Here is a 115,343-nt window from a genome sequence, read left to right on the forward strand (position 1 = left end):
TAACAAATTGGGAGGTATTTTGCTCAAATACTATTTCTCCACAAATGATACTTTTTTCTTCATTTATAGATGCCGGAAACGAAAGTAGTAAAGTTTGTCCCCCTGCTAAATCGATCTGTCTGACTTCTTGATAATCAATAGATGGTATAGAAAGGGTCAGTGTTCCATGTTTTGGCGAGAGAAGAAAGTTTTTTAAACTCAGCTTTAGATTTACGTCCTTTCCCTTTTGGACAATCGTAGTATGCATATTCATATCGACCGATTCAACCAATGAAAATGTCATATCATTAGAATTATAAAGTGCTCGATACTTCTGTAAAATATGATTTATTCCCTTTGTGCTTAGTCGGAAATAATGAGTACTTGTAGGTCGTAAAATACGATCTATTTTCTTTATCCACATTTTTTTAAAAAATAAAGGGAAAGTGGAAAGTTTCTTCTTAAATTGACTAAATTCTCTTTTTTGTTCAATTGACAATGAAGGCATCCAACTCAATCCATAATTAATACTCTTCACATGACCTTCCCACATAAATCCAATGGATATTTCATTCGTTTCAAACGCAGACCAGGGCATAGAGTAGCTTATCGGATTTATTGGTAAGTCAATATCTTTCTTAAATTCATAGTCATGTATAAGAAAAGGAAAAGATTCCTCAATTTGTTTTTCTTTTAAAATGGCCTCTTTTAATGGGATATACATAGTACTCCCTTGCATTAAACACCACGGATTTAATTTGATAGTTCCTGATTCTAAAAGATAATCATCAACCTTAATAACTTCTTCATTTTTTAAAGTGATTTTTCTAATAAATATGATCTCACCTTGTTTTTTCTCAGCAAGATAAATTTCATTTCTCTTACTTACAAATACGTCTATCTCTTTTTTCTTGTGCTCTCTCAAACCATTTTTATAAGGCGTATTGATATCGGGCCATGCTTCAATCAATAGATCTCTGTTTAAAAGTTTATGAAAGCATTTAAGGGTTCCTGAATGCTTATCAATTTTTAATTGCAGATCGCTACTCTCTAAAATGATGAAATTTAAATTATCTTTACATATAACTCCAAATGGATCTATCACATGTATGTGATGAGTTTCCTTTAAAAAGAGGTGCTGATTATTTTTAGCTGTCACTTTAACTTTATAGTTCCCTTTTTTATAAGAAGGAAGGGGTAATGTCAAACTTTCAGTCGTGTTTGGTGCAATATTAACTATCTTACTTTCCTCACCAGTTTTATTCACTAAATCAATTTTGACACTAGTCGTATCCTGTTGGTTATTTTTAACCAGCAAAATAGAATTTTTATACAATTCAGTTTCCACTAAAACATCATCATGCATTTTTAATTCCAAACGATTTTTCAAATATATTCCGTATTCAAAATCAAAAGAGCAGGGACCAAATTTTATGTTTGTTTGTAATCCCTTTTTTGAATTATTCCCAACAACAACTGGTATTTCAATATAAATTTTCTCTCCCTGTTTCACAAGAAAACGTCTTTTTTGAAATAGAAGCTTCTTTCTTTCCTGAAATTGGGTTTTCAAATGAACTAAAATGGTTTGAGTTAATTTATTTTCAAACTCGTATACTAAGGTCACGCGCTGTCCTACGATTACATGTTGCCCTTCTTTTATATACTGTTGAAACATAAACCTTATATCTTCAAATTTTGCAACCTTATTACTTAACACATCCACCCAACAACTAATAACTTCTTTACCAAAGTTCATTCGATATTCAGCTGCTTCCATTCCATTCAACTGAATAGTATCAATATTGGAGGAACGTAAATTTTTTGATACCTCAAGCCCTTTCCAGCCTTTTTCCATAATATTTCGATCCAATTTCTCCACTTTATAACTATCTTTTAAATATGAAATAATATAGGGAAGATAGCTTTTAAGACATAAATATCCGTCGTAATCTACTTGATTAGAATGAGGTCGAATAAAACCAACTCTTTTGTATAGAGGTAGAGCATTTACATTATTAGGATCCACTTCTACTTCAATTGTTTTAAATCCTTTTTCCACTAGCATTTGTATGGATGTTGAGAAAAATAGTGCTGGTAAAGGACCATTGCGAAAGCCATCAGCTATCACAAATTTACTCCCCCAAACGCTGTCTTCAGATGCAGATCTTTGTCCACTCATTTTTGAAAAAAGCATTGTTCCAATGATTTGCTGGTCATATACAACACACAAATATAAAATAATGTCCACTTCTTCTATCATTTGTTTCATATTTTTTTCACTTAACAAGTACCCATGATTGACAGGTCCATATTTTAACTTATTATAAAAATCAGCTAATTCTCTAGCATCATGTACAGTACATTCGCGAATATGGAATTTTTTATTTTCTTTCATAATTTATACCTTTTTAGGATTAAGTGTCTCTGGCTTTTGTGATACAGTTAATACGCCCTTTGCCACACAGATCCTATCTACGTAAGCTTCTACTCTCACCTTTGACATCACTTGATATGTACGTTCGATATGGACCTTCAATCTTAATTGGTCACCTGGTACAACAGGTTTTAGAAATTTTAAGTCCTTAATGCCCACAAGATAGCCAACACGATGTGAAATATCAGTAGTAACATTTAATTCGATTGAAGCTGCCACCTCATTTAGGGTCTCTTCGGAATGTTTTAAAATACCTGTACAATATACAACTGCTGTAGCTTGAGCCATTGCTTCGATTATCAATACGCCTGGCATGATTGACTCATTTGGGAAATGTCCCTCAAAATATGGTTCAGAGATTGTAACATTTTTGATCCCTATGCCTTTTATGCCTGGAGTTAATTCAACGACCTTATCAAGCATGAGAAAAGGCCAGCGATGCGGTAATAATTTTTTAATTTCATTCACATCTAATATTTGATTCAAGCTTGTTCACTCTCCATATTTTCTTCAATATAATCAGCTAACTTGTTCACTGAGCTAAAAACTTCGATATTATCATCGAAAACTGTCACTCCAAACTCATCTTCAATAACCACAAATAATTCTAGTGCATCAATGGAGTCCAAGCCTAGACCCCTACCAAATATGGGCTGGTCATCTGTAATAATTGAAGGATCTATTTCTAAATCTAATTTTTCAACAAGTAATTCTTTTATTTTATCTGTAAGCTCTCTTCTATTTTTAGCTTTTTCTTTTGTTTCTACATAATTAAGCAAACTAATCATCCTTTTATTTAGATTTTTTATCCGTTAATAAGACCACCATCTATTGTGAAAACTTTTCCAGTGATATATTCAGATAATTGAGAAGCCAAAAATGTCACAAGATTTGCGACTTCTTCCGGTCTACCTAGACGTTTAAGCGGTATAAGTTCTAGCATCCTATTAAGAGTTTTTTGATCCATTTTTTTAGTCATTTGGGTTTCAATAAATCCTGGTGCTACAACATTAGCTCGAATATTATATTGTGCGACTTCTAGTGCTAAACTTTTTGTAAATGCGATAATCCCCCCTTTAGAAGCAGAATAATTTGTCTGTCCAATAGCACCTGAGATACCACTCGTAGAAGCTATATTTATAATCGTTCCTTGTTTCTTTAAGATCATTTGCTTCACAGCTTCTCGACAACATAAATAAGTACCTTTCAAATTTACTTGGATTACATCATCAAACTTTTTGCTACTCATAATTGGGAGAAAACCATCTTTTGTAATACCGCTGTTGTTTATTAAAATATCTATTTTCCCAAACTCTTTTTTGATTGCTGAAAACAATCTTTTAACATCTTGTTCCTCACTTACATCCGCCTGATAAACAGAAGCTTTGCCTCCGCTTTCAATAATCTCATGTCTAATGTTTTCTGCACTTTCTTTGTTATTTTTGTATGTTAAAATAACAGTAGCCTTCTCTCGAGCTAATGATTCTGTAATTGCCTTTCCTATCCCACCTGAAGCACCTGTAATAACAGCCACCTTTTCTTCAAACATTAAAACGTCCCCTCTTTCCTTTTTTTTACGATTTTTTTATATGTCATAAATGAATCAGTCGGTAAAAACTTAGGCTTCATTTGAAAAGCTCTTGCTAAACCTGTTAACGTTTTTTTGGGACCAACTTCTATGATATTTTTTAGATGTAATGACATTAATCGTTCAACTGTATCACTCCAGAATACGGTGTCTGTACACTGTTTGATTAGATCTTCCCTAATCTCTTTTATTTCAGTACTAGGCAAGGAATTATTATTAAGAATAATTGGAATTATCGGTGTCTTTAATTGAAATTGCTTAACATAATCGCTAAAATTATTCTGAGCTTCAGCCATTAAATTTGAATGAAAAGCATGACTGACTTTTAGAAAATTAACTTTTACACCTTTTTTGAATTCGAGTTCCTTGGAAATTTCGTTAATTCTCCCTTCTATTCCAGATATTACTGCTTGAAGTGGTGAATTGATGGCCGCAATGTCTACTCCTAGCTTCTTAGCATCGATAAGTATTTCTTGCAAAATTTCACTTTGCGAACTAACAATCGCCAACATTTTTCCTCTTTCTTTCGTATTTTTCATAAACACGCCTCTTTTATGCACTAATTGAACCGCTTCTGAAAATGTGAGAGCTTTTGCAGTAACTAGTGCTGAAAATTGTCCGACACTATGTCCTGTGGTTATGTCTGGACTAATGCCCTCCAATTCTAAAAGTCTCTGAATCCCTACACTATGTAATAAGATAGCTGGTTGAGCAATATCTGTAGAAGTCAATTCTTGTTCGCTTCCATAAAAGCAAATCTTTTTGAAATCAATATGTAATTGATCAGCAGCTTCTTCAAAAAGCTGATTGAAAATATGTGGATATCTCGCATAGAAGTCTTTCATCATGCCAATATATTGTGATCCTTGCCCCGGAAAAATAAATGCAGTCTCCATTTTCAACTCCTTAAAAAAGTTTTTATTTTATTCTCAATATCTGAAGGTATTTTCAACAATAAACCTATTTCTTTGTCGAGAAATACGTGTTGAGTTTTTCCATGTACGAGTAAAACTTTGCCTCTTTTACGCCGTACTTTATAATGAAAAATGAGCATCGCCTTATTCGATAATTCAAGTGCTGTTTCAACTAATATCGTATCTCCAAATTTCGCAGACTGCTTATATCGACACTCCAAATCAATAACTGGTAACGTAAGTACTTGATGCAGTCTATGAAAGTCCACTCCTGCGATGTGAGCGAATTCAATTCTACCGATCTCAAACCAATTTAAATAATGAGAATGATGAACGATCCCCATTGAGTCACATTCAACATAACGAACACTAATTTCAGAAGTTACCCATTTCATGTCTCTATATCACACCTATAATGAATATTTCCTATTAAAATCAAATTAGAAATAGTAATTTTAATAGAATCGAAAACTTTATTATTCCATTAATACCATTTAATTCTTAATTATCCATATACTAATTATCATATCGGTTCAAGATATATAAATTAAACCATTTTTGTGTAAAAATTTTATATTTTTTTGAAGAAAAAACCTATATTTATCCTGAATGTTTTTTTATATTAAATAATTTAATATTTAGGTATAATAGATTTCATCTTTATATTTTCTTCTTTTTTCAATTTTTTCTTGTGTTTTATGGATCGAATTATACATTATCTCCGGATAAAATATTCTAAAATAATGATTAAAATACTTATTCTCATAAGAAACTCTTTTTATAATTTTTGATCAAAATTGTTTTTTGAGGAGGTTTAGATTAATTAAATTTACACTGCTGCAGAATAGAAAATGAAGATTTATAGGGAAAATCATTGATTGTATTAGTCTTTCTTCTATAGTTAATATGCGTTTTCTTAGAAAAGAAAAGGCGCTATGACTTGACATAGTCATAACGCCTTTTCTTTTTAACTATTTACTCATTATTTAGAAATCATCCCATGCGGGTCAATGACAAATTTCTTTGCTACACCTGAATCAAAGTCACTGTATCCTTGAGGGGCTTGATCAAGGTTAATGACGGTTGCATTCACTGCTTTGGCGATTTGTGCTCGTCCGCTTAAAATGGATTTCATTAGGCTGCGGTGATATTGCATAACAGGGGTTTGGCCTGTCACAAAGGTATGGGCTTTTGCCCAGCCGAGTCCAATTCGCACTTTCAGTGATCCAACTTTTGCATCAGCATCCACTGCACCTGGGTCTTCTGTGACGTAAAGCCCTGGGATTCCAAGTTTACCACCAACTTTGGTAATATCCATAATTGTATTTAAAACGGTTGCAGGTGCTTCTCCTTGATCTCCATGACCTGAAGCTTCAAAGCCGACACAATCGACGGCACAGTCTACTTCTGGCTCTCCTAAGATATTGGTGATTTGTTCACCGATTCGATCATGTTTTCGTAAATTGATCGTCTCGCAGCCAAAGCTTCTGGCCTGCTCCAGCCTTTGTTCATTCAAATCACCGACAATGACCGTAGAAGCGCCAAGGAGCTGAGCGGAATGCGCTGCAGCAAGACCTACTGGCCCTGCACCGGCAATATATACAGTTGAACCAGGCTTTACTCCAGCCGAATACGCACCGTGAAAACCTGTCGGGAAAATATCGGAAAGCATCGTCAGATCAAGTATTTTTTCCATCGCTTGATCTTTGTCTGGAAATTTCAGCAGCTGAAAATCTGCATATGGTACCATGACGTACTCGGATTGGCCGCCAACCCATCCACCCATATCAACATACCCATAGGCAGAGCCGGGACGGTCCGGGTTTACATTTAAGCACACATGGGTTTTTTGTTCCTTACACATGACGCATCGTCCACAAGCAATATTAAAGGGAACGGACACAAGGTCTCCTTTTTGAATAAACTCCACATCTCGTCCTACCTCAACGACTTCACCTGTAATTTCATGACCAAGGACGAGTCCTGCAGGCGCAGTCGTACGACCTCTCACCATGTGCTGGTCACTTCCGCAAATATTCGTCGTCACTACTTTTAAAATGACGCCATGCTCACATTTGCGCCCCACATTGGCTTTCGGTACACCCGGGCCATCTCTTAAAATCAAATCAGGGTATCCAATATCCTCAACTGCTACATTTCCTGCTCCTTTATAAACGACACCTTTGTTTCCCGACATTTTTTCATTCCTCCCTTTTTGTTTAAAAATGAAGTCTCTACAATTTTCTCTACTTCTGAAGCAATTCCCTGCTTCAAATGGCACCATTGATTAAAAAAAAGCGAAAAATGTCTATCACGGAGAGAAAAATGTATTTTCCAGTCAAATAAAAAAGAAAATATTGAAAAAAAAGCTAAACTTTTGAAGAACGGTGTCGATATAAGGAATAAGCCAGACAGGTATCCTTAATCGACAAACAAATTCCTTATATATACTATCATTCCTTACACACCTGGCTGGCGCCTACATCATATACAAAAGTCTCTTCGGTGAAGAGACTTTTTTTATTCGTTCAAACATGATTCAATTACACGCAAAGAAGCTCCTCTCACGAAGAGCCTCTTTTTGAATGCTTGTTCATTACCTGGGAAATATTTTCATCATTTTAACGCTTTGATACAGATGTATGTATCATAGTGATAAACCGAAACTTCTCTAAAGTGATACGCTGAAAATAGTCGGCTAATCTCTTGTTCACTATACGATGAAAAAGAATGTGACCGCTTTTGTTCCTTCATCAGTTCCTGCTGTTGGAAAGATAAGAATACTTCTCCATCCACTTGAAGAACACGGTACACTTCCTTCATGACTTGCTCAATATCCTTCAAGTAATAAATGGTCTGCACCGTAAATAATTTATTGAAAGATCTATCTTCAAAAGGTAAATGCTCGGCTTTACCAAGAGTCAAGACGGCTTTATCCTGTTCCACAAGCTTCTTATGTTTTCTTTTTGCATATTTGATCATATGACGAGAGGCATCCACTCCATATACTTTACCGCGATCAAGTTTCTCTGCTACCTTCGATAATGTCATGCCTCTTCCAGTACCAATTTCTAAAATCCGGTCATTTTCTTGTATATTTAAGAGTTGAATCGTCCATTCATTGATATTATGATGATTTTTTTCCATATAGCGGGCAACCCATTTTGAGAACAAGCCTTTTGGTTCCCTCATTTGTTTTCCAATCCAGCTTTGAATCAATGTTAACACCTGCTTTGCACCAGTAAATAAAACTATTTACGAATTTTCTTACTTTTCATATCGGCTCACGCCTAACAAAGTTTAAGACCTAGTCCTAATTATTTGTTATTGATTAGACGGCACCTTTTCAGAAAATGTTTCGCAGAACTTTAAAAAATTTTCTTCTACATAGGCGTTTTCATTAATTGTGCTTAGATTGATTTCGTTTTCTGCATGAGCTGCATATTTTATGAATGTATCTTGATTAGATAAAGGTGGTGCTAGATTATGGGCTTTGGTGGAGGTTATGCTGGAGGCTGCGGTGGTTACGGTGGCGGTTTTGCAGGCGGATTCGCATTGCTTGTTGTACTGTTCATTTTGTTGATCATCATCGGTGCAAGCTGGATTTGCTAATGTAAAAGGAGCAGGAAACGATAACGTTTCCTGCTCCTTTTCTTTAATACCAATAAGCTCGGTACTGATACATATATTGTCTGAGCATTTCCTCTTGCTCTCTTTGCATTCGGTACGGATTACCGTATCCATGCTTTAAGGAATGCGGAATGGATGTATATCCGTGCCCCACTGACGGAAACCTCATATATGGTGACATCGACATTCGTTGATCACCTCACAATCTCCTTTTACGGATATCATATGTGCAGATGATCAATGTGGAGCGTGTCTAAACCTGGTCCTTCTCCATCGTATAACAATCAAGCATTGCAAGCATCATAAACATGTCAATCTCCTCCTTTTTCAATTTTTCTTTTCGTGTTTTAGTTCATATACTTTAGTTGTTTCTGCTTCATTTCTTCATAAAATGTTTCGACTTGTTGTTCATAAAGAACCGTTTCAATGTCTTTGTATTTTCGTCGGATCGTCAATGTGATAAAAAATAAATGGATTGTCATATACGCTCACCTCCCTTCAGTTCGCAGCACGCGAAATAGCCCGCAGATCTTCTTTGTCAGTTGACCTGCGGGCACAAAAATGCAGATTAAAAGACAGTGTCTTCCAACCTGCAATGGATGATACGTAAAATCCTCGTTTACTTTAACAGTTTTGAAGCGTGTGCACCGTATAAGGTAAAGGAAGGACACGAGCTCTTCCACAGGCTGATGACATGATGAAATTGTTGTTGAATTGATCACAAGTAGATACGAATAACATATTCTTCAGCCTCCTTTACGTTTTTAATTACTTTGTTAGTATATCCAGCAAGCACCATTTTGTAAACCTGTTTTTAGTAAAATAGATGAATTTTGTGTGTTTGACTAAATTTCTACAGTGATTCTTGTCCGATTGTCCAATACAATCAAAAAAAGCCTCCTCACGTATATGAGGAGACTTTTCGAATTAATCTTCATCTAGTTCTTGCAGTTTTTTTTGAAAAAAGATCGCGCGTCTCACACAAAGAAAAGCTGCTAATAAGAAAACACAATCAATTCCCATCATCAGCATTTTTGGAGATGCTTCGATGTGTTGGTTTGGTATGATCGTACCAATATATAAAAAGGTGCTGACAGCAAGCAAAATAAAAGCGTACTGCTTGTAATCTGTCACTAAACCACTCCACTTTTTCTTCACTTGAATCACCTTCCTGTTTAACATGTCTATTGATAGCTTAACATAGTAAAAGAAAGGTAGTGGCATGTAAATCTATCCATTCACTAGTGCATTTAGTCCCTGCTTCATATCATTCAGTAAATCATCCACATCTTCAATCCCGACGGATATACGAATTAACCCATCAGTGATGCCAAGCTCCTCGCGGCGGTCTTTTGGAATGGACGCATGAGTCATTCGAGCAGGAACAGAGATTAAGCTTTCAACCGCTCCAAGGCTTTCTGCGATCGTAAACAGCTTAAGCTGACTTAAAAAGACATCGACATGTTCTTCTTTTCCAATATCAAAAGAGATCATGCCGCCGTAGCCTGATGCTTGCGTTTTTGCAAGTTCATGTCCAGGATGAGCATCAAGACCTGGGTAATAAACACGTGTGACTGCTGGATGTTGTTCTAAAAACTCAGCGATTTTCTGTGCATTTTGCTGATGTGCTTCCATTCTTAGTCCAAGCGTTTTGATTCCTCTCATGAGAAGCCATGAATCCTGCGGTCCAAGAATTCCACCTGTAGAATTTTGAACAAAATGCAGTTCTTCTCCAAGCTCTTCTGTCGCTGTTACAACAAGCCCGCCTACGACATCGCTGTGGCCGCCTAAATATTTAGTGGCACTATGCAGGACAATGTCCGCCCCATATTCAATCGGCCTTTGGAAATAAGGTGTGAAAAATGTATTATCAACAATCATTAAGATGTTGGCTTCTTTTGTCAATTGGCCGATCGCTTTGAGATCAGTCATTTTGAGTAAAGGATTGGTTGGTGATTCAATGTAAACCGCTTTTGTTTCAGGTAAAATCGCCTTTTTCACTGCTTCAGGATCACTTGTGTCAACAAAGGTCGCTTGAATACCAATACGATTGAGTACCTTTGTGATGACGCGGTACGTTCCGCCGTATACGTCATCTGTCAGGATAATATGATCTCCGCTGTTAAACAGCATCATCACTGCCGTAATGGCAGCCATTCCTGAACCAAATGCGTAGCCGTTTGCTCCTCCTTCAAGGTCACGAATGACGGTTTCTAGTGCCGTTCTTGTTGGATTCGCTGTTCTTGAATATTCATATCCTGTATGCTCGCCTGCTTTCGGCTGCTTATAGGTGCTCACTTGGTATATAGGTACAGACACAGCGCCTGTTTTTTCATCACCAGTTGTTCCGCTGTGTATCATCATTGTTTTTGGTTTCATCTTATTTTCCTCCCTCATAAATACCTTTACTTAAATACCGTTCACTGCTGTCAGGAAAAATGGTGACGATGACTGTCCCAGGTGCTGCCTTCTTCGCTTCTTCTAAAGCGGCAAATAACGCTGCACCCGAAGAACTCCCGATGAGAACGCCTTCTTTTTCAGCAGCTTCTTTCACCATTTGGAAAGCATCATCATCACTGACGGTATATATCTCATCGAATAAAGCAGATTCCATATAATCTGGGATAAATTCAAGACCGATTCCTTCCGTTCTATGCGGACCCGGATCTCCTCCATTTAAAATCGATCCTTCAGGTTCGACAACAACTGTTTTTAACGCTGGATGCTGCTCTTTTAAATAGGCAGCACACCCTTGAAAAGTTCCGCCAGATCCCGCTCCTGAAACAAATACATCGATGTTTCCTTGCAAGTCGGACCATAACTCTGGACCAAGCGTTTTATAGTAAGTCAATGGATTTACTTGGTTTTTAAATTGTAAAACGCAATAGGCATTGCCAAGGCTTGCCTCTAGTTCAAGGGCTCGATCAATCGCACCCTTCATGCCCTCTTTTCTTGGTGTATGAATGATCTCTGCACCAAGCGCCTTCATAAGCTGTTGTTTTTCTTGACTAAAATGTTCTGGTACGCAAAAAATGGTACGCAATTGATGCTTTCTTGCACTGAGGGCAAGCCCAATGCCTGTGTTTCCAGCAGTTGCTTCAATGATGGTTCCGCCAGGGCGCAATTTACCAGATGCCAATGCTTCTCTTATGAGCATATCACCTAAACGATCTTTAATACTTCCACCCGGATTCATCATTTCAAGCTTTGCATATACCTCTACACCTTCCGGGATGCCAACCCCTGACAGTTTTAAAAGCGGTGTGCGGCCAATTAATTCTGTAATATCCTTTATGACAGCCATATGATTCCCTTCCTTTGTATGGAAAAGAAGGGGGAATCCCCTTCTTTTATTGAGTTTGCTTTATCATACGCAAGACAAGGTCGGTTGAGTGAATCGCTGCTTGCTCAAGAAATTGATCAAAGGAGACATTGGATTCTTTCCCTGCAATATCAGATAGCGCTCGAACAACAACAAATGGCGTTCCAAAGAGCTGGCAAACTTGTGCAACAGCTGCAGCTTCCATTTCCACCGCATATAACTCTGGAAACTTCTCTCTCACAAACGCTACACGATCCGGATCATTCATAAATGAATCTCCGGTTGCAATCGTTCCTTTTGCCACTTGAATATGATCGATCTCTAAAGCCGACTCCTCAGCCAGCTTCACAAGCTTTTCGTCTGCAGCAAAAGCAGCTGGCAACCCTGGTACTTGTCCGTATTCATAATCAAAAATCGTGACATCCACATCATGATGCCTAACATCAGTAGAGATGACAATATCCCCTACATTTAATGTGTGATGGAAACCACCAGCTGATCCTGTATTGATCACATAATCCGGCTGAAAGCGGTCAAGCAGAAGTGTTGTGCTGACCGCTGCATTCACTTTTCCAATCCCTGATTTTAATAAAATCACTTCTTTATCTTCATAAACACCTGTTGTGAATTCACACCCAGCGATGTTTTCTTGTGTAGCATTCTTTAGTTGATCTCTTAATATCGTCACTTCTTCTTCCATTGCACCTATGACTGCGATTTTCAAATCAAAACATCCTTTCATTCCCTTTTCTTCGCTTCTACGATCCAAACAAAATCATTCATTTGATAAAAGGACGTACTAAAACCTTCTTCTTCAAAGATTTGCTTTAGCACATCGATGGATGGATAATATTCCGTTTCTAAATCCTCAGCAAGCTGATCGAATCCTGCCGCTTTCGCTTTGTTGATTTCAGCTTGATGTGCTGCTTGATTTTGAAACATTGTATCAGCAAAGACTATTTTACCATCTGAGTGAAGGATGTTGCTATAGGTGTGAATGGCTTGTTTTTTTTCTTCGTCCGTTAAATGGTGGAAAGCATATGAACTGACAATTGTATCCGGCTCAAATGGCGGCGCTGGAAATGATAAAAAATCCCCATCATGAAACACATCGGGTATTCCCTTTTGAAGAGCCGCTTTCTTCATAGCGTCTGATGGTTCAACGCCAAATACGTTCTTATCAGCTGTGAGCAGTGCCGCTGTTAAATTCCCAGTACCGCTTCCAAACTCAAGAACATCTTGACCTGCACGGCGAACTATTTCTTTTAAAATAACCGGATACCCGCGAAACACTTCTTCATACTGCTCATCATGACCACTTACCGTGTCATCATAAGAGTCAGCCCAATGATCAAATAAAGAAAGAAACTCACGTCCCATTTTCTTTCCCTCCATTTTATCTATTTATTCCTATGCGTATAGTATGTTTTAATCCGTCGAACAGTTCCTATCCTACCACATCTTCAGTTTCTTTCCTACTAAAAAATACTGGTAGGGGTAGAAAAATATTTGCTCTTTTAGAGGAGAGAGATTAAGATGAATGAAGAGTATGGTGAGGTGGATCAAATGGATTTTCAGTTGGATTTTCTAAAGGATAAAATTGAATTCTTTGAAGCATCGTCTTTAAAAGAACTTGAACAAAAGATCCAAAAACAAATTGAACATAATCAGGCAATTCTGCTGACCGTTCATTCTGTCAGTCATCAAACGACTGTGATCGATGACCGGATTTTGTATACAGCGGTTGTTCATTTTAAGGCGAATATCTAAAAAAAGATAGCATGACTGCTATCTTTTTTTCATGTTTATTTTAATTTCTCAACCTTTACAGGTTTCCAGCCTTTTTCATCTACCCATGTGATTTCCACGCGGTAGCGTTCGCCTGTTGATTTATCACGGATGGTTCCCTTTGCGTCTTGAGGACCTCCGTTATTTCCTAACCAAATAACTGTCATTTGATCTTCTGAAATTCCCGTCGCATAGGACATGGCTTTCATCATTTCTTTCCAGTCTTTTGAATTAGAATCATAGGTTGCTGTATGTGAACCGGATTGCTCTGTCCCAACAGGCTCCCAGTCATCGCTTTCGTATGTTTTGTCTACGTCACTCGTTGAGCCGCCATCTGTTTCTTTGGCGTCTTTTAACGCATCTTTATGAGGCTCTTTTTCATCATCTGACTTCTTCGTATCGTCGTCTTGATCAGATGAGTCATCTTTTTTTGCATCTGAATCATCGGATGTGTCTTTCTTTTGATCTTTCACATCTTCATCTGATTTTTGTTTATTTTCACTTGTTGCAGGCGCCGTTTTAGAAGGTGCATCCGCTACATCTGTGTCTTTCGGTTTATTAAAAATTAACAAACTCGTTGCGACAACCAAAATAAGCACCACAACGATACCAATTAATATGTTAAGCACCATATTCGCCTTTCTGCGCTTATCACGATGTTCAAATCGAGAATTTCTACTCAAAATCTCTGCACTCCTTTGCCTCTGTTCCCTAAGTCGTTACTATTCTAACATGACATGAAGGGATCTTCTATGTCTGTTTCTTTTCAATTTCGTTGACCTTTTTTACAATATCATAAAACGCATCATTTGTCTTAGCCTGGCCACTTGCCTCGTCAAGGTGAACAACGACTAGTGCGTATTTTGGTTTTTCCACCGGAAAGTATCCAGCAAACCATTTATGATAAAGCGGATTCCCCTTTTTATCTTTACTACCGGTTTGGGCAGTGCCTGATTTCCCTGCCACATCGAATGGAAGGTCTTGAAACCTTCTTCCTGTTCCTTTGTTAGACGTCACCACCTGCCTTAAGTACTTTTGCAGCTTTTGAGCTGTATAGCGGTCAATACTGCCTCCTTCTGGTCGTTTGTTTTGAAAGGTTAGCATCGTTGTTCCGTTTTGATACAGCACTTTTTCAGCGATTTTCACTTCTTTTCGTTCTCCGCCTCTTGCAATCGACGCCATCATATTGGCCATTTGCAAAGGAGTCGTTTTGACATTTTTTTGCCCTATTGCGGTTTGAGCAATGGCTTTTTTGACATGCTTGTCTCTTTTATCCCCCCACACATTGCCGGTTTCTTCACGATCAAACTGTTTGAAATGCTGCTTATGATAAACATCCCCTTCCCAGCCAGCTCGATCAATGAGTCCAAGCTTTGCAGCCGTCTTTTCGATGATTTGATCATCTGTTTGGATCAGCTTGCCAGCAAGTGTTGCAAAGGTATAATTACAGCTCTGCGAAAAGCTCTCAGACAGATTGAGCACTTCCTGCGTTCCTTCTGGCTCTCCATATAAATTCTTTCGACAGTCATACATCGTTTGTGGCTGGTCGAGGTTTTTTTCAATTGCTGCGGCAAGGACAGCGGTTTTAAAAACAGAGCCTGGTGCCATGGCAGTCAGCATGTAATTTCTTGCTTCATGCCGGTTTTTGCTTGTGACGTTTGGCGTACTTGCCATCGCCAGCACACTGCTGCTTTCAATGTCGAGCAGAACAGCACCGCCCTTTTCGACGCCTTTGTCTTTCAAAACCTTCTCCATTTCAGCTTGCATGTTTTTATCAATTGTTGTTTGAACTTGAAGAGGATAAAACGAATGAGCCTCTGCTGTATATTTGACGTCCATCCCAAACAAAGGGTTTCCTCTTCCGTCCACATGATATAACAATTTTGTGTCTTGCTCAGGTAATAGAAATTCGTCAAAGGTGCTTTCCAGCCCAAAAGTACCGATTTCTGTACGGATGGAAAGCTCTTTTTTATCAGGATAACGCTTTCTGAGCAATTCTGGATTCTCACTCGTGAAGCCTAATGTGTGGAGGGCAAGTCTTTTTTTGTCCTTCTCTTTCATATATACGCCGTACACACCTGAATATTTCATATCATTGATGTCTTTCAGCTTTTTTTTCGTGATGTCATCTTTGAGAATCAGAGGTTTTTTGGTTTCTGTCAGCTGTTTTTTGAGTTCATCTTCTTCCATCTCAAGAATAGAGGCGGTTTGTTTTAAATGAGGAAGATCATATTGCAGGAAAGGAAATAAGATCACCGCAGGCTGTTCTTTTGTGAGAAGCGCCTCGCCGTTTCGATCTAAAAATTCACCGCGGCCATCTGAAATGACCACTTCTTCTGTACGCTGTTTGACACTTTCTTGTATTAAATTGATATCAAGCTTTGAAAAGGATTCTGTGAAAAACAGTTGAATTTCTGCCAGTCTCATGAGAAGACCGAGCAGCAGCATAAAAATAATAGCACCTGTCCATTGAATTCTACGTTTTTTGCGCATAAAAACACCTCGTCCCTATTGTGGACGAGGTGTTTATCGTATAAACGTTATTATGAAATTTTTACAATTTGGACGAACATTTCTCCGCCAGGTGTTTGAACGGTTACTTTGTCGTCTACTTGTTTGCCTAACAGGCTTTTTGCTATTGGTGAATCGTTTGAAATCTTTCCTTCAAACGGATCAGCTTCTGCACTTCCAACGATGGTGTAAGACTCTTCTTCTCCGTCTGGTAATTCAACGAAAGTGACTGTTTTACCAAGTGAGACAATATTTGAGTTTCCTTCATCTTCGATAATTTTGGCATTGCGAATCATATTATCAAGCGTAGTGATACGCCCTTCTACAAACGCTTGCTCTTCTTTAGCAGAATCATATTCCGAGTTCTCAGAGAGGTCTCCAAAGCTTCTCGCAATTTTAATACGCTCTACAACCTCTTTACGTTTAACCGTTTTCAAATATTCAAGCTCTTCTTCTAACTTAAGTTTTCCTTCTTCTGTCATTGGAAATACTTTCTCTTGTGCCATGAATCATTCACTCCTTCTATTAATCCTCATCATACATATTTTCTGCACGTGAGTGACGACTGAAATATACAAGAATGAGGACTTTTTCAGGCCCTCATTCCTTCTGTCCCATATTTGTAAAAGTCCATCTTACATGGCGTCCCTTTTAGATGCAACTATTATGCCTTTTTTTCAGACAGAACCATTATCAGTGGTCCAAAGATGATCTATCTCCATCGCACAAACTGTGGAAAGGCACAGGAAGCTCCTGTACCTCGTTCGCCATTTCGATCATATGTAGAAGAATAGCTTATCCATTCTCCATCTTCCAATACATAATATGGTCAGTGTACGATATGTCTATGCTATATTATTACAAAATTGCTTTTTGATCAAGAATTGTTTGAAAATTTGTGATGATTTGTTTGTCGTTTTTTTAATATACTTTTTTAACTTCATTCTTTCGCTATGTGGTAGTGATTTCTCCATCTCTTCTTTTCTTCATTGTTTTATTATCATATCAAACCCTTAAGATTCTTTCTGAGAATGCTGCTTTAATAAAAGTTCACACATAATTAACAAATATTAACAAGGAAATATTTGGTTTTTGTTGAATTCTATCAATGCAAGACCAAATACATGCTAGGGAGTGTTTTAAATGAACATGAAGAAAACAATTGTTTCTGTTCTATCCATCTCTACATTATCTTTTTCACTAATGGGCATGGCTTCGGCCAAAGAAACAGCGGATGTCACAGTCAATAGCAGTTCTTCTGGATTTCAAACTTTAGATGTGATTTCGATTCAAAATTACAGTTTACCTTTAAGAGTTGGTGAGCGCTACTCTGTCTATGATTCTGCAGCTACACGTTATTGGACAGATAACCAGAGTGTAGCTTCTGTTAGCTCTAGTGGACTAGTTACCGCTCATTCAACTGGTAAAGCCACTATCACTCTTTATAAAGGATCATCTGTCTTAGGACAAGTTTTCGTGACTGTTTATTAATATGATGTTGAAAAGACCTTTACAATGTAAAGGTCTTTTTCTTCTCCACCGTTTACTCTGCTCGGTTTTGAAGAATGGTTTGAATTTTTGTGACCATTAAGTCGATCGCCACATGATTTTGGCCGCCTTCTGGGATGATGATATCGGCGTACCGCTTTGTTGGTTCAATGAATTGATTATGCATGGGTCTGACAACAGATACATACTGTTCAATGACAGAATCGATTGAACGGCCTCTTTCTTTCGTATCGCGTAAAATGCGGCGAATGATGCGCAGATCTGCATCTGTATCAACATACAGTTTAATATCCATTAAATCTCTTAGGCGTTCGTCTTCTAGTGCAAAAATGCCTTCAACGATGATAACATCCTTTGGTTCAACATGGACAGTCTCTTCTGAACGTGTGTTGAGCTTGAAATCATATATTGGTTTTTCAATGGATTCGTACCTTAAGAGCTGTTCCAAATGCTCAAACATCAGGTCATTGTCGAATGCGAGCGGATGATCATAGTTCGTAAGCAGGCGCTCTTCAAATGGCATATGACTTTGATTTTTGTAATATAAATCTTGCTGAAGCATGAGGATGGAATGTCCTTTAAATTTTTCATAAATTGAATTGGTGACGCTCGTTTTACCTGAACCCGAGCCGCCAGCAATGCCAATGACAACTGGTTTACTCCTCATGTGCCTGTTATTTCCCCTTTCTCATCATGTTGCTAGGGTATACTTTTTGATCGAGCTTGAATTTGACGATTTGCAGCGGATGACGAGCGGCATCTAGTTCATTTCCTTTTTCATCCCAAATCGTCTCAATTTTGCATGTGAAATTCTCAATTTCTGGCCCGAAAAATTCGACTTCGTCCCCTGCTTTAAAGAAGTTACGCTGCTGCAATGTGACGATTTGTTCTTTTTCATCATAATGAAGAACGAGACCTGCGAAATCAAAAGTCGTTTTCTTTCCATGAATGCCAAACATTTGCTCATCCGTTCCCGGTACACCTTCGAAAAAGGCTGGTGCTGTGTCACGGTTTGCACATTTATCTAATTCATCTAACCATTCCTGCTCAATGACAAAATTGTCCGGGTCCGCACAATAGGCGTCGATGACTTTGCGATACACACTCACGACAGTTGCCACGTAATGAATTGATTTCATTCGACCTTCGATTTTCAAGCTGTCAATTCCCATTTCAATCATTTGAGGAATGGATTCGACAAGCTTTAAATCTTTTGGACTCATCGCAAATGGTGCGTCTTCCTCTCCAAATAATGGCGCTTCCTCAGAACCTTCTAGTTTATAAAGATCATAATCCCAGCGGCAGGATTGGCAGCAGCCCCCGCGGTTAGAATCTCTTGCCGTCATATGGTTACTGAGCACGCAGCGGCCAGAGTAAGCAATACACATCGCACCGTGAATGAACGTCTCAATTTCAATATCGACCTTTTCTTTCATTTCTCTAATTTCCAGCGCACTTGTCTCGCGAGCAAGCACCACACGCTCAAGCCCTTCTTCTTTCCAAAACTGAACAGCTTTCCAGTTCGAAAGAGATTGCTGTGTGCTTAAATGAACTTCAAGCTTAGGTGCGACACGTTTACACGTTTCAATGATCAGCGGGTCAGCCACAATAATGCCCGCTACTCCAGCGCCTTCAATCCCTTGAAGGTATTCCTCCAGCCCGTCCATGTTTTCGTTGTGGGCAAAGATATTCGTTGTCACATAGATTCGTGCACCATATTTATTTGCAAATGCGACACCTTCAGCCATTTCTTCAATTGAAAAGTTATCGGCATTTGAACGAAGTCCAAATTCTTTTCCGCCTATAAAGACAGCGTCTGCTCCGTAATGTACAGCAATTTTCAGCTTTTCCAAGTTTCCTGCTGGTGCAAGCAGTTCTGGTTTTTTTGTAATGACACGTTTCCCGTCAATCATTTCAGAAATACCATCTTTCAATAGTGCCATTTCCTCTGCCTCCTCTTATATTAATAAACCGTTTCTTTAAAGAAGAACCCTGTATCAATTGAACGATTCACTGGCTGAATCTCTTCAATCCGCTTCACCCAGTCCTCTTTCTGATCTTCATACGCGTCTTTGTCAGTCGCTAATAAATCAATTGCTTTTCTATATAAAGACGTCACCTCTGTCATATAAGAAAGTGACTTTAAAATTCCGTCAATTTTAAATGAGTCGATGCCTGCATCAACAAATTCCTCTAATTCGTCAATCATACACACATCATTTGGACTCATAATATGAGTGCCGTTTGCATCCTCGAAAATAGGGTATTTGTTTTGACGCTCTTGGTCATGAAGGAATAGTCCTTCCTCCATATTTCTGCCTTCAACGTCCATTTGTTTGCCCTGGTATTCAAAGTAGTTGCCAATGAGCGTACGTTTTGATTGGAACATACATGTCATGCCATGGACTTGAATTTCGATTTCCACCTCGGCATTTTCTTTGATGTCGATAACACTGTCCATGTTCAGTTCTTTGGCAAGAACAGCACGCGTTGCACCTTTTCTGCCCCAGTAGTTACAAGTGTAGTAGTTTGTCCCAGTCGTTTCTGTACTCCAGTGGAGATTCAGGCTTACCCCTGTTTCTTTAGCGGCCATGATCACAGCTGGATCTCCAAAGACGACGCCATCTACGTTTAATGAATCGAGAAAGGTTAAGTAATCTCCAAGCAGCTGCACACGATCATTATGATAAATCGCATTCATCGCCACATACACTTTTTTGTGATGCTTATGTGCAAGCTCAACCGTCTGTTTCACATCTTCTTTTGAAAACTCGCCTGCAAGACGAATACCGTATGTTTGTTCGCCTATTAAGAATGCATCAGCTCCCGCCTCAATTAATGGCAGTACATCTGACACCTTGCTTGGCGTCACAAGCAATTCTGGTTTTTTCATGATTGGTCACCTCTTTTAGTACTAATGGCGATCCCGTCTCCAACTGGAATAATACACGTTTGGAAATCGGGGTTTGACATAAGCCATTGATTGTATCGATCAATTTTTCCAATTAATTGTTTTTTTCTTTTATCTTCTATTTCTTCTTCATAGTTCGTTGCCACTAAACCTTTAAATAATACGTTGTCTGTAATAATCATTCCGTCATGAGCAAGCATCGGTTCAAAAAGCTCAAAAAAACGTTTGTACTGCCCTTTTGCGGCATCAATAAAGATCACATCATAGGGCGCCACCGTTTGGACTGTTTTAGCCGATTCTATGGCATCACCAAAGAACACGTGTATTCTTTCTTTTAACTTTAATTCCTCAATGTTCCGTGTCGCTTCTTCATAGCGTTTTGCATTTCGCTCAATCGTAAAAATTTCAGCATCTGGTAGAGCTGTCGCCATTCGAATGGCGGAGTAGCCTATCGCTGTCCCAACCTCAAGAATTTTCTTCGGCTTTTTCATCGACAGCAGCTGCAGTAAAAGTTCAATGCTCACCTTTTCCATAATTGGCACATGATGCTCTTTTGCATATGCCTCTAATTGAGCGATTGCATCAGGACTTGGGTGAATTAAATGTTCAATATAATCATTCATTTGATCATCTTCGATAGTCATTATTTGTCTAGCTCCTTCATGACCTGAAAAAGAAGAGTCCTGCCTGTTGCAGCTCTCTTTCTCGTCAATCTTTCGTTCATCTAAGTAAAACAACCCGATATATTTTACCACAAAGAAGTGGACATTGCGAACCTATAAAATGGATATTCCAACGAAAAAAACTGCAGGCAATCTTGAATTGTCTACAGTCTTTTTCGATTCACATGTACATTAATTGCTGCCTGTGATGTATTTGGCTTTCGCTTTGTTGTGCTCATTTAACGTTTTTGTAAAGACGACTTCTCCATTTTTCTTCGCAAGGAAGTACACATAATCCGTTTTATCTGGGTGCAGTGCGGCTTTCCATGAAGATTCGCCAGCATTTGCAATAGGTCCAGGCGGCAGCCCCTTGTTGTTATACGTATTATAAGGAGATTTCACCTTGAGATCTTTGTAATAAACACGGGATTTATGTTCACCCAGTGCATAAAGAACGGTTGGATCGGTTTGAAGCGGCATGTCCTTTTTCAACCGGTTATAAAAAACACTGGAGATTTTTGCGCGATCCGTCTTTTCCGTTGCTTCCATTTCAATCAGTGATGCCATCGTTAACACATCATGTATGGACATGTTTCTGTTTTTCATGTCTTTTTCATACGTTCTCACGTATTGATCTGTTTGTTTAATCATCGTTTCAATGATCGTTTCGAGTGATTCATCCTCACGATAAAATGGATACGTCGCAGGGAATAAATAACCTTCTAACGGATGTTTCACCTGTTTGCCATTTACCTGTGATGTCACCGTTTTCGGATATTTTTTCATTAGCGTTTGAATAAACGCAGGATCATCCAGCTTCGCTTGCACTTCTTTCGCTGAAAAATTCGTCTGGTTTGCAATCACTGCCGCAATATCAGACAGCTGTTTTCCTTCTGGAATCACAAGCTGAAAGGCATAGTCTGTCCCTCCAGATGTCAGCTTTTGAATCAGCGTGTCTGCGTCCATCGTTTGTTTCAAATGAAAGTATCCCGCTTTAAAGCCGGACGCATTTTTGTATTTTGCATAATAAGTGAAAATCGTGTCATTCGAAATGAGCCCATTTTCTTTTAAAATGCCCGCAATCTCACGGACAGATGTCCCATTAGGAATATGAATATTAATCGTTTGTTTGCTTTTTTGATCGACCGGTCCAAGTGCTGATTTAACATATAAAAAGCCTGATAATGCTGCAATGATGATGACAGCAAGGACAGATAACAGGACGATCCCCATTTTTCTTTTGAAAAATGGTCGTTTCTTTTGTTCTGAAAACATGCATGGCCCTCCTCACATCTAGCTTTTATAGTACATGATTCGACGGAGTTCGGCAATTACTTGCTCATGCATGTCTTGACAGAACTTGACATAATACGGCTAAACCAACGCCGCCACCACTCCCAATAGCAGCCATGACATAGCTTCCATTCGGTAAGGCACGCGCTTCGTAAAACAGTCTCACCATCATCGCAGCCCCTGATGCGCTATATGGATGACCAAGACAGAGTGCACCACCTCTTTTATTGATTCGGTCATAAGGAATATCCAGCGTACGAGCAATCAGCGCTATTTTCAGAGCAAAAGCTTCATTGATTTCAAACAGTGCAACATCCTCTACCTTGATTTTCTCTTGATGTAGAAGTTTCTTCATCGCATCAATCGGTGCAGCAGCTGGAAAATTGGGATGCATCGCCGTCACAGCACTTCCGGCATATCGCAGCATTGGCTGAAACCCATTTGCCTCCGCTAGCGCTTTTTCCATCACAACGACCGCTGCTGCACCATCTGCTTCTTTGCAGCTATTGGCGGCAGTTACTGATCCATTCCCCAGTGAAAATACAGGCTTTGCCCGCTGGATCAGTTTTGCCATCGGTCTTATTTTAGCGGCCGCTTCATCTATACTCAGTCCGTCAATTGAAGCGATCTCTTCTGAATATGTATCACGTTTGATTGCATCTATACTTCTTTCCCAGCTTAATTGCGCATAGTCATCTTGTTCTTTTCTTGTCACAGAGAATCTCGTAGCGGTCAGCTCTGCTGCTTCTCCCATAGCCGGATCTCCTATCCATTCCGGTGAAAAGCGGGCTCTTTCTTTCATTGGTGATCTCGAAATGCTCTCAGTCCCGCCAGCGATATACATTGAGCCTTCTCCTGATTGAACCATGGCGCAAGCTGTTCGGATTGCTTCTAGACCTGAGGCACACTGCCTATCAACTGTCATCCCGGGTACCAAGAAAGAAAGCCCTGCTTCTAATGAGGACAGACGGGCCATATTCCCGCCGCCTCCTACAACATTTCCTAATATGATGTCGTCCGGCGTCATCCCTTTAGACAAATACTGAATAAGAGGCGCGGCTAATTGCTCTGGACGATAATCCTTCAGCATCCCATTTTTATCACCGAAGGGTGTCCGTTTTGCTTGTACAATTACTGCTTGCATGACAATTGTTCCTCCGCCCACTTTTTCATACTGGCACGTGCTATTTTTCCTCCGGATGTTTCAATTATTTGATCCATGACAAGCCATTTTTTAGGCACCTTGTAGGCCGCCAGTTTTTCTTTGACAACTTGCCGAATCCTCTTTGTGTGCTGTCCTTGTTCAATAATAGCAACAGGGATTTCACCCCAATATGGGTCAGGAACGCCAACTACAACCGATCGCTTCACTTCTGGCAGTTCATTTAGCACACGCTCAATTTCCTCTGGGAAAATATTCAGCCCTCCATAGACGATCATGCCATTTTCACGGCCGCTCATATACAAATAGCCGTCTTCATCCAGCCAGCCCATATCATAAACTGTCAGCCACTCCTTCGGCTGTTTCTCCTCATGTAAGTAGCCTGCAAAAGACATCGGGCTCTTCACATAAATTCTTCCTGTCTCATTTGGCTGGCAGACTGTTTGATCAGCTCGCCTCACTTCAATTTGAATGGGAGAAAAAGGCCGTCCGACAGATGAAGGCTTTTGCAAAAAGTCATTTGAAGATAAGTAGGAAACAAAGCTTAACTCTGATGTGCCGTAAAAATCAAAAAATGTCACATGCGGATAGTTGGTCACGAGTTGTTTCTTTGAAGGAGTGCCCCAATCTGCTCCAGATGATATGACAAGAAGCGGATTGTCTCTCTCAAAAGCGTCTATTTCCAGCAACGATTCTGTCATCGTAGGGACAGTATACATCACAGTAATGTCTCCTGCCTGTAAGGATTTTTTCGCTTTCACTGGCGTAAATTTTTCTAAAATCGTCACTGTGCCGCCAAAGTATAATGTACTGATGGCACCATATAAAAAGTGAGAGGATAAGAGTGTACCAGCTATCAGTACATGATCTTGATGAGTGATTCCAAATGTATCGGCTGTTGTTTGAAAGCTTTTGATCCATGACTGCTGGCGCCTGATAAATGCTTTAGGTGAACCAGTTGATCCTGACGTAAATCCCATATAAAAGATAGGGTCGATCTCGCTGTCGCATTTGTTAGATGGACCTTGTGTGATGAGGCTCATTTTTTCCTTCCATTCAGATAAAGAAAGAACCTGCAAATCTTCGCTGTACTTTTCAAATCTATTTAAATATCGATCCTCGATAATGACGAGAGCTGCCTCACTTAACAAAAGCTTTTTAGCACATTCCTCACGGCTCCATCTCGGGTCAAGCGGGATAGCTGTCCACCCTGCACAAGCAGCGCCAGCAAATATTTGGAGAAAAGAAGCACCATTTGATAATAAAAAGGCAACTCTTTTTTGCTCATGAGCCGTTTGTTGTAACCAGTGCGCTGATAGCCGGACACGCTCATACCAATCTTGATAAGTGATCCTTTCTTGTCCATCAATGATGGCGATATGATCTGGGTTCATTTCTGCATGTGATGCATAGCTTTCCGTTATTCTGTTCAAACTGCACGCCTCCCTTTATGCACATCCCTTTTTCGATATGACATAGCCGCAATGATTTTCACCGTGAGAACAGCACATATGCCCGCTTTGATGAGATCACCTGGAATATAAATCAGACTAAGGAGAGCAGCCTGAGTGACCTTGATATCCATCATCATCGCTTGAAAAGGAATGCCGCATAGATACAAAATTCCGATACTGCATACCGTAAAGATCATAAAAAGGTGCAAAGTGGTCACTTTTTTCAGACGGTTGATCCACAAACTAATCATGAGGGCAGCCACTGGATAAGCAAGTAAAAATCCACCGCTTGGTCCAAAAAAGACCCCTATTCCGCCTCTGCCACCTGACAAAAGAGGTGCGCCTGATGCCACAACCAAGAGAAACAGAAGTAAACTGATCAGTGCCTGTTTTGGCTTTAACAGCCCACCAGCAAGCAAAAGACCTGCCGTTTGCATTGTGATGGGTACAGGTGTAAATGTAAGTAAAATCGGCGGGATCAATCCTAACATCCCGATCACCGCAGTCATTAGCGCCATTTGCATCATATCTTGAATTTTCAATTTCCATACCCCTCACTCAATTCATTGTTAAAAATAGAGTAAAAGGTACAGCCTATTATGTCAACATGAAATAAAATAAAGTTAACATATAAACCATAAAAAAAGACCTGTGAAGAAAGATCAAGAAGATCCGTTCACAGGCCTTTTATTCGTTCTATTCTTCGTCTTCTTCTTGATCTAAGAACGTATTTAACGTTTCTTCAATCATGTCCCACTCTTCATCCGTTTCAATAGGCTCTAGCTCGCCATCTTCACCGTTTTCATTCGGTGTGAAGCTTGATGCATGAATTTCAATTTCTTCATTGTCTTGCTCAGAAATTGGGTAGTAAAGAACATATGATTTGTTAAAATGGTCGCTTTCAAAAGTAAATAGTACTTCGCAAAGCTGTTCATTTCCATTATCATCAACGATTGTAATTTGCTTTTCTCCGTGTTCCATTTGATTCACCTCATTTTAATTTAAGCTGTCTAAGTACCCTTGCAGGATCATAACAGCCGCCATTTTATCAATGACTTTTTTACGCTTTTGTCTGCTCACATCTGCAGAGATGAGCATTTTTTCCGCTGCCATTGTCGACAGGCGCTCGTCCCAAAGCACAACAGGAACATTGTACGTGTTTTCTAGCACTTTCGCAAATGATTGGCTGGCTTCACCTCTAGGACCGACCGTACCATTCATATTTTTTGGAAAACCAAGTACAATTTTATCCGTTCCATATTGCGAGACGATTTCAGACAGGCGGCTGAGACCGAAGTCTCCGCCTGCTTCATCAATTTTAATTGTTTCAATCCCCTGCGCTGTCCAGCCCATTTCATCACTGATCGCAACACCAAGGGTTTTCGTGCCTAAATCTAAGCCTAAAATTCTCATGTTTTACGCCTCTTTATGTGTCTCTAAGTACGATTTAACCAATTCCTCAATTAATTCGTCTCGTTCTATTTTACGAATTAGGTTGCGAGCATCCTGATGTCTTGGAATATAAGCAGGGTCGCCTGACAGCAAGTATCCGACAATTTGATTGATCGGGTTGTATCCTTTTTCTTGGAGTGCGTCATGTACTGTAATGAGCACTTCATTCACATTGGTTTCAGCTGAATCATCAGAGAAGTTAAACTTCATTGTCTTATCAAATGAACTCACTGCTTCTTGCACCTCTCTTCCAACATTCTACTAGCAAGCTTTTTTCTAAACGCTCATCTAATACCATTATTCTACACTACATCGCCTGATTATAAAACGGATTTAACAGATTCTTCGACAGTTGCCAGTGCTTCTTCTAGCTTTTCTGGTTGTTTTCCGCCTGCTTGTGCCATGTCTGGGCGTCCGCCTCCGCCTCCGCCGCAGATTTCAGCTGCCTGTTTCACAAGTTTCCCTGCATGCAGACCTTTTTCGATGACGTCTTTTGTCACTCCTGCTGAAATGTTTACTTTTCCGTTTTGAACGGCTCCGAGCACAATGACAGCTGAGCCTAATTTGGCTTTTAAGTCATCAACCATTGTTCTTAAATGGTTCATGTCTTTCGCATTTACTTTTTCAGTTAACACTTTCACTCCGCCGATTTCTGTCACTTTCTCTAAAATAGAGCCTGCTTCAGCCTGGCTTAATTTTGCAAGAAGAGATTCGTTTTCTCTTTGAACCTCTTTTAAATCTGCCTGCAATGAAGCGATACGTTTTGGTACATCCTTCGTATTTGACTTCAGCTCACTCGCTGCCTGCTCTAAAATCGCCAGCTGGTCATTTAATTCTTCGTATGCCCCTTTACCAGTCACCGCCTCAATCCGGCGTGTTCCAGCACCAATACCCGATTCAGAGGCAATTTTAAACAACCCGATTTCCGCAGTATTTTGAACGTGACAGCCGCCGCAAAGCTCGATGCTGTAATCGCCTACTTGGACAACTCGGACAATATCGCCATACTTCTCGCCAAAGAGCGCCATTGCACCCATTTCTTTTGCTTCCGCAATCGGCTTCAGGTCAATAGCAACAGAGATGCCTTCCCAGATCTTTTCGTTCACAATTTTTTCTATCTGAGACAATTCCTCTTTTGTGACTTGTCCAAAGTGAGAGAAGTCAAAGCGAAGTCTATTTTCATTCACCAATGATCCTGCTTGGTTCACATGGCTGCCCAAAACGTCTTTTAGCGCCTGGTGCAAAAGATGTGTCGCTGTGTGGTTTTTCACAATGCCTTTTCGAAGAGCTGATTCCACTTCCGCAGTGACTTCAAGTCCTTTTTTGGCTGTACCGCTTACGACGATACCCTCATGAACATGCTGACCATTTGGCGCCTTTTTCACGTCTTTGATGTCGATAATCACTTCAGCGCTTTTCAATGTCCCTTTATCAGCCACTTGTCCGCCGCTTTCCGCATAGAAAGGTGTTTCATCTAACAAAATTTGTACTGTATCGCCTTCATGTGCTTCTGTGACAATTTCACCATTTTGAAGCAATTCGACAATATGGGCATCTGCCGTTAGATTTTCGTAGCCAACAAATGTGCTTTCTACTTTAATATCTCCTAGAGCACCGCCTTGAACCTGCATACTGCCGACATCTTGTCTCGCATTTCTTGCACGTTCACGCTGCTTTTCCATCTCAGCCTGGAAGCCTTCTCGATCCACTGTCATGTTTTCATCTTCTGCGTATTCTTCTGTGAGCTCGACAGGGAATCCATACGTGTCATACAGCTTAAATACATCTTCACCTGAAATCTGTGTGCTGCCTTTGTCTCTTTCTTTTTTGATGACTTCTGACAAAATAGCTAAGCCTTCGTTCAGTGTTTCATGGAAGCGTTCTTCTTCATTCTTGATGACTTTTGCAATAAATTCTTCTTTCGCTTGTACATCTGGGTAGAAATCCTTCATGATTTCCGCCACTACTGGAACTAGGTCAAACATAAACGGGCGATGGATGTGAATGGTTTTTGCATAACGCACGGCACGGCGAAGCAAACGTCTTAGCACATACCCGCGCCCTTCATTGGAAGGAAGCGCTCCATCACTTACAGCAAAGGCAACCGTTCTAATGTGGTCAGCAATGACTTTGAATGCTGTATCTTTTTCCTTTGTCTCGCCATAGCTTTCTCCAGAAATGGTTTCAACTGCACGAATAATTGGCATGAATAGATCAGTATCAAAGTTCGTAGGCACGTTTTGAATGACAGATACCATTCGTTCAAGACCCATCCCTGTATCTATGTTTTTCTTCGGAAGCGGCGTATATGACCCATCTGGGTTATGGTTAAATTCAGAGAACACTAGGTTCCACACTTCTAGATATCGGTCATTTTCTCCGCCAGGATATAACTCTGGATCGTTCATGTCGTTACCGTATGATTCACCGCGGTCATAGAAAATTTCTGTATTCGGTCCACTTGGGCCCTCTCCAATATCCCAGAAGTTCCCTTCAAGGCGAATAATACGTTCTTCAGGTACACCGATTTTATCTCTCCATAGAACATACGCTTCTTCATCCTCTGGATGGACAGTGACAGATAACAAATTCGGGTCAAAGCCAATCCACTCGTCACTTGTGAGGAATTCCCACGCCCATTCGATCGCTTCTTCTTTAAAGTAATCACCAATCGAGAAGTTGCCAAGCATTTCAAAGAACGTATGATGACGTGCTGTTTTCCCTACGTTTTCAATATCATTTGTACGAATTGATTTTTGCGCGTTGCAAATACGTGGATTGTCAGGTACGACGCGGCCATCAAAGTATTTCTTTAATGTTGCCACGCCGCTGTTGATCCACAAAAGTGTCGGATCATCATGCGGTACGAGTGATGCACTCGGTTCTACAGCATGTCCTTTTTCTTTAAAAAAGTCTAAAAACATTTGGCGTACTTGAGCTGAAGTTAAAGTTTTCATTCAAAAATCCTCCCTTTTCATTCATCAATCTCCACACAAACGAAAAAACATCCCGCCCTATGCAAGCACAAAACGACTTACACAGGGACGAGATGTTCTCGCGGTACCACCCTGATTATAGACAAATTCGTCTATCACCTTCACATCCGATAACGCCGGAAGAGAGCGGCAGTGTTTATCTGCACTCGGGACTAGCTTCCGTTAAAGGTCTGATAAGGCTTTTCTCAGCAAAATAAAGCCTCTCTCTGAAACAGCTTTTTAACGTACTCGGGTCCGTCATTGAATTCAGTATGTAGTATGAATCGAAATTATTATAGACAACTCGGCTCCTCTTGTCAATGAACGCTTCGCCTCATAAGGATATATTGCACAATGATCACCCTGATTATAGCGGCAGTTGGTACGGCTAAAATCATGCCTATTAAACCAAATAACTCTCCACCAGCAAGCAAGACTAGCATAATGACGACAGGATGCATATGAAGACTTCTCCCTACGATAATCGGGCTGAGGACGTTACTTTCTAAAAATTGCAGCACGGCAACTGTAATCAGCACAATAATAACCGATTTCACTGAGATGGTAAACGCAATAAAAACAGCGGGAATCGCGCCAATAATCGGTCCAAAATACGGAATAACATTCGTTGCGCCAATTAGCATACCAAGGACAAGCGGGTACGGGATATGAAACAGCCAGAGCACAATGGCTGCTGCACCCCCAATGAATGAACAGACAAGCAACTGCCCTCTAATATAATTACCAAGTGATTCATCAACTGCTTTCACAAACGCATGCCCCCTCTTCCGAAATGAGGGCGGCGTCAAATACCATGCAGCCCGCTTCATTGTATTCATGTCCTTCACCATATAAAAAACAAGAAAAGGGATGAGCGCGGCAACTAATGCGTAATCAAGTATTACTTTACAGCTAAGAATCATCCGCTCCGCGCCGTTCGCTGCATATGTCTCCGATTGAACAATTAAGCGGTCCAAGCGGTCGTGAAGTCCGTCTGGCCAATGGCTTGTATGATGATGAATATGTGATAAAGCGCCATTATACGTTTCTGCAAGTACAGGGATTTGTTCTGACAGCTCATTTAACTGCTTGATCATGACAGGCGCCCCTTTATAAACCGCAAGCCCAATCCCGCCAAAAAACAGGACATAAATCAATAAGAGACTTAGAGTCCTTGGTAAGCCCCTCGAGTGCAGTTTTTCCACTATCGGATAAAGCAGATAAGAAATAAAAATAGCAATGAGCAGCGGAATCAGAACTGCCTTTAACAACAAAAAAATAGGCATCCATAACTCGTCGAGCTGCAATAAAATGAGCAAGGATGCAAGGACAAGCAGAACCCCTGCAGCATATATCAGAAATTGGATCGGACGTTTCTTCACCTTTTTCACCTCTTTTCTTATTGTTTAACCATCTTCTGCAATTATCCATGTAAATAAAATTTGTCCTAACTTTGTTAAAAATGAATACACATGAAACATACAGCACCATCCAAAGTTACTAAAATGTCTCCACTGAATTCCACCATGTACAAAAGGAGGTTCTTCATGATCACATTCGAAGAAGTCAATAAGCATTATGGCCAGTTCCATGTACTGAAAGACATTAACCTACATATTCAAAAAGGTGAGGTCGTCGTGATCATCGGTCCTTCAGGATCAGGTAAAAGCACGATGCTCAGATGCATCAATCGTCTTGAAAGCATTGATGAGGGAAAGGTGCTTGTCAACGAAGTGCCTGTTCAGCATCCGAAAACCAATATCAATCTTGTCAGGCAAAATATCGGGATGGTATTTCAGCATTTTCATCTCTATCCGCATAAGACGGTGCTTGAAAACATTATGCTTGCGCCAATGAAGGTGAAAAAGGTGAGCAAGGAAGAAGCGAGGGAAACAGCCGAATTTTATTTACATAAAGTCGGTATTCCTGATAAAGCTGACGCCTACCCTTCAAAACTCTCAGGCGGACAGCAGCAGCGTGTTGCCATTGCAAGAGGGCTTGCAATGAAACCGGAGGTCATGCTGTTCGACGAACCGACATCAGCTCTTGACCCAGAGATGATCGGTGAGGTACTAGATGTGATGAAGCAGCTCGCACGAGAAGGAATGACCATGGTTGTCGTCACACATGAGATGGGATTTGCAAGAGAAGTGGCTGACCGTATTGTCTTTATTGATGAAGGCAGAGTTCTTGAAGAATCAACACCGGCTGCATTTTATGAGAAACCGCGTGAGAAACGCGCTCAGCTCTTTCTAAGCCGTATTTTAAATCACTAGGGGGAATGATTTTAATGAAAAAAATGAAACGCTTTGGCCTACTACTCTTTATGACTTGCTGTATTGCCGCATTAGCAGCTTGCGGATCTGCTGAAAAAGGCTCGACTGATGCAAAAAAAGGAAGCTCTTTAGAAACCATTCAGAAAGACAAAAAAATCATATTCGGGGTCAAGAATGATACACGTCTCTTCGGTCTAAAAAATCCTAGCAGCGGAGATATTGAGGGGTTTGATATCGATATTGCAAAAGCCATCGCAAAGGAAATGCTCGGTGATGAAGGAAAAGCAGAATTCAAAGAAGTGACATCAAAAACGAGAATTCCTCTACTGCAAAAAGGAGATATTCATGCAATCGTCGCAACCATGACGATTACCGAAGAGCGTAAAAAAGAAGTCAATTTCTCAGATGTATATTTTGAAGCAGGACAATCACTGCTTGTGAAAAAAGGAAGCGACATTCAATCGATTGATGATTTGAAGAAAGGGACGAAAGTGCTTGCAGTGAAAGGGTCTACTTCTTCTCAAAATATCCGCGAAAAAGCACCTGAAGCGTCTGTATTAGAATTTGAGAACTATCAGGAAGCTTTTACAGCTTTAAAATCAAACCAAGGGCAAGTGCTGACAACTGATAATGCGATCTTATTTGGTATGGCAGATGAGGATTCAAATTACGAAGTCGTCGGCGGCACCTTTACAGATGAGCCTTATGGCATTGCTGTCAAGAAAGGGGATAAGGAATTAACAACGGCCATTAATAAAGCCCTAAAGACATTAAAAGATAATGGAGAGTATGACAAGATTCATCAAAAATGGATCAAAGAATAATGGGTTGACTTGTTAAGAATGATTTTCTCAGGGTGAGCCGCTCATTGGCTCCCCTGTTGATCAGGAAGGAAGTGAACTGATTGCTGCGGTTTTCCATTCTCACTGAAAACTTCAATCTTTATGTAGAAGGCTTTAAATATACCATTGGCGCAAGTGTCATTGCTTTGATTGGAAGCTTTTTGATCGGTACACTCATTGCCATTATGAGGATTGCGCCACTCAGGCCGCTCAACTGGTTAGGAACGGCTTACGTGGAATTTATTCGGAATATTCCGTTATTATTGATTACATTTGTCTTCTTCTTTGGGTTACCCGTGCTAGGTATTGTAGCAGATGGCTTCACCGCTGGCACAATTGCTCTTGCCATTTATACCTCTGCCTTTATTGCTGAAGCCATTCGCGCAGGGATACAAGCTGTACCGCTTGGACAAATGGAAGCAGCCCGTGCTTCAGGTCTATCCTATAGCGGGACAATGCGGTATATCATTCTGCCGCAAGCGATTAAAATTGTCATTCCCCCTCTTGGGAATCAATTTATTAACCTTGTCAAAAACTCCTCTATTTTAGGAGTCATTGCAGGGTTTGACCTCATGTATCAAGGAGACCTCATCGCTTCTAGAACATTTGTGACATTTGATGTCTACATCTTTGTTGCCATGTTCTATCTGCTATTAACGATTCCGCTCAGTTTAGGCGTTGGTTATTTGGAAAAAAGATTAGCAAGAAGCCACTAGAAAGGAGGACACATTATGGATTTTCTAGGTGCCTACCAGCCTGATCATCTCGCCTTTTTACTTGAAGGATTTGCTGTCACCTTAAAAGTGGCTTTTATCTCCATCATTTTGAGCTTTCTCATTGGATTAGTCATTGGCACGTTGCGGTTCGCTCAAATTCCGGTTTTATCAAAGATACTTGCAGTCGTCGTCGAAACCATTCGAAACTTGCCGCTCTTATTGATCATCTTTTTCACCTATTTTGCACTGCCCGAAATTGGCATTAAGCTGAGCATTACAGCCTCGGCTATCGCAGCTTTAACCGTATTTGAATCAGCAATGCTGTCAGAAATCATTCGAAGCGGTTTAAAATCAATTGATAAGGGGCAGATTGAAGCAGCCAGATCTTCTGGTTTAACTTATATCCAAACGTTAAAAATGATTATTATGCCGCAGGCTTTACGCCGAATGGTGCCGCCAATTGTCAGTCAATTCATCTCTCTTTTAAAAGATACGTCACTAGCTGTTGTCATTGCTCTTCCAGAACTACTGCACCACGCTCAAATATTAAACGGTCAGAGCCAATCTTACTTACTGCCCATTTTCCTATTAGCGGCAATGATGTATTTTGTCGTCAATTTCAGCCTATCATTACTGGCGCGCCGATTAGAATATAGGCAGGCATAAAAAAGGACATCCGCTTTTGGCACTTAGCGGATGTCTTTTTGTTTACATCATTCTCATAACGCGTTTTCTTAGCTTTTTCATATCCCGCTTTGATGGCATATCATATCGGCTTGCAAAGTGATATGCGAGTGCGCCTGCACCAAGCGTTAATAGTGAAGAAGTCATTTTACCCATTCGAAATTCCCCCTTAACACTTATAGTTGAATTGAACGTTCATCATCACTAAACAGATCATCTAAGCTGCTTAGTGTTCCGTCTTCTTCCACTTGGTGTGTAGATATTTTGCCTTTTGACAGCGTCAATTCAATAAAACAGCCCCAGCAATAATATTGATTGACCCCAATTTTTCCGATGTCTTTACATTTGCAATTTGGGCAAATGAGCATAATCAGCACCTCTTTACGTTCGGTTTAGAACAAGTGCTTCCTTTTGAACGTTGATCAAGGTTCCGGCAGCCTGAAGCTGTTTTCGAATCCCTGATAGCTCTGTAAAGAAGCCGTCCGAGAGTTCATATGCTACGATTGTGCCCGAATTTGTGCAAAAGTATACATCTTCCAAAATGCCTAAATTTTCACCGTCAGGCGACTGCATCATTTTCTTTTTTAATTTCGAAAATAAGAGGGATGGGGCGGAGGAATCCATGCCTACTCCCTCATGGCAGCTCACATATAAGCCTTTGTCTGTCAGCTGATCCCCAGCCGAGAATGGAACGAGTGCACAGTCTTTCTTTTTCCCATCTAACACATATCCTCCGCAGCTGCCTCCGGCTAATAAGCAAATATCTTTTATGGAACCAAGTGAATGAGACGTTTCACCAGTATAGATTGACATTCCTTCAAGCTCTCGACATGTTCTCAAAATGTGCTCAACCACCTTTTGCGGAACAGTCTTATCGTGTGCGTTTGCTTCAAGACTCATACGAAGAAATGGCTTCCATGAACGAAATATGCGAATTTCTTTTCATGCTAAAAAAGGCTTCCATCTGGAAGCCTTTTATTCATGCATAAAATCAAATGGAGTGATTCCCTCCATACCGATATTTGCATCATGTACGCTAAACGGCAGTTCTTTTTGAAGTGCTGCAAGCTTCGCATCCATGACCTCTCCTGTTTGCACGAGCCGCATCGTTAAGGACGTTTGTCTGAGCGAATCCTCATTGTTTTTCACGCCCCACTCCAGTGCTGATTCCTCGCCGCACAGGATTAAAAACTTTTTACTTCGTGTAATGGCTGTGTACAGCAGATTTCGCCGAAGCATTCTGTAGTAGCTTCTCAAGACTGGCAGTACAACAATGGGAAATTCACTACCTTGTGATTTATGGATGGAGCAGCAATAGGCATGTGTAAATTGATGAAAATCCTTTTTAGTAAAAGTGATTTCATTCCCATCAAAGGAGATCACAGCCATATCTTCTTTTTCCGTGTTTTCTTTCGCATAAAAAATCGAGACAATTTCTCCAATATCACCGTTAAAAATATTGTTCTCCGGCTGATTCACAAGCTGAAGCACTTTATCACCGGTCCGGTACACCACATCACCAAACGGGATTTCTCTGCCCTTTGGTTTTTTAGGATTCAAAATGTGCTGCAGCATTTTATTGAGCTCATTAATGCCTGCTTTTCCTTTATACATGGGCGCAAGCACCTGAATGTCTTTAGCTGAATAGCCTTTTTGAGCAGCATTGCTAACGACTTTCTCAATGACTTCTTTCATTTGATCAGCTGAGCATTTTATGAAGGATCGGTCTTTTGAACGTGCGGTAATATCTTTTGGCAGGACGCCATTTTTCATATCATGTGCAAGTTCAACAATGCTGGAGCCGTCTGCCTGCCGGTAAATATCTGTGAGGGTAACAGCTGGTACGGCTTGTGATGCAAGCAAGTCTCTTAACACTTGGCCTGGTCCGACAGACGGAAGCTGATGTTCATCTCCCACCATGATCACTTGGGTATGGTCAGGAATGGCTTTAAACAAGTGATTCGCAAGCCAAATATCTAGCATACTTGATTCATCAATGATGACAAGCTTTCCTTCAATCGGCTGTTCTTCATCATGCGAGAAGCCCTCAGATCCGTTCCAACCAAGCAGACGGTGAATCGTCACAGCTGGAAGCCCTGTTGATTCTGTCATTCGTTTAGCTGCTCGTCCAGTTGGCGCCGCAAGCACAAATGGAAAGGATTCATCTTTTTTGTAATCACTCGGATCAAGAGATACACCGTGAAGGTCGCTGTAAAGCTCAACAATCCCTTTAATGACAGTTGTTTTCCCAGTCCCAGGTCCGCCTGTTAAAAGCAGCATTGGGGACATGAGTGCCTTTTGAATCGCTTCCTTTTGTGTCGGCGCATACTGGACGCCCAGCCGTTCCTCGAGCTCACCAAGGGCTAGAAGGAATTCTGATTCAGGAAATTGATCTGCATATTCCGTTTGGGAGACGATTTTTTGTATACGTTTGGCGACACTTTGCTCGGCATAAAATAAGGACGGATGATAGCAGCGCTCATCTTCAATGATCATCTCTTTCCCTTCGCCAAGTGCAATGATCTGATTGGCGACGTCCATTTCCGTCACTTTGTACTCATTGCCTGTCTGATTGAGTAGCTTGCGGGTTTCGAGGATCAAATCCTTTGTTTGCATGTACGTGTGACCGTCCTGAAGACTGGCTGTCTCCACTGTATAAAGCAAGGCTGCACGGATTCGCTCTGGGTCACTTCCTGAGATGCCAGTTCTAGCGCCAAGTTCATCTGCCTTAATAAAACCGATCCCTTCGACATCCTTGACAAGCTGATACGGGTTTTCTTCAATCTTCTGCAGCGTCTCACTCTCGTACACTTGATAAATCTTCATGCTGAGCTGCGGACCAAAGCCGTATTGATTGAGGCTGATCATGATTTGTTCCAATCCTTGATGCTCCTGAAGCGCTGCGGCCAGCTTATCTGCCTTCTTTTTTGATAAGCGCGGAACGTCATACAAAACCGCTGGGTCACGCATAATTTTATGAAGCGTCTGACTGCCAAGCTGTCCTACAATTTCTTCCGCCGTCTTTTTGCCTATCCCCTCAAATAAATCACTTGAGAGATAATGAATAATTCCTTGCTTTGTTGTCGGTACTTCTTTTTGAAAATGAGTTGCCTGAAACTGTTCACCAAACTTCGGGTGGCTTGTGACTTTGCCATAGAAGGTGTAAGTTTCTTCCTCATGAAGTGCTGGGAAGTAGCCTGTGACAGATGCTGTTTTTTCCTCTAAGTTTTCCGATGTTTCAATGACTTTCACCTTTAACACCGAGTATAAATTACTTTCATTATGGAAAATAACGGCTTGAACTGTCCCCTTTAAAAACGGTTCGTCCTCAAGCTTCATTTGATCTGGATGTTCCTGCACAGGTCTTCCCTCCTTCCGTCTATTCTGCTTCTTGAATCAACTTTTGCGCATGCAGTGCCAGCATATGGTCAGGCTGCACATCAATCGCTTTTCCTAACATCTCAAGTGCTTCGTCTTTTTTCTCTAAGTATGCATACGCAACCCCTAAATTATAAAAGGCATCTGCATGCTCCGGATCACGCGCAATCACCTCAGTAAAGGTTGTCACCGCTTCTTCCAGCAATTGTTCATTGGCTAAGCACATGCCAAATTGGAATCTTGCTTCATTATCATCTTCATTCAGTTCGATGGCACGCTGAAGATAAGGCATCGCAAGCTTCGGCTGCTCTAATTTGATGAGCGTCTGCCCCAGCATATAAAACAAATCACTATTTTCCATGCCCGCTTTTAGTGCTTTTTCAAAATAGTCTTTTGCTTTCATAAAGTCTTCTTTTAATGTGTATACATTTCCTGCCCCGTAATAGGCTGCAGCTGCAGCTTGATCAAGCTCAATTGCTTTTTGAAAGAAATTTAACGCACGTTCAAATTCATTGATGCTTGACAGCAAGTTCGCAAAGTTAATATATGGAACTGGGTCTTTCGGGCTTTCTTCAATGGCTTTCGTAAAAGCTTCCGCTGCTTTTTCGATGTTCCCCTGATTTAAGGCTTCTATGCCGATTTCATTATGATTCATTCGCTCTCTCATCCTTTCATTAAAAAACCTCAACAGCGACGTTGAGGTTTTGAAAACATGTTACACATACGACAGTTTTTGGCCGTCCTTAAAGACATCGTCAATTGTTCCGCCGCCCAGACATTCATCGCCATCATAAAAGACAACCGCTTGTCCTGGTGTCACAGCACGAACAGGTTCATCAAAGATGACCATCGCTTCTTGCTCACCTGTCATTTTGACCTTTACATGGTGATCTTCTTGACGGTATCTGAATTTAGCTGTGCATGTTAATTCACCGTTTTCACCGACAATATGAGGACGAGTCCAGCTGATATTGACGGCTGAAATGCTTTCAGAATATAAAAGTGGATTGTGGAAACCTTGTTCGACAAACAGGATATTTTGTTCCAAGTCTTTTCCAACGACAAACCAAGGATCACCGCTGCCGCCAATGCCTAGACCTTGGCGCTGCCCGATCGTGTAATACATCAGTCCATCGTGCTCCCCTTTGACTTCTCCGTCCATCGTCTGCATCACGCCAGGCTGCGCAGGCAAATATTGACTGAGGAACGTTTTAAAGTTTCTTTCCCCAATAAAGCAAATACCCGTTGAATCTTTTTTCGTTGCTGTTGCGAGCTCTGCTTCTTTTGCCAATTCACGAACCCTTTTTTTCTCTAAATCACCGATTGGGAACATGACTTTATCAAGCTGTTCCTGAGTCAGCTGATTTAAGAAATACGTCTGGTCTTTGTTGGCATCAAGACCTCTTAGCATTTTGACTTCATCGCCAGTTCTGTCGACGCGCGCATAGTGCCCTGTTGCCAAATAATCCGCACCGAGTGACAATGCATGCTCAAGGAACGCTTTGAACTTAATTTCTTTGTTACACATGACATCTGGGTTTGGCGTTCTGCCCGCTTTATATTCATCAAGGAAATATTGAAACACTTTGTCCCAATATTGCTTCTCGAAATTCACTGCATAATAAGGGATTCCAATTTGGTTACACACGCGGATGACATCCTCATAATCCTCCGTTGCTGTACATACACCATTTTCATCTGTGTCATCCCAGTTTTTCATAAATATGCCGATTACATCATAGCCTTGCTCTTTTAGCATAAGAGCGGCAACTGATGAATCGACTCCTCCGGACATACCGACCACAACTCTTGTGTCTTCTGGTCTTTTTGTCATCTTCATCAACTCCATTTTCAATGAAACAGCATGTGCGTTTCGTTCTTCAGGTGCTTGGCTGTTTCATTTTTCACACACGAACAAAAGAGGGACGTTTATTTGGCTAAGCGTTTGACAACAGCTACTATCTTGCGCGCCGCCTGCTTCACATGATCCTCTTCATTCCCAAGACCGAAGCTTATTCTGACTGAGGACGTCAGCTTGTCTGCTTCTTCGCCATACATGGCGCTTAACACGTGCGAAGGAAGGACGGATCCAGCCGTACATGCAGATCCACTTGAAACAGCAATTCCTTCCATATCTAAATTCACAAGTAACGATTCGATGGAAACGCCCGGGAAATGAACATTTAAAATATGAGGCAATGTCTCTTTCAGGTGTCCATTGATAGAGAAAGTAAGTGATTCCTCTTCGAATACTTGCAGCATGATTTCTTTGAGCTTACCATAATGCATGGCTTTTTCTCTTCTATTTTGCTTCGTTAATTGAACAGCTTCTGCAAGTCCCACGATCCCTGCCACATTCTCAGTGCCAGCACGGCGTTTTCTTTCTTGTTCTCCTCCGAAAATTTGCGGAGAAAGTTTCACGCCTTCGTTTACATATAAAAAGCCGGTTCCCATTGGACCATTTAGCTTATGGCCAGAAGCAGATAAAAGATCAATATGAAGGTCTGCTACATCGATCAGCATTGTTCCAAACGCCTGCACGGCGTCAGTATGAAAATGTGCAGTGTGATGGTGTAAAAGCTCGCCAATGTCTTTGATGGGCTGAATCACACCTGTTTCATTGTTGCCGTACATGATGGTGACAAGAATCGTATCATCTCTTAGTGCTTGCTTTAGTTGTTCAAGATGAATCAATCCCGTTTCATCCACATCTAAATATGTCACGTCAAATCCTAGCTTCTCTAGGCGTTCACATGTATGCAGCACTGCATGATGCTCTGTTTTTGCTGTGATGATATGTTTTCCTTCATGCTGCCTTGCCATCGCCACACCTGTAATGGCCAAGTTGTCTGCCTCTGTTCCTCCGCTTGTGAGGATGATCTCCTGCGGTTTACAGTGTAATTCTCCTGCAATGACTTCCCTTGCTTCATCGAGCCACTTTCTTGCCTCACGCCCGTATGAATGAATACTAGAGGGATTGCCAAATATCTCTGTAAAGTAAGGCATCATCTTGTCCACAATCCGCTGATCCATAGGCGTTGTCGCTGCATGATCTAAATAGATACGTTCCATTTCCGGTACACCTCTGATCTAAATATAGAACATATACGCCTCTTGATCCTCGTCATCTTTATAGCTTGCCAAGTCTTCAAGAGTTGTATTGTCTAGTACGTCTTTTACTGCATCACGAATACGAATCCAAAGTGCACGTTTTGCTGGTTCTTCGTTTTCAATGACTTCGACAGGACTAATCGGTCCTTCTAATACACGAATAATATCACCCGCTGTAATATCGCTTGGCTCATGGGCAAGCACATAACCGCCATATGCTCCGCGGATACTTTTCACAAGACGGGCATTGCGAAGTGGTGATACAAGCTGCTCTAAATAATGCTCAGACAAATTATTGTTTTGAGCGATTGATTTTAATGATGTAGGGCCTTCGCCATGTTTTTTGGCTAATTCGATCATGATCGTCAGACCATATCTGCCTTTAGTAGAAATTTTCAAGTTAAACACCTCTGCGTTTTCTATTTCTATGTCATCAATTATTTTTCTGATTTCATATACGCTTATATAGACCTAAAGCAATTATATCATACTTTTAGCCAACTTTCATTTGCGGGTTCTAAGCTCAAAATGAGGACGCATCCCTTTTCTATTTGAAGAAATTTCGGTACTCTATACAAACAAGACATTGCTTTAGGAGAGATAATCATGAAACCTTTAGCGTACCGGATGCGCCCAAGTCATATTGAAGACATCATTGGGCAGGAGCATCTCGTTGGAGAAGGTCAAATTATTAGACGAATGGTCGAGGCAAAACATTTATCCTCGATGATTTTATACGGACCGCCGGGCATCGGCAAAACATCGATTGCGACGGCGATCGCTGGCAGTACAAGCATTGCGTTTCGGACGTTGAATGCGGTCATTCATAACAAAAAGGATATGGAAGCTGTCGCCGCTGAAGCGAAAATGAGCGGTCAGGTCATCCTCATTTTAGACGAGGTTCACAGGCTTGATAAAGGAAAACAGGATTTCCTTCTTCCTTATTTAGAAAATGGCATGATTATTTTAATTGGTGCAACGACGGCTAACCCCTATCATGCGATCAACCCCGCCATCCGAAGCCGTACACAAATATTTGAGCTGAAACCGCTTGAAACGGAGCAAATCAAAGCTGCGCTAATAAGAGCGTTACAGGATGAACATCGCGGACTTGGCGGTTATGAGGTGACAGTGGACGATGAAGCGATGAATCATTTTGCCAATGGATGCGGCGGAGACGTACGCTCTGCTTTAAATGCGTTAGAACTAGCTGTCTTATCGACAAAAGCAGATGGGGATGGGCATATAATGATCACTCTTGCCGCAGCAGAAGAATGTTTACAAAAAAAGAGCTTCTCACATGATAAGAATGGTGATGCTCATTATGATGTCCTCTCGGCTTTTCAAAAATCCATTAGAGGATCTGACGCAGATGCGGCGCTGCATTACCTTGCCAGACTGATTGAAGCAGGAGACCTTGAAAGCATTTCAAGGAGATTACTCGTGATGGCTTACGAAGATATTGGCTTAGCTAGTCCGCAGGCAGGCCCTCGTGTGTTAAGCGCTGTTCAAACAGCAGAAAGAGTCGGCTTCCCGGAAGCACGAATTCCGCTGGCTAATGCAGTCATTGAACTGTGTCTTTCTCCTAAGTCCAACTCAGCGTATAAGGCGATCGATGCGGCACTAGGGGACATTCGTTCAGGGAAAATTGGTGAAATCCCTGTTCATTTAAAGGATGCTCACTATAAAGGAGCTACCGCTCTCGGCAGAGGTGTGGATTACTTATACCCTCACGATTATGAAAACGGCTGGGTGAAGCAGCAGTACTTACCTGATCCGCTGAAAAACAAGCAATACTATGAAGCGAAGCAAACAGGTAAATTTGAAGGCGCACTAAAACAAGTATATGAGAATTTAAAACGCCAAAAATAAAAAAAGCCCCCTGCGTAATAGCAGGTGGGCTGTCAGATTGTTGACAAAGGGCTAAAATGATCTTGATTTTAGCCCTTTGTCTTCTTTTCAGCGTGATAGAAAACCTTTGCAGTCTAGGAAGGACGAGCATCGGAGCGGAGCGAATTTAACATTCGTGAGCACCGAAGCGCAGATCTGACACCGAATGCGAGGGTTTATCTACACGCTGGCCCCTGCGTAATAGCAGGTGGGCTGTTTATTTATCCTTCACACGTGTAATTGGAATATCTTTCAAAAGCTGCATAATGACATGACCACCCATGATCAGTCCTGCAACAGACGGGACGAAGGCATTGGATGATGGCGGCATTTGTGCCTTGCGAATCTTCGCTTCATCATTTCCAACTTCTTTTCTAACATCTTCGCGAATCACAATCGGACTTTCATCTGAGAAAATGACTTCAATTCCTTTACGAATCCCTTCTTTGCGCAGACGCGTTCTTACGACTTTTGCAATTGGATCGGTATGTGTTTTTGAAATGTCATCAATTTTGAAGCGGGTCGGATCTGTTTTGTTTGCAGCTCCCATACTCGAAATGATGTTCACGTTGCGTTTTAGACACTCTTTCATTAAATGAATTTTATAGTGAATCGTATCTGACGCATCGATGACATAATCAAGTGGATATTCAAAAAATTGCTCATAGGTTTCCTCTGTATAAAACATCTTGAGCGCAACAACTTCACATTCTGGATTAATATCAGCGATTCTCGCCTGCATTAAGTCAACCTTTGGCTGTCCAACTGTTGAAAGCAATGCTGGCAGCTGACGGTTTACATTTGTAATATCAATATCATCTTTATCAACAAGAACAATACGGCCAACGCCTGAACGAGCGAGTGCCTCAACTGCAAATGAACCAACGCCGCCCACACCAAGCACTGCAACTGTACTGTTTTTTAATATATCTAAGCCTTCCTTGCCAATGGCAAGCTCGTTTCTTGAAAACTGATGTAACAAGTGCCTCACTCCACCTTTATTTAAAATGAATCGAAAGAATCATATCATATTCAACCTTCTTCGTCATCCTTCTGAAAAAGAAAAAAACACAAAAAAGTCCCGACAACGCCGCCAGCTTTTCCTTCGTTTTGAACCCCGCACCATGCAGGTGGGTGCTTTCTTCCTGACTTTATAAGTCCTCAAAAGAGGCATTTATGCAGAAAGGAAAGGCAAGCTCCCGTATAAAAAAATGTTCGGTCAAAACTAGGTAACCACCGTACGTATCAGGACTTTATTTATTGATTGAAGAAAGCATATCATAGGCATGCCGCTTTTTCAAGCGTTTACATGCTTATATCCATGCGTCTATTTTACTGTTTTACTTTTGTTTTAATGGCTAAACTTAACTCATCCAGCTGCGCCTCGCTCACATGACCTGGTGCATCTGTTAGCACGCAGCTCGCACTTGCTGTTTTCGGAAATGCAATCGTGTCTCTTAAGTTAGAGCGGCCGGCAAGCAGCATCACTAAGCGGTCAAGACCAAGTGCGATTCCGCCGTGCGGAGGAACACCATGCTCAAAAGCATCTAGAAGGAAGCCGAATTGTTCATAAGCCTCTTCTTTTGAAAACCCAAGTAAGCTAAACATTTTTTCTTGAATGTCCTTTTCGAAAATACGAATCGAACCTCCACCAAGCTCATAGCCATTTAGGACAAGATCGTAAGCCTGTGCTTTCATGTCTTCTGGACTTGTCTCAATTAATTCAAGATCGTCGCGCACTGGCATTGTGAAAGGATGATGGGCAGCATAGAAGCGGCCTTCTTCTTCATCTTTTTCAAGCAGCGGCCAATCAACAACCCATAAGAAGTTGAAAAGAGACTCATCGATGAGCCCAAGCTCTTTACCGAGTTTTAGGCGAAGGGCACCAAGTGCGTCATGGACAACAGACGTCTTATCTGCAACAAAAAGTAGAAGGTCGCCTTCTTCAACTTGCAGCTCTTCTTTTAATTCTGCTTGCTTTGCTTCGTCAAAGAATTTAGCAATCGGTCCTTTTAATTCTGCCCCTTCTGCTTTAAGCCAAGCTAGACCTTTTGCACCGTAGTTCGCTGCAAAAGCACCAAGGGCATCAATGTCTTTTCTTGAGTAGTTCGCTGCTGCTCCTTTGACATTGATGGCTTTCACAGCTCCACCATTTTTCACAGCTCCGCTAAAGACTTTGAAATCAGAGTCTTTTACCGTGTCTGAGATGTTAACAAGCTTCATCTCAAAACGTGTATCTGGTTTATCAGAACCATAAGAATTCATCGCTTCATCATATGTCATACGAGGTAATGGCAATGTCAGATCTACACCTTTGACATCTTTCATCACCTTTGCCATCATCTCTTCAGCAAGCGTCATAATGTCCTCTTGACTCATAAAGGACATTTCGATATCGACTTGTGTGAATTCCGGCTGACGGTCAGCACGCAAGTCTTCATCCCTAAAGCAGCGGGCAATTTGATAGTAACGATCCATGCCTGAGACCATTAGCAATTGTTTAAATAATTGCGGGGACTGAGGCAATGCATAGAACTCTCCTTCGTGTACACGGCTTGGAACAAGATAGTCACGTGCACCCTCTGGCGTACTTTTTGTTAAAATCGGTGTTTCAATATCTAGAAAGCCGTTGTCATCTAGGAAATGGCGGAATGCTCTAGTGACTTCATGTCGCATTTTCATCGTTTCAAACATAGCAGGACGGCGAAGGTCTAAGTAACGGTATTTAAGGCGCACATCTTCTGATACCTCATCCGCTTGATCTGAAATCACAAAAGGAGGAGTCTTTGCTTCATTTAACACGCTGACCGTTTCGACTTGTATTTCAATTTTCCCTGTTTTTAAATTTGGATTGATTGTTGCTTCTTCTCTTGCCACAACCGTTCCTTTAATATCAAGGACATATTCATTACGAATCGATTCTGCTGTCTCAAGCGCCTCTTTTGAAAGGTCTGGATTGAAAACAGCTTGTACAATTCCTGTACGGTCACGCAGATCAATAAAGATTAATCCGCCAAGGTCACGTCTTTTTTGAACCCATCCTTTTAATACAACGGTTTGACCGATTTGGTCTTCTGTTACTTCTCCACAATAAAAAGTTCTACCAAACACAAACATTCCACTCCTTCTTTACGCCTTCTTGTGGGCCTTCATCATTTGAATCAGCTCATCAAGCTTCACTTCAATTTGTTCACCCGTTGTCGTATCTTTTACATTCACAATGTGCTGCGCGAGCTCATCTTCACCCAGGACAGCAATAAACTTGGCTTTTAATCGATCAGCCGCTTTAAATTGTCCTTTTAATTTCTTCCCTGTATAGTCCATTTCACTTGAAATGCCTTCTTTTCTCAGACGATTTAATAATGAAACAGCGTAATCTTTCGCATCATCACCGAGTGCAGCAATGTATAGATCAATGCCATCTTGCAGTGGAAGATCAATCCCTTCAGCATCGATTGCTGATAGGAAGCGCTCAATACTCATAGCAAAACCGATTCCTGGTGATTCAGGACCGCCAATTCCTTCAACAAGTCCATCATATCGGCCTCCGCCGGCTAATGTGGTAATTGCACCAAAGCCTTCAGCATTGCTCATGATCTCAAATGCTGTGTGATTGTAGTAATCAAGACCACGCACTAAGTTCGGATCGACGACATATTCAACGCCTATATCTGTTAAGTATTGTTTGACCTTTTCAAAATAAGTCCGTGATTCATCATTTAAGTAATCTTGAATGGATGGAGCCGTTGCCATCAATTCGTGGTCACGATCCTTTTTACAATCAAGAATTCGCAGCGGATTTTGATGTAAACGAGTTTGACAGTCATGACAGAATTCATTGATTCTTGGTTCAAAGTGCTTAACAAGTGCCTCGCGGTAGTCTGCACGGCTCTCTTTGTCACCAAGGCTGTTAATGACGAGCTTTAAGTTAGAAAGACCTGCTTTCTCATAAACACTCATGGCAAGGGAAATCACTTCTGCATCAATGGCAGGATCCTTTGAACCGATCGCTTCAATTCCAAACTGATAAAATTGACGATATCTTCCCGTTTGCGGTCGTTCATAGCGGAACATCGGTCCGATGTAATACAGCTTTGTTGGCTGCGCCGGCTGTGCAAATAATTTATTTTCAACATAAGAACGTACAGTTGATGCCGTTCCCTCTGGACGAAGGGTGATGCTGCGTCCCTTTTTATCTTCAAATGTATACATCTCTTTTTGAACGATATCGGTTGATTCGCCTACTCCCCGTGCAAACAGCTCTGTATGCTCAAAAATCGGTGTGCGGATTTCTTTGTATTGAAAGGCTGCACATGTATCTCTTGCAATTTGTTCAACATACTGCCAGCGTTCTGACTCTCCAGGTAAAATATCCTGTGTGCCTCTTGGAATATTAAAACTCATTTTTCGTCCTCCTACGACCATCATTCATTTTTTATGTGGACATATAAAAAACCCCCGCCTCTACTATGTGTATAGTAGGGACGAGAGTTATACCCGTGGTGCCACCCTAGTTGGAACATGATCTAGCCATGTTCCCGCTCAAATCCTTAACGCAGATTCACGTTCTCCGCCTATTGACTCATTTTTAGAGCGTTCAGCAGGAAACCTACAGAGTGTTCTTTCGTGATAAATGCCATGCGGATTCGCTTTCAGCCTAAGGCGATTCCTCTCTGCTCACGCAATTTACCCTACTATTCTCTATCATCAGTTCCACATTTTAAATTTTCAAGTGTGTTGATTTATATTATAATAAGGTCGGTGCTGCCACTCTGTCAACCCTTGCCGTGCCTCTTTTTCTTTTCCAGCTCTTCTTTTGACGTACATCCGTATTCAGATGCGGTTTCTTCTAGGAAGCCTGGTTGATCCATTTCGTCGTGCTGCCAGCGATCGATATCACGATGTCCATTATATTGCACTCGTCCTAATTTTCTGCTTAATCTCATGTTTGTACATCCTTTTATCACGTTTTTATTTAGTATAAACAGATTGATTCATTTTTATTAGGAAACTGCAAGGAATTAGTCCATTACATAACGAATTTACATTCATCGGTTTTACAAGGGAGGGGAAAACACCGTTTTGAATCTAAAAAAACACAATCAAATCATGATGCTTCTTACCTGTTTTGTTCTCATCGCAAGTACTTTGCCTATGACACATGCTACAGCACAAACAGATCAAGCTGTGGTCGCTACAGATGAAATCAATGTGAGAACAGGTCCTGGCTTAAGCTATGGAATCGCAGCTGTTGTGAAGCGCGGAGAAAGCTATCCCATTCTCATGAAACAAGGAGAATGGGTGCAGATCGGGCTATCGAACGGCCAAAAAGGCTGGGTCGTCTCATGGCTGATTACAACATCATCTGGCGGCCAAAAGTCTGCTAAGCCAAAGACGCAAAATCAAAGCTCAGCAGAGAGCAGTTCCATTACATCGACAGCCTCCGATCTTCGCATACGGACAGGCCCTGGGACGTCCTATCAAGTCGTCGGAACTTTCCCGCAAGGCGCTTCCGCTAAAAAGCTGCAGACAAGCGGCGAATGGACAAAAATTTCGTATAAACAAGCAGTAGGCTGGGTTCACTCTGATTATGTGTCAGGCGGCCAAAAAGCTTCTCAATCAAGCGCTGGCGAATCCTCTCGCTCTAAACAGACAGGCACAGTTGGCGTATCAAGCTTAAATGTAAGGCAATCGGCGGCACCTAATGCACAAGTCGTCGCTTCACTTGCCCGCAACACACAGATCACCATTTTGCGCGAGCAGAACGGCTGGTATGAAATTGAGGCAAAAGGGGTGAAAGGCTGGGCAGCAAGCTATTATATCGTCACAAGCAATGGAGCGAGTTCGGCGGGTGAAAAGAATTCATCTTCTTCGGCTTCCCAAAAGAAAGCGTACATTGTCTACGATGGCACCAACATTCGAAAAAGCGCTTCTACCTCTGCTCAGATTGCAGAAAGAGCCACAAAAGGCGCTGCCTATCAAATTGTTCGCACGCAAGGTGACTGGTACGAGGTGACATTATCAAACGGCGGAACTGGTTATGTGGCAAGCTGGGTCGTTCAAACGAATAAAAATAGCAGCGAGGCACCAAGACCACAGCAGGATTCATCGTCGGGAACTGGTTCTTTAAAAGGAAAAACGATTGTTCTTGATCCAGGTCATGGCGGAAAAGACAGCGGCACGATTGGCGCAGATGGAGCCTTTGAGAAGAACATTACCATCAAAACCGCCAATTTACTGGCAAGCAAATTAAGGGCTTCTGGAGCAAATGTTTATTTAACAAGAAGTGAAGATACTTTTATCAGCCTTCAATCGAGGGTTGCGACATCTCATTACAGAAATGCAGATGCATTTATTAGTCTTCATTATGATAGTTTTATGGACCCAAGCGTCAGAGGAAGTACAGCGTATTATTATCAAGCAGCAAAAGACCAGCAATTAGCGACAAATGTCCATACAGAAGTTGCTAAACGCTCTCAAATCCCTGATAAGGGTGTCAAATTCGGAGATTATTTTGTGTTAAGAGAAAACAAACGGCCTTCTCTTTTATATGAACTCGGCTATTTAAGCAATCCTCAGGAGGAAGCCATCATTTATAGCGCCTCTTACCAAGAACGAGTCACAGAAGGAATGACAGAAGGATTAAAACAATATTTCCGCTAAAAGAAAGAGGCCACTGTGCCTCTTTTTTGTTTGATCGCAAAAGAAAAAGACTCTAAACAAACTCCTGCAAGAGTCTATCTACAGTCTAAATTGAATCTATTCTTTACTATCCATCCAGATGGTGACAGGCCCTGAGTTGGTCAATGACACATCCATCATCGCGCCAAAGCGGCCAGTTTCTACATGAATACCTTTTTCTCTAAGGGCTTTATTGAAACATTCGTAAAGGGCGTTCGCAGCATCTGGCTTGGCTGCTTTCATAAAATTTGGCCTTCTGCCCTTTCTTGTATCACCATAAAGGGTAAACTGAGATACAGACAGCACGCTTCCTTTTACATCCAATAACGAATGATTCATTTTCCCGTTTTCATCTTCAAAAATACGTAAATGTGCAAGCTTATCAGCTAAATAATGCACATCTTCTTCTGTATCTTCGTGTGTGACACCAACGAGTACCATATATCCTTCATTGATGGCACCTGTGATCTCTTCTTCTACCTTCACAGATGCACTTGTCACACGCTGCACAACAAGCCTCATAGACGATATACTTCCTTTCTAATTCATGAATCGGCGAACAGAGTAAATGTCTTTGATTTGTTTAATGCGTTCTACCACTTTGTGCAAATGGTTAATATTTTGGATAAAGATCGCCATATGGATCGTCGCCACTTTGTTACGATCAGACTTACCAGAAACCGACGAGATGTTCGTTTTGGTTTCGTTGACTGCTTGAAGCACCTCATTAAGTAAGCCGCGTCTGTCATATCCTAATATTTCAATTTCCACATTGTATTCTTTACGGTTTCGAGCAGGCTGTTCATGCTCCCACTCAACCGGGATTAACCGTTCCTGCGCTTCTCCTGTCTTCACGTTCGGACAGTCATCACGGTGAACAGATACGCCTCGGCCTTTCGTAATAAAACCAACAATGCTATCACCTGGAACAGGATTACAGCACTTAGATAAGCGGACAAGCAGGTTATCTATCCCTTTGACTCTTACACCTGCTTCTCGTTTCTTCCCGTGATATGTCTTTGGCTCTACAGTCACTTCTTGAACCGTTTTTTCTTGTTCTTCTTGATCTCTTTGTTTTCTTTCTTTTTCAGTTAAACGATTGGCGACTTGGAGTGCAGTAATTCCGTTATAACCAACCGCTGCATACATGTCCTCTTCGTTTGAAAAATTAAATTTGTCAGCCACTTTTTGCAGGTTTTCAGCTGTCAGAATGTCTTTGACATCAAACTCAAGGTTTTTGATTTCTTTCTCCACGAGTTCTCGGCCTTTTTCGACATTTTCTTCACGGCGCTGTTTTTTGAAAAACTGTCTGATCTTGTGCTTCGCTTGGGAGGTTTGGGCAAGTTTGACCCAATCCTGACTTGGCCCATAGCTGTGCTTTGATGTCAGAATTTCAATAATGTCACCTGTTTTCAATTTATGATCGAGCGTGACCATCTTTCCGTTGACCTTCGCACCGATCGTTTTGTTCCCGATTTCCGAATGAATCCGGTAAGAAAAGTCAATCGGAACGGAACCCGATGGCAGTTCAATGACATCTCCTTTTGGTGTAAAGACAAACACCATATCAGAGAAGAGATCAATTTTTAACGATTCCATAAATTCTTCTGCATCTGTCGATTCATTTTGGAATTCAAGGATTTCTCTAAACCAAGAGAGCTTCTTCTGGAAAACAGCTTCCTCCGTTGATTCTGCTGACTCTTTTCCTTCTTTATATGCCCAGTGCGCAGCAATTCCGTACTCTGCGATTTCATGCATTTCCACTGTACGGATCTGAACTTCAAGCGGGTCACCTTTTGGTCCAATCACTGTTGTATGAAGCGATTGGTACATGTTCGGCTTTGGCATTGCAATATAATCCTTAAACCTGCCTGGCATCGGCTTCCAGCAAGTATGGATAATCCCAAGCACGGCATAGCAGTCTTTAATGCTGTCAACCAAAATACGAACGGCCAGCAGATCATAAATTTCATTAAACTGCTTATTTTGCAGGACCATTTTGCGATAAATACTATAAATATGCTTTGGTCTTCCGGAAAATTCAGCCTTGATGTTTACCTCTGACACACGATCTTTTACTTCATTGACAACCTCGTCCAAGTATTCCTCACGTTCCGCTCGTTTGCGCTTCATGAGATTCACGATCCGGTAATATTGCTGCGGATTTAAGTAACGGAGCGCTGTATCTTCAAGCTCCCACTTAATCTTTGAAATCCCTAATCTGTGCGCAAGCGGGGCAAAGATTTCAAGGGTTTCATTTGAAATTCTACGCTGCTTTTCCTGCGGAAGGTGTTTGAGCGTTCTCATATTGTGCAGACGGTCTGCCAGTTTAATCAAGATGACGCGTATATCCTGCGCCATTGCCACAAACATTTTCCGATGGTTTTCGGCCTGCTGTTCTTCTTGTGATTTATATTTAATCTTCCCGAGCTTTGTTACACCATCAACAAGCATCGCAACTTCTTCGTTAAAATGCTCTTTTAAATCCTGTAATGTCACATCTGTATCCTCGACAACATCGTGCAGGAAACCGCCTGCAATGGTTGATGGGTCCATTTCAAGGTCAACAAGAATCCCCGCCACTTGAATTGGATGGATAATATAAGGCTCACCAGATTTCCGGTATTGCTCCTTATGTGCATTTTCAGCATATTCATATGCTCGCTCTATAAATTGAATATGTTCAGCGGACAGGTATTCTCTTGCCTTGTCAATGACCTGCTGCGCCGTTAAAACTTGTTCGTTCGCCATGGAATCACCTTTTTAAATGAAAACTGTATTGTAGTTTATTATCAAGAAAAATTCGATAGATGTAAAGAGAAGAAGTCCGCTAAAAGATTTTTGATAGGAAAAAAGCACCCTTCTTACCGAGTGCTTTTTGCGTAAAACTCCATTAGTATTGCATTAACGTCAAGATGTCGTAACCGTCAAGCTTCTTTCTGCCGTCCAGGTACGTCAGCTCAATCAAGAATGCAATTCCTGCCACAACGCCGCCCAATTCCTCTACAAGCTTGATGGACGCTTCGATTGTTCCACCAGTTGCAAGTAAGTCATCTGTAATCAATACACGCTGACCAGGACGAATCGCATCTTTATGAATCGTTAATACATCTTTCCCATATTCTAAGCCGTATTCGACTTTAACGACTTCACGAGGAAGCTTTCCTTCTTTACGAACCGGTGCAAAACCTACACCAAGTGCGTATGCTACAGGACAGCCAATAATGAATCCACGCGCTTCAGGTCCAACAATAAGATCAATGTCTCTTTCCTTCGCGTATTCAACGATTTGATCCGTTGCATAACGGTACACTTCGCCTTTATCCATTAACGTTGTAATATCTTTAAATTGTACACCTTCCTTTGGGTAGTCAGGTACAACTGTCACATATTGTTTTAAATCCATCTTTTCCTTTTCCTCCTCGTACGTCAAAGCACAGGTGAGACTTCGCTCATCATGCTATTCAGCCATTCCTTCAGCTCTTTGGCTGAGGAATATGTTAGTGTTTGATCGAGTTCCATCAATCGTTGTTTTGCTGTATAGGATGCTGATGCCGTTAAATCTTTTTTAGGGGCATCACGTACTATTGACAGCACACCATTCTCTATTTTAACAAAACCGAGTTCAAAAAACACCTTTGTCATAAAAATCATTGTATCTTTTGTCCAGCCTCTATGTTTCGCAAGCTCCATTCCTTGTTCCTTGAGAGGGAAACTTCCTCGTTTTAACAAGAATCCATAAAACCATTTGAATTGATCACGGCTAGGGAAAGAGGACATGAAATGATCTTCTTTTCTTTGGAAAACTGTATACACTCTAGCTGGCTTTTGATTTTCTAACAGCTGCCTTAGCAACTGTTCATCTGCAGGGACATCTGCAAAGACGACATACTTGCCTTCAACATCGAGTGTTGAAACATTTTCTGCATGGACATGATGAATCGGGATGGTGACTTCCTCTTTTGTTTCTTCGTCAAAACAGACCACCACATATTTTTCGGGGTCAAGCGTGGAGATTGTCTTTTCCCACTCCTTTTTGCCGCGCAAATCAAACAGCTGCCATTCATCTACTCGGGCATCTTTTAGCATGAGCTGTGGTTTCTTCCGGTTATTCCATTCATTGATGGACATTTCACCAATGACGGAAATCCGGCTACCTGTGACAATTTCTTCTTTCAATTGACCTTGATGAAAACCGACACAGTCAAGCAGTTTGTCTTCATCTTTCAGAGACATTTTGATATGATTTTGATTTGCTCCAATGGTTCGGATTTCTTCAAGTCTCGCATCTTCAATCATGATGAACGGCTTTGGATTCTGCATGCCAAATGGTGACAGCATCCCCACTTCTTCAATCGCTTCAACTGTCAATTCGTCTACCTTGCATACAGCATCGACCCGCTGAATCGGAATAAAGTCTTCCTCTGTCAACGTTTCATTCGCATATTGATTTAATCTTTCCCTTAGTAAAGGGACATCATCCGCTCGAAGTGTCATGCCCGCAGCCATCGGGTGCCCGCCGAAATGCGGCAGAATGTCGCGGCATTTGCTTAAATGGAAAAATAGATCGAAGCCGGGAATACTCCGTGCTGAACCTTTTGCCATTTGCGTCTCTTCATCTATTCCAAGCACAATTGCCGGACGAGAAAATGTATCCGTCAATTTAGAGGCAACAATTCCAACAACACCCGGATTCCAGCCAGCTTTCGCTACAACAATGGCAGACTGGTCATCACCTGTCTCTTCCACCATTTGAATGGCTTCTTCTGTGATCGTACTCACAATTTTTTGCCGTTCTTTATTCAGTTCTTGTACAAAACGAGCGAGTTCTTCTGCTTCATCCTTCTCCTCTGTCATGAGAAGATGAACAGCTGGATCTGCCTGTTCAATTCGTCCTACAGCATTCAGCCTTGGCGCAATTTGAAAGCCGACCGTTTCCTCATTTGCTTCTTCAAGAGTAGCACCTGCTTCTTTCAATAACGCCTTCAGTCCCGGTCTATTCGATTGCCGAAGCTGCATAAGCCCTTTTTTAGCGAGCCATCTATTCTCATCATGAAGCGGCACAAGGTCCGCTATTGTCCCAATTGCCGCAAGATCTAACAGCTGAGCTGGCAGCTTACCAAGAAGAGCATGAGCCACTTTAAATGCTACGCCTACACCGGCAAGTTCCTTAAAGGGATACTCACAGCCTGGCTGCTTAGGATGGACAATCGCAAGTGCTTCAGGCAGCTCTTCGCTTGGTTCATGGTGATCTGTAATGATCAAGTCTAACCCTATTTCTTTTGCAATACGTGCTTCATTTACAGCTGCAATGCCTGTATCGACGGTGATGACAAGCGATGCGCCTTGCTCTTTGATATATCGAAAAGCCTGTTCATTAGGACCGTAGCCTTCTTTAAATCGATCTGGAATATAAAAGTCTACTTTCGCAGACAACTCTTTTAATGTATGTAAAAGCACAGACGTACTTGTCACACCATCCGCATCATAGTCTCCGAAGATCACAATCGATTCCTGCTGTTCGATCGCTTTGTTGATGCGCTCTACTGCTTCTTTCATTCCTTTTAATAGAAATGGATCATGAAATTCGGCTTTTTGATCAAATAAAAAAGACCTCGCTTCTTCTACTTCTTCGAGTCCTCTTTTTACAAGAAGCGATGCAGTCAGCGCTGAAATATTCAGATTTTCAGAGAGTGATTTCACTTTTTCTTCGCTTGGATGTTCATATTCCCAGCGCATTTTGGATAATAACATAAATTCACCCCTCAACCACACTATTATACTAGAGTGGCCTGAGGGGTTTCAATTTTTATTTTATGAAATTGTGCTGGAAGATTATTTTTCCTTCCGATCAAATGATGCTGGCTGTTCTTTTAAAGGCGTCACATTCGGTTTCTTTTGAACGTCTTTGTCGATCTTTTTATTCGAAACAACAGGTGCAGGTGCGGCTGCACGCTCAGCTTTTAAAGCCTTTAGTTCACGTTTTAGTTTCACAATTTGGAAAACCCCTGCAAAAGCCACAATGAGTCCGCCCATGAGCACAGAACCAATAATGACAAGGATAAGCGGCCATTCAGCCGATCCAAATAAGTAGTCAACTTGCACTGGCCGCACATTGATTACGGCAAATACTGAGACAATTAATACGAAAATAAATGCGAGTATGATGGTCCATTGTTGTTTGTTCATCTACATATCCCCCAAGCTTTTTCTTTTATTCTTCCCTTTTCATTGTCCTTTTTAAACCCAGAAAGAAAAAGCGGAAGAAAATCTATCAGCATGGGCATGAATTAGCTGCTGAGTTTTTCTTTAATGAGGTTCTTTATTTCTTGTCTTTCTCCAGAAATAACAAGGGTATCCCCTTCTTCAATGACCGTTTCAGGTCCTGGATTTAACATTTTCTCATGTGATTTCCTCACGATAGCGATGACTGTTACTTGATAGTTTTGGCGGACATTGAGGTCTCCGATGGTTTGCTGAATAGCTGGTGCATTCTTTTCAATCTTAAACCATTCAATCATCAGTTCATCAATGGCTACTTCAACAGTTTCAAGCGCTTTCGGCTTATATACCATGCCGCCTAAGATTGCTGCAATTTGTCTTGCTTCTTCATCGTTTAGCAAGATACCAGAAATAGATTCTTCATGATCGTCCTCTTGAAAATGATACATTTCTCTCCTGCCGTCATCGTGTGTAATGATGGCAAGCTTTTCATTATTTCTTGTAATCATTTCGACTTTGTGACCGATACCTGGCAGTTCAGTTTCCCGAACCTTCATAACAGCCCCTCCAATGAATAAAGCCAAATGCCTCAAACGGACACTTGCTTTCTATACTGATCTAAACGTATGTCATTATAGCAAAAGACTATTTCAAGATCAATGATACCCGAAATGTTTTTTCGAATCGACTTATTCTCGGGAAATCTATTGAAAAAAGACTGCCAAAAAGGCAGCCTTTCTCAATTAAATATCTTGCTCAGTGTCAATCTTCGCCGGCTTTTTCAGCTCACGGCCTTTCCACATAAGCCAAATTTGCGCTGCGATATATAGAGATGAGTACACCCCTGTTAACAGACCGACAAGTAAGGCGAGGGAGAAGTTTGTAATCGATGCCGATCCGAAGATAAGCAGTGCGATCACAACAATTACGACAGTGAGTACCGTATTGATAGATCGTGTGAAAGTTTGCTGTAAACTCAAGTTAACGATGTAAGATAGATCTTCTACCGTTTTTGGTTTTCGTTTCTTCATTTGCTCACGAACCCTATCGAACGTCACGATCGTGTCATTGATCGAATACCCGATCACCGTGAGGATCGCCGCAATGAAGGTCACATCTACCTCTAAGCGTGTGATACTAAAGAATGCCACAATGAAGAATGCATCATATAAAAGGGAAGCAATCGCTGCAATGGCCATTTTATATTCAAAACGAATGGAAACATAAATAATGATCCCAATCGAAGCAATGATGATGGCATATATAGCATTACGTGCAAGTTCTTTTCCGACAGTAGGAGACACCGTGCTGACATTCGGTTCTGTTCCATACTTATCTTTAAAGTAATCTTTCACTTCTGCAATTTTTTCTTTATTTGGCACACCAACAAATCGTGCCGCTGCTTGATTTTCTTTTTGGCCAGATAACACAACACTATCTGTATCCAGATCTAATTTTTGAAAGTCTTGCTCGATTTGAGCAGTTGACAGCTTGTGGTCACTTTGAATGTCTACTCTTGTGCCACTTGCAAAGTCAATACCCGCATTGAGTTTGAAAATCGAAAGGACGATAATCCCCGCAATGGTAATGGCTACTGAGAAAATCATGAAACCTTTTCGCTTGCTGACAAAATCCCATTTATCAAATGGTGTTTTTGGTTCCGTATTTTCTGTTGTTTCATGAATATCGATGATGTCTTTTTGACGAACACCAAACCAGCCTTTCTTGCGATCAAGCGCTCGGCTTTCCACAAGCAGACCAAGAAGGAATCTTGATAGAAATACAGCTGTAATAAAGCTTGTTAAAATGGAAAGGATCAGCATCGTCGCAAACCCTTTTACAGAACTTGTCCCGAAGAAGAAAAGGACGCCCCCTGCAATGATACTCGTTAAGTTTGCATCAAAGATGGTCGCAAATGATCGGCGGTTCCCTGACCTGAAAGCAGAGCGGACAGATTTACCGAGCTTAAGCTCCTCTTTGATTCGTTCATATGTGATGATGTTGGCATCAACCGCCATCCCTACTCCAAGAATCAGTGCCGCAATTCCAGGAAGTGTCAGAACAGCCCCCATCCAGTCAAACACCTGTAAGGTAATATAGATATACGTTGATAACGTGATGACAGCAATAAGACCAGGTATTCGGTAATAAAAAAGCATGAATAAGAAAATGAGGGCAATTCCCACAATCCCTGCAAAGACAGTTTCATTTAATGCCTGTTCACCGAATTGCGCACTCACTGATGTAGAGTACTTTTCAGTTAATTTCACTGGCAATGCCCCAGCATTTAAAATACTTGCAAGGTCTTTTGCCTCTTGGACAGTAAATTTCCCTTCAATTTGCACGTCACTGCTGTTAATTTCTTGATTCACATTCGGCGCAGAGACATACTTGTGGTTTGATTTTGAGACTTCTTTTTTGAAGGAATCTCCTTTGTGGTAATCAAGCCAAATGACAAGCTGGTTATTCGGCGCCATCGCCGCTACTTTTCTTGTGACGTCACCAAATTTTTTCGCATCCTTTAGTTTAACCGTCACAATTGGCTCATTCGTTTGACTGAATGTTTGTTTTGCACTGTTTTCGACTAGGTCAGCCCCGTTTAGGAGTTCTTTATCATTCGTATCTCTGAAGGATAGCTGTGCTTCAGTGGAAAGAATCTCCCTAGCTCTGTTTTGATCTTTTACCCCCGCAAGCTGCACACGGATACGATTGTTGCCTTCAATCGAGATGTTCGGCTCACTTACACCTAGCACATTGGCTCTTCGGTTTAAAGCCTCCACCGTACTGACGAGGACACTATTTGTAATCTCGTCCTCTTTTTTCACTGGATGTACATCATACAGGACTTCAAATCCACCCTGTAAATCCAGCCCTAGCGTCATATCTTTCGCAACAGGCTTTGTTAGTAAGCCTACGCCAGTTCCGATTAACAGAACCACTAAGAAAAACGCAAGAATGCGTCCTTTTTTCATTATGTATTTCCTCCTTAAACACCTGAATCCATTAAGATGGCTTATTTCAACAGTTCATCTAGCATATTCTTGCCATCTTCACTGTCCAAAAAAGCAGACGTTTTAAACGACTGAACGGTTGCATAGTTCATAAATTCGCCAATTTTCACAGATAAAATATCTGCAACCATTTCATGAATCGGATACTCTTGTTTTTTCTTCCACTTCTTATTCTCTAAGTATGACCATAATTCCTCTAAATCTACATCTTTATAGCCCAAAACGATGAATTCTTCAAGCTTACTGAACAGAAAAGGCTTTAAATGGTCTTTGTAAATTGCAGCCGGATGTTGTGTCAATGGGATGCTCCCCCTTTTCAGTTTTTATCGAGAGACTTGTCATGCTTGGACGATATACACGCATATCTTATTGTATATGATTCTATGTCGTTTGAGAAGGCAGGTGATCTTTGATTTGACGAAGCAAACGTTTTTAAAGGGCACGATTATTTTAATTTTAGCAGGTTTTATCACGAGAATATTGGGTTTTGTCAATCGAATTGTGATTGCAAGGTTCATTGGCGAAGAAGGAGTCGGGCTTTATATGATGGCTGCTCCTACCTTTTTTCTCGCTGTGACACTGACACAATTCGGACTGCCTGTCGCTATTAGCAAGCTTGTCGCAGAAGCAGAAGCCCGTGGAGACAAACAGAAAACAAAACGAATTCTTGTCATGTCTCTTGCGATAACAGGGACACTCAGTTTGATATTCACGCCGCTCTTTTTATGGTTTGCACCCATCATGGCAGAAAATATGCTGACAGATCCTAGAACAGTCTATCCACTGCTTGCCATTACGCCCGTTGTCCCAGTCATCGCCATTTCTAGTGTGCTGAGAGGATATTTTCAAGGCAGACAGCAAATGAGCCCGCTTGCCACCTCTCAAGTGCTGGAACAGGTTGCAAGAATTTCTCTAGTAGCCGTATGTACAACAGCTTTTCTTCCTTATGGAATTGAATATGCGGCAGCAGGAGCGATGATTTCATCTGTCATTGGAGAGATGATTTCACTTGCTTATTTACTGATTGCCTTTCGTTATAAAAAGACCATTCGTATTCGAAAACGATTTTTCAAGGCGATTCATGACGGTAAGGACACGTTTAAGCAGCTGATGAGTATTGCCCTGCCAACAACAGGCAGCCGATTTATCGGGAATATTTCGTGGTTTTTAGAGCCGATAGTTGTCGCGCAGAGTCTCGCCATTGCTGGATATGCGGCTGTTGAGGCGACAAGACAGTACGGGGAATTGACTGGTCTTGCGCTGACTCTTTTGACACTGCCAAGCTTCATTACGTATTCACTCTCCACGGCATTAGTCCCGGCGATCAGTGAAGGAATGGAGCAGAACAAACGCAAAACGGTCGAATACCGGCTGAAGCAGGCGATGCGTCTTTGTCTACTCAGCGGAGGTATTTCCTGTATTATTCTTTTCGTTTACGCAGAAGATTTAACGCTCTTTATGTATGGTTCATCGCATGCGGCTATTTATGTGAAATTCATGGCACCATTTTTTCTTCTATATTATTTTCAAGGGCCGCTTCAAGCCGTCTTGCAAGCACTTAATTTGGCTGGTGCGGCGATGACGAATAGTCTGATAGGTGCTGTTGTGAAAACAGGAATGATCTTTGTTCTTGCTTCACAGCCGGGCTTTGGCATTATGGGGGCAGCACTTGCGATATTAATCGGCATCGTCCTTGTCACGCTGCTTCATGCGGCAACTGTCGGTAAAGTACTGCCTATTCATTTACCAATGAAGGAATATGGGATATGTGTTCTTGTGATCATCGGCACTGGGGTGGTGAGCCTTTGGCTGAAATCTCAAATGAACGGATTCTTTTCTGCCCCGATTGAGCTGATCATGCTGATTTTTGTGACGTGCGCGCTGTATGTCATTCTATTAATCTGTCTCGGTCTAGTGAAGAAAGAAGAGCTGCGCCGCATCCCGTTTATTGGGAAGCTGCTCTAGCTCATCTTTTTTTGATCACTTCATCTTTCAAATCAATATAAAATGTCTTTTGATTAAAGCTGCAGTAGGAAATCTGCTCTATATCATGATAGCCCCTTTTGGTCAGCTCACCTTTCAACCATTGTTCATTTTGATTAATTTGCTTCAGGTGATCATGCTGCACAACCCCATCTGCAATAAGTGGCAGCTCAAGCGCTCCGTGTGCGTGCTTATTTTCTTTTTCAACGACCGCAAGCTTTCCGGATGGCTCTAAAATGGCGTAAGAAACATCCTGAATGCTATCGATGTTGTTTTCTCTTAATTGAATGAGCAGGTCATCAAAATTGTATCGCTGTTTTCTCATCGCACCTTCGTCGATTTTCCCATTGATGATGAGCAGGACCGGTTTACCGTCAAGAAAGCGCCGGACACCTTGGAATTTCAATGAGAGGTAGGCAAGTGTAATTTGAATGAAGGTTAACAGCAGAATCGGCCATACCGTATGTAACATATGATCCTCGACTTCTTCTATAGCGAGAACCGCAATTTCAGCGATCATCATAAAAATGACAAGATCTAAAATGCTCAATTCGCCAATTTCTCTCTTGCCCATTAGCCGAAAAATAAACCATATAAGAAAATATAAAATGATTGTTCTCATCGAGATAATCCAGATATCCTGCATGTGATGTAAACCCTCCTTCTCTCACATAGCTTGTGTCAAAACCCTTTATTTATGTAGAAAAGAAAGCCTCTGCTTTTATCGTGAGAAACATGTCTATTTTTTCTTCACGGTGAATACATTTTAGTAAAAGACAAGCTTCGGTCAATTGGAGAGGAGACGAATCACATGCAGGAAACGAAACAAATTGGAAAAGGGATTTTATCCGGCTTAATGGCCATTTTTATCGTCATGATTGTCACAAGCTTACTTGTATCGCTCATGCTTACCTTCACAAGTATGCAGGAATCATCGTTTAAATGGATGATTATGATTTTGTCCTTTGTGGCACTTTTATTAGGAGGGATCATTTCTGGAGGAAAAGCAAAGGAACGCGGCTGGCTCATTGGTGCGATCACTTCGCTGATCTTTTCTCTCACTGTATTTTTGTTTCAATATTTAGGGTTTGGAGCAACCTTTTCACCAGAGCAGTTCATCTATCATGGGGCATTTTTAGGAATTTGTATGCTCGGCGGGATGATTGGCGTCAATCTTCGAGGCAAATAAAAAAAGAGCGGATCTATATCGCTCTTTTTTTTATGGCTATGTATCGGAGGATTAGCCTTTGTCAGCTAATTCTCTAATAGCACGACGATCGAAAGTTAAACGGTTGTTCTCGCTAGTTTTGATGACCACTTTTGATTCATCAATGTAGTCGATTTCACCGTGTAAACCACCGATTGTGACGATTTTATCGCCTTTTGATAAAGATTGCTGCATCTGACGCACAGCTTTTTGTTGCTTTTGCTGTGGACGAATTAATAAGAAGTAAAGCACAGCAAACATGACAACAATCATAATGATTGAACCCATACCACCATCCATTCTATTTCACCCCTTTCTAATGCATTGTAAAGCCTTTTCGTTTATGCGTTAAAAGTTTTTCGCATTCGGTTCGTTAAAGCCGTAACGCTCAAAAAACTCTTCTTTAAAATCACCTAAACGATCCTCACGGATAGCTTCTCTCACTTGCTCCATTAATTTTAACAGAAAATGAAGATTATGATAAGTTGTTAATCGAATTCCGAACGTTTCATTTGTTTTGATTAAATGTCTAATATAAGCGCGTGTGTAGTTTTTACATGTGTAGCAGTCACAATTTTCATCGATTGGTCTAAAATCACGCTCATATTTTGCATTTTTCACAACAAGACGTCCTTCGCTTGTCATGAGCGTACCGTTTCTGGCAATTCGCGTTGGCAGCACGCAGTCAAACATATCTACACCGCGAATGGCACCGTCAATTAAGGAATCTGGCGAGCCGACACCCATTAAGTACCTTGGTTTGTCTGCTGGTAACAATGGCGTTGTGAACTCAAGTACACGGTTCATCACATCTTTTGGTTCCCCAACAGATAAGCCACCGATGGCGTAGCCTGGGAAATCAAGTGACACGAGATCTTTTGCACTTTGTTTACGAAGCTCTTCGTATTCTCCGCCTTGGATGATTCCAAACAGCCCTTGATCCTCTGGACGCTGATGCGCTTCTAGACAGCGTTCTGCCCATCTGCTTGTCCGCTCTACTGAATGTTTCATGTAATCGTATTCTGCTGGATATGGCGGGCATTCATCAAATGCCATCATAATATCAGAGCCAAGCGCATTTTGGATGTCCATAGCCTTCTCAGGAGAAAGGAACAGCTTATCTCCATTTAAGTGATTACGGAAGTGGACGCCTTCTTCTTCAATTTTTCTAAACTCACTCAAAGAGAATACTTGAAATCCTCCTGAATCGGTCAAAATCGCTCGATCCCAGTTCATAAATTTGTGCAGACCGCCTGCTTCTTTCACAATGTCATGACCTGGACGGAGCCATAGATGGTACGTATTGCTTAAGATGATGCCTGCTTCCATTGCCTTTAGTTCTTCAGGTGCCATCGTTTTAACTGTAGCCAGTGTACCTACTGGCATAAATACAGGCGTGTCAAAGGAGCCGTGCGGTGTATGAACGCGCCCTAGTCGTGCACCTGTTTGTTTGCATGATTTAATGAACTCATAACGTATCGGTAATTGCGACAAAATGAGCCCTCCTGTCTTTGTTGTATGATGTTATTGAATCAGCATGGCATCGCCAAAACTGAAGAATCGGTATTCCTCTTTTACAGCCTCATTGTACGCCTTTAAGACATGCTCTCGCCCAACTAATGCGCTGACAAGCATGATTAACGAGGATTTGGGCAGATGGAAATTCGTGATCATGCCATCAATTGCCTTGAATGTATAGCCTGGGTAAATAAAGATTGACGTCCAGCCGCTTGACGCTTTGAATTCGCCATCATGCGCACTTGCAATGGTTTCTAGCGTTCTCGTTGACGTTGTCCCCACTGAAATAATTCGCCCGCCTTCCCTGCGAACGCGATTAAGCTCTGCCGCTGTTTCTTCATTCATTTCGTAAAATTCCGCGTGCATTTCGTGTTCTTCAATACGATCTGCACTGACCGGACGAAAAGTACCAAGCCCCACGTGCAGTGTAATGAATGCGATGTGCACTCCCTTTGCTTTCAGCGCATCCAGCAGCTCGTTTGTAAAGTGAAGACCAGCAGTTGGAGCAGCAGCGGAGCCGACTTCTTTCGAATACACGGTTTGATAGCGTTCACGATCGTCAAGCTGTTCTTTAATATAAGGAGGCAGCGGCATTTCACCAAGGGATTCAAGTACTTCATAAAAAATGCCGGTATACTGAAACTCAACTTTTCTTCCGCCATGTTCTAATTCTTCTGTACATACTGCTTGAAGCCGTCCATCACCAAATGTGATCACTGTTCCTTTTTTCACCCGTTTGGCTGGTTTTACAAGTGTTTCCCATTTGTCGCCTTCCTCTTGTTTTAAGAGAAGCAGTTCAACTTTTGCACCTGTATCCTCTTTCATTCCAAACAACCGTGCCGGCAGAACGCGTGTATTATTTAAAACGAGACAATCACCCGTTTGAAAATAATCGGTGATTTGTGAGAAAGTATCGTGTGTCATCTCACCCGTTTGTTTGTTTAAGACCATCAGTCTTGATGCGTCTCGTTTTTCAAGCGGTACTTGTGCGATCAATCTTTCTGGTAAATCAAAATCAAATAGTTCTAACTTCATTTCCTTCACCTATTCTGTAGTTAACTAGTTAACGTTATTTCATCCGTCCAAAGATATTCAGTAATATCGTGAGCACGATGCTAATGACAATGCATGTGATCACAGGGAAAAAGAACGTCACATTTCCTTTTTTCACAAAAATATCACCTGGAAGCTTACCAACCAATTGAAATACTAATCCTGCGGCAAAAAGGACACCACCTAAAATCATCAATATTTTAGGGAATTCAGTCACGAATCGGAACCTCCATTTGAAAATGTTCATACGCTTCTCTTGTGACGACCCGTCCTCTTGGTGTTCTTTGCAGGAAACCAATTTGCAGTAAATACGGTTCGTACACATCCTCAATCGTATGTGATTCTTCTCCTATTGTCGCTGAGATTGTATCAAGCCCAACAGGACCGCCTCTAAATTTTTCGATCATACTTAAAAGCAGCTTGTGATCGATATGATCAAGACCAAGCTTATCGACTTGAAGGCGCTCAAGGGCATCTTCCGCAATGTCCTCGGTAATCGCATGATTCCCAAGCACCTGCGCAAAATCTCTTACTCTTCTGAGCAGACGATTGGCAACCCTCGGCGTACCGCGGGAACGTCTTGCGATCTCTTCGGCTGAGCGAAGATCGATCCCAATCTCGAACAGCTCGGCTGTTCTTGAGACAATGTGAGCCAAATCTCTTTGCTCATAGTATTCCAATCTTGCATGTACCCCAAACCTGTCACGAAGCGGCGCTGTTAAAAGTCCGACACGGGTCGTGGCTCCTACAAGTGTAAATGGCGGTAAATCAAGCCGTACAGAGCGCGCTGTATCTCCTTTGCCAATGACGATATCTAAACAAAAATCCTCCATTGCCGGATAAAGCACTTCCTCAATTGAGCGCTGTAAGCGATGAATTTCATCTATAAACAGCACATCACCTGGCTCAAGAGACGTTAAAATAGCCGCCAAATCACCAGGACGTTCAATCGCTGGTCCAGATGTCGTACGCAGCTGAACATTCATTTCATTGGCAATAATCGACGCAAGCGTTGTTTTCCCGAGTCCGGGCGGTCCGTATAAAAGGACGTGATCGAGCGTTTCCTGCCTCATACGGGCAGCTTCAATAAACACGCTGAGGTTATCTTTTACTTTTTGCTGACCGATATATTGGCTAAGTGTCTGAGGCCGCAGACTTTGCTCAATGGCTGATTCATGGTTGTCTGCTTCAGTTGAGACGAGCCGTTCATCCATGAGACATCACCCTATTTCAACATTTTTTGTAAAGCTTTTTTCACATATTGATCGGTTGTGAGATTCTTTTCTTCTTTTAACAATGGAAGAACCTTTTTAATTTCACGATCACCGTATCCGAGAACAGTTAAGGCTTCAAGCGCTTCGTCTAATGCCGTTTGCTGCGTTTCGACCTGAATATGGTCCTCGTGATTAAATAGATTTCCAATCATTTCCGGAACGACATCAGCTAGCTTTCCTTTTAGATCGAGAATGATTTGGCGAGCTGTCTTTTTGCCAACGCCAGGGAACTTAATCAGGAACGCTTCATCTTCACGTTCTATCGCTGAAATGACAGCGCCAGGATCACCGGAAGCAAGAATCGCTAGAGCCCCCTTCGGCCCAATCCCTGTGACATTTAACAGTTTTGTGAACAGCGCTTTTTCTTCTCGTGTTTGAAATCCATATAACGAAAAAGCGTCTTCTTTTATGTAATGATACGTATAAATCGTTTCTTGTTTATTGATTTGATAGATAAACGGGTTTGGGCTATAGACTTGATATCCTACTCCGCCGTTTTCTATGACAACATATTGCGGGCACACATAATCAATGGTCCCTTTTACAAACTCTATCACCGTTTTCACCTCTTTGACTGTTCTTCATTGTAACATAAATCGAGAAGAAAACCGCAATAAAAGTTAACATACGTTCGCTCAATCCATTTTTACGATGACACCACGAAAAACAGCTTGCGGCCTTCACACCAGCAAGCTGTTATACGCTTTAAAACGATATTTCATTTCGGTAAGGCTTCATGACTTCAAGCACATGCTCAAATTCATCCTTTGTTCGAAAAGGAATGCCTTGCTCAAGCTGCTCCTCCACATGACTTTCTAAACGGGACGTATCAATTTGAAAAAAGAGATGAATGGGCTCCGCCCAGCCGTCAGGCCTTCCATGAAACGTAGAAATGACACCGTCCTCTGATAATCCGATATATCCATTTGCTTTGCTTAATGGAGAGATATCATCAATTTGCTTTCTAAAAAGCGCAAAATCCTCTTTCTGTTCTACTAGCGTCCAGCCTTTATACTGCGACCAGAATGTGTCTTTGTCTTCTAATGAAGCACGGTGTCTTTCAATACTCACATCTCCGTCTAGATAGACTTTTTCAAGCTGTACGGTGATCGAGTTTGACTGCTTTTGCAAGTGTTCTTTTCCTTCCATATCCGCAGCGAAAAAAAGCACACTTGTCATGATAAGTCCTGTAACGAAACATTTCATCTTCACTTTCACTATTTACACCTCTTTAAAACATGAGATCGATGCATGACATATGTAGTTTGACCCATTTTTCTAAACATTAACCAAATGGATGACATGAATATATGGGAAGAGTCTTTCGTTGTATCCTTCATTCGTAAATGGTATGTTTTATACAATCCATTGCTTTATCGAATGCTCGGTTTTTTCATCATTCGTTTTTCAGCCGCATAAACTGAAACCAAAGAAGGTGAAGTCAATGTCAGAAGTCAAAAAATTAGCCGAATCGATTCAGTATCATGAGGATAAACGTCTTCATAAGCTTGCCTTTAAACCGGCAGAGCTTGAGCTGTGCGGCAAAGGAAGAAGTGCCTATGTCTTTTCATACAAAAAAAACGGCAAGAAAATGGCGTTAAAAGTCTTTTTCCCTTCTTATCAGCATATTGCCCGTAAAGAAGCCGCTATTTATGAAAAACTCTCTGGTTCGTCTTACTACCCTGAGATTTATGAATCTGGGGATCAGTATATTTTAATGGAATATATTAAAGGATATACATTCTATGAATGCCTCACAAAAGGGATTCCTATTAAAAAACAAATGATTGAACAAGTCGATGATGCGCTAGAAGAAGCACGCGAGAAAGGATTGAACCCTTCTGATATCCACCTAAGGAATCTAATCTTAACGAAGGAAGGACATGTCAGGGTCATCGACGTTGCCCGTTTCACACAAACAAAAGCATGCCACCAATGGGATGACTTAAAAGCCGCTTACGCTTATTATCAAAAACCTTTCTTCCCAAAGAAAGCACCGCGTCTATGGCTTGAAGTGATTGCTTATTTATATAAAAAGAACTGGCTGTCCCGCGGTCAGCTTAATAATCGGAATGATTTTTCTGCATAATGAAAGCCGCTCTTACCGAGCGGCTTTTCTGTGTCAATCTGTTTCAACATGGATGCTATTCACATTTAATAAGTTAATGATTTCATTATTCAGCTTAAACCAATGATTGGCTTCTTCAATTTTCTTATACACATCATAGGTAGCTGGACGTTTTAGCTCGAAATCAAGCACTTCCCCATTGTTCATATGAAATGTTACCTTAAATACTTTCATCATAAGATCACCTTCCACTCTCTCTTGTTAGCTGGCCGAATAGATCGGCTCTTTTCATTCATTCTCTACTTAACTCGTTTCCCCTCCTTCTTTCCTTTCAAACACAAGAAGTTTAAATTTTGTTTAAATTCAAACAACATCTCTATCCCTCTTCTTTGCAAAGAAGTATATTGTTTTAAAAAGGAGGTTTTCTTTTGAAACGGAAAAAGAAACGAACATCTCCAGAAAAACAAACAGTCTTGTTTCATTTAACAGATGCCCTCATTCCGAGTCTGGACATGATAGGGGCTGCATTAAAGGCATTTTTCCACCTCTTAAGAAAAGCCTTTTCCGCGATCTGATAAAACCCCGCACAACATGCGTGCGAGGTTCTTTTTTAGGATGAATATATTTGACTTCCTTGGCTGATAAACTCCTTCGCCTTCTTCTCCATCTCTTTTTTCACTTCTTCTGATTGATTGCGAATATCATGGGAAATTTTCATGCTGCAAAACTTCGGTCCGCACATCGAGCAAAAATGGGCAGTCTTAGCGCCTTCAGCAGGCAATGTTTCATCATGGAACGCCATCGCTCTTTCTGGATCAAGTGACAGGTTGAATTGGTCCCGCCATCTAAATTCAAACCTTGCTTTCGATAAAGCATCATCGCGCTTTTGAGCAGCAGGATGTCCTTTCGCTAGATCAGCAGCGTGTGCAGCAATTTTATAGGCGATCACACCTTCTCTTACATCTTCTTTGTTCGGCAGCCCTAAATGCTCCTTTGGCGTCACATAGCATAGCATCGCTGTTCCATACCAGCCAATCATAGCTGCGCCGATGGCAGATGTAATATGATCATATCCCGGAGCAATATCTGTTGTAAGAGGCCCTAATGTATAAAATGGTGCCTCTTTGCAAATCTCCATTTGCTTGTCCACATTTTCTTTGATTTTATCCATCGGAACATGTCCAGGTCCTTCAATCATCACCTGAACATCATGTTTCCAAGCGATCTCTGTCAATTCACCTAACGTCTCCAGCTCTGCAAACTGCGCTTCATCATTGGCATCAGCTATTGATCCTGGTCTAAGCCCATCTCCAAGTGAAAAGGCAATATCATACGTTTTCATAATCTCACAAATATCTTCGAAGTGGGTATAAAGGAAATTCTCTTGATGATGAGCAAGACACCACCTTGCCATAATGGCACCGCCTCTTGAAACAATACCAGTCACTCGATCGACTGTCAGCGGAATATACCTTAAACGCACACCCGCATGAATCGTGAAGTAGTCTACTCCTTGCTCTGCTTGTTCAATTAACGTGTCTCTGTACACGTCCCACGTCAAATCTTCTGCCACGCCATTCACTTTTTCAAGCGCCTGATAAATGGGAACAGTTCCTACTGGGACCGGGCAATTTCGTATGATCCATTCCCTCGTTGTATGAATGTCCTTTCCTGTAGACAGATCCATCATGGTGTCTGCACCCCACCTGATCGCCCATGTCATTTTTTCAACTTCCTCATCAATGGATGATGTCACAGCTGAATTGCCAATGTTCGCATTGATTTTGACATGAAAATGCCTTCCGATAATCATCGGTTCACTTTCAGGATGGTTAATATTCGCTGGAATGACGGCTCTTCCGCTCGCTACTTCCTCTCTCACGAACTCAGGGCTTAGCTCTTCTCTTAACGCGATGAACTCCATTTCAGGCGTTACAATACCTTTTTTTGCATAATGCATTTGCGTTACACAGGCACCTTTTTTTGCGCGAAGCGGCTCATGATGAAAATCAGTATGAACATGTTGATGAGACGCTTTCTCTTTGGAGCGATATCCGTTATCTTCAGGTTTTACATGACGTCCTTCATACCTTTCTATATCCCCTCTTTCTTCGATCCATGCTGCTCTCAGACGGTTAAGCCCCTTTGTCACATCGATATGGGCACGCTCATCGGTGTAAGGTCCACTCGTATCGTACACACGAATCGGTTCATTTTGAATGTTTCCCGCCTGCGTCACCGTTTGCGTGAGGGCAATTTCTCTTTTTGGCACTAAAATGTCAGGTCTTGACCCTTTCTCATACACCTTTCGGCTGCCATCAAAGCTTGATAATAACGATTGAGTTGTTGGAGTATTTTCCTTTTCTTTCATTTGCTGTTCTCTCCTTCTCTTCTTGTCACCGGACAGGATGGAATCAGCACCAGCAAAAAACCAGGCTCTATGAAAAGAACCTGGTTTCGTCGTTAGAAATAAACATGAATGTCATCCATAAATGACACATGTATCTTCTTCAACTTCCCCACGCTGGTACGAGCCAGATCAGGTCCAAAGGGTTAAGAAGCTTATACTTCTCTCTCAGCCCAGCCGCGGGCACCCCTAGTCACATTTATTTATTTCCACAACAGTGTAGCATAGAGATGCCATGAAAAAAAGAAGTTTTAGGAAAATAGTTCCTTTCCACTACAAAAGAGATACAGCGAGTTTAATATACACCTTTATATACATCATCCATCCCAAACGTTTAAATAAAAACTGAAATAATCATTGATCCTTTTCTCCTATTATGTATAATTAATCTAAACGGAGAATTTTTATACAAACTTTTTTAAAGGAAGTTCTAGTCGATTGCAAACATTTCTCACATTTATCGTCGTAGGATTCTCAATTGCTCTGCCAGTTGGAGCGATCACGGTTGAAATGACAAAACAGGGATTAAAAAACGGCTTCTTTCATGGTTTAACTGTAGGAGCAGGCGGCATGACCATCGATCTCCTGCTTATTTTGGCTTTATATGCTGGATTTGCTCAGTTTTTATCACTGCCATTTGTCCAAATCCCGCTCTGGCTGATCGGAGCTCTCTTCTTAATGATTCTCGCATACGATTCCATTAAGCATGCGGATCAAGACATCCATTTAGCTGGCGAAAAAGTCAATAAATCTTTCGCAAAAACGTACAGAAACGGCTTGCTTGTTGCGGTTTCTCCTGGAAACCTTGTGTTCTGGGTTTCTGTATTCGGAGCTGTACTGGCAGATGCATATACAAAAACAGATTCATCTGAATTTATGCTGGCATCAGGCGGTATTTTGGCAGGGATTCTCCTTCATGACATCGGTCTTCTCACCCTTGTATCCTTAACAAGAAAAGTGATGAATCGAACGATGATCAAATGGACATCCATTATTGCTGGTATTTTATTACTTGGGTTTGGCTGTTATTTCTTTTACGAATTTTATATAGGCATTAAGGTATATTTTTAAGAAAAGGCTAAAGTTCTTGAGGAACTTTAGCCTTTTTTATTCTCTAACCTATCGAGTCATGCCTGTTTGACCTGTTTCAAATTGTGTTCTTCTCATATCTCTAAAGCGTGTGAAAGCCCCCTTGTCTTTAATGACTTGGACAGCTCTTCCATCCGCATAACGAGTCGCTGCTTCTTCCACTTGTGATACGCCCTCTGATGTCAGACGTCCATCTGATTTAATGGCAATATACACGTTTTCATCTGTTACCATCACCTGTGAGTCTGCAACGTGGTTCATTTTATTGACGCGGTTGGCAATTTTTCTTGAACGCTGCACGTTCTCTTGTTTATCGTAGCCAGAGAACGACATTTGGTTATGATAGTTCATATCTCCATGACTGTAGCGTCCATCTCCACCTGCGAGAGGCGTTCGATCATCTGCTTGAGGACGGGTGCGATAATCAACATTCGTTGTATTCCCACCGTTCATTCCCTCCATGAGTTCAGAAACTGGCCCTTGATGATCTTGGTGATTGTCATCCGCTCGGTTATTCGAATGATATCCGACTGGCTGACCTGATTGATTATGACGTGTATCTACACCTGCATTGTCATTTGTACCACATGCCGTTAACCCAATAGGAAGAAGCACTAATGCGATCGTTTTTTGCCATTTTTGTCTCAAACGAAAAACCCCCTGTACAAATTCAATCTCATGAGCGCGAAACAGGCTCTGTTTTAGCATGTACAGTTTGGGAAAAAATCAAGCTGTCAGTTATAAACAAAAAAAGGAACGATTGAGATCGCTCCTTCTGTTATTACTCTTCTTCGTCTTCCTCTGGTCTTGCAAAAACAGATTGACCTGGATATGGCTGCATATAAGGCTGAGCTGGATAAGAACCCATTTGGCCATAAGGTACAGGATTCGGGTAATGTCCTGGCCACGGCTGATGCTGCTTCATGCCATCATCACATCCGCAGTCTTCCTTGCCATAAGCTTCATTTGAAACATTTGGATAAAAGCCTTGATTCACGTTCGCATTGATGTTGGCATTGGCATTTGGATGCATATGGTGGTGCCAGTGATGCCCGTCGTTTGCATGATGTTCATAATGTTCTCCGTAATAAGCTGGCGCTTGATACGCAGCATAATACGGCTGCGCCGGGTACGGATATGGCATCATGTGATGGTGATAATATGGCTGGACAGGATAGCAAAGACCTGACCCTGGTAAAATTGGCGATGCTGGCACCATTTGCTGCGGATATGGATACATTGCCGGCATGTAATGCCCATGACCATAATAAGGATCATATGCGTCATGATGCTGGTGATGGTGATGATGTTCCTTATTCTCAGCCATTCCCCCTACCGCTGCGCCTCCTACATTCGGCATTTGCGGGAAATTAGGAAGGTTTGGGTAATTGCTGTGCTCCATATCTTTTCCCTCCTCCTTTTGATGCGGAATATGAATAAACGGATCATATCCCTTTGCCACTTCATCTTTTAAATGACCTTTATTTTCATGATGGAAATGGTCCTTGTTATCTTTATGCTCCTTATTCTCATGATGAACATGATGATCTTTATGATCCTTTTTGTCATGAACATGATCTTTCTTTTCATGAACGTGGTCTTTTTTCTCATGATGTTCTTTTTTAGGAGGAGGCGTGAATGGCTGGTAGAGATTGGTCTGATAATAGTTCACATCGACTTGCGGAAAAACTGGCTGCTCGATCTTTGGCACTGGCGGTACATAAGGTACAGGTTCGTTTGGCTTTTCTTTCGGCTTCGTATCTTGCACTTGCACGACATCTTTTGGCTTTTCTTTCACATACGGATGTTCTTTTGGTTTTGGCATTTCTTTTGGTTTTGGCATTTCTTTTGCTTTGTGATGATCTGTTTTTACAGGAACACCACTTGATGGAATCTTGATCTTCATACCCGGCATGATCAAATCTGGGTTACTGAGCTGTGAATTTAGTTTTTTCAATTCTTGAAAGTCGACTCCATATTTCTTTGAAATTTTCCAAAGGGAGTCTCCTTTTTGCACAATATGAATTTTCAACGTTTTCCCCTCCTATGCAAAACGTGAACGTAACGGTTATGTCAGAAGTACAATATGTTTCACCATAAATTTATGCCTATTTACAAGCCGATATGATAAAAACTTGTTTTCTGATAGGAGGGGCTGATTTATTATTTAATAGCGAGCATTTTATTCAGTGCAAGTAAAGCGTCTTTTGTTGTGTCTTCATTGACTTGAATCAAACCGACCGGATCACCTTTCTCTATGCTTTCTAGTGACCATAACAAATGAGGGAGATCGATCCGATTCATCGTCAAACATGGACACATATCCGGATTGAGGGATTCAATTTGTTTATCTGGATGCTGATCTATGATCCGCTTGACCAAATTCATCTCTGTTCCAATCGCCCACTTGCTTCCTGCTGGTGCTTCCTTGATCGTATCAATAATAAATTTCGTTGAACCTGCAAGATCAGAAGCCCTGACGACCTCATGGGTGCACTCTGGATGGACAAGGATTTGAATGTCGCGGTCTCTTTTTCTCGTTTCTTCAATATTCCGCAACGTAAATTTCTCATGGACAGAGCAGTGGCCTTTCCATAAAATCATCTTGATGCGGGAAAGCGGCTGATCGGTGATAAGCCTTTCTTCTATTTGATCCCAGACAGCCATTTCTTCAAGTGAAATGCCTAAATCAAAGGCCGTATTACGTCCCAAATGCTGATCAGGAAGAAACAGAATCCGCTCTTTTTGTGTGAGCGCCCACTCCAGCATTTTCTTAGCGTTTGATGATGTCACAGTTGCTCCGCCATGCTTGCCAACAAATGCTTTAATATCAGCTGTTGAGTTGACATACGTAAGTGGAAGGATCGTCTCCCCAAACAGATCAGTCAGCTGCTCCCATGCTCTATCCGTTTGTTTCATGTTCGCCATATCTGCCATTGAACAGCCAGCTCTCATATCTGGCAAAAGAACCTTTTGATTTTTTTTTGACAGCATATCTGCTGTTTCAGCCATGAAGTGAACACCGCAGAACACAATGTACTCCGCTTCCTGATTGTCTGCAGCTATTTGTGCGAGCTGCAATGAATCTCCTGTTGCATCAGCAAATTGGATGACTTCATCCTTTTGATAATGATGCCCTGGTATAAAAAGCTTTGATCCAAAGGCACGTTTAATGTCTACCACACGCTGCTCCATCTCATCAACTGACCGGTGTTTATATTCTTCTGGCATCATCGCTGCATGTTGATTCGCGAGTACATCAAGCAGTGACATGAGTGGTTCCCCCTTTATGACTGAATTCCATATTCATACTAAAATCAAATGCTGGGGCAGAATGTGTCAGAAAACCGAGTGAAATAAGGTCGACACCTGTCCCTCTGTAACTTGGCAATGTCTCTAGCGTGATGCCTCCTGAAGCCTCAGTCAGAATTGTCTCCGGCGTCATTTGTTTAAAACGTTTTACTTCGTCCGGAGAGCAGTTGTCAAACATGATGACATCGGCTTTTGCATCAATGGCTTCCTTTAGCTGCATTTCTGATTCAATTTCCACTTCAATTTTTACCATATGACCGGCATATGCTCTTGCTTTCTCTACAGCTTCACGAATAGAGCCGCATGCGGCAATATGATTATCTTTAATCATCACCCCATCTGATAAGCCAAAGCGATGATTCTTTCCCCCACCTGTTTTCACAGCGTATTTCTCTAACATACGCAAGCCGGGCGTCGTTTTTCTCGTATCACAAATTGTAATCGACGGGTCCGCTAATCGCTCCACTGCTTCATGTGTTAAAGTGGCGATACCTGTCATGCGCTGCAAGACATTTAAAATGACCCGTTCTCCTTTTAATAAGTCGCTGACTGGTCCCTTTATTTTCGCCAGCACTTCCCCTGAATGAATCCAATCACCCTCTTCAAAAAACAACTCAGCCTCAATCTGTTCATTCAGCAGGCGGTACCCTATGTCAATGACTTGAGAACCTGCCAATACACCCGATTGTTTTGCGATGATATAGGCTGTTCCTTTCTTTTCTCCAAAAATGCCATCAGCTGATACATCTCCAAAACCAATATCTTCTGCGAAAAAATGAGTCAGCATTTGCTTTAACTGTAAACGTTCCATTTAGCACCGATCCTTTCATTTTTCATCATGTGAATGTGACCTTTTTCATGGACAATTTGCACACCCCGCCATAATGCATCATTCCGATTTGGATAATCCATTCGATAATGACCACCTCTGCTTTCTGTACGAAGTAATGCAGACTTCACAAGACAAATCGCTAATGTCCATTGATTGCTTAATTCGATCTGTTCACTTGTGATATCCTTCACATTCATTTGCTGATAAGGGACTTGCTGTAATGTTTGCAGTAAGGTCTTTAGCCCTTTTTCGTTTCTTACAATTGCGGCATATGTCGTCATCCATTTTCTCAATTGATCCTCTGAAATCTCTGGCACAGGCCATATTTCTTGAATTGAGAAAGAGGAGATTGTTTTTTTCTGTTTAGGTACTTGTTCAATTCTCCGTGCCGCTTTGTTTCCTAAAACGAGACCTTCCAAGAGAGAATTACTCGCCAATCGGTTCGCTCCGTGTAAGCCTGTACAGGCCGCTTCTCCGATAGCAAAAAGAGATGGAACCGTCGTTTCTCCATATTCATTCACGCAGATTCCTCCCATTAAAAAATGCATACCAGGGGAAACTGGGAGCCTGCCGCTTGCTATATCGACACCAGCCCTCTCACACATTGCAGCAATTGCTGGAAAACGAACTGAGAAATGTGCAATTTCGCTGATATTGAGATACAGCTCATGACCTAATTGCTGCTCATGAAAAATAGCTCTAGAGACGATATCTCTAGGCGCTAAATCAGCTTGTGGGTGAATGCCTTTCATGATTCTCCTGCCCGTTTCATTTTCTAAATAGGCTCCCTCTCCTCGGACTGCCTCTGAAACGAGACCGACTGCTTTTCCAGCGATCGTCAAGAGGGTGGGATGAAATTGAACAAATTCGAGATCAGCTAATTGTGCACCAGCTCGATAAGCCATCATCAGTCCGTCTCCTGTTACAGAAGTGTCATTTGTGTTTGTTTCATATAGGGAGCCGCAGCCGCCTGTCGATAAAACAACGGCATCTGCGGTCATGGTATGTACGTGACCTTTCTCATCTTTCCATACCACACCTATGCAGGTTCCTTCATGAACGAGTAGATCAATGACATGGTGATATTCATATAAATGAATATGTGAGCCAAGCTGATTTTTCAAATAATGAACGAGGGTTTTGCCTGTTTGATCTCCTCCTGCATGCAAAATGCGATGAGTCGCATGTGCCCCCTCTTTACCTAATTGCGGCACGCCCGTCTCCGTTTGATCAAATGGACACCCTTCTTCTACGAGCTGCTCCACCATATGCTTTCCAAGACTGACGATCTCTTGTACCGCCATTTCATCATTGTGATCACAGCCGGCAGCTAATGTGTCTTGTACATGCTGATGAACAGAATCTTGTGCTGAAAAGGCAGCAGCGATCCCTCCTTGTGCAAGCATGGAATTGCTAGAGGAAAATTGTTTTTTTGTCATCATGATGACTTCGCAGCTTGCTGAAATGGTTTTTGCAAAGGAAAGTGCTGCAATACCTGATCCCACCACAATGATTTTTTTAATTGATGACACCATTGCCCCTCCTGTCATTTACACTTGTCTTGACACATATCATTACACAACACTACAATAAATACAAGAAAAAATTTTCACATAGGAGATGGATGGATTGGTTTATTTAGATTACGCAGCTTCTACACCTGTTTCGGAGAAGGCACTGCATGTTTTTCAGCAGCTAAGTAAAGATTGCTACGGGAATGCAAGCAGTCTTCATGATGCAGGCGGAAGAGCAAATGACATACTGACTTATAGCAGACAATCAATCGCTGCCATTCTTGAGGGCGAACCAGACGGCATCTACTTTACAAGCGGCGGAACGGAATCCAATCTTCTTGCGATTCAATCGATGGCAAATGGTCTGCTAGCACACAAGCAGCATGTCATCACAACTTCTGTAGAGCATCCTTCTGTTCAACATGCGGTTAAAAGCTTAGAGCGTCTTGGCGTGAAGGTCACAATCATTGAACCGAATCAAGATGGGATCATCACTCAGGACATTCTCAAAAATGCATTATTACCTGAAACAGGACTAGTATCTATTCAGCATGCTAATTCAGAAACAGGGATTATCCAGCCGCTCGCTGAATTAGCACCCATTTTAAAAGAAAGGCACATTCTTTTTCATACAGATGCCGTGCAAACTTTCGGAAAGATTCGTGTGTCCATCAAGGAGCTTGGGGTTGATGCTGTATCCATCTCTAGCCATAAAGTGTATGCACCTAAGGGCGCTGGTGCTGTCTATATGGGCACTCATGTTCCTTGGAAGCCTTTATATTCAGGTGCAGTTCAGGAAAATGGCTTCCGCCTTGGAACAGTGAACGTTCCATGTATCGGTGCTTTTGCTGCTGCGAGCGAGCAATTGATGCTTAAGCTAGATGAGCAAAAGCGGCAAAATGAGCAGCTTCGTGATTATTTTCTTCAGCAGCTGAAAATGAGACAGCTTCCTGTTCGTACACTTCACAACAATAGCAATCGCCTTATGCTGCCTCATATTATTGGTTGTTTTTTTGAAGGGTTTGAAGGACAATATGTAATGTTAGCATGTAACCGGAATGGGATTTGTATATCGACTGGAAGCGCATGTGCTTCTGGTTATCATCATCCTTCCCCGGCTGTGAAGGCATTGCACGTATCAGACCGTGATGCTCTTCAATTCATTCGACTATCATTTGGATCGAAGTCATCAAAAGAGGACATCAATCAGCTTTTGCATACATTTGAACAATTGCAAAAGGAGAAGAAAGGAGCATAAGACGTGGAGCAAGAGAGGAAACTCATTGGTGAAGAGAGAAGAAACGCCATTTTAGAGTGGCTGAAAGAAACAGATACCCCACTCACCGGGAGCTTTTTGGCTAAAAAGGCGGCAGTCTCTCGACAAGTCATTGTACAAGATATCTCACTATTGAAAGCAAAAAACGAACCCATTATTGCCACAAGTCAAGGCTATGTGTATATGGCATCTCAGCATACGCCAGAAAGAGAAATTGAACAAATCATCGCCTGTAAGCATGATCCTGTTCGGACAGAAGAGGAACTGACTTTAATTGTAGATTTTGGGGTGACGGTAAAAGATGTGATCATAGAGCACCCTGTTTACGGTGAACTAACGGCCTCTATTCGCGTCAGCACTCGCAAGCAAGTAGCTGATTTCGTTCATCACATTTCTAACACGGGCGCCTCCTACTTGTCAGAACTAACAGACGGCGTGCATTTACATACACTCACTTCTTACAGTCAAAAGCAGCTTGACCAAGCCATCCAAGCGCTTGATGAAGCTGGCTTTTTAATTAAAGACTAAAAAAAATAGTGTCCTGTAAGGGACACTATTTCAGATTGTTGACAAAGGGCTAAAATATACTTGATTTTAGCCCTTTGTCTTCTTTTCAGCGTGATAGAAAACCTTTGAAGTCTAGGAAGTACGAGCACTGGCACGGAGCGAATTTGACATTCGTGAGTACCAGCGCGCAGGACTGACACCGAATGCGAGGGTTTGTCTACACGCTGAAATAGTGTCCTGTAAGGGACACTATTTTTCATTCGTTAGTTCATATGTTTGATAGCTGCCGAGCAATTTGACTTCACAGCCAATCGCTTCTAATTCCTGAATCGCGCCAGGGACAAGGACTTCATCCATTTCTTTTTCTATATCTATAATAAACAAATAGTGTCCAAGACCCGTTTTTGTTGGACGAGATTCAATTTTTGACAAGTTGAGATTCCGCCAAGAAAAGGCAGATAACACGCGATGCAATGCACCGGATTGGTCGTCCTTTGGCAGACTGACGACAATGGTCGTTTTTGGCTTCGATGAGAACCCAGCATTCATCGGGAACGATGCTTTAGGATCTTTATGTAAAATAACAAAGCGTGTATGATTGTGCGGATAATCATGAATATCTTTTTTTGCAATTGTTAAACCATACGTTTGTGCGGCAATTTCATTGGCAATCGCCCCAGCAGCCTCATCCGGATGCTCACTGATATACTTCGCTGCATAACCTGTTGATTCAACTGGACGATGCGGAATATCTGGGTACTGCTTTTTCAGAAATTGATGACACTGTGCAATTGCATGCGGATGTGATTGGATCACATCTAATGTCTCCCAGCTTTCTGCTCTTGATGGGTGGACAAGCAAATGCTGCCGAATCGGTGCTGTCATTTCACCAACAATGGACAGCGCTTCTTCATGAATTAAATAATCAATCGTTAAGTTCACAGATCCTTCGAGTGCATTTTCAAGTGGAACGACCGCCAAATCGACTTCGCCTTTTGATACAGCATCCATACATTGCGGAATCGTTGCATAGGCACGCTGCACTGCATCTGCTGGAAAGCAAGAGCATACGGCCAAATGAGTAAATGTTGCCTCTGGTCCAAAATAACCTACAGTTAATTGCTTCATCTGCTATGATCTCTCCTTTTACGCCCCAGAACCTAGAATTTCAACTTTTTCGACAAATTCAAGTTTTCTTAATTGATTCATGACTGTATTGATATCATCTGCCATACCAGCCGTGCTAATGGATAGGGTGACATTCGCTCTTCCTTGCAGTGGAATCGTTTGGTGAATGGATAGCACATTACAGCCAGAGTCAGCCACAATTTGCAGCAGTCTTGACAGAGCCCCAGACCGATCCTCAAGGTGGAAAAACAATGTGATGATCTGCTCTTTCACCATCGTATAAAATGGAAAAACAGCATCTCTGTATTTATAAAAAGCACTGCGGCTTAAATCCGCTTGTTGAACAGCATCGGCAACTGAATCCGCTTTTTTGCGATCGAGAAGCTTTTTGACTTCAAGCGTTTTCCGCATCGCATCTGGAAGGACATCCTCTCTTACTAAATAGAACGTTTCTTCTTTCACCTGTTTTCTCCCCTTTTAAAAACGGGAGAGCCCATGGACTGGACCCTCCTTCTGATCAATCAATAAATTCAAATTCAAATTCAAGCAGGCGAATGATGTCACCGTCTTGTGCACCACGCTCACGCAAGGCATCATCAACGCCCATTCCGCGCAGCTGTCTAGAGAATCGTTTCACGGACTCATCTCTTGAGAAATCTGTCATCTTAAACAGCCGCTCAAGTGCTTTACCCGTTATGACAAATGTACCGTCAGGATCTCTTGTGATCTCAAATGGTGCATCTCCCTCATCAAACCTGTACATCACGCGGTTATCAGACAGTTCCTCTTCATTATAAAGCGGGAATTCCGGTGTTGTTTCAAGCTGATTAGCGATTTCAAATAAAAGCTCACGAAGCCCTTCTCTTGTAATCGCACTAATTGGGAACACTTTATAGTCATCCGTTAATTTTTCTTTAAATGCCGCTAGATTGTCAGCTGCATCTGGCATGTCCATTTTGTTCGCTACAATGATTTGTGGACGCTCAGTCAATCTCATATTGTACTGCTCAAGCTCTTCATTAATCGTCACATAATCTTCGTACGGGTCACGTCCTTCAAGTGCTGACATATCAATGACATGGACAATGACACGTGTCCGCTCAATGTGGCGTAAAAATTGATGACCTAAGCCAACGCCTTCATGCGCGCCTTCGATCAGTCCTGGCAGATCCGCCATGACGAAGCTTCGATTATCATCTGTTTCGACAACCCCTAGGTTCGGCACAAGCGTTGTAAAATGATAATCCGCAATTTTCGGCTTCGCTGAAGAGACAATTGAAAGCAGTGTCGACTTCCCAACACTTGGGAAACCAACAAGTCCAACATCTGCAAGTACTTTTAATTCTAAGATGACGTCACGTTCTTTACCTGGCTCGCCATTTTCAGAAAGCTGTGGTGCAGGGTTTGCCGGTGTTGCGAAACGTGAATTTCCACGTCCTCCACGTCCGCCTTTTGCGATGACAGCCCGCTGTCCATGCTCTGTTAAGTCAGCGAGTACTTGTTCCGTCTCTGCATCCGTCACAACCGTACCGGGCGGAACTTTGACAATCATTTCTTCCGCATTTCGGCCATGCTGGTTTTTACTCATTCCGTGCTCGCCGCGATCCGCCTTAAAATGACGCTTATAACGAAAGTCCATCAATGTTCTGAGTCCTTCGTCTACTTCAAATACCACATCTGCGCCATTTCCACCGTCGCCGCCAGCCGGCCCGCCTTTTGGCACATATTTTTCACGACGGAACGCCACCATACCGTTTCCGCCGTCACCGCCTTTAACATACACTTTAACCTGATCTACAAACATAACTTCCTCCGTTTCTCTGCATCACATATCTCATTCTTGCCTCAAACAAAGCTCAATCATCGACTCATGACTTGTCACATGAAATTGAACTACACTCATACATGGATAGTTTGCGTCATGAAACGCATTTAACGCATCCAAACTTGTTAATTTTCCTTTGAAATCAAAATATAAGACCACATCATTCTCTTCATGATCTGTTTGGAACGTGACCGTTAAATGATTTTCAGTTTTTTGGCAAACTGATTGATCGAATATCGAAAACAACTCCTGTGATACCGATAGCAGCTGCGATTCATATGCTGATAAGTCTCGGGTTTCACCAAGCACTTCATATTCTAGGGTGATAAAATGCGACTCCCAATTAAATGTTAGAAAGTAATAGGCCAATTGGGGAATTTCTAAATTTGAGAGTTTGGATTCATGCTGTGCTTCAATGACCATTTCTTCTATAATTTCAAACACACGGTCATATTTTTCTAATGTCAAGTTGCCCTTGATCAGCTGCAATTTATTCATCCAGTCATGTCTTGAACGACTGAGCAGATAGATCAATTCATTTGTTAATGCAACGTGAGTTAATTTTTCGTTTTGTTTACTTGATATCTCTTCCATTATCGCACTCCCAATCGTTTGGTCTCTCTTTTAGGAGTCTTATCATCACTATGTCTCCCTGAATTATAACAGAGAAGACAGCATAGAAAAACACTAGTTATGTGAGGAAAGGTTGTTTTTTCTGATCTATAGGAGAAAATGAGGCAAAGTCAGCAAACGTTCTTTGATATTGATGGAGTGCATCTTCTTTTTCATCTTCAATACTACTTGTAAAAAGTGAAAAAAACTCCAGTCAATGACCGGAGTTTTTAGCAATTATTGTGCCGCAGGATATACGCTCACTTTTTTACGGTCACGACCGAAACGTTCGAATTTAACTGTTCCGTCGATTTTAGCGAAAAGAGTGTCGTCGCCTCCGCGTCCAACGTTTTCACCTGGATAGATTTTCGTTCCACGTTGACGATAAAGGATAGAACCACCAGTTACGAATTGACCATCAGCACGTTTAGCGCCTAAACGTTTAGACTCAGAGTCACGTCCGTTCTTTGTAGAACCTACCCCTTTTTTAGATGCGAAAAATTGAAGATCTAATCTAAGCATGAAGTTCACCTCCTATTTTTTTGTAGATATTCTCACATAATCGTGATAATCTCGTTCAATTGTTTCTAAGGAAACGACCATGCCTTCTAAAAGCAACTGGGCTTTTTCAAAGGATACTGGATCTGTATCAGCTGGCAATTCAAAAGAGAAATAGCCACCTTCCTCACCAATATCGAGCAGAGGGTCCAATCCTGTCAGTGCAATAATTGAATTGACTGAGCCGAAAACAACAGCAGATACTCCTGCACAAACGAGATCCTGACCTTTTTCAGCAAACTCGGCATGTCCAGTCATCTGAAAAGACGTAATGCTTTCATCTGCTGCCGACCGAGTAATGGTTGCTTTGATCATATCACTCACACGCCTTAAGCGTTGATTTTTTCGATAACAACTTTAGTGTAAGGTTGACGATGACCTTGTTTCTTGTGGTTGTTTTTCTTCGGTTTGTACTTGAACACAGTAATTTTCTTACCGCGACCTTGTTTTTCAACTTTAGCCGTTACTGTTGCTCCAGCAACTGAAGGGTTACCCACTTTGACAGTGTCTCCGCCGACAAACAATACGTTTTCAAAAGTTACTGTTTCACCTGCTTCAGCAGCTAGTTTTTCAACATAAACAGTTTGACCTTCTTCAACTTTTACTTGTTTACCACCAGTTTCGATAATTGCGTACATCTCTGCACCTCCTAATAAACTCAGACTCGCCGAATACAGGGGGCCTTAGGCTCTTTACACCTGCTTCGCGCGGTTGTAGCACGGGTGCTACATATCCATAACATTAAAAAATATATCAAATTAGACGCAGAATGTCAACGTATTTTCATCACTAGTACGGCAAAAGAAGCTCTTCCATGGAGGAGGTGGTTCTTCGATCTGAAAAATACGCATGAAGCAGTTCATTTTCGTCAAGCTGGCTCATTTTCACGCCATCTCTTTCAATAATAATCGGATGCTTACAGCCTCTTTGGAATCGCGCCATGACTTCATATACTTTTTCCTCAGCGCTCGCTCTTAGCGGAATCAGCTTTTCTACCTTTTGCTCTTTTTTACCGTAATAGCGTTCTAGTAAAAAGCGGACCCTGACATAATGCCGCTGCCGGTGCTCCATCACGAGTGAATAGGCTAAAAAGGTGAGCAGCACCCAGCCGTTGAATTGTAGCGGCGCAAACAAAAGTAATCCGACTGTCAATAGAATGAAAAAGACAAGGGAGCCTTTTATGGTAAGGGCATGTGCTCGTTGGAAAGGGTAATATGCTGATAAGAGCAAAAAGAATAATTTTCCGCCATCTAGCGGCCAAATAGGCAAAAGATTCACAAGGAAAATTGCCATATTATAAAAAGTGAACATCGTAAAAATGTCGTGTGAAATAAAAGAAGCTTCCATGAAAAACCATGCCATAAGCTGGAGCGGTACATGCTGAAGCGGCCCGCATAAAATGACCGCCAGCTCTTCCTTTAGCGGGCGGTTCCCATGCTCTTCTACTTCTACCGCTCCGCCAAACGGGAGTAGAAAAATCCGCCGAATGCGCCAATGATAATAGCAAGCAGCCGCTGCATGTCCAAGCTCATGGACAAAGACGATAATGAGCAGGCAAAGCAGCGGCTTGATTTGACCACAGAGAATCGCAAACGCCATCACAATCCACAGCAGCGGATGAATGTGAATTTTCGTCAGCATGACCAGCCATCTATTCAAAGGTCATCACCTGAATAGGGTCGATAAACTGTTCATTCTGCTTAATGGCAAAGTAATATGTGCCCTTTCCTTGATCATCGAGTGAGATCTGGCCAATTTTCTCACCCTTATCGACAAAATCGTATAAGGCCACATCGGCTTTCTTTAATTGACCGTACCAGCTATAGCTGTTATCTGCATGCTGCACGACCACTGTCAGACCTGTGTCACTTTTCTTTTTCACTTCTACTACATAGCCTTCCTTCATGCTGTCAATCGCTTCAGCCGCTGTTTCGACTTTGACACCTGCTCCGTTTTGTGTAAAGGATTCCTGCACTTTTCCAGAAGCAGGTACAGCCAGTTCTTGGTTCGCTTGTACATCTTTTTGGTCTTCCTTTTTGCCCGTTAAAAAGGCAAGGGGGTTTCCAACTGTTTTCTCAAACCAGCGATTAGCAGCAGCAAATTGAAAATCTTGCTCAAAGGTCTGCGTAATGATCGGCTTCAGCTGCTGAAACGGCCCTGCCTGACCTTTAAACGAAATGGCTGTAATCAACACAAGGGATGCTGATAATAAACATTTCAGCACAAAGGCATTGGGGTTAAATAGCGGATGCTGATATTTCTTCGGCTGATGAGACGACGATTCAAAGGAAGACGACCCTGAATGCTTTTCTTCCTCTGTCAGCATGACCCATGGAGGGATATCCTCTTTTTTCTTGAAAGTCGTCTTCTTAGATGGAGCAGCTGACTGCTTCGTTTTGCGGCGCTGCGCGATTTTCTTTCGGTACTCGTCCACACTTTTCATGAGATCACCCTTTACATACAAACAGTTTGTACATTTTATGTGGCGACCTCATCTGATATGCAACAAAAAGACCGATTCTGATCGAATCGGTCTCATCTTACCTGACTGTTTATTAAGCTCTTACACCAAAAAATGCTTTCAGCTTAGCAAACATTCCTTTGTTTTCATCTTCAAATGATTGAAGTGGAACAGATTCGCCTAGTACGCGGCGGGCAATATTACGATACGCAATCGAGACTTTATTTTTAGCATCCATGACAATCGGTTCCCCATTGTTTGAAGCCTTAATCACGTCATCATCATCAGCAACAATGCCAAGAAGATCAATCGATAAGTGATGGACAACTTCATCCACATCCATTGAATCGCCACTTTTCGCCATGTGTGTACGAATACGGTTGACGATCAAACGAGGTGGTTCGATATCTTCTTGTTCTAACAAGCCGATGATACGGTCGGCATCTCTTACAGCTGAGATCTCAGGCGTCGTCACGACAATTGCCTTATCTGCACCAGATACAGCATTTTTAAAGCCTTGCTCAATTCCAGCAGGGCAATCAATGACGACATAATCAAAGTCTTGTTTCAATGATTGAATTAATTCTTTGATCTGCTCTGGCTCTACAGCCGTTTTATCGCTTGTTTGAGCAGCGGGTAAAAGATATAAAAGATCCTCGAAACGCTTATCTTTTACAAGCGCTTGATGAATTTTACATCTTCCTTCTACTACATCGACTAGATCATAAATAATGCGGTTCTCAAGCCCCATCACGACATCTAAATTCCGAAGGCCAATATCGGTATCAACTAGACACACTTTTTTCCCTTGAATTGCTAGTGCTGTGCCTAAGTTTGCAGATGTTGTTGTTTTGCCAACGCCGCCTTTTCCTGAGGTAATCACAATAGCCTCGCCCAATTTCACATTCCTCCCTCAAGCCTTGTCAGATTAGGTCTTATATGAGCCAATTGCTGCAGGCGTTCAATGATCATGTTGCCATCTATATCTAAATAAGCACATTCCATTTCATTTCCATCTTCTTTTTGATCTGGTGCACGGTTAAACACTTGTGCGATGCGAAGCTGTGTTGGAATCATACGAGATGCAGCAATGACAGATTGTTTATTCCCATTACATCCAGCATGTGCCACACCTTTTAAAGCGCCGAGCACAAAAATATTTCCCCCTGCACGAATCGTTCCGCCAGGATTAACATCTCCTATTAATAAGAGGTCTCCTTCAACATACAGTACCTGTCCAGAGCGTACAATTTTCGCTACAGAGGTAATTTCGGCCTCTGCTTTTAATCGTCTCGCCTCTTCAGTAGACATGACGTCACTTTCAATAGAGTGAATGACGAGATGTTCATTTTCAGAGACTGCTTCAGTCAAACGCATTTCCTGATCCTCTGTTAAATACCGAAAACCAAGCTTAATATGCACATTAACCTTATGACCTTCCCTTCCATCTGTATATTGCTCAAGTAAAAGAACCTCTCGCAAGCCAGAAAGAAGGTCATCAAACGAACAGTCATCATTTAACTGTAATGTTAATCCGTTTTTTGTACCTTTTATCGTCACATATTGCTGTTTTTGAGTTTTCAAGATGCTCACCTCAACAACATACTCATTTCGCCGTAATTGGACAAACTCCTGCTTTTATTCGTCGATCAGTCCTTGTTTCATATTGATGAAAAAGAGCCTAAGCGGCACAACAAGTATGAGAGACGCAGCAGTATTTAAAAGAATCGTTGGAATAAAGCGTTCGATGACATACGTATTAAACGGCATAATCCCTGGTTGAATCGTCGCTTGAACGCCGTACACATAAAACTCCATCACGGAAACAGCAATAATCGACAGAAAGACGACCACTAACATATTCGTTTGCAAAACTTTAAAGGCTTTCGCTAGCAAATAGCAGAGCGCTCCAAAGCCAAACATATGAACACCAAGTATGCCTGTATACGAAATATCATATAAAAGTCCAAAGATAAAACCGAAAATCACACCATATTTTTGATTCACAAAAGCCGTCATAAATACAAGTGCGAGTAAGATGAAATGAGGAGCTAAAATTTGATTGTCTGAAACAAATGGGAGCTTCACTAGATCGACAAAAATACTGTCAAATACGAAGATAAACAACATGACGAAAGCAAGAAGGACACGTCTCACGAGCCTTCCTCCTTCGTCAATTCAGATGCATCTCCCGTACTTGAGCTGCGATTCACCACAATCACACGGTCTAAATTGTTGAGTTCAGCCGCTGGTTCTACATAAATGATTTTTGTCAGGCCGTAATGATCTGGCTCGATTTCACTTACCTTACCAATCGTCAAGCCTTGAGGGAATACGCCCCCTGCCCCAGATGTTTCAACAAGATCTCCTTTTTTGACATCTCCATCTGCATCAGATTTCAGAATATTCATTGTCAGCATTTTTTTCTTACTGTCATAGCCGTTAATAATTCCGTTGAGTTCTTCTTTGCCCTTTTTCGCAAAAATTTTCGTTGAAATTCTATTATTTTGGTCAGTAGAGCTTAGCAACCTTACAGTCGAAGTAAAATTGTTGAGCTTATCACTTTCAATCTTCCCAATTAACGCACCACTCTCATTTGTGACCGCCATATCTTTGTCAACGCCTTGTTTTTTTCCTTTATCAATCATGACAAAGCTATCCCAAAGGGACGGGTTTCTCGCGATAACCGTTGATAGAATTGGCGTATAATCACGAATAGAGTTCACATATCCGAGCTGCTTGCGAAGCTTTTTGTTCTCATCTTCTAGTTCTTGAAGTTTCGCCTCATATTGGGTTTGTCCATCAAGTTTTTTTCGAAGACGTTCGTTTTCATCGTATGTGTTCTTTAAATCTTGAACATTTCCATAAATACCGGCAATAAATTGTGATGGTTTATGAAAGACACCTTGAAAAAAGCCTGTCGTATCCCCCACTAATTTTTCCGGCCATGAAGCACCTCTGCCGCTTTTCACTGAAAAACCAATCATGGCCACCAGTACGATGACACAGACAAGGAGCAACATTAATCTTTTATTCATAAAAAACTGCGGCATGTCTTACACCTCTTTATTTACGCCCGATTATCGATTATCTTTTGATTTTCCTTTGAACAAATGAATATGCTCTAGTGCTTTGCCTGTTCCGATTGCCACACAGTCAAGCGGGTCTTCCGCAATAATGACTGGCATCTTCGTTTCATCACTAATGACTTTGTCAAGATTACGAAGCAATGCACCGCCGCCAGTTAAAACGATTCCGCGGTCCATAATATCTGCTGCCAGCTCAGGCGGAGTTTTTTCAAGTGTCATTTTCACCGCATCAACAATTGTTTCCACTGTATCGCGAAGCGCTTTTGCAATCTCATCTGCTGTAATCGAGATCGTTTTTGGCAGACCTGTTAAAAGGTCACGGCCGCGAATATCCATTTCGTCATGTACATCAGGCTGCGCAGAACCGATTTCCATTTTAATCGCTTCTGACGTACGATCACCGATCATCAGGTTATACGTTTTACGGATGTAGCTGCTGATCGCATCATCCATTTCATCTCCTGCCACGCGGATTGATTGTGATGTCACAATGCCGCCAAGAGAAATAATGGCTACCTCTGTTGTACCGCCTCCAATGTCTACAACCATACTTCCTGTTGGCTCCCATACAGGCAGGTTAGCACCGATCGCCGCAGCAAAAGGCTCTTCAATCGGGTATGCGTCACGTGCACCAGCTTGTCTTGTTGCATCAATGACTGCACGCTCTTCTACAGCTGTAATACCAGATGGTACACATACCATCACGTAAGGTTTACGAGCAAAAAGCCCTTTGCCTTTTAATGCTTGATTAATGTAATATTTCATCATTGTTGCTGTCGTCTCGTAATCTGCAATGACTCCGTCTTTCATCGGGCGTAGTGCCACAACATTACCAGGTGTACGGCCAATCATATTTCTAGCATCATTTCCGACTGCCACTATAGACTTCGTATCAGTTTCCAAGGCTACGACCGAAGGTTCTCTTACAACAATGCCTTTTCCTTTAATAAAAACAAGCGTATTCGCTGTTCCAAGATCTATTCCAAGGTCTTTTGTACCAATTCCAAACATATGTATGTATCTTCCTTTCTTAAACCAAAATTCCCTTTAGGGAAAAACTCATAAACTCTATTATATCGTAAAACATTGAAAAAAAAAGTGTTACAAATACCCTTTTTCCTTCAAACTCACAAATTTTTGATCACCTATGACTAGATGATCAAGCAGCTGTATTCCAATCAGCTTTCCACATTCAAAAAGTCGCTGTGTCACTTCAATATCTTCCCTGCTGGGCGTCGGATCTCCAGATGGATGGTTGTGCACACATATAAATGAAGCGGCCGAACGTTTAAAGGCCTCTTTGAAAATTTCACGCGGGTGAACGATCGATGAATTCAGGCTTCCAATAAACACGGTATGTTTATGAAGAACTTGATTTTTTGTATTAAGATAAAGACAAACGAAATTTTCCTGTGTCAAAAACCTCATATCTTCCATCACAAAGTTCGCTCCGTCTTCTGGTGTGCGGATCACATAGCGGTTATCCGTCGTTTGATGGTGTAATCTAGTGCCGAGTTCTAAAGCAGCTAAAAGAGAAATCGCCTTCGCCTTTCCAACTCCTCGAATCTTCGACATTTCTTCAATTGAGGCTTCTTTTACAGAGCGAAGACCGCCAAATGTTTGCAAAAGTCTTGCGGAAATTTGGAGAACTGATTCTTTTTTCGTGCCTGTTCTTAGAAGAATCGCAACAAGTTCATGATTTGACAAACTGCTGGGCCCGTATTTGATAAATCGTTCTCTCGGTTTTTCATCATGAGGGAAATGCTTTAGCAGCATAGGGAAATCGTTCAGGATGACCACTCCTTTTAGAATTCCTTCCTGTCTTCAAAAAGGGGTGATTCCAAAGGTTTCAAGCACTCTGACTGTTTTCGCAATAGGTAGACCGACAACGGAAAAATAATCACCATCTATTTTTTGAACAAACAGTGCGCCTTTCCCTTGAATGCCATAGCTTCCCGCTTTATCAAGGGGTTCGCCCGTCTCGATATAGCGGTCAATTTCATTTTGAGTCAGCGTCCAAAATGTCACTTCTGTCTGTTCATAAAATGTTTCTTTTCTATTCTCTGACTGAACCGTGACACCCGTCAAGACTTGATGTGTCTTTCCTGATAATAATTGAAGCATAAAAGCCGCTTCTTTCTTGTCTTTTGGTTTCCCAAGACATTTGCCGTCAATTGCAACAATTGTATCTGCACCAATGACCACAGCTTTGGGGTTTAATCTTTGAATATCATTTGCTTTTTGTTCTGCCAACCATTGGACGTTCTCAGCAGGGGAAAGGTTTCGATTTATTTCTTCTTTTAAATGACTTGCTTGAATGTCATAAGAAAACCCTGCTAGATCAAGCAATTCTTTTCTTCTAGGTGATTGTGATGCGAGAATCAATTGGTTCATGTTTGTTCATCCTTTCAGGGTTTAGCATAAGAAGTAAGATACCCATTCATCCTAGCAAATGTACATCTTACCGACAATTTACGAAAATTCATTTTTCATGTACCTTCATCATTATGTTGGATGCAAAAGAAAAAAACTAGTCATTTTTTGACTAGTTTCGTTTCTTAAAAAATGATTTTACGTATTTAATTGATCAAGCAATGCCTGCTGAGATTTCCAGCCGTTTTCAGCAGTTGGGTCATTTAATAGCTGCACAGCTTTCAGCAAACCGCTTTTAGCCGGTGCGTCCTCTGTTTTGGCACTTTCAAGCTCAGAAATTAGCTGTGTGACTTCTTTTTGATCTACTTCATCGCCTGCAATCACTTTGGATGACAGTACAGATGCCTTTTCTATTAAACTAGTCAGCTCATCTGGTACTTGAAATGAGAGCTCCTTTCCTCCCCACGCCTCAAAGTGCTGATCAATCAATTTCTTCCCTACAGCGCTTGTCATCCCCTGCTCTGTCGCAAGCCCGGCAATGACATAATATCCATCATCCATGGAAATCTTTTTCCCTGCGTACCCTGCATCTTTTAAACTGCCAACTAAGTCATCTGCTCCTTTTTCAGAAGAGAATTTCCCAGCCTGTACAACAAAGGTTGATAAACTGCCAGAGGCACTTTTTTCATCTTTGTTCTCTTTTGATTCATCTGTAGTACCTGCATTCGGCTCATCCCCGCCGGCTTTCATCGATGATTGATTTCCAGAACCAGATGCCGAGACACTGATATCTCCACCTGAAGGATTTGATGTACCATCTTGACTTAAACTAAGCGCAAACACCCCAAGGCCTGTCCCAAGAACGACCGCAAACACAATCGTTGTCATCACTCTCTTAAACGGGCCGCGATTTTTACCGAACTTCTGATCAAAGGAGCTTTTTTTCTTTTGATAAGGTGTGACGACTTTTGGATCAGAATGATAAATATGATCAGCAGCATCATCCCACTGGAAATCTTCTTCTTTCGGTTTAGACGAATCTTCCTGAGAAGCTGCTGTCTCCTGTTCCGAATGTCTCTTTTCTTCCCAATTCGAAAACGTCACTTGATCTTCTTGCTGTTTTGGCGGCTGATGATCATCTTCATGTACCATTTCTTCCTTGCCATTAATATTGACCTTTAGCCCTTGTTTTTTTGCCTGCCTCTTTTTCACTGTCATTCCCCGCTTTCTGACATGTTTGTAAGAAAGACCTTTCTGTCCAATGAATCAGTGCGAATTTAACCCGTCCTTCTTTCTGTTTCACACTTTAACATAGCAGAAAAAAAAAAGAACAAGACTTTTGTCGGCAGGGCAAAAAAGTGTTCGCCAATTTTTTCACCCCTTCGACTAGCCAAATAGAAACAAGACAGGGGCACCACAGAGATACAGCAGAAAAGAAAAAGCGATCGAAGGAACAAAAGGGAATGGCTCGTTTAATCGAAAGGAAAAGACCTTTGCATAAACCATTCCAGCAATACATGAGAGAAAAAGCATGAGAAGGAACGGCTTGAAGCCAAAGCAAAACGCAAGCACACTGAATAGCTTCATATCAGCTCCACCCATACTATTTGGCTTAAAATAATCTAGACTAGAAAACAAAAGAATGCAAAAAATGAGAGAAGCCGCCCCTTCCCACCAGATCAGAAGCGGTTCCAGCGTGCGGTATATGACGAAAAGAGGGAAAAAGAAGAGAAACAGCTCGTTCGGCACTCTCATATAGAGAAAATCACTCACGACAGCAATCACGAATAAACTACAAAGAATCACAAGAAAAAGACCTTCAAACGAAAAACCAACGATCCTATAAATGAGTAAAAAAAGACCGCCTGACAGCAGTTCAATCATTGGGTATAGCCAAGATAGACGAATACCGCAATGTTTACAAGACCCCTTCCATACAGCATAAGAAACGAGCGGGATCATTTCGTGCAGGGATAGCGGCTGTTTACAGGCTGTGCAGTGAGAACGCGGGAAGAGAATAGACCGCTTCACCGGCAGCCTTTCGCCTACGAGATGAAAGAACGAACCCATCGTGATACCTGCAAGAAACAAAAAACTCTCAATCATATGTGGAACTCCTTCCGGGAATAAGATAGACCGGATTTTACCATGCCCCTATCCACTAAAGCATCTAGTGAAAATATGATTTTCCCCCTCTTCTACATATAAAAAGAAAAAGACGCAGGAGGCATCAAAGCCATTTGCGTCTTTTCGTTACCCGATCATACGATTTCGTATATCTGAAATAAAATAAAGGGAGCCTGTCACAAGAATCACCACTGAAGGATCATCACTTTTTTTCTGAATGAACTCAAGCACTGCACGAGGGTCATCGTCATACGATTTTGCCTCTAACTGACTGCACGCATAAAGCTTTTCCGCTGATTCAGCTCTTGGAAAATCAAATGAAACAAAATGGATAGAGGAACTAACGGCTTCAAGTTTTTGAATCATTTGCTTGTACGGCTTATCTTTTAAAGCACTAAAACAGACATGCACTTGTTTACTAGAAAAATGTGCTTGTACCGTTTCAATTAAACGGTCGATTCCTTCTTCATTATGAGCGCCGTCTAAATAAACTGGTGGATGATCTTTAACCTTTTCAAATCTTCCAGCCCAAACTGCATACCGAATACCTTCATATATCTGCTCTTTTGTCACGCTAATATAACCTTCTTGCTCCAGCCATTCAATGAGTAGAACAGCAAGGGAAGCATTTTGCAGTTGATGCGTTCCGATTAACCCTGTTTCAAGCTGCGGATACTGCCTTTTTGGTGTGCTTAACGTAAACTGTTCGCCTGTTTCTGTTGGCTGCTGATGACTGAAGGTACAAATATCCTGTAATGAAATGCATTCCGCCTTCTTTTCTTTTGCGATGTTTTGAATGACCGCAAGTGCTTCCGGTTGATGAACAGCAGTAATCATCGGAATACCCTCTTTAATAATGCCTGCTTTTTCAGATGCAATTTGTTCAAGTGTGTCACCTAAAATCGCCATATGATCATGACCGATTGACGTAATCGCTGTTAAGATAGGGAAGGCAACATTTGTTGAATCAAGTCTTCCGCCAAGGCCTGTCTCTAGTAGGACAAAGTCTACTTGCTGCACATCGGCAAAATAAGTAAATGCACATGCGGTAATGATTTCAAACTCTGTTGCTGCACCAAGCTCTGTTTGATCTAACTCATCAACAAAAGGCTTGATTTTATTGACCAAACTCAGCCATTCTTCATCCTGTATAGGTGCTCCATTCACGCTGATTCGTTCATTGAAAGTTAAAATAAACGGGGAGGTGAAGGTGCCGACTGAATAGCCTGCTGCCTGTAAAACGGAACGAGTAAACGCAATCGTTGAACCTTTTCCGTTTGTACCTGCAACATGTACTGCTTTTATGCGTTGTTCCGGATGGCTTAGTTTGTTCATCAGCCACTTCATTCTTTCAAGACCAGGTTTTACACCAAAGGCCAATCTACTGTGAATCCACTCAATGGCTTCATGATAGGTTGTAAACAATGTCATCTCTCATTTCATCCGAAATTTTCAAAAAAGACGACTCCATTTTGTTAGGAGCCGTCTTTTCAACCTTATGCTTTCAGCTCTTCAATACGCTTTTGAACAGCTTCGCGTTTTGCGACATAGTCACGTTCTTTCGCACGCTCTTCTTCTACGACACTTTCAGGTGCTTTTTTCATAAAGCCTTCGTTGCCTAGCTTTTTCTGGACGCGCTCAACTTCTTTTGTCAGCTTATCCAGTTCTTTTTGCAGACGAGCGATTTCCTCATCTAAGTTGATTAAGCCTTCAAGCGGCAGAATGAGCTCTGCTCCAGAAATAACAGCCGTCATCGCTTTATCACTAGCTGGGACGTCTGTGCCAATTTCTAGTACACTTGGGTTCGTAAAGCGCTCGATATATGAACGGTTTTTCTCTAAGCGTTCCTGCACATCAGATGTAGAGGCTTTAATGTAAAGCTCCACCTGTTTACTCATTGGCGTATTCACTTCACTGCGGATGTTACGAACAGAACGGATGAGCTCCACAAGCAGTTTCATATCAGCAGACGCTTGTTCGTTTGAAAGCTCCGGTTTCACCTCAGGCCAAGCCGCTACAGTAATCGATTCACCTTCGTGCGGAAGATGCTGCCAGATTTCTTCTGTTAAGAATGGCATGAACGGATGAAGAAGTCTCATCGTCTGATCTAATACGTACGCAAGGATGGAACGAGTCGTTTTCTTCGCTGCTTCATCTTCTCCATAAAGCGGAAGCTTCGCCATCTCAATGTACCAATCACAGAAGTCATCCCAAATGAAGTTGTATAAATGTCTGCCCACTTCACCAAATTCATACTTGTCAGCTAGCTGTGTGACACTTTCAATCGTTTCATTTAAGCGAGTTAAAATCCATTGGTCAGCCACTGATTTTTCTCCTGTTAAATCAAGCTCATCATACGTTAATCCGTCCATGTTCATTAAAGCAAAACGTGATGCGTTCCAAATTTTGTTCGCAAAGTTCCAAGTGGATTCAACCTTTTCAAAGCTAAAGCGAAGATCCTGACCTGGTGAGCTTCCAGTTGCTAAGAAATATCTTAATGAATCTGCTCCGTACTTGTCGATGACTTCCATTGGATCAATTCCGTTTCCTAGCGACTTACTCATTTTACGTCCTTGCTCGTCACGGATCAGCCCATGAATAAGAACGTCTTTAAACGGTTTTTCTCCTGTGAATTCAAGACCTTGGAAGATCATGCGAGAGACCCAGAAGAAAATGATGTCATAGCCTGTAACAAGCAAGTTCGTTGGATAGTAGCGCTTGAAGTCTTCACTATCTGCATCTGGCCAGCCCATTGTAGAGAAAGGCCAAAGCGCTGAACTAAACCATGTATCAAGCACATCGTTATCCTGTTCCCAGTTCTCTAAATCTTCTGGTGCTTCCAGTCCAACATATACTTCTTTCGTTTCTTTATGATACCAAGCTGGAATGCGGTGTCCCCACCATAGCTGACGAGAAATACACCAGTCACGGATATTTTCCATCCAGTGTAAATACGTCTTTTCAAAGCGGTCTGGAACAAATTGAACTTGGTCATCTCCATTTTGAAGGTTGATGGCTTCGTCTGCCAGCGGCTGCATTTTTACAAACCATTGTGTTGATAAATAAGGTTCAACGACAGCTCCGCTTCGCTCACTATGACCAACTGAATGCATATGGTCCTCAATTTTGAATAAAATCCCCTCTTCTTGCAAGTCTTTAACAAGCTGTTTACGGCATTCAAAGCGGTCCATTCCTTTGTATTGCAGTGCATTTGCATTCATTGTGCCATCTTCATTCATGACAAGAATACGCTCTAAGTTATGGCGGTTTCCAAGCTCAAAGTCATTCGGGTCATGAGCAGGTGTAATTTTCACAGCTCCTGAACCAAACTCCATATCGACATAGTCATCAGCAACGATTGGAATCTCGCGTCCTGTAATTGGCAAGACCACTGTTTTTCCAATCAAATGCTGATAACGTTCGTCATCAGGATGCACAGCAACGGCTGTATCTCCGAGCATTGTTTCAGGTCTTGTCGTCGCAATTTCAATTGAACCCGTGCCATCTGAAAGTGGGTATCTTAAGTGATAAAACGCGCCTTGAACATCTTTATAAATGACTTCAATATCAGAAAGTGCCGTTTTCGTCGCTGGGTCCCAGTTAATGATGTACTCTCCGCGATAGATCAGCCCTTTTTCATACAACTGGACAAACACTTGGCGTACCGCTTTATTCAAACCCTCATCTAATGTAAAACGTTCACGCGAGTAATCAAGACCAAGTCCCATTTTCGCCCACTGGCTGCGAATAAAGTCCGCATATTCTTCTTTCCACTTCCACGTTTCTTCCACAAATTTCTCCCGGCCAAGGTCATAACGGCTTACGCCTTCTTCGCGAAGCTTTGCCTCGACCTTTGCTTGCGTCGCAATACCGGCATGATCCATTCCTGGCAGCCATAGAACGTCATAGCCCTGCATCCGTTTCATACGTGTCACGATGTCTTGAAGGGTCGAATCCCATGCATGCCCAAGGTGCAGTTTTCCTGTCACGTTTGGTGGAGGAATGACGACTGTATATGGATCTTTCGTTTTGTCATTTTGTGCTTCGAAGAATTTCCCTTCAAGCCAGTACGTATAGCGGTCTTTTTCTATCGCATTTGGGTCGTACTTTGTTGGCATTTCTTGATTATTTGTTTCCATTTATGTAACCTCCACATTTTTTCGGCTGATGAAACATAAAAAAAGCCTTTTCATCCTTATAAAAGGACGAAAAAGCTTTTTCGCGGTACCACCTTTTTTCATGGAACACATAGACGTGTCCCATACACTCTAAAGGATAACGGGGTTCTCCCGAATTTCTCTACTTGTTCATTCAAGAAATTAAGCTCACAGGCGACCTTCCAAACAAGTACATCCTAGGAAACCTTTCAGCACATGGTCTCCCTCTCTTTAGGGTCTTGCTCGTACTCTTCCTGATCCACGCTTACGATATATCACGTTCATCAGCACATACTCATCTTTTATTTATATTACTAAATGCCTTTTGTTTTCGTCAATCATCTTTTCCGCTTTTCTTCTTCTTTATACAAATTAGGCAAGCACCCTTTGCCTCTTTGCCCATATGATAATAACAAAATGAAGAAGGAGGGCGTTTGCTTTGAAAAAGATCAATCCTTATACACTTCCCCCCTGGCTGAGACAAATTCGGGCAGTGGCCTCCCAGGTCGTTCTGCCGATTGCGATATTTCAAGGGTTTCGTACAATCATTTTTCCCACAACATTTGACGTCCTCATCTTAGGTATTCTCATTTTTCTCGCCTGCGCCTTTCACCTTGATTGGTTTTAAACACTCGCGCTTATGTACCAGCCAATATGAACACAAAATAACCTCGTCATTCCGCTGATGACGAGGCACTTTGTTCTTCTTCAAGCCGTCTAGCCTGCTCAATCTCATGTATCTTCATGACGGTCGGCTCTGAATTTTTCATCTGCCAATACGCTCTTAACAGCTGTTGACAGCTTTCCATCTCATCCTGCCCGCCTGCTTCATAGGTTTTAACTGTATCAAACAGACCTTGCGGATAAGCAAGGTAACTAAGGAACAGATGAAGCTCTTCCTCCCGAAGAGGATTTCCTTTTTGGTACGTATAAAACAAGGAAGTGCATTCAGGACAAGACGTGGGATAGGTTTTGAATGTCCGAAAGTAAAAGGTCAGAAGATCATAAATGGGGGCGGCTTTTTTAGACCGCTCAAAATTGGTGAAATGTCCTGTGCCTACATCATTATACAAAAAGTGATGAATCGACAGCTGCCCATGATTTAAGACAACACGTGTTGTTTCTTTATCTTTCATTTCTTCATACCAATCTTCTAATCGTTCAAGGGCAAATTCGCTGGCAGACATCGCCTCTGAAAAATACATCGCAGCAGTCAGTTCAAATGGCGACATATACCAAGTCTGCTCTGCCCGCTCTATGAATCGTTCATACATGTCTTTCTCTGTTTCCCATTTGGTCTTGATTTGTTTGTAGTGCGCTTCGACCTCTTGCTCTGTGATATCCATCATCACTTCAGTCCGCTGATGAAGTCTTGCAATCTCTTGAAACAAATATTCATGTTTATCGTCCTGCTCTTCTCTCTTTTCATTCGTCAGCCAAGGCATGAGATAGTATGCGTACTGACTTTCACGATGACTTGAGAAAAAAGAACCGCTCTTCGTCCGATAAATCGGCACAAAAGAGCGATAGCCCTTTGATTCTAGTTCAAGCATTTGCTCTGTAAACTGCATATGTCGACTGGCTTTTACTCGCTTTAAGGCAAACACGCCCTGCTTTGTATATATTTTGACGACAGCAGGACTGACAGGTTCAACGTATTCCGCCTCAAGCCCGTATTCGTATAGGACAGATTGGATCTCATCCACGTTCACTCACCACATTTTCTCGATCGGTCATCTCTTGTTATGCATTGCTTTTTTGATATTCAGGAATATAAAGAATCTGCCCTTCTTCAAGCTCCGCATCCACCGATAATGAATTTGTGCGAAGAAGCTGCTGCACATTCAACTGATATCGCTCACAAATACGATCGACCGTATCTTCTTGCTGAACTATACATATTTTCATGCGAGAAAAATCTTCCTCCTCCTGCTTAGCAAACAGCTTTGTTAAATAAAGAGAGTTCTCACTGCCCGACGTTTCTCTCACGTCTTCTTCAAGCGCCTCTTCTTCTTGAGCTGACTCATATACTTTTGGTGCTTCTCGTTCATATAACCGTCCAAGCTGGTACGTGTCATCCCGCGCCTCTTCCTCTTCCACGTGATAAGCGGGTGATTCAAATACTGGATACGGCTGAACCTTTTCTTCCTGCTCTTCGGTTATTTCCGGATCTTTTCTCACTTCTACTTCAAAAAACGTGTCCTGCCGTTCTTCTTCATCTAAGAGCTTAGGCGGTTCAAAAAATGGTGGTTCTTGCACCTGAGCTTCAGGTAAGGAGCGATAACCAAGCGCCACTTCTTCTTGGCTCTCCGTTTCCTCCTGTTCTTCCAGTTCTTCGGTTTCTTCTTCCCTACTCACCAGCTCTATCTCAATTTCTTCTTCCTGTTCCTCTTCTTCGGCGCGCGTGTCATGCTGTAATACAGCCTGATCCTCTTCAATCTCACGTTCATAGTCTTGCAGTTCTTCTTCCTCTTCATCTTCTGGCTGCAGCTGATAATCGTAGGTGACGTCGCCATATTCTTCTTCAGAACGATGAACAAATTCATACGGCTCCTCTACAGGCGCTTGAGGCGTTTCCTCGTCTAAAAGACCCTCAATCGCTAGATCAGCTTGAATGGTGAGCAAACGATTTTCTGTCAGTTGGTAATCAAACGCATCAATAAACACAAACACATCATTTAAATGACTGATTTTGTTTTTAGGAATCGTGATATCGACTGGGAATTGATGCAGAAGCTCCGCCGTCCCGTCTTCTCTGACCTTCACCTCATCAGCTTCTCTGTATGATGCATAGGAACTCAATTCACCCAATAGCTCCTCTTGATTTATGTTGTATTCTCCTGTTAGCTCGAGTGAACCTCTAATCGAAACATAATCATTCACTTCTTGAACGAGAATGTCAGGATCGAGAGAAATAGACAGCAGCTCACTGACTTCCTGTCCGCTTTTGAAATAGATGGATTCTTCTACTGAAAACTGTAATCGATTGTTTTGAGACAAGTCGGTGTCCTCCTTTCATCTAATCCTTCAAAATAAAATTAGATGTCAATACAGATGTATGTGAGCGGCAGTGAAAATATGATTGGTTTTCAGCAACACAAAAAAGCCGATATATCTCCATATCGGCTTTCGTTTATTAACGTAGTTTTTGAAATACTTTTTCCACTGTCTCAATCGTATATTCGATGTCTTCATCTGTGTGGGCTGTTGATAGGAACAATCCTTCGAATTGAGAAGGTGGAAGGAAGATGCCGTGATCGGCCATTTCCTTATAAAATTCAGCAAATAAAGCGAGATCAGCATTTTTAGCTTTGTCATAATTGACCACTTCTTCATCTGTAAAGAAGAATCCAATCATCGAACCTGCACGGTTAAACGTTAATGGAATTCCGTGTGCTTTTGCTGCATTTGAAATGCCTTCTTCCAGCTGGTCTCCTTTTCGTCTAAATTCTTCATAAGACTCAGGTGTCAGCTGTTTTAAGGTTTCCAGGCCTGCTGTCATCGCAAGTGGGTTACCAGATAACGTTCCTGCTTGATAAATTGGGCCGCTTGGCGCAATTTGTCTCATAATATCCGCTCTTCCGCCATAAGCACCGACTGGGAGACCGCCACCAATCACTTTACCAAGACACGTCAGATCAGGTGTGATGCCAAAGTAGCCTTGTGCGCAGTGATAATCCACACGGAAGCCTGTCATGACCTCATCAAAAATGAGTAAAGCTCCGTATTGCTCCGTGATATCTCTCAGCCCTTGTAAGAAACCGTCTTGCGGAGGGACAACGCCCATATTTCCTGCAACTGGCTCGACAATGACACCTGCAATATCGTCTCCAAACTCCTGAAAAGCAACTTGAATGCTTTCTAAATCATTGTAAGGCACTGTGATCGTATTGCTTGCAGTCCCTTCAGGTACACCTGGGCTATCTGGAAGCCCTAGCGTTGCAACACCTGAACCTGCTTTAATAAGCAAAGAGTCGCCATGGCCATGATAGCAGCCTTCAAATTTCACAATTTTATTTCTGCCTGTAAAGCCTCGAGCTAGACGAAGCGCACTCATGGTTGCCTCTGTACCAGAGCTGACCATACGAATGACTTCGATAGAAGGAACCCGCTCTGATACAAGCTTAGCTAATTCATTTTCAACTAATGTCGAAGCACCAAAGCTTGTCCCCTTTTCTGCAACTCGCTGAATGCTTTCAACCACACGGTCATTCGTATGCCCTAAAATAAGCGGTCCCCATGATAAGACATAATCGATGTATTCATTTCCATCAATATCATATATCTTGGCGCCTTTGCCTCGTTCCATAAAAATCGGATCTGTGTTCACTGATTTAAATGCACGTACAGGGCTGTTGACACCACCAGGCATTAAATGCTGTGCTTCTTCAAATGCTTGCTTTGATTTTTCATAGCTACGTCCCATTTCAACGTCCTCCTGTCTATCCGTTCTTTATTCTGAGAGCCATTTTGCTGCATCTTTTGCATGATACGTAATGATAAGTTCTGCTCCTGCACGTTTCATGCTTGTCAGCATTTCAAGAACAAGCTCTTTTTCAGAAATCCACCCATTTTGAGCAGCGGCTTTGACCATTGCATATTCTCCGCTCACATTGTAAGCAACAACAGGGAGTGTAAATTCATTTTTGACATCACGCATAATATCTAAATAAGAAAGGGATGGTTTCACAATGAGAAAGTCAGCTCCCTCTTCTACGTCAGATTGCGCTTCTCTTAATGCTTCTAAACGGTTTGCAGGGTCCATTTGGTATGTTTTACGATCTCCAAACTGCGGTGTGCTATGCGCCGCATCACGAAACGGACCGTAAAACGCACTTGCATATTTCACAGCATATGACATGACAGGTACATGAATAAAGCCAGCTTCATCAAGCGCCTCACGAATGGCAACCACAAATCCATCCATCATATTTGAAGGCGCAATGATATCTGCACCTGCGCGCGCTTGACTAACAGCAGTTTTCGCTAATAGCTGAAGAGATTCATCATTTAAAATTTCACCATCTTCAACGATTCCGCAATGTCCGTGATCTGTATATTGGCATAAGCAAGTGTCTGCAATGACCACAAGCTCTGGGAAATGCTTTTTGATCTCAAGCGTTGCTCTTTGCACAATGCCATGGTCGTGATATGCTTCACTGCCCACATGGTCTTTATGATCTGGAACACCAAATACAATAATTGATTTGATGCCTAGATCGACAAGCTCTTGGACTTCTTCTTTTACAAGGTCCACTGAAATGTGATAAACACCCGGCATTGAAGGGACTTCTTTTCGGACATTTTCGCCCTCTACAAAAAAGATCGGATAAATGAAATCAGATGGTCTTAAAAAGGTTTCTCTGACTAATTCTCTCATTCCTGCGCTTGTCCGCAGTCTGCGGTGTCTGTTAAATTTCATCATTGATTCAACTTCCTTTCAGATAAACGGCACATCAATTCAAGCATTCCGTCTATCGTATAAGTATCTGGGGTTTCAGAAGAAATCCCGTATTGAAGCAGTGCCTCTTTTGTCAGAGGACCGATCGTCACAAAACAGGTGTCAGAAGCAGCCAGCTTCGCTGCATCTGCCTCCATGGCATGCATAAATGAATGGACAGTCGATGAGCTCGTAAATGTAATAAAATCAAATGATTGCTTCGTCATTGCCGTTTTAAGAGCGGCAATCCCTTCCTCATCCTTAACCGTTTCATATAAAATCCATTCTTTTACTTCTATGCCAAGTGGCACAAGCGTTTTCTTCACGACATCTCGAGACAGGTGTCCTTTTGCTACAAACACACGCTCTCCCGGATGCACATGGTCAAGCAGCGCATCTGCGAGCTCTTCCGCTATGAATCGTTCTGGTACTACGTCCACCTTCAAGCCGTGCTGCTCAAGATAGGCAGAGGTTTTCTCACCTACCGCAGCTACTTTCAAATGGGATAAACTTTTATGTAAATGATGGTCCTCTATGTAGCTCAGAAAAAAAGACGCACCATTCACACTCGTGAAAACAAGCCATTGGCTATTTTCTAAGTCCTTTAAAAAGGCCTGCGCTTTTTCATTTGTGAGCGTAGGCTCAAACCGAATAAGAGAGGTTAAAACAGCATGGCCGTTCAGCTCTTCAATCTTCTGCTGAAACACACCCGCTTGACGTTCATTTCGAGTGACAAGCACCGTCTGTCCGTGAAGCGATTGGCCTATGGTCATTGGGAGGACAGATCCTTTTTCACCTTGTCGATTAAATCCTTTGCTCCCTTATCAGCCATCTGCTTCGCACATGCTGTTCCAATTGCCTCAGGGTCAGTGCCTGATACAGTTTCTCGAATAATCGTGTGTCCATCAGCAGATGCCACAAGACCCGTCAGTTCAATTTCATCACGCTCATTCATCGTTGCATAGCCAGCGATCGGCACCTGGCAGCTGCCATCCATTTGTTTGAGGAAGGCTCGTTCAGCGAGAACCGTTTTCTTCGTGTATTCATTCGTAAATTGAGCAAGGAGCTGCAATAGCTCTTCATCATCTCCGCGGCACTCAATTGACAAAGCGCCTTGGCCAACTGCGGGCAGGCAAGTCTCAGGAGATAAAAATTCAGACACGACATCTTTGCTCCAGCCCATTCTGGACAGACCGGCAGCCGCTAGAATAATGGCATCATATTCTTCATTTTTGAGCTTTTCCAATCGTGTATCAATGTTTCCTCGAATCCATTTAATGTTCAGATCTGGTCTTTCTTGAAGAAGCTGGGCACTGCGCCGCAAGCTGCTTGTTCCCACAATAGCACCATTCGGCAGCTCGTGAAGACGCAGATGATCCTTCGAAATAAGAGCATCCCTTACATCTTCACGCTCAGGAATACAGCCAATGACTAACCCTTCAGGAAGAGCAGCCGGCATATCCTTCATACTGTGAACGGCCATATCGATGTCGTGATTCAGCATCGCCTGTTCAATTTCTTTGACAAACAGTCCTTTTCCGCCAACCTTTGATAAGGTTACATCTAAAATTTTATCACCCTTTGTCACAATCTCTTTTATTTCAAAAGAATAAGAAGGGTTTAGTTCAGACAGCTTTTGAATGACCCATTTTGTTTGTGTAATTGCAAGCTTACTTCTTCTAGAACCTACTTTAATTGTACGCAATTCGTCTTCCTCCCGACAATGCCCTTAAGACTCATCATTATTTATTGAAACCAATGAAAGGTTGATAAGCTACCAAGCAGAAAATAATTGATCATCAGCACAAGGAATGAACCGACATTCCACAGTGCCACGACTTTGCCCTGCATATTTCTCACCAATCTGATATATAAGTAAACACCATATAAAAACAGCATAATAAACGAACCAAGCACCTTTGCATCTGTCCAGTACAACGTATCATACGAAATATACGCCCAAATGATGCCAAGAATCAAACTAAGTAAGAGCATCGGCACGCCTATAATGTTTAATACGTATGCCATATGATCAAGCTTCGATAAATCTTCAATTCTTAGAAGCCATTTTCCCCATTTTTTCTTTTTCAGCAAACGATATTGAAAGAGATAGAGAAGAGAGAAAGCAAATGAAAGTGAAAAGGCACCGTATGATAAAATCGCCATCGTAATATGAATCACAAGCAACTCACTCGTCAGCTTCCCCGTTAGTTCTGCTGAGTGAAGATCAGATGGTGTAAAGGTGTGAATTGCCATCAAGGAAAAACCGATGACATTTGTAAAAAAGACGATAAATTCAACACGCAAGACCTTTGTGAGAACAAGTGAAAGTGTCACAAGCACCCACGTATAAAAATATAACCCCTCTGCTACATTCAACACAGGGAATCGGTCTGTTTCCATCATAATATAGAACATGTAGACTGTTTGCAGCAGCCAGACAATAGAAAGCAACCAGAAAGCTATTTTTCCAGCCTTCCGGTTGTGTTGAAGAAAATCTATGAAATAGAACAAGACACTTAGTGCATAGATCAAGGTCGTCGCTTCGCCTAGTCTCGCTACAATGGATTCCATCATCGCTTAATCACTCACTAGCAACTGTAGCAAGGCCTTGTGCCATATTTGGTTTAAACAGCTGAAATGACCCTTGCTCCACCTGCACAGGCTCGACCTTTTGCTCCTCATCTTCAACCTGTAAATCAAAGATTTCTTTGAAAAGTAAAAGTTTTTCCTCTGCATTCGGCTCTGCGGCAATTTCTTTTGCCTTTAAGATAGGATCTTTCAGCATTTGATTGATAATGCTTTTCGTATGTTTATTTAATAGCTTCATTTCACGGTGTGTGAGATTCGGAAGCTTTCGCTCAATACTCTGCATCGTATCCGCTTGAATCGTCAGCGCCTTTTCTCTAAGTGCAGAAATGACAGGAACCACACCAAGCGTATTCAGCCATTGCTTAAATTCCACAATTTCTGCTTCAATGAGGAGCTCAACCTGCTCAGCCACCGCACGGCGTTCTTTTAAGTTAGCTGCCACGATGCCCTCAAGGTCATCAATGTCATACAAAAAAGCACCTTCTACTTCAGAAATGGCTGGATCTAAATCACGGGGCACAGCAATATCCACCATAAATAGTGGTCTGCCTTTCCGCTTTTTATTCGCACCTTCGACCATTTCTTTTGTAATGACAAATTGTTTCGCACCAGTGGAGCTAATTAAAATGTCCGCTTCAGATAATGTTTTTTCCAATTGGTTTAAGCTTTTAGGCTCTCCTGAAAAACGGCCTGCCAATTCTTTTGCTTTCTCATATGTTCGATTGATAACCGTTACTTGACCAATCCCTTGACCTTGAAGGTTTTGAGCCGCTAGTTCGCCCATTTTACCCGCACCAAGAATCAGGACATGTTTATCAGAAAGACGTCCAAAGATTTTTTTCGCAAGCTCGACAGCTGCATAGCTGACAGACACGGCATTAGACGCAATGTCTGTTTCCGCATGAGAGCGTTTTGCAACGGTGACCGCCTGTTTGAATAAATAATTGAAAACGGTACCAATGGTCTTCTCCTCTTGAGCTACTTTAAAGCTAGAGCGCACTTGACCAAGTATTTGTGTTTCGCCAATCACCATGGAATCAAGTCCACAGGCCACACGGAATAAATGCTCGACCGCTCCATCATTTTCATAGAACTTCAAATAAGGCGAGACATCTTCCTTTTCTAAACCGAACCAATCAGCTAAAAATCTTTTTATATAAAACCGTCCAGTATGAAGCTGATCTACCACTGCGTAGATCTCTGTTCGATTACATGTTGAGATGACGATATTCTCTAGAATGCTTTTTTCTTCTTTAAGCTTGGACATCGCTGTTCCGAGCTCGCTCGGTTCAAAGCTCAGCTGTTCCCGTATCTCAACAGGGGCTGTTTTATAATCTAAACCCACAACAAGAATATGCATAACTTCAGCTTGCACCCCCAACGCCCTGTCTAATTTATAATAATTACAATATAGAATTTATTATTTATAATGATTATAACATATATTCATTTTTAGCTGGATGAAAATTGTGAACAGATTTCAAAAATGTTGTGATATAGTAGAAAAATGTTCGACACCCATTATGCCATATCATCACTTCAAGCAATTTACCAGATTTGGCGCGTGCGGACAAATGATCTGCTTAAAAGAAGGTGACATCTTTGAAGAAGAAATCCATTTTGCTGCCGCTCACTTTGCTGGCTGTAGCGCTATATGCCATTCTCTCAGGAGGTCAATTTGACATTTGGAAGGATCAAGAGAAATGGTATACACTCGTACTGCTTTTTGGCCTTGCTTTCTTATATCAAGGAAAGAAGGAGCAAGAAAGCGCTCATGTGTTTATCGGTATGCTGATGACGGGCCTTTCGCTACACTTTATTCTTCAGCCAAAATTGGACTACTGGCCAGACACATTTACGATGATCGTATTCATCGTTGGACTTGCTCTTTTTGTGAAATCATCTCAGAAAAAAGAATATCGTATTGAAAGTGTTGTTCTCATTGCACTCGGTCTGTTCCTTTATTTCTTTCAGCAAATTACAAAGCAGCTAAGTTCCTTTTCGATCCCTACTTCCGGTTTTGAATTGTACTGGCCTTATGTACTGATTGCTGTCAGTCTCCTCTTATTATTTTTAAAAAGGAAATAACTTATACAATAAAAAGGCATCTGCTCATGACAGATGCCTTTTTTTAGTTATTAATCTTCGCAAGAATGGCATTCCAGGCTTCGTCTTTTCCCTTTTTTGTTTCAGAAGAGAATAGGACTAGTTCATCAGATGGGGCAATATTAAGCGTCTGTTTGACGACTTTCGCATGTTTTTCCCATTTGCCTTTTGGAATTTTGTCCGCCTTTGTTGCGATGACGATCACAGGAACTCCGTAATATTTCAGGAATTCATACATGTTCACATCATCTACTGATGGCTTATGACGCAGGTCCACAATTTGGACGACTGCTTTTAATTCTTCACGCATTGTAATATACGTTTCGATCATTCTACCCCAGGCTTCACGCTCTGTCTTTGATACTTTAGCAAAGCCGTAGCCTGGAACGTCCACAAAATGGAGCATATCATTGATGATGTAGAAATTAAGCGTTTGAGTCTTACCTGGTTTAGAAGACGTACGCGCTAAATTTTTACGATTAATCAATGAGTTGATGAACGAGGACTTCCCAACATTTGATCGTCCAGCAAGAGCGATTTCAGGCAGTCCCCCGCTTGGGTACTGCTCTGGTTTTACCGCACTAATGACGATATCTGATTTTGTTACTTTCATCTTCCCTCTCCTACCAACGCTTTCTCAAGCACCTCATCTAAATGCGAGACCGGAATAAAGGTTAGTCCTTCTCTCACACTTTCAGGAATATCATCAATATCCTTCTCATTGTCCTTTGGAAGAATAATGGTTTTCAGTCCTGCACGATGTGCGCCTAATGCTTTTTCTTTTAGTCCGCCAATTGGAAGCACTCTTCCTCTTAACGTAATCTCTCCTGTCATACCAACCTCTTTTGACACAGGTCGTCCTGTGAGGGCTGATACAAGAGCCGTCGCAATGGTGATACCAGCTGATGGCCCGTCCTTAGGAACCGCACCCTCTGGAACATGGATATGAATATCATGCTTTTCATTAAAATTAGGATCAATGTTCAGTTCATCTGCCTTCGAACGAATATAACTGAATGCCGCCTGTGCAGATTCTCTCATGACATCACCAAGCTTACCTGTTAACAACAGCTTGCCTTTACCCGGAGAAAGTGATACCTCAATTGACAAGGTATCTCCGCCAACAGTGGTATACGCAAGTCCTGTGACAACACCCACTTGGTCTGTCGTTTCAGCCTGACCATAACGGTAAAGTCTTTTTCCAAGAAATTCAGATAAGTTCTTTTCCGTCACCGTGATACGTTTGCGGTCTTCAGCCACAATTGCTCTTGCTGCTTTACGGCATATCGCCGCAAGCTGACGCTCTAATCCACGAACACCCGCTTCTCTTGTGTAATAGCGAATCGTATCATAAATCGCTGCTTCACGAAGCTGCAAGTTCCCTTTCTTTAATCCGTGCTCCTTTAGCTGCTTCGGCAGAAGATGATCTTTCACAATTTCTGCTTTTTCAACCTCTGTATACCCTGCAATCGTGATAATCTCCATTCTATCACGAAGTGGACCTGGAATGGTTGCTAAATTGTTGGCAGTAGCAATAAATAACACTTGAGACAAATCAAATGTTTCTTCAATATAGTGATCGCTAAAGTTATGATTTTGCTCTGGGTCTAAGACTTCAAGCATCGCAGAAGATGGATCACCTCTAAAATCAGAGGACATCTTATCGATTTCATCTAAAAGGAAAACCGGATTCATCGTTCCTGCCTTGCTCATTCCGCGAATAATACGGCCTGGCATCGCACCTACATACGTTCTTCTATGTCCACGAATCTCAGACTCATCGCGCACACCGCCAAGGGAAACACGAATAAACTTTCGGTCAAGTGATTTGGCAATCGATTTAGCAAGTGACGTTTTCCCTACTCCAGGAGGTCCTGCTAAACAAAGAATCGGTCCTTTTAGTGAATTGGTCAGCTTCTGTACAGCAAGATATTCAAGCACCCGTTCTTTGACCTTTTCCAGCCCGTGATGCTCATCATCTAAAATTTCACTTGCAAGCTTTAAATCGAGACGATCTTCTGTATAGATGCCCCACGGGAGGCCGATCAGCCAATCAATATAATTTCGAATCACAGAGCTCTCAGCAGAGCTTGAAGGAATTTTTTCATAACGATTCAATTCTTTGAGCGCCGTTTCACGAACAGAATCTGGCATGCTCGACTCTTCAATTTTAGACATTAAAGAACTGACTTCCCCAGTTTTCCCTTCTTTGTCTCCAAGCTCTTTTTGAATAGCTTTCATTTGTTCACGTAAATAATATTCTTTTTGCGTCCGCTCCATTGAACGTTTCACGCGCTGCCCGATTTTCTTTTCAATCTCGAGTACTTCTTTTTCATTGTGAATTAAGCTGATGACCCGGTTCAGCCGTTTTTTGACATCCACTGTTTCCAGCACTTCTTGTTTGTCCTTTAATTTGAGCGGCAGGTGGGAAGCAACGATATCTGCCATTCTCCCAGGTTCTTCAATATCCGTCACTGTTGCATATGTTTCAGCTGAGATTTTCTTAGAAATTTTTATGTATTGATCAAAGTGATCTAACAATGTACGCATGAGTGCTTCTGCTTCTGCGTCCTTTAATTCTTCTTCTGCCAATTCTTTAATGTCGACAGACGTATAGTCCTCAAGCTCCACATATGATTCGATCTGCGCTCGATTTAAGCCTTCAACGAGTACACGAATCGTTCCATTTGGCAGCTTCAGCATTTGTTTAATTTTTGTGTAGGTGCCGACTTTGAAAATTTCCTCTTCACCTGGTTCATCTATTGAAATTTCCCGCTGTGTTGCTAGAAAAATCATATGATCGTTCATCATCGCCTGTTCCAATGCTTGAACAGACTTTTCGCGTCCAACGTCCAAATGCAAGACCATTGTTGGATAAACAAGCAAACCTCGCAATGGAAGGAGCGGAACATTCTTTTTGATTTCATCTGCCATGTTGATTGACACCTCCGTCACTAGTATGAATCATTATAATATACCTGTTTCAGTCTTGTACAATGTAAAAGACTTGAGAAATGTTGATCTTACCGTAGTATACCCTTTCTTTTTATCTTGAAAAAGAAAAAAAGATCTATTTCACTAAAAAATCCCCATATATGATGGGGATTAAACAGATTTTCTTTTCATTTCGTCTTCTAGTCCATCTTTCTTCTCGTCTGGCGGGTTGACCAGACACTGATCCAGCACCTCTTGGAAGTGCTTCACAGGCACAATAGTGACCCCTTCAATCTCTTTTAAGATCGACTGCTGGTTGTCATAAGGAATAATGACAGTTGTGGCACCAGCCTGCTTCGCTGCCTTAATCTTCGGTATCACACCACCGATCGGCTTCACCTGACCTTGCAATCCGATTTCACCCGTCATGGCTGTCAGATGATCAATCGGAATTTGATGTATGGCTGAGAAGATTGCGGTCGCCATGGCAATTCCAGCAGACGGTCCATCAATTGGGGCACCGCCTGGAAAATTAATATGGATGTCATATTCATTTGTCCGAATGCCTAAATTTCGAAGCACCGTTAATACATTTTCAACTGACCCTTTGGCCATACTTTTTCGTCTAATGGATTTCGATTGATTGCCAATGCTTTCTTCTTCTGCAATCCCTGTAATATTGATACTGCCTTTTTCAAGCGCCTTACAGATATTCACTTCAATCTCAAGCAGGGCACCGCTGTTTGGTCCATACACAGCCAGTCCATTGACTACTCCGACTTTTGGCTTTTCCGGTACTTTTTGTTCATATCTTGGTGTCAGCTGGCTTGAATGAATGACCCATTCGACATCTTCAATCGTAATGTCTTTCCGGTTTTCTGTGACCGCCATACCCGCGGCAATCTGCACCATGTTGACCGCTTCACGTCCATTTTTCACATAGGAGGTTAACAGGTTGAGCCCTTCGTCACTTAATTCCTTTTGAATTTTTTGGACAGCCTTTGCAGCGACGATTTTCAGTTCATGCTGGTCAAGGTCTTTAAAGAAAATCTCCAGACATCTTGACCGGATCGCTGGTGGAATTTCGTCAGGTGTTCTTGTCGTGGCACCAATCAATCGAAAATCGGCCGGAAGTCCATTTTGGAAAATATCATGAATATGATTCGGGATTTGGGTATTTTCTTCACTGTAGTAGGCACTGTCTAAAAAGACTTTCCGATCTTCCAACACTTTGAGCATTTTGTTCATTTGGATCGGATGCAGCTCGCCAATTTCATCGATAAACAGAACCCCGCCATGAGCATGTGTGACGGCTCCTTGTTTTGGCTGCGGAATGCCTGCCTGCCCCATGGCTCCAGCCCCTTGGTAAATGGGGTCATGCACAGAACCAATAAGCGGATCTGCAATGCCTCGTTCATCGAATCTCGCGGTTGTGGCATCGAGCTCTACAAAGACCGCATCTTTTTTAAACGGAGAATCAGCGTGACGCTTCGCTTCTTCCATCACAAGACGGGCAGCGGCTGTTTTGCCGACTCCCGGTGGTCCGTAGACGATGACATGCTGTGGGTTCGGCCCGCATAGTGCCGCTTTTAGTGCACGAATGCCGTCTTCCTGCCCCACAATATCTTGAAACCCCTTTGGCCGGACTCTCTCTGATAAAGGTTCACTCAGTTTGATTGACCGCATCTTTCTGAGTGCTTCCATTTCTTTCTTTGACTCCTTGTCTATCGTCACCTTCTGTGTGCGCTGATTTCGCAGTAAGTTCCAAAAGTACAGCCCGATGACGATACCAAAGAACAGTTGTATGAATAATACGATTCCTGTCCAGCTCAATCGGTGCTCCCTCCTTCATCTATCGTATGTATTGGTTTCTGTCTGCTAGTATTTCCTAGAGCTGGACGGAATAAACACAACTTACACGATAAATAAAAAACTCCTGAATCAAAAGATTCAGGAGTGAGATTACTCTTATGCAGATGTTTTCGTATCTTTATTGACGACTGTGCCGTCCTTTAACACAAGGCGCGGCGACTCACCATCAGCAACCGTTGCACCAGTGATGACACATTTTTCAATATCGTCACGTGATGGAAGGTCAAACATCACATCAAGCATGATGCCTTCAATAATTGAACGTAGACCACGAGCTCCTGTTTTACGCTCAATTGCTTTTTTCGCAATTTCGCTAAGAGCATCTTCTTCAAATTCCAGCTCTACATCATCAAGCTCAAGCATTTTTGTATACTGCTTAACGAGTGCATTTTTAGGCTTCGTCAAGATCTCTACAAGCGCTTCTTCATCTAATGGCTCTAGGCTTGCAATAACCGGCAAGCGGCCGATGAATTCTGGGATTAAACCGAAGCGAAGCAAGTCTTCTGGGAGTACTTTTGATAAAAGAACTTCTTTTTCAAGATCTTCGATTTTATTTTCTGCACCGAATCCAATGACTTTTTGACCTAGGCGGCGTTTAATGATTTGCTCAATGCCGTCAAAGGCTCCACCACAAATAAAGAGGATATTTGTCGTATCGATTTGAATGAATTCTTGATGAGGATGCTTACGTCCACCTTGAGGCGGTACACTAGCGACAGTTCCTTCAAGAATTTTCAATAGTGCTTGCTGAACACCTTCCCCAGATACATCACGAGTGATAGAAGGGTTTTCTGATTTTCTTGCTACTTTATCGATTTCATCGATGTAGATAATGCCTTTTTCCGCTTTTTCTACATCATAATCGGCTGCTTGGATCAGCTTTAGTAAAATATTCTCTACGTCTTCACCAACATAACCTGCTTCAGTTAGTGATGTTGCATCTGCAATCGCAAATGGCACATTTAAAATACGAGCAAGCGTTTGAGCAAGTAATGTTTTACCGCTTCCTGTTGGCCCAATCATAGAGATATTACTTTTCGAAAGCTCAACGTCATCAATCTTGCTGTTGGAATTGATCCGTTTGTAGTGATTATAAACCGCTACAGCTAAGGATTTCTTCGCATTTTCTTGACCGATGACATATTCATCAAGAATCTCCCGAATTTCATGAGGCTTCGGAACATCCTTGAATTCAACTTCTTCCTCAGTGCCGAGCTCTTCTTCAACTATTTCCGTGCAAAGCTCGATACATTCATCACATATATATACGCCAGGTCCTGCGACCAGTTTACGCACTTGATCTTGCGTTTTTCCGCAAAACGAGCATTTTAATTGACCTTTTTCCTCGTTGAATTTAAACATTCTTTCACCCCTTATTCTTCTTCACTTGCCTGTAGCTAACAGTCAGCTACCTTTCTGGGTCCAGTATGTATGCATTTTACCATACTTTCCTAAAAGACGGTAATGATGTGTTTCTAACACTGCACATTGAGATATGTATAACAGAAAGATGTGACTTACACTATCGTTTCCAAAAGAAGCGATGATAAGTCAAAAATTGTACAAAACAAGGCACGAGTCACTCGCGCCCTGTTTTATTATTATGCACCATATTAACGGTTTTCTACAAGAAAATCAATTGCTTTACGAACTTTTAGATCTTCTTTCATTGCGTCAGTAGATCCGATCGCTTGTTTGATATTTTCAATTGGCATGTTGTATGCTTCAGCCATTTTTGAAAGCTCTTCTTCTACTTCTTCATCAGACACTTGTAAGTTTTCTGCAGCAGCAATTGCTTCAAGTGTTAGGTTAGATTTCACGCGTTTAGCAGCATCTTCTTTCATTTGCTCTTTCAGCGCATTTTCATCTTGTCCTGAGAATTGGAAGTAAAGCTCAAGGTTCATGCCTTGCATTTGAAGGCGTTGTTCGAATTCTTTCATCATACGGTCTAGCTCTGTGTCAACCATCGCTTGTGGGATGTCAACTTCCGCATTTTCAGAAGCTTTCTCAACTAGCTCTTCACGAAGTTTACCTTCTGCTTCGTTTTCTTTCGCTTCTTCAAGACGTTTCTTTGTTTTTTCAGTTAGTTCAGCAAGAGTTTCTACTTCTTCATCAACATCTTTCGCGAACTCATCGTCAAGTGCTGGAAGTTCTTTTGCTTTGATTTCGTGAATTTTCACTTTGAATACAGCTGGTTTACCTGCAAGGTCTTCAGCGTGGTATTCTTCTGGGAAAGTGACTTCTACGTCTTTTTCAGCGCCTGCTTCAAGACCAACTAACTGCTCTTCGAAACCAGGGATGAATGAACCAGAACCTACTTCAAGAGAGTAGTTCTCAGCTTTTCCGCCTTCGAATGCTTCTCCATCAACGAATCCTTCGAAATCAAGAACAACTGTATCGCCTTCTTCAATTGCGCCTTCTTCTTTGACAACAAGCTCAGCTTGACGGTTTTGCATGCCTTTTAACTCTTCTTGTACATCTTCATCAGTGACAGTAGCGTCATCTTTTTCTACGTTAAGACCTTTGTAGTCACCAAGTTTCACTTCAGGCTTCACTGTTACTTTTGCAGTGAAGATTAAGCTTTCGCCTTTTTCGATTTTCTCAACATCGATTTCAGGGCGATCAACTGGCTCAATACCAGCTTCGTCGATTGCTTTTGGATACTCAACTGGAAGAAGAATATCTAATGCATCTTGATAAAGAGATTCTACACCAAAACGCTGTTCGAAAAGACCACGTGGTACTTTCCCTTTACGGAATCCAGGGATCGATACTTGCTTAACAACTTTCTTAAACGCATCATCAAGTGCTTTGTTAAATGTTTCAGCATCAACTTCTACAGTTAAGACGCCTTCGTTACCTTCTTGTTTTTCCCATTTTACTGACATGTGTGTTTCCCTCCAAAAATCTATTCAGATTGTGCGTTGTTACATTCTAAAGCATCATAAAGACTTCGTCCAATTAAAAACCACGCACGCCGCTAAAGAAGCGGTATTATGTATACAACATTTGACTTGATTATACATATCGTCTTTCAACCATTGGAATCGACAACTGCACGATATATGCACAAATACAACCATTATATTATAACATAACAAGTCCGTCTTTCAACTAAATCGACAAATTACAAATAAGAAATTTCTTCAATATCTTTCAGCATTGTGCAAGCTTCTCTCAGCTCTCGTTCATCAAATTCATACAATAGATGCAATTCTTCGAGTTCAATCTCGATCCCATGCATTTCATAGCCGACTTTATGAAGTGCTGCTGCCCAGAGATTCGGATCTGTGTATTTAGGAAGAAATGGATATAGGACAAATAAGTGCCGGCGCCATAACTCTTCCACGCCTTGGTAAAGGGTTGGGTTCTCATTGCCGAGTGTGTCATCGAGCTTACGAAGGACTTGCTGAAGCAGCGGCATTTGCTCTGGTTTAACAGCCTCAGAAGGAACAAGCGTTAACGAATCACCGAACTTTGTCACATGAACCGGCTTTGCCACATCATGATCTGACAGAAGCTGCAGGATCAATGATTTGACCAAAGGATTTCCATCAGGCTTTTGTAGGATCGTATTTAATAGACCCATATGCGGCGAGATGTTTCGATCTTTCAGCGAATGGATGAACTGCAC

The 115,343-nt window shown here is 41.8% G+C and carries 117 protein-coding genes, 1 other RNA gene, 1 pseudogene, 1 riboswitch and 4 other annotated features (1 of these 124 running past the window's edge); of the genes and pseudogenes, 18 read left to right on the forward strand and 101 right to left on the reverse strand.

Going from position 1 to position 115,343, the window contains the following annotated elements; genetic code table 11:
- From ACQYAC_RS06280 to ACQYAC_RS06315, 8 genes are all read right to left on the reverse strand, one after another.
- Window positions 1-2,374 (reverse strand): hypothetical protein (locus tag ACQYAC_RS06280; RefSeq protein ID WP_429942945.1); only part of this gene is annotated, 2,374 nt, incomplete at its 3' end.
- A gap of 3 nt (window positions 2,375-2,377) precedes the next feature.
- Window positions 2,378-2,890 (reverse strand): 3-hydroxyacyl-ACP dehydratase FabZ, encoded by a 513-nt coding sequence (fabZ, locus tag ACQYAC_RS06285; protein ID WP_429943938.1) that lies wholly within the window; start codon window positions 2,888-2,890, stop codon window positions 2,378-2,380.
- 5 nt (window positions 2,891-2,895) lie between these two features.
- Window positions 2,896-3,192: a phosphopantetheine-binding protein gene (locus ACQYAC_RS06290; protein WP_366596102.1), complete on the reverse strand. Its 297-nt coding sequence runs from the start codon at window positions 3,190-3,192 to the stop codon at window positions 2,896-2,898.
- A gap of 26 nt (window positions 3,193-3,218) precedes the next feature.
- Window positions 3,219-3,962 (reverse strand): 3-oxoacyl-[acyl-carrier-protein] reductase, encoded by a 744-nt coding sequence (gene fabG / locus ACQYAC_RS06295; protein ID WP_429942946.1) that lies wholly within the window; start codon window positions 3,960-3,962, stop codon window positions 3,219-3,221.
- Window positions 3,962-4,897 carry an ACP S-malonyltransferase gene (locus tag ACQYAC_RS06300; protein WP_429942947.1) on the reverse strand — a complete coding sequence of 312 codons (936 nt, stop codon included), beginning with the start codon at window positions 4,895-4,897 and terminating at the stop codon, window positions 3,962-3,964. The genes fabG and ACQYAC_RS06300 overlap by 1 nt, the downstream gene beginning before the upstream one ends.
- A gap of 2 nt (window positions 4,898-4,899) precedes the next feature.
- Entirely contained in the window at window positions 4,900-5,310 is a 411-nt protein-coding gene (locus ACQYAC_RS06305) for an acyl-CoA thioesterase (RefSeq protein WP_429942948.1), read from the reverse strand.
- Between the two features lie 587 nt (window positions 5,311-5,897).
- Entirely contained in the window at window positions 5,898-7,112 is a 1,215-nt protein-coding gene (gene fdhA, locus ACQYAC_RS06310) for a formaldehyde dehydrogenase, glutathione-independent (protein ID WP_058014590.1), read from the reverse strand.
- 419 nt (window positions 7,113-7,531) lie between these two features.
- Complete coding sequence (locus ACQYAC_RS06315; protein ID WP_058014589.1) at window positions 7,532-8,134, reverse strand: class I SAM-dependent methyltransferase; 603 nt, start codon at window positions 8,132-8,134, stop codon at window positions 7,532-7,534.
- Between the two features lie 309 nt (window positions 8,135-8,443).
- Here ACQYAC_RS06315 and ACQYAC_RS06320 point away from each other — a divergent pair.
- A pseudogene (locus ACQYAC_RS06320) lies at window positions 8,444-8,527 on the forward strand (YjcZ family sporulation protein); the annotation flags it as partial.
- A gap of 43 nt (window positions 8,528-8,570) precedes the next feature.
- Here ACQYAC_RS06320 and ACQYAC_RS06325 read toward each other — a convergent pair.
- From ACQYAC_RS06325 to ACQYAC_RS06355, 7 genes are all read right to left on the reverse strand, one after another.
- On the reverse strand, window positions 8,571-8,732 hold the full coding sequence (locus ACQYAC_RS06325) for a hypothetical protein (RefSeq protein ID WP_155114467.1): 162 nt from the start codon (window positions 8,730-8,732) through the stop codon (window positions 8,571-8,573).
- A 160-nt stretch (window positions 8,733-8,892) separates the two neighbouring features.
- Entirely contained in the window at window positions 8,893-9,027 is a 135-nt protein-coding gene (locus ACQYAC_RS06330; RefSeq protein ID WP_012010698.1) for a YrzI family small protein, read from the reverse strand.
- Window positions 9,028-9,472: 445 nt separating this feature from the next.
- Complete coding sequence (locus tag ACQYAC_RS06335) at window positions 9,473-9,703, reverse strand: YrhC family protein (RefSeq protein ID WP_041815772.1); 231 nt, start codon at window positions 9,701-9,703, stop codon at window positions 9,473-9,475.
- A 72-nt stretch (window positions 9,704-9,775) separates the two neighbouring features.
- Window positions 9,776-10,924, reverse strand: coding sequence for a bifunctional cystathionine gamma-lyase/homocysteine desulfhydrase (locus ACQYAC_RS06340; RefSeq protein WP_429942949.1), 1,149 nt, complete (start codon window positions 10,922-10,924; stop codon window positions 9,776-9,778).
- Between the two features lies 1 nt (window position 10,925).
- On the reverse strand, window positions 10,926-11,849 hold the full coding sequence (locus ACQYAC_RS06345; RefSeq protein ID WP_061408731.1) for a PLP-dependent cysteine synthase family protein: 924 nt from the start codon (window positions 11,847-11,849) through the stop codon (window positions 10,926-10,928).
- 46 nt (window positions 11,850-11,895) lie between these two features.
- Window positions 11,896-12,591 (reverse strand): 5'-methylthioadenosine/S-adenosylhomocysteine nucleosidase, encoded by a 696-nt coding sequence (gene mtnN / locus ACQYAC_RS06350; RefSeq protein WP_034661478.1) that lies wholly within the window; start codon window positions 12,589-12,591, stop codon window positions 11,896-11,898.
- 14 nt (window positions 12,592-12,605) lie between these two features.
- Window positions 12,606-13,247, reverse strand: coding sequence for a class I SAM-dependent DNA methyltransferase (locus tag ACQYAC_RS06355; RefSeq protein WP_429942950.1), 642 nt, complete (start codon window positions 13,245-13,247; stop codon window positions 12,606-12,608).
- A gap of 186 nt (window positions 13,248-13,433) precedes the next feature.
- Here ACQYAC_RS06355 and ACQYAC_RS06360 point away from each other — a divergent pair, with 186 nt between their 5' ends.
- Window positions 13,434-13,637, forward strand: coding sequence for a YrzA family protein (locus ACQYAC_RS06360; protein ID WP_034620637.1), 204 nt, complete (start codon window positions 13,434-13,436; stop codon window positions 13,635-13,637).
- A 35-nt stretch (window positions 13,638-13,672) separates the two neighbouring features.
- Here the strand turns inward: ACQYAC_RS06360 and ACQYAC_RS06365 are convergent, their stop codons facing one another.
- The 3 genes from ACQYAC_RS06365 to greA form a co-directional block, all read right to left on the reverse strand.
- Window positions 13,673-14,338, reverse strand: coding sequence for a YrrS family protein (locus tag ACQYAC_RS06365; RefSeq protein WP_429942951.1), 666 nt, complete (start codon window positions 14,336-14,338; stop codon window positions 13,673-13,675).
- A gap of 67 nt (window positions 14,339-14,405) precedes the next feature.
- Window positions 14,406-16,148 (reverse strand): peptidoglycan D,D-transpeptidase FtsI family protein, encoded by a 1,743-nt coding sequence (locus ACQYAC_RS06370; protein WP_429942952.1) that lies wholly within the window; start codon window positions 16,146-16,148, stop codon window positions 14,406-14,408.
- 50 nt (window positions 16,149-16,198) lie between these two features.
- Window positions 16,199-16,672 carry a transcription elongation factor GreA gene (greA, locus tag ACQYAC_RS06375; protein ID WP_012010706.1) on the reverse strand — a complete coding sequence of 158 codons (474 nt, stop codon included), beginning with the start codon at window positions 16,670-16,672 and terminating at the stop codon, window positions 16,199-16,201.
- Between the two features lie 637 nt (window positions 16,673-17,309).
- Between greA and ACQYAC_RS06380 the strand changes: the two genes are divergently transcribed.
- A complete protein-coding gene (locus ACQYAC_RS06380) occupies window positions 17,310-17,657 on the forward strand; it encodes an Ig-like domain-containing protein (protein ID WP_058014583.1) in 348 nt (115 codons plus the stop codon).
- 52 nt (window positions 17,658-17,709) lie between these two features.
- On the opposite strand, the gene udk is transcribed toward ACQYAC_RS06380, so the two are convergent.
- The 13 genes from udk to ACQYAC_RS06445 form a co-directional block, all read right to left on the reverse strand.
- The gene (udk, locus tag ACQYAC_RS06385) at window positions 17,710-18,342 is read right to left on the reverse strand and encodes a uridine kinase (RefSeq protein WP_024423106.1); all 633 of its coding nucleotides are present in this window, start codon (window positions 18,340-18,342) and stop codon (window positions 17,710-17,712) included.
- A 7-nt stretch (window positions 18,343-18,349) separates the two neighbouring features.
- Window positions 18,350-19,618: a peptidase U32 family protein gene (locus ACQYAC_RS06390; RefSeq protein WP_169056908.1), complete on the reverse strand. Its 1,269-nt coding sequence runs from the start codon at window positions 19,616-19,618 to the stop codon at window positions 18,350-18,352.
- Between the two features lie 20 nt (window positions 19,619-19,638).
- On the reverse strand, window positions 19,639-20,568 hold the full coding sequence (locus ACQYAC_RS06395; RefSeq protein ID WP_429942953.1) for a peptidase U32 family protein: 930 nt from the start codon (window positions 20,566-20,568) through the stop codon (window positions 19,639-19,641).
- The gene (locus tag ACQYAC_RS06400) at window positions 20,565-21,230 is read right to left on the reverse strand and encodes an O-methyltransferase (protein ID WP_429942954.1); all 666 of its coding nucleotides are present in this window, start codon (window positions 21,228-21,230) and stop codon (window positions 20,565-20,567) included. Before ACQYAC_RS06400 ends, ACQYAC_RS06395 begins: the two co-directional genes overlap by 4 nt.
- A gap of 210 nt (window positions 21,231-21,440) precedes the next feature.
- Window positions 21,441-22,523 carry an endolytic transglycosylase MltG gene (gene mltG, locus ACQYAC_RS06405; RefSeq protein ID WP_429942955.1) on the reverse strand — a complete coding sequence of 361 codons (1,083 nt, stop codon included), beginning with the start codon at window positions 22,521-22,523 and terminating at the stop codon, window positions 21,441-21,443.
- A gap of 64 nt (window positions 22,524-22,587) precedes the next feature.
- A complete protein-coding gene (locus ACQYAC_RS06410) occupies window positions 22,588-23,685 on the reverse strand; it encodes an acetyl-CoA C-acyltransferase (protein ID WP_429942956.1) in 1,098 nt (365 codons plus the stop codon).
- Window positions 23,673-25,136, reverse strand: a complete 1,464-nt coding sequence (locus ACQYAC_RS06415; protein ID WP_429942957.1) for an acyl-CoA synthetase — start codon at window positions 25,134-25,136, stop codon at window positions 23,673-23,675. Before ACQYAC_RS06415 ends, ACQYAC_RS06410 begins: the two co-directional genes overlap by 13 nt.
- Window positions 25,133-25,699, reverse strand: a complete 567-nt coding sequence (locus ACQYAC_RS06420) for a biotin transporter BioY (protein WP_058014577.1) — start codon at window positions 25,697-25,699, stop codon at window positions 25,133-25,135. The genes ACQYAC_RS06415 and ACQYAC_RS06420 overlap by 4 nt, the downstream gene beginning before the upstream one ends.
- Before the next feature lie 154 nt (window positions 25,700-25,853).
- The gene (locus ACQYAC_RS06425) at window positions 25,854-26,138 is read right to left on the reverse strand and encodes a DUF1292 domain-containing protein (protein ID WP_003216483.1); all 285 of its coding nucleotides are present in this window, start codon (window positions 26,136-26,138) and stop codon (window positions 25,854-25,856) included.
- Between the two features lie 15 nt (window positions 26,139-26,153).
- On the reverse strand, window positions 26,154-26,570 hold the full coding sequence (gene ruvX, locus ACQYAC_RS06430; RefSeq protein WP_003216519.1) for a Holliday junction resolvase RuvX: 417 nt from the start codon (window positions 26,568-26,570) through the stop codon (window positions 26,154-26,156).
- A gap of 3 nt (window positions 26,571-26,573) precedes the next feature.
- Window positions 26,574-26,840 carry an IreB family regulatory phosphoprotein gene (locus ACQYAC_RS06435; protein ID WP_058014945.1) on the reverse strand — a complete coding sequence of 89 codons (267 nt, stop codon included), beginning with the start codon at window positions 26,838-26,840 and terminating at the stop codon, window positions 26,574-26,576.
- Window positions 26,841-26,929: 89 nt separating this feature from the next.
- Complete coding sequence (gene alaS / locus ACQYAC_RS06440; RefSeq protein ID WP_429942958.1) at window positions 26,930-29,566, reverse strand: alanine--tRNA ligase; 2,637 nt, start codon at window positions 29,564-29,566, stop codon at window positions 26,930-26,932.
- A gap of 80 nt (window positions 29,567-29,646) precedes the next feature.
- Window positions 29,647-29,855, reverse strand: a binding site (T-box leader).
- A 46-nt stretch (window positions 29,856-29,901) separates the two neighbouring features.
- Window positions 29,902-30,966 carry an AI-2E family transporter gene (locus ACQYAC_RS06445; RefSeq protein ID WP_058014575.1) on the reverse strand — a complete coding sequence of 355 codons (1,065 nt, stop codon included), beginning with the start codon at window positions 30,964-30,966 and terminating at the stop codon, window positions 29,902-29,904.
- A 165-nt stretch (window positions 30,967-31,131) separates the two neighbouring features.
- Between ACQYAC_RS06445 and ACQYAC_RS06450 the strand changes: the two genes are divergently transcribed.
- The 4 genes from ACQYAC_RS06450 to ACQYAC_RS06465 all read left to right on the forward strand — a co-directional run bounded on the left by ACQYAC_RS06450 (window position 31,132) and on the right by ACQYAC_RS06465 (window position 34,084).
- Window positions 31,132-31,860: an amino acid ABC transporter ATP-binding protein gene (locus ACQYAC_RS06450; RefSeq protein WP_058014574.1), complete on the forward strand. Its 729-nt coding sequence runs from the start codon at window positions 31,132-31,134 to the stop codon at window positions 31,858-31,860.
- A gap of 14 nt (window positions 31,861-31,874) precedes the next feature.
- On the forward strand, window positions 31,875-32,684 hold the full coding sequence (locus ACQYAC_RS06455) for a transporter substrate-binding domain-containing protein (protein ID WP_180310450.1): 810 nt from the start codon (window positions 31,875-31,877) through the stop codon (window positions 32,682-32,684).
- Between the two features lie 80 nt (window positions 32,685-32,764).
- Window positions 32,765-33,418: an amino acid ABC transporter permease gene (locus ACQYAC_RS06460; RefSeq protein ID WP_058014572.1), complete on the forward strand. Its 654-nt coding sequence runs from the start codon at window positions 32,765-32,767 to the stop codon at window positions 33,416-33,418.
- A 15-nt stretch (window positions 33,419-33,433) separates the two neighbouring features.
- On the forward strand, window positions 33,434-34,084 hold the full coding sequence (locus tag ACQYAC_RS06465) for an amino acid ABC transporter permease (protein ID WP_003216394.1): 651 nt from the start codon (window positions 33,434-33,436) through the stop codon (window positions 34,082-34,084).
- 42 nt (window positions 34,085-34,126) lie between these two features.
- Here ACQYAC_RS06465 and ACQYAC_RS06470 read toward each other — a convergent pair whose 3' ends face one another.
- From ACQYAC_RS06470 to cymR, 8 genes are all read right to left on the reverse strand, one after another.
- Window positions 34,127-34,258, reverse strand: a complete 132-nt coding sequence (locus ACQYAC_RS06470; RefSeq protein ID WP_003216198.1) for a YrzQ family protein — start codon at window positions 34,256-34,258, stop codon at window positions 34,127-34,129.
- A 20-nt stretch (window positions 34,259-34,278) separates the two neighbouring features.
- The gene (locus ACQYAC_RS06475; RefSeq protein WP_003216308.1) at window positions 34,279-34,470 is read right to left on the reverse strand and encodes a hypothetical protein; all 192 of its coding nucleotides are present in this window, start codon (window positions 34,468-34,470) and stop codon (window positions 34,279-34,281) included.
- Window positions 34,471-34,483: 13 nt separating this feature from the next.
- Window positions 34,484-34,942, reverse strand: coding sequence for a prc-barrel domain-containing protein (locus ACQYAC_RS06480; RefSeq protein WP_429942959.1), 459 nt, complete (start codon window positions 34,940-34,942; stop codon window positions 34,484-34,486).
- 135 nt (window positions 34,943-35,077) lie between these two features.
- Window positions 35,078-37,462, reverse strand: coding sequence for an SF1B family DNA helicase RecD2 (recD2, locus tag ACQYAC_RS06485; RefSeq protein WP_429942960.1), 2,385 nt, complete (start codon window positions 37,460-37,462; stop codon window positions 35,078-35,080).
- Between the two features lie 19 nt (window positions 37,463-37,481).
- Window positions 37,482-38,135: a tetratricopeptide repeat protein gene (locus ACQYAC_RS06490; RefSeq protein ID WP_058014569.1), complete on the reverse strand. Its 654-nt coding sequence runs from the start codon at window positions 38,133-38,135 to the stop codon at window positions 37,482-37,484.
- Window positions 38,136-38,195: 60 nt separating this feature from the next.
- Window positions 38,196-39,314 carry a tRNA 2-thiouridine(34) synthase MnmA gene (gene mnmA / locus ACQYAC_RS06495; RefSeq protein WP_003216305.1) on the reverse strand — a complete coding sequence of 373 codons (1,119 nt, stop codon included), beginning with the start codon at window positions 39,312-39,314 and terminating at the stop codon, window positions 38,196-38,198.
- A gap of 95 nt (window positions 39,315-39,409) precedes the next feature.
- Window positions 39,410-40,552: a cysteine desulfurase family protein gene (locus ACQYAC_RS06500; RefSeq protein ID WP_429942961.1), complete on the reverse strand. Its 1,143-nt coding sequence runs from the start codon at window positions 40,550-40,552 to the stop codon at window positions 39,410-39,412.
- Between the two features lie 18 nt (window positions 40,553-40,570).
- A complete protein-coding gene (gene cymR, locus ACQYAC_RS06505; RefSeq protein ID WP_429942962.1) occupies window positions 40,571-40,990 on the reverse strand; it encodes a cysteine metabolism transcriptional regulator CymR in 420 nt (139 codons plus the stop codon).
- Between the two features lie 207 nt (window positions 40,991-41,197).
- On the opposite strand from cymR, the gene ACQYAC_RS06510 reads away from it, so the two are divergent.
- Entirely contained in the window at window positions 41,198-42,463 is a 1,266-nt protein-coding gene (locus ACQYAC_RS06510; RefSeq protein ID WP_429942963.1) for a replication-associated recombination protein A, read from the forward strand.
- 235 nt (window positions 42,464-42,698) lie between these two features.
- Here the strand turns inward: ACQYAC_RS06510 and ACQYAC_RS06515 are convergent, their stop codons facing one another.
- The 5 genes from ACQYAC_RS06515 to ACQYAC_RS06535 form a co-directional block, all read right to left on the reverse strand.
- Window positions 42,699-43,463 carry a tRNA threonylcarbamoyladenosine dehydratase gene (locus ACQYAC_RS06515; RefSeq protein WP_044140034.1) on the reverse strand — a complete coding sequence of 255 codons (765 nt, stop codon included), beginning with the start codon at window positions 43,461-43,463 and terminating at the stop codon, window positions 42,699-42,701.
- Window positions 43,464-43,555: 92 nt separating this feature from the next.
- Window positions 43,556-43,736, reverse strand: a non-coding RNA gene (ssrS, locus tag ACQYAC_RS06520) — 6S RNA.
- Window positions 43,737-43,813: 77 nt separating this feature from the next.
- A complete protein-coding gene (gene aspS, locus ACQYAC_RS06525) occupies window positions 43,814-45,592 on the reverse strand; it encodes an aspartate--tRNA ligase (RefSeq protein ID WP_429942964.1) in 1,779 nt (592 codons plus the stop codon).
- Window positions 45,593-45,610: 18 nt separating this feature from the next.
- Window positions 45,611-46,885, reverse strand: coding sequence for a histidine--tRNA ligase (gene hisS, locus ACQYAC_RS06530; protein WP_429942965.1), 1,275 nt, complete (start codon window positions 46,883-46,885; stop codon window positions 45,611-45,613).
- 73 nt (window positions 46,886-46,958) lie between these two features.
- Window positions 46,959-47,198, reverse strand: a binding site (T-box leader).
- A gap of 58 nt (window positions 47,199-47,256) precedes the next feature.
- Window positions 47,257-47,427 carry a YrzK family protein gene (locus tag ACQYAC_RS06535; protein WP_003216250.1) on the reverse strand — a complete coding sequence of 57 codons (171 nt, stop codon included), beginning with the start codon at window positions 47,425-47,427 and terminating at the stop codon, window positions 47,257-47,259.
- A 136-nt stretch (window positions 47,428-47,563) separates the two neighbouring features.
- Between ACQYAC_RS06535 and ACQYAC_RS06540 the strand changes: the two genes are divergently transcribed.
- Window positions 47,564-49,144: an SH3 domain-containing protein gene (locus ACQYAC_RS06540; protein WP_429942966.1), complete on the forward strand. Its 1,581-nt coding sequence runs from the start codon at window positions 47,564-47,566 to the stop codon at window positions 49,142-49,144.
- Window positions 49,145-49,240: 96 nt separating this feature from the next.
- Here ACQYAC_RS06540 and dtd read toward each other — a convergent pair whose 3' ends face one another.
- The 8 genes from dtd to ACQYAC_RS06580 form a co-directional block, all read right to left on the reverse strand.
- A complete protein-coding gene (gene dtd, locus ACQYAC_RS06545) occupies window positions 49,241-49,684 on the reverse strand; it encodes a D-aminoacyl-tRNA deacylase (RefSeq protein ID WP_003216527.1) in 444 nt (147 codons plus the stop codon).
- Between the two features lie 18 nt (window positions 49,685-49,702).
- Entirely contained in the window at window positions 49,703-51,913 is a 2,211-nt protein-coding gene (locus tag ACQYAC_RS06550; protein WP_012010732.1) for a RelA/SpoT family protein, read from the reverse strand.
- Between the two features lie 142 nt (window positions 51,914-52,055).
- Complete coding sequence (locus ACQYAC_RS06555) at window positions 52,056-52,568, reverse strand: adenine phosphoribosyltransferase (RefSeq protein WP_003216770.1); 513 nt, start codon at window positions 52,566-52,568, stop codon at window positions 52,056-52,058.
- 23 nt (window positions 52,569-52,591) lie between these two features.
- Entirely contained in the window at window positions 52,592-54,916 is a 2,325-nt protein-coding gene (gene recJ, locus ACQYAC_RS06560; RefSeq protein ID WP_429942967.1) for a single-stranded-DNA-specific exonuclease RecJ, read from the reverse strand.
- Window positions 54,917-54,997: 81 nt separating this feature from the next.
- Complete coding sequence (locus ACQYAC_RS06565; RefSeq protein ID WP_429942968.1) at window positions 54,998-55,351, reverse strand: LapA family protein; 354 nt, start codon at window positions 55,349-55,351, stop codon at window positions 54,998-55,000.
- A 101-nt stretch (window positions 55,352-55,452) separates the two neighbouring features.
- Window positions 55,453-55,941, reverse strand: a complete 489-nt coding sequence (locus ACQYAC_RS06570) for a cation:proton antiporter regulatory subunit (RefSeq protein ID WP_058014558.1) — start codon at window positions 55,939-55,941, stop codon at window positions 55,453-55,455.
- A gap of 186 nt (window positions 55,942-56,127) precedes the next feature.
- Window positions 56,128-58,356 (reverse strand): protein translocase subunit SecDF, encoded by a 2,229-nt coding sequence (gene secDF, locus ACQYAC_RS06575; RefSeq protein WP_429942969.1) that lies wholly within the window; start codon window positions 58,354-58,356, stop codon window positions 56,128-56,130.
- Window positions 58,357-58,397: 41 nt separating this feature from the next.
- Window positions 58,398-58,694, reverse strand: coding sequence for a post-transcriptional regulator (locus ACQYAC_RS06580; RefSeq protein ID WP_003216788.1), 297 nt, complete (start codon window positions 58,692-58,694; stop codon window positions 58,398-58,400).
- 115 nt (window positions 58,695-58,809) lie between these two features.
- Between ACQYAC_RS06580 and spoVB the strand changes: the two genes are divergently transcribed.
- Entirely contained in the window at window positions 58,810-60,360 is a 1,551-nt protein-coding gene (gene spoVB / locus ACQYAC_RS06585) for a stage V sporulation protein B (RefSeq protein ID WP_429942970.1), read from the forward strand.
- 1 nt (window position 60,361) lies between these two features.
- Here spoVB and ACQYAC_RS06590 read toward each other — a convergent pair whose 3' ends face one another.
- The gene (locus tag ACQYAC_RS06590) at window positions 60,362-61,024 is read right to left on the reverse strand and encodes a DUF421 domain-containing protein (protein WP_429942971.1); all 663 of its coding nucleotides are present in this window, start codon (window positions 61,022-61,024) and stop codon (window positions 60,362-60,364) included.
- 165 nt (window positions 61,025-61,189) lie between these two features.
- On the opposite strand from ACQYAC_RS06590, the gene ACQYAC_RS06595 reads away from it, so the two are divergent.
- Window positions 61,190-61,567 (forward strand): TIGR04086 family membrane protein, encoded by a 378-nt coding sequence (locus ACQYAC_RS06595; RefSeq protein WP_058014554.1) that lies wholly within the window; start codon window positions 61,190-61,192, stop codon window positions 61,565-61,567.
- A 51-nt stretch (window positions 61,568-61,618) separates the two neighbouring features.
- Here ACQYAC_RS06595 and yajC read toward each other — a convergent pair whose 3' ends face one another.
- The 7 genes from yajC to ACQYAC_RS06630 form a co-directional block, all read right to left on the reverse strand.
- A complete protein-coding gene (gene yajC, locus ACQYAC_RS06600; protein ID WP_003216659.1) occupies window positions 61,619-61,885 on the reverse strand; it encodes a preprotein translocase subunit YajC in 267 nt (88 codons plus the stop codon).
- A 48-nt stretch (window positions 61,886-61,933) separates the two neighbouring features.
- A complete protein-coding gene (tgt, locus tag ACQYAC_RS06605) occupies window positions 61,934-63,079 on the reverse strand; it encodes a tRNA guanosine(34) transglycosylase Tgt (protein WP_429942972.1) in 1,146 nt (381 codons plus the stop codon).
- Between the two features lie 30 nt (window positions 63,080-63,109).
- Window positions 63,110-64,138: a tRNA preQ1(34) S-adenosylmethionine ribosyltransferase-isomerase QueA gene (queA, locus tag ACQYAC_RS06610; RefSeq protein ID WP_429942973.1), complete on the reverse strand. Its 1,029-nt coding sequence runs from the start codon at window positions 64,136-64,138 to the stop codon at window positions 63,110-63,112.
- 34 nt (window positions 64,139-64,172) lie between these two features.
- Window positions 64,173-64,373, reverse strand: coding sequence for a DUF2905 domain-containing protein (locus ACQYAC_RS06615; RefSeq protein ID WP_012010741.1), 201 nt, complete (start codon window positions 64,371-64,373; stop codon window positions 64,173-64,175).
- Window positions 64,366-65,370 carry a Holliday junction branch migration DNA helicase RuvB gene (gene ruvB / locus ACQYAC_RS06620; protein ID WP_050943663.1) on the reverse strand — a complete coding sequence of 335 codons (1,005 nt, stop codon included), beginning with the start codon at window positions 65,368-65,370 and terminating at the stop codon, window positions 64,366-64,368. Before ruvB ends, ACQYAC_RS06615 begins: the two co-directional genes overlap by 8 nt.
- 11 nt (window positions 65,371-65,381) lie before the next feature.
- On the reverse strand, window positions 65,382-65,987 hold the full coding sequence (gene ruvA / locus ACQYAC_RS06625) for a Holliday junction branch migration protein RuvA (protein WP_058014551.1): 606 nt from the start codon (window positions 65,985-65,987) through the stop codon (window positions 65,382-65,384).
- A 148-nt stretch (window positions 65,988-66,135) separates the two neighbouring features.
- Window positions 66,136-66,636, reverse strand: a complete 501-nt coding sequence (locus ACQYAC_RS06630) for an intercompartmental signaling factor BofC (RefSeq protein ID WP_176372696.1) — start codon at window positions 66,634-66,636, stop codon at window positions 66,136-66,138.
- 238 nt (window positions 66,637-66,874) lie between these two features.
- Between ACQYAC_RS06630 and ACQYAC_RS06635 the strand changes: the two genes are divergently transcribed.
- Complete coding sequence (locus ACQYAC_RS06635) at window positions 66,875-67,519, forward strand: protein kinase family protein (RefSeq protein WP_429942974.1); 645 nt, start codon at window positions 66,875-66,877, stop codon at window positions 67,517-67,519.
- Window positions 67,520-67,552: 33 nt separating this feature from the next.
- Here the strand turns inward: ACQYAC_RS06635 and ACQYAC_RS06640 are convergent, their stop codons facing one another.
- Window positions 67,553-67,735: a hypothetical protein gene (locus ACQYAC_RS06640; protein WP_003216799.1), complete on the reverse strand. Its 183-nt coding sequence runs from the start codon at window positions 67,733-67,735 to the stop codon at window positions 67,553-67,555.
- A gap of 191 nt (window positions 67,736-67,926) precedes the next feature.
- Here ACQYAC_RS06640 and ACQYAC_RS06645 point away from each other — a divergent pair, with 191 nt between their 5' ends.
- Window positions 67,927-68,073: a hypothetical protein gene (locus tag ACQYAC_RS06645; RefSeq protein ID WP_167550609.1), complete on the forward strand. Its 147-nt coding sequence runs from the start codon at window positions 67,927-67,929 to the stop codon at window positions 68,071-68,073.
- 35 nt (window positions 68,074-68,108) lie between these two features.
- Here the strand turns inward: ACQYAC_RS06645 and thiC are convergent, their stop codons facing one another.
- Window positions 68,109-69,869 (reverse strand): phosphomethylpyrimidine synthase ThiC, encoded by a 1,761-nt coding sequence (gene thiC / locus ACQYAC_RS06650; protein WP_061408803.1) that lies wholly within the window; start codon window positions 69,867-69,869, stop codon window positions 68,109-68,111.
- A 128-nt stretch (window positions 69,870-69,997) separates the two neighbouring features.
- Window positions 69,998-70,106: riboswitch (TPP riboswitch) on the reverse strand.
- Between the two features lie 237 nt (window positions 70,107-70,343).
- Here thiC and ACQYAC_RS06655 point away from each other — a divergent pair.
- Window positions 70,344-70,976 carry a LysE family translocator gene (locus ACQYAC_RS06655; protein WP_429942975.1) on the forward strand — a complete coding sequence of 211 codons (633 nt, stop codon included), beginning with the start codon at window positions 70,344-70,346 and terminating at the stop codon, window positions 70,974-70,976.
- 48 nt (window positions 70,977-71,024) lie between these two features.
- On the opposite strand, the gene ACQYAC_RS06660 is transcribed toward ACQYAC_RS06655, so the two are convergent.
- From ACQYAC_RS06660 to nadB, 5 genes are all read right to left on the reverse strand, one after another.
- Window positions 71,025-71,642, reverse strand: coding sequence for a YhcN/YlaJ family sporulation lipoprotein (locus tag ACQYAC_RS06660; protein ID WP_429942976.1), 618 nt, complete (start codon window positions 71,640-71,642; stop codon window positions 71,025-71,027).
- A gap of 133 nt (window positions 71,643-71,775) precedes the next feature.
- Complete coding sequence (gene safA, locus ACQYAC_RS06665) at window positions 71,776-73,026, reverse strand: SafA/ExsA family spore coat assembly protein (RefSeq protein ID WP_429942977.1); 1,251 nt, start codon at window positions 73,024-73,026, stop codon at window positions 71,776-71,778.
- A gap of 131 nt (window positions 73,027-73,157) precedes the next feature.
- Window positions 73,158-74,267 (reverse strand): quinolinate synthase NadA, encoded by a 1,110-nt coding sequence (gene nadA, locus ACQYAC_RS06670; protein ID WP_058014546.1) that lies wholly within the window; start codon window positions 74,265-74,267, stop codon window positions 73,158-73,160.
- Window positions 74,254-75,117 carry a carboxylating nicotinate-nucleotide diphosphorylase gene (gene nadC, locus ACQYAC_RS06675; RefSeq protein WP_058014545.1) on the reverse strand — a complete coding sequence of 288 codons (864 nt, stop codon included), beginning with the start codon at window positions 75,115-75,117 and terminating at the stop codon, window positions 74,254-74,256. The genes nadA and nadC overlap by 14 nt, the downstream gene beginning before the upstream one ends.
- Window positions 75,099-76,673 carry an L-aspartate oxidase gene (nadB, locus tag ACQYAC_RS06680; protein WP_429942978.1) on the reverse strand — a complete coding sequence of 525 codons (1,575 nt, stop codon included), beginning with the start codon at window positions 76,671-76,673 and terminating at the stop codon, window positions 75,099-75,101. Before nadB ends, nadC begins: the two co-directional genes overlap by 19 nt.
- 94 nt (window positions 76,674-76,767) lie before the next feature.
- On the opposite strand from nadB, the gene ACQYAC_RS06685 reads away from it, so the two are divergent.
- Window positions 76,768-77,910: an IscS subfamily cysteine desulfurase gene (locus ACQYAC_RS06685; protein WP_429942979.1), complete on the forward strand. Its 1,143-nt coding sequence runs from the start codon at window positions 76,768-76,770 to the stop codon at window positions 77,908-77,910.
- 3 nt (window positions 77,911-77,913) lie between these two features.
- On the forward strand, window positions 77,914-78,456 hold the full coding sequence (locus tag ACQYAC_RS06690) for a transcription repressor NadR (RefSeq protein WP_058014543.1): 543 nt from the start codon (window positions 77,914-77,916) through the stop codon (window positions 78,454-78,456).
- A gap of 228 nt (window positions 78,457-78,684) precedes the next feature.
- On the opposite strand, the gene pheA is transcribed toward ACQYAC_RS06690, so the two are convergent.
- The 20 genes from pheA to ACQYAC_RS06790 all read right to left on the reverse strand — a co-directional run bounded on the left by pheA (window position 78,685) and on the right by ACQYAC_RS06790 (window position 96,747).
- Entirely contained in the window at window positions 78,685-79,563 is an 879-nt protein-coding gene (pheA, locus tag ACQYAC_RS06695; protein ID WP_169056878.1) for a prephenate dehydratase, read from the reverse strand.
- A gap of 18 nt (window positions 79,564-79,581) precedes the next feature.
- Entirely contained in the window at window positions 79,582-80,025 is a 444-nt protein-coding gene (locus ACQYAC_RS06700; protein ID WP_003216269.1) for an ACT domain-containing protein, read from the reverse strand.
- Between the two features lie 55 nt (window positions 80,026-80,080).
- Window positions 80,081-81,367: a GTPase ObgE gene (gene obgE / locus ACQYAC_RS06705; RefSeq protein ID WP_012010757.1), complete on the reverse strand. Its 1,287-nt coding sequence runs from the start codon at window positions 81,365-81,367 to the stop codon at window positions 80,081-80,083.
- Between the two features lie 30 nt (window positions 81,368-81,397).
- Complete coding sequence (locus tag ACQYAC_RS06710; RefSeq protein ID WP_429942980.1) at window positions 81,398-81,982, reverse strand: Spo0B C-terminal domain-containing protein; 585 nt, start codon at window positions 81,980-81,982, stop codon at window positions 81,398-81,400.
- A 255-nt stretch (window positions 81,983-82,237) separates the two neighbouring features.
- On the reverse strand, window positions 82,238-82,522 hold the full coding sequence (rpmA, locus tag ACQYAC_RS06715; RefSeq protein WP_003216586.1) for a 50S ribosomal protein L27: 285 nt from the start codon (window positions 82,520-82,522) through the stop codon (window positions 82,238-82,240).
- Window positions 82,523-82,534: 12 nt separating this feature from the next.
- Entirely contained in the window at window positions 82,535-82,873 is a 339-nt protein-coding gene (locus ACQYAC_RS06720) for a ribosomal-processing cysteine protease Prp (RefSeq protein WP_003216478.1), read from the reverse strand.
- A gap of 14 nt (window positions 82,874-82,887) precedes the next feature.
- On the reverse strand, window positions 82,888-83,196 hold the full coding sequence (gene rplU, locus ACQYAC_RS06725) for a 50S ribosomal protein L21 (protein WP_003216781.1): 309 nt from the start codon (window positions 83,194-83,196) through the stop codon (window positions 82,888-82,890).
- A 12-nt stretch (window positions 83,197-83,208) separates the two neighbouring features.
- Window positions 83,209-83,281 (reverse strand) — a sequence feature (ribosomal protein L21 leader region).
- A 66-nt stretch (window positions 83,282-83,347) separates the two neighbouring features.
- Entirely contained in the window at window positions 83,348-84,217 is an 870-nt protein-coding gene (locus ACQYAC_RS06730; RefSeq protein WP_429942981.1) for a M50 family metallopeptidase, read from the reverse strand.
- Window positions 84,210-85,001: a M23 family metallopeptidase gene (locus tag ACQYAC_RS06735; protein ID WP_058014538.1), complete on the reverse strand. Its 792-nt coding sequence runs from the start codon at window positions 84,999-85,001 to the stop codon at window positions 84,210-84,212. Before ACQYAC_RS06735 ends, ACQYAC_RS06730 begins: the two co-directional genes overlap by 8 nt.
- 112 nt (window positions 85,002-85,113) lie before the next feature.
- Entirely contained in the window at window positions 85,114-85,917 is an 804-nt protein-coding gene (gene minD, locus ACQYAC_RS06740) for a septum site-determining protein MinD (protein WP_003216504.1), read from the reverse strand.
- A 2-nt stretch (window positions 85,918-85,919) separates the two neighbouring features.
- The gene (gene minC / locus ACQYAC_RS06745) at window positions 85,920-86,603 is read right to left on the reverse strand and encodes a septum site-determining protein MinC (RefSeq protein ID WP_429942982.1); all 684 of its coding nucleotides are present in this window, start codon (window positions 86,601-86,603) and stop codon (window positions 85,920-85,922) included.
- 54 nt (window positions 86,604-86,657) lie between these two features.
- Window positions 86,658-87,176: a rod shape-determining protein MreD gene (mreD, locus tag ACQYAC_RS06750; protein ID WP_034661648.1), complete on the reverse strand. Its 519-nt coding sequence runs from the start codon at window positions 87,174-87,176 to the stop codon at window positions 86,658-86,660.
- Entirely contained in the window at window positions 87,173-88,072 is a 900-nt protein-coding gene (gene mreC, locus ACQYAC_RS06755; protein WP_058014537.1) for a rod shape-determining protein MreC, read from the reverse strand. The genes mreD and mreC overlap by 4 nt, the downstream gene beginning before the upstream one ends.
- Window positions 88,073-88,099: 27 nt before the next feature.
- Window positions 88,100-89,119, reverse strand: coding sequence for a rod shape-determining protein (locus ACQYAC_RS06760; RefSeq protein WP_012010766.1), 1,020 nt, complete (start codon window positions 89,117-89,119; stop codon window positions 88,100-88,102).
- 90 nt (window positions 89,120-89,209) lie between these two features.
- Window positions 89,210-89,884 carry a RadC family protein gene (radC, locus tag ACQYAC_RS06765; RefSeq protein ID WP_034662037.1) on the reverse strand — a complete coding sequence of 225 codons (675 nt, stop codon included), beginning with the start codon at window positions 89,882-89,884 and terminating at the stop codon, window positions 89,210-89,212.
- Window positions 89,885-89,932: 48 nt separating this feature from the next.
- The gene (locus ACQYAC_RS06770; RefSeq protein WP_012010768.1) at window positions 89,933-90,502 is read right to left on the reverse strand and encodes a Maf family protein; all 570 of its coding nucleotides are present in this window, start codon (window positions 90,500-90,502) and stop codon (window positions 89,933-89,935) included.
- Window positions 90,503-90,679: 177 nt separating this feature from the next.
- Window positions 90,680-91,699 (reverse strand): SPOR domain-containing protein, encoded by a 1,020-nt coding sequence (locus tag ACQYAC_RS06775; protein ID WP_429942983.1) that lies wholly within the window; start codon window positions 91,697-91,699, stop codon window positions 90,680-90,682.
- A 168-nt stretch (window positions 91,700-91,867) separates the two neighbouring features.
- Entirely contained in the window at window positions 91,868-92,587 is a 720-nt protein-coding gene (locus tag ACQYAC_RS06780) for a prepilin peptidase (protein ID WP_169056875.1), read from the reverse strand.
- Between the two features lie 147 nt (window positions 92,588-92,734).
- A complete protein-coding gene (locus ACQYAC_RS06785; RefSeq protein WP_429942984.1) occupies window positions 92,735-94,039 on the reverse strand; it encodes a bifunctional folylpolyglutamate synthase/dihydrofolate synthase in 1,305 nt (434 codons plus the stop codon).
- Between the two features lie 65 nt (window positions 94,040-94,104).
- Window positions 94,105-96,747: a valine--tRNA ligase gene (locus tag ACQYAC_RS06790; protein ID WP_429942985.1), complete on the reverse strand. Its 2,643-nt coding sequence runs from the start codon at window positions 96,745-96,747 to the stop codon at window positions 94,105-94,107.
- A gap of 59 nt (window positions 96,748-96,806) precedes the next feature.
- Window positions 96,807-97,036: a binding site (T-box leader), on the reverse strand.
- Window positions 97,037-97,204: 168 nt separating this feature from the next.
- On the opposite strand from ACQYAC_RS06790, the gene ACQYAC_RS06795 reads away from it, so the two are divergent.
- Window positions 97,205-97,393, forward strand: coding sequence for a hypothetical protein (locus ACQYAC_RS06795; RefSeq protein ID WP_003216497.1), 189 nt, complete (start codon window positions 97,205-97,207; stop codon window positions 97,391-97,393).
- A gap of 46 nt (window positions 97,394-97,439) precedes the next feature.
- Here the strand turns inward: ACQYAC_RS06795 and ysxE are convergent, their stop codons facing one another.
- From ysxE to hemA, 8 genes are all read right to left on the reverse strand, one after another.
- Window positions 97,440-98,471 carry a spore coat protein YsxE gene (gene ysxE / locus ACQYAC_RS06800; RefSeq protein ID WP_429942986.1) on the reverse strand — a complete coding sequence of 344 codons (1,032 nt, stop codon included), beginning with the start codon at window positions 98,469-98,471 and terminating at the stop codon, window positions 97,440-97,442.
- A 37-nt stretch (window positions 98,472-98,508) separates the two neighbouring features.
- Window positions 98,509-99,765, reverse strand: a complete 1,257-nt coding sequence (locus ACQYAC_RS06805) for a LysM peptidoglycan-binding domain-containing protein (protein WP_429942987.1) — start codon at window positions 99,763-99,765, stop codon at window positions 98,509-98,511.
- 136 nt (window positions 99,766-99,901) lie between these two features.
- Complete coding sequence (hemL, locus tag ACQYAC_RS06810; protein WP_429942988.1) at window positions 99,902-101,191, reverse strand: glutamate-1-semialdehyde 2,1-aminomutase; 1,290 nt, start codon at window positions 101,189-101,191, stop codon at window positions 99,902-99,904.
- 27 nt (window positions 101,192-101,218) lie between these two features.
- Window positions 101,219-102,190: a porphobilinogen synthase gene (gene hemB / locus ACQYAC_RS06815; RefSeq protein ID WP_034661673.1), complete on the reverse strand. Its 972-nt coding sequence runs from the start codon at window positions 102,188-102,190 to the stop codon at window positions 101,219-101,221.
- A complete protein-coding gene (locus tag ACQYAC_RS06820; RefSeq protein ID WP_268496775.1) occupies window positions 102,187-102,978 on the reverse strand; it encodes a uroporphyrinogen-III synthase in 792 nt (263 codons plus the stop codon). Before ACQYAC_RS06820 ends, hemB begins: the two co-directional genes overlap by 4 nt.
- Window positions 102,975-103,910 (reverse strand): hydroxymethylbilane synthase, encoded by a 936-nt coding sequence (gene hemC / locus ACQYAC_RS06825; RefSeq protein ID WP_180310419.1) that lies wholly within the window; start codon window positions 103,908-103,910, stop codon window positions 102,975-102,977. Before hemC ends, ACQYAC_RS06820 begins: the two co-directional genes overlap by 4 nt.
- A gap of 41 nt (window positions 103,911-103,951) precedes the next feature.
- Window positions 103,952-104,782 carry a cytochrome c biogenesis protein gene (locus tag ACQYAC_RS06830; RefSeq protein ID WP_058014526.1) on the reverse strand — a complete coding sequence of 277 codons (831 nt, stop codon included), beginning with the start codon at window positions 104,780-104,782 and terminating at the stop codon, window positions 103,952-103,954.
- 7 nt (window positions 104,783-104,789) lie between these two features.
- Window positions 104,790-106,157, reverse strand: coding sequence for a glutamyl-tRNA reductase (gene hemA / locus ACQYAC_RS06835; protein ID WP_061408845.1), 1,368 nt, complete (start codon window positions 106,155-106,157; stop codon window positions 104,790-104,792).
- A 242-nt stretch (window positions 106,158-106,399) separates the two neighbouring features.
- On the opposite strand from hemA, the gene ACQYAC_RS06840 reads away from it, so the two are divergent.
- Window positions 106,400-106,885, forward strand: a complete 486-nt coding sequence (locus ACQYAC_RS06840; protein ID WP_058014524.1) for a hypothetical protein — start codon at window positions 106,400-106,402, stop codon at window positions 106,883-106,885.
- A 43-nt stretch (window positions 106,886-106,928) separates the two neighbouring features.
- Here ACQYAC_RS06840 and yihA read toward each other — a convergent pair whose 3' ends face one another.
- The 6 genes from yihA to ddcA form a co-directional block, all read right to left on the reverse strand.
- Window positions 106,929-107,516, reverse strand: coding sequence for a ribosome biogenesis GTP-binding protein YihA/YsxC (gene yihA, locus ACQYAC_RS06845; RefSeq protein ID WP_429942989.1), 588 nt, complete (start codon window positions 107,514-107,516; stop codon window positions 106,929-106,931).
- A complete protein-coding gene (lon, locus tag ACQYAC_RS06850) occupies window positions 107,513-109,837 on the reverse strand; it encodes an endopeptidase La (protein WP_169056868.1) in 2,325 nt (774 codons plus the stop codon). Before lon ends, yihA begins: the two co-directional genes overlap by 4 nt.
- Before the next feature lie 171 nt (window positions 109,838-110,008).
- Complete coding sequence (gene lonB, locus ACQYAC_RS06855; RefSeq protein ID WP_012010784.1) at window positions 110,009-111,670, reverse strand: ATP-dependent protease LonB; 1,662 nt, start codon at window positions 111,668-111,670, stop codon at window positions 110,009-110,011.
- A gap of 135 nt (window positions 111,671-111,805) precedes the next feature.
- Window positions 111,806-113,071 carry an ATP-dependent protease ATP-binding subunit ClpX gene (clpX, locus tag ACQYAC_RS06860; protein ID WP_058014522.1) on the reverse strand — a complete coding sequence of 422 codons (1,266 nt, stop codon included), beginning with the start codon at window positions 113,069-113,071 and terminating at the stop codon, window positions 111,806-111,808.
- Window positions 113,072-113,322: 251 nt separating this feature from the next.
- Entirely contained in the window at window positions 113,323-114,597 is a 1,275-nt protein-coding gene (tig, locus tag ACQYAC_RS06865; RefSeq protein ID WP_410582246.1) for a trigger factor, read from the reverse strand.
- Window positions 114,598-114,836: 239 nt separating this feature from the next.
- Window positions 114,837-115,343 carry the 3' portion of a DNA damage checkpoint antagonist DdcA gene (gene ddcA / locus ACQYAC_RS06870; protein ID WP_429942990.1) on the reverse strand. The gene runs 501 nt beyond the window's last position, so 507 of the gene's 1,008 nt are visible here — the last part of the coding sequence; its start codon lies off the right edge, out of view; the stop codon is at window positions 114,837-114,839.

Source organism: Bacillus sp. MM09(2025) (genome assembly GCF_050496725.1).
Lineage (GTDB): Bacteria > Bacillota > Bacilli > Bacillales > Bacillaceae > Bacillus > Bacillus pumilus.

Bases quoted from the DNA above. Each gene is read 5' to 3' on its own strand.
- fabG (WP_429942946.1), bottom strand. From the start codon at position 3,962: ATGTTTGAAGAAAAGGTGGCTGTTATTACAGGTGCTTCAGGTGGGATA.
- ACQYAC_RS06300 (WP_429942947.1), bottom strand. From the start codon at position 4,897: ATGGAGACTGCATTTATTTTTCCGGGGCAAGGATCACAATATATTGGC.
- ACQYAC_RS06305 (WP_429942948.1), bottom strand. From the start codon at position 5,310: ATGAAATGGGTAACTTCTGAAATTAGTGTTCGTTATGTTGAATGTGAC.
- fdhA (WP_058014590.1), bottom strand. From the start codon at position 7,112: ATGTCGGGAAACAAAGGTGTCGTTTATAAAGGAGCAGGAAATGTAGCA.
- ACQYAC_RS06325 (WP_155114467.1), bottom strand. From the start codon at position 8,732: ATGTCGATGTCACCATATATGAGGTTTCCGTCAGTGGGGCACGGATAT.
- ACQYAC_RS06330 (WP_012010698.1), bottom strand. From the start codon at position 9,027: ATGACAATCCATTTATTTTTTATCACATTGACGATCCGACGAAAATAC.
- ACQYAC_RS06340 (WP_429942949.1), bottom strand. From the start codon at position 10,924: ATGAAACCAAAAACAATGATGATACACAGCGGAACAACTGGTGATGAA.
- ACQYAC_RS06345 (WP_061408731.1), bottom strand. From the start codon at position 11,849: ATGGCTGTCATAAAGGATATTACAGAATTAATTGGCCGCACACCGCTT.
- ACQYAC_RS06355 (WP_429942950.1), bottom strand. From the start codon at position 13,247: ATGGGACGTGAGTTTCTTTCTTTATTTGATCATTGGGCTGACTCTTAT.
- ACQYAC_RS06360 (WP_034620637.1), top strand. From the start codon at position 13,434: ATGGATTTTCAGTTGGATTTTCTAAAGGATAAAATTGAATTCTTTGAA.
- ACQYAC_RS06370 (WP_429942952.1), bottom strand. From the start codon at position 16,148: ATGCGCAAAAAACGTAGAATTCAATGGACAGGTGCTATTATTTTTATG.
- greA (WP_012010706.1), bottom strand. From the start codon at position 16,672: ATGGCACAAGAGAAAGTATTTCCAATGACAGAAGAAGGAAAACTTAAG.
- ACQYAC_RS06380 (WP_058014583.1), top strand. From the start codon at position 17,310: ATGAACATGAAGAAAACAATTGTTTCTGTTCTATCCATCTCTACATTA.
- udk (WP_024423106.1), bottom strand. From the start codon at position 18,342: ATGAGGAGTAAACCAGTTGTCATTGGCATTGCTGGCGGCTCGGGTTCA.
- ACQYAC_RS06390 (WP_169056908.1), bottom strand. From the start codon at position 19,618: ATGGCACTATTGAAAGATGGTATTTCTGAAATGATTGACGGGAAACGT.
- ACQYAC_RS06395 (WP_429942953.1), bottom strand. From the start codon at position 20,568: ATGAAAAAACCAGAATTGCTTGTGACGCCAAGCAAGGTGTCAGATGTA.
- ACQYAC_RS06400 (WP_429942954.1), bottom strand. From the start codon at position 21,230: ATGACTATCGAAGATGATCAAATGAATGATTATATTGAACATTTAATT.
- mltG (WP_429942955.1), bottom strand. From the start codon at position 22,523: ATGTTTTCAGAACAAAAGAAACGACCATTTTTCAAAAGAAAAATGGGG.
- ACQYAC_RS06410 (WP_429942956.1), bottom strand. From the start codon at position 23,685: ATGCAAGCAGTAATTGTACAAGCAAAACGGACACCCTTCGGTGATAAA.
- ACQYAC_RS06425 (WP_003216483.1), bottom strand. From the start codon at position 26,138: ATGGAACACGGAGAAAAGCAAATTACAATCGTTGATGATAATGGAAAT.
- ruvX (WP_003216519.1), bottom strand. From the start codon at position 26,570: ATGAGAATTTTAGGCTTAGATTTAGGCACGAAAACCCTTGGTGTTGCG.
- alaS (WP_429942958.1), bottom strand. From the start codon at position 29,566: ATGAAAACTTTAACTTCAGCTCAAGTACGCCAAATGTTTTTAGACTTT.
- ACQYAC_RS06450 (WP_058014574.1), top strand. From the start codon at position 31,132: ATGATCACATTCGAAGAAGTCAATAAGCATTATGGCCAGTTCCATGTA.
- ACQYAC_RS06455 (WP_180310450.1), top strand. From the start codon at position 31,875: ATGAAAAAAATGAAACGCTTTGGCCTACTACTCTTTATGACTTGCTGT.
- ACQYAC_RS06465 (WP_003216394.1), top strand. From the start codon at position 33,434: ATGGATTTTCTAGGTGCCTACCAGCCTGATCATCTCGCCTTTTTACTT.
- ACQYAC_RS06470 (WP_003216198.1), bottom strand. From the start codon at position 34,258: ATGGGTAAAATGACTTCTTCACTATTAACGCTTGGTGCAGGCGCACTC.
- ACQYAC_RS06475 (WP_003216308.1), bottom strand. From the start codon at position 34,470: ATGCTCATTTGCCCAAATTGCAAATGTAAAGACATCGGAAAAATTGGG.
- ACQYAC_RS06490 (WP_058014569.1), bottom strand. From the start codon at position 38,135: ATGAATCATAATGAAATCGGCATAGAAGCCTTAAATCAGGGGAACATC.
- mnmA (WP_003216305.1), bottom strand. From the start codon at position 39,314: ATGACAAAAAGACCAGAAGACACAAGAGTTGTGGTCGGTATGTCCGGA.
- ACQYAC_RS06500 (WP_429942961.1), bottom strand. From the start codon at position 40,552: ATGGAACGTATCTATTTAGATCATGCAGCGACAACGCCTATGGATCAG.
- ACQYAC_RS06510 (WP_429942963.1), top strand. From the start codon at position 41,198: ATGAAACCTTTAGCGTACCGGATGCGCCCAAGTCATATTGAAGACATC.
- hisS (WP_429942965.1), bottom strand. From the start codon at position 46,885: ATGAGTTTTAATATTCCAAGAGGCACACAGGATATTTTACCTGGAGAG.
- ACQYAC_RS06535 (WP_003216250.1), bottom strand. From the start codon at position 47,427: ATGAGATTAAGCAGAAAATTAGGACGAGTGCAATATAATGGACATCGT.
- dtd (WP_003216527.1), bottom strand. From the start codon at position 49,684: ATGAGGCTTGTTGTGCAGCGTGTGACAAGTGCATCTGTGAAGGTAGAA.
- ACQYAC_RS06550 (WP_012010732.1), bottom strand. From the start codon at position 51,913: ATGGCGAACGAACAAGTTTTAACGGCGCAGCAGGTCATTGACAAGGCA.
- ACQYAC_RS06555 (WP_003216770.1), bottom strand. From the start codon at position 52,568: ATGGATTTAAAACAATATGTGACAGTTGTACCTGACTACCCAAAGGAA.
- recJ (WP_429942967.1), bottom strand. From the start codon at position 54,916: ATGTTATTATCCAAAATGCGCTGGGAATATGAACATCCAAGCGAAGAA.
- ACQYAC_RS06565 (WP_429942968.1), bottom strand. From the start codon at position 55,351: ATGAACAAACAACAATGGACCATCATACTCGCATTTATTTTCGTATTA.
- ACQYAC_RS06570 (WP_058014558.1), bottom strand. From the start codon at position 55,941: ATGAAGGTTCGGGAAACTGAACTGCCAGGTATCGGTCACAAAGTCGAA.
- secDF (WP_429942969.1), bottom strand. From the start codon at position 58,356: ATGAAAAAAGGACGCATTCTTGCGTTTTTCTTAGTGGTTCTGTTAATC.
- ACQYAC_RS06590 (WP_429942971.1), bottom strand. From the start codon at position 61,024: ATGCAGGATATCTGGATTATCTCGATGAGAACAATCATTTTATATTTT.
- ACQYAC_RS06595 (WP_058014554.1), top strand. From the start codon at position 61,190: ATGCAGGAAACGAAACAAATTGGAAAAGGGATTTTATCCGGCTTAATG.
- yajC (WP_003216659.1), bottom strand. From the start codon at position 61,885: ATGGATGGTGGTATGGGTTCAATCATTATGATTGTTGTCATGTTTGCT.
- queA (WP_429942973.1), bottom strand. From the start codon at position 64,138: ATGAAGTTAGAACTATTTGATTTTGATTTACCAGAAAGATTGATCGCA.
- ruvB (WP_050943663.1), bottom strand. From the start codon at position 65,370: ATGGATGAACGGCTCGTCTCAACTGAAGCAGACAACCATGAATCAGCC.
- ACQYAC_RS06630 (WP_176372696.1), bottom strand. From the start codon at position 66,636: ATGAAATGTTTCGTTACAGGACTTATCATGACAAGTGTGCTTTTTTTC.
- ACQYAC_RS06635 (WP_429942974.1), top strand. From the start codon at position 66,875: ATGTCAGAAGTCAAAAAATTAGCCGAATCGATTCAGTATCATGAGGAT.
- ACQYAC_RS06640 (WP_003216799.1), bottom strand. From the start codon at position 67,735: ATGATGAAAGTATTTAAGGTAACATTTCATATGAACAATGGGGAAGTG.
- thiC (WP_061408803.1), bottom strand. From the start codon at position 69,869: ATGAAAGAAAAGGAAAATACTCCAACAACTCAATCGTTATTATCAAGC.
- nadA (WP_058014546.1), bottom strand. From the start codon at position 74,267: ATGTCACTGCTTGATGTACTCGCGAATCAACATGCAGCGATGATGCCA.
- nadC (WP_058014545.1), bottom strand. From the start codon at position 75,117: ATGGAACGTTTACAGTTAAAGCAAATGCTGACTCATTTTTTCGCAGAA.
- nadB (WP_429942978.1), bottom strand. From the start codon at position 76,673: ATGGTGTCATCAATTAAAAAAATCATTGTGGTGGGATCAGGTATTGCA.
- pheA (WP_169056878.1), bottom strand. From the start codon at position 79,563: ATGAAGCAATTAACTGTAGGTTATTTTGGACCAGAGGCAACATTTACT.
- obgE (WP_012010757.1), bottom strand. From the start codon at position 81,367: ATGTTTGTAGATCAGGTTAAAGTGTATGTTAAAGGCGGTGACGGCGGA.
- ACQYAC_RS06710 (WP_429942980.1), bottom strand. From the start codon at position 81,982: ATGGAAGAGATATCAAGTAAACAAAACGAAAAATTAACTCACGTTGCA.
- rpmA (WP_003216586.1), bottom strand. From the start codon at position 82,522: ATGCTTAGATTAGATCTTCAATTTTTCGCATCTAAAAAAGGGGTAGGT.
- ACQYAC_RS06720 (WP_003216478.1), bottom strand. From the start codon at position 82,873: ATGATCAAAGCAACCATTACTCGGTCGGCAGCAGATGAAAGCATTACG.
- rplU (WP_003216781.1), bottom strand. From the start codon at position 83,196: ATGTACGCAATTATCGAAACTGGTGGTAAACAAGTAAAAGTTGAAGAA.
- ACQYAC_RS06735 (WP_058014538.1), bottom strand. From the start codon at position 85,001: ATGAAAAGTGTGGACGAGTACCGAAAGAAAATCGCGCAGCGCCGCAAA.
- mreC (WP_058014537.1), bottom strand. From the start codon at position 88,072: ATGCCGCAGTTTTTTATGAATAAAAGATTAATGTTGCTCCTTGTCTGT.
- ACQYAC_RS06760 (WP_012010766.1), bottom strand. From the start codon at position 89,119: ATGTTTGGAATTGGTACAAAAGACCTTGGAATAGATCTTGGAACAGCG.
- radC (WP_034662037.1), bottom strand. From the start codon at position 89,884: ATGCTGCTAAAGCATTTCCCTCATGATGAAAAACCGAGAGAACGATTT.
- ACQYAC_RS06770 (WP_012010768.1), bottom strand. From the start codon at position 90,502: ATGAACCAATTGATTCTCGCATCACAATCACCTAGAAGAAAAGAATTG.
- ACQYAC_RS06775 (WP_429942983.1), bottom strand. From the start codon at position 91,699: ATGACAGTGAAAAAGAGGCAGGCAAAAAAACAAGGGCTAAAGGTCAAT.
- ACQYAC_RS06780 (WP_169056875.1), bottom strand. From the start codon at position 92,587: ATGATTGAGAGTTTTTTGTTTCTTGCAGGTATCACGATGGGTTCGTTC.
- ACQYAC_RS06785 (WP_429942984.1), bottom strand. From the start codon at position 94,039: ATGACATTGTTTACAACCTATCATGAAGCCATTGAGTGGATTCACAGT.
- ACQYAC_RS06790 (WP_429942985.1), bottom strand. From the start codon at position 96,747: ATGGAAACAAATAATCAAGAAATGCCAACAAAGTACGACCCAAATGCG.
- hemL (WP_429942988.1), bottom strand. From the start codon at position 101,191: ATGGGACGTAGCTATGAAAAATCAAAGCAAGCATTTGAAGAAGCACAG.
- hemB (WP_034661673.1), bottom strand. From the start codon at position 102,190: ATGATGAAATTTAACAGACACCGCAGACTGCGGACAAGCGCAGGAATG.
- ACQYAC_RS06820 (WP_268496775.1), bottom strand. From the start codon at position 102,978: ATGACCATAGGCCAATCGCTTCACGGACAGACGGTGCTTGTCACTCGA.
- ACQYAC_RS06830 (WP_058014526.1), bottom strand. From the start codon at position 104,782: ATGATGGAATCCATTGTAGCGAGACTAGGCGAAGCGACGACCTTGATC.
- hemA (WP_061408845.1), bottom strand. From the start codon at position 106,157: ATGCATATTCTTGTTGTGGGTTTAGATTATAAAACAGCCCCTGTTGAG.
- yihA (WP_429942989.1), bottom strand. From the start codon at position 107,516: ATGAAAGTAACAAAATCAGATATCGTCATTAGTGCGGTAAAACCAGAG.
- lon (WP_169056868.1), bottom strand. From the start codon at position 109,837: ATGGCAGATGAAATCAAAAAGAATGTTCCGCTCCTTCCATTGCGAGGT.
- clpX (WP_058014522.1), bottom strand. From the start codon at position 113,071: ATGTTTAAATTCAACGAGGAAAAAGGTCAATTAAAATGCTCGTTTTGC.
- tig (WP_410582246.1), bottom strand. From the start codon at position 114,597: ATGTCAGTAAAATGGGAAAAACAAGAAGGTAACGAAGGCGTCTTAACT.